The following is a 115,343-nucleotide window of genomic DNA, read 5'->3' as shown; positions in this document are numbered from 1 at the left end:
TTCTAACAATTTGACGAAAATTATCGCTTCAAATCAACTTTTGGAAGGAAAATTGATCTGAAATAGAAGGAATACATGTTCATTTTATCTTTTGATAAAATCAATTGTCAAGCAAAAGCCCATCTTCCTCGTCGTCCGCTTCTGCCTCCGCCTGTTCCATGACCGATTTTACCGCATCCTTAACGATATCTCCGGGAAAACCTCTTCGCAGCAAAAATCCCACCAGCTTGCGCTTTCGGTCTATCGGGTCGCCCTTCAGCGAGCGCCATTTCTTTCCTGCCGCTTTCACTGCCGCTTCCCGTTCCGTTTCCTTGTCAATGGCATCAGCAGCATCGGCTGCCGCCTGCTTCGACACGCCCCGCTGCTGCAGTTCCTGCTTGATCCAGCGGCGGCCTTTGCTGGCATACTTGATACGCTGCGCAGCAAATTGCCGCGCATACTCTTCATCATCCACAATATGCTCGGATTCTAAACGTTCGACAACCGAAGAAATATGCTCAGGCTCGAACTCCTTGCGCTGCAAATATTGTTCGATCTGCTTGCTCGTTCGCGGTTTGGCACCCAAATAAGCAACCGCCGTTATGTAGGCGCTGTATCGGCTGTCTTCATCCCGGATTGCCGCCAGCTCATCTTCTGTGAAGGTATGACCCTTCAGCAACTGATGCCGGATCAGTATATCTTTATGAACGGTTAGAAGGGGCTCCTCGCCCTCCCCATGTATGTGATAGCGGCTGCGATTCTTGCGATCCTGCTTCACCGCTTGAATCTCGATCATCAAATCCCTCGCTTTGTCTCAAAAACAGCATCGCCGTCCCCTGAAGGACGGCGTAGGTTACTGCTATTTCGTATTAATCATCCAGTTCGGATTCATCAAAATCATCATCATCGTCTTGCGATAACGTTTCAACTGGCTGTGCCGTAGCCGATAAATTGCTCGCTTCGCGAATTTGCTTCTCGATAACGGCAGCAATTTCTGTATGATCCTTCAAGAACTGCTTCGCATTCTCCCGGCCTTGGCCGAGACGCTCTCCGTTATAGGAGAACCATGCGCCGCTCTTCTGTACGATATCCATTTCCGTACCGATATCGACAAGGCTGCCTTCTCTGGAAATGCCTTCGCCGTACATAATATCGATCTCTGCTTGCTTAAACGGAGGCGCTACTTTGTTCTTCACGACTTTAATACGGGTGCGGTTGCCGACCATATCATTGCCTTGTTTAATCGTCTCAATCCGGCGTACATCAAGACGTACGCTGGAATAGAACTTCAATGCGCGTCCGCCTGGCGTCGTCTCCGGGTTGCCGAACATAACGCCGACTTTCTCACGCAATTGGTTGATAAAGATCGCAATCGTCTTCGATTTGCTAATTGCACCGGACAGCTTACGCAGCGCTTGCGACATCAGACGCGCTTGCAGACCTACGTGCGAATCGCCCATGTCGCCTTCAATCTCCGCTTTCGGAACAAGTGCCGCAACGGAGTCAATAACGATAATGTCAACCGCACCGCTTCGTACGAGCGCTTCTGCGATTTCAAGCGCCTGCTCGCCCGTATCCGGCTGCGAGAGGAGCAGGTCGTCAATGTTGACGCCCAGCTTGCTCGCATACAAGGGATCAAGCGCGTGCTCAGCATCGATAAAGGCAGCTTGTCCGCCAACGCGTTGCACTTCAGCAATAGCGTGCAGCGCTACCGTCGTCTTACCGGAAGACTCCGGTCCATAAACTTCAATTACACGGCCTCTTGGCAATCCGCCGATGCCAAGAGCGATATCTAAAGCAAGCGAACCGCTAGGCACGATCTCTACTTGCATATGGGTGGATTCCCCTAATTTCATGATGGAGCCTTTACCAAATTGTTTCTCAATTTGACGTAAAGCCATTTCCAAAGCAGCGCGACGATCCGACAAGCTACTCACATCCTTCTTCATTTATAATGTAATGATACCTTGTTTTTTCCTCGTTGCCAAGTCTTTTTTCGAACATACATTCGTCTTTTTTTGTCCGACGCCTCCCTCCCGCTCTATATAAGCAAAAAAAGAACCGCAGCAAAGTAATCTTCGCCACGGTTCTTCCGTCATATTGACAATTATAGACAATATCCGGAATGAAAACAATCCTTTTTTGGATAATGCTAAGATTCATTCTGTGACAAGGCTTGCCACAGACGATAGAGCGCTGCCTTAACCGCCCTTACCCGAATGATCGAACGGCTGCCGCTGAGATGCGTCGTATGGACATCCGTCTGCTTGCCTCGCTCTGCTATGGCGAAATAGACGAGCCCGACGGGCTTTCCTTCCGACTCTGCCGGACCCGCCACTCCGGTAAGTGAAATCCCGAAGTCGCTGTCGGCAATTTCGCGAATACGCTCCGCCATCAGCGCCGCCGTTGATTCGCTAATGGCCCCCGGCGCTCCATCGCCTTCGAGCTGCGTCATCGGTATGCCCAGCAATTGATGCTTCATCACGTTCGTATATGTCACAACCCCGCCGGCAAATTCTCCGCTGCTGCCCGGCACATTTGTCACAAGCTCGGCAAACAAACCTCCGCTGCAGCTCTCTGCGCTCGCCATCGTGCGTTTGGTTGCCCTCAGGAGCCTCACGACAGCCTCCTCCAGCGGAATATCCTCCTGCGCGTACAAATGCTCGCCTACACGATCCTTGACCGCCTGAACGGTTGCGTCGATTTTACGAAGAGCCTCCTGCTCCGTTGCGGCCTTGGTCGACACCCGGATGGCGACCTCTCCTTCTTTCGCATAAGGGGCCAGTGTCGGGTCGCTCTGTCCGTCAATCAGATCCAGAAGCTTCGCCTCCAGATTGGATTCACCAATACCGGCAAATCGGAGCACCCGCGAATAGAGCGGCTGGCTCTCGCCCAGAGCTTGCCGAATCCACTCGCGTCCGGCTCCCTCCATCATCGGTTTCATCTCCCGGGGAGGCCCCGGCAGCAGCAAATAATGGGTGCCGTCGGCACTCAATCCATTGCCGACCGCTAGTCCGGCTTCATTAAATAAAGGGTCGGCTCCGTCAATCGTATGGGCTTGGCGCTTGTTGCTTTCCACCATATGAATGCCGCGCGAGCTGAACAGCTTCTCGATTTGCTCCATCGACGGGGCGTGAATGGACATGCCGCGGTTCAAGTAAGCAGCCAGTACATCCTTGGTGAGATCATCCTGGGTTGGTCCAAGACCGCCTGTAAAGACGAGCAGGTCTGCTCTCGACCTGGCCGTCTCGATAGCCGACCGGATCCGCCCCGGATTATCGCCCACTACTGTCTGATAATAGACGTCGATACCTAGCGCAGCGAGCTCCTGCGATAGAAATTGAGCGTTCGTATTCACAATTTGCCCCAGTAATAGCTCCGTGCCGACTGCGATAATTTCTGCTTTCATGAAAATGCCCCCTGCCCGTTATTTGAATGGAAAAGCACCCTCCCTTCACGGGAAGATGCTTTGTTTGGCGAAATGCGGCGGTATATGTTATTGAACCGGAATCAAGTGCTTGTTCTTGACAAAATAGTCTACTCCGGAGTAGACGGTAATGATAACCGCTGCCCAGCTGGAAATAATGTCAAACGGAAAATCGATGAAATGGAATGGGAAGTTGTTAAGAAGCAAAGAGATGATCATCGTAATTTGAATGGCTGTCTTCCATTTGCCCCATTTGCTTGCCGCCATTACGCTTCCTTCAAGTAAAGCAATTTGGCGCAGGCCGGTAACGGCAAATTCACGGCTAATGATGATGATTGCCATCCATGCAGCGAGCTTATCCATTTGCACGAGCGAGATCAATACAGCTGCAACGAGCAGCTTGTCTGCCAATGGATCAAGCAGCTTGCCTAAATTGGTTACGATTTTGTTCTTCCTTGCAATATAGCCGTCCAGTCCGTCTGTACTTGCCGCCACGATAAAAATAATTGCCGCTATAATCTGATTGTATGTAATTTGATAGTCACTGAATGCGAAATGCGGCAAATTGAAATTAACGAGCAAAAACACCATAATGATCGGTACTAAACAAATTCGAACGATTGTTATCTTATTTGCCAGGTTCATGCGGATACCTCCCGGGCAAAAGCCGCTTGCGAGCTCATACCGCTGTTCATGTTGATTGTGTAACCTAACTGTAACTGTTCTCTCATCTGTGCGTCCCCCAGCTCATATCCGAAAAGCTATAGTCAAGTATAATACACGCTTAATCCGCATGTCAAAAGCGAGAGCATCTGCGCTATAAACGCCGTTGTCTCTCGCTTTTCGCCCGATTAGTGCCCTCTCCCGAAGCGCATTAACGGTAGTTCGTAAACTGAAGCTCCACCTTGAGATCCGCTCCGCGAAGCAGCGCCATTACAGCTTGCAGATCATCCCTGCTTTTGCCGGATACACGAATCTGGTCGCCTTGGATCAGGCTTTTGACTTTCAGCTTGGAGTCCCGGATCAGCGTATTGATTTTTTTGGAATGCTCCTGATCAATGCCTTGGCGCAGCTTAATGCGCTGGCGGACCGTATGTGCCGATGCGGATTCGACTTTACCGTAATCCATATTTTTAATCGGCACGCCCCGTTTAACCATTTTCGATTGCAAAATATCGAGTACACTGTTTAATTTGAACTCATCGTCCGATATAATAACTAGCTCTTCTTTTTCCAGTGCAATGCTGCTTTTGCTTCCTTTGAAATCGAAGCGTGTCTCGATCTCGCGCTCCGCTTGCTGAATCGCATTGTTCAGCTCTTGCATATCTACCTTGGAAATAATGTCAAACGAACTTTCGGAACTCATGTACGCAGCTCTCCTCTATCAACTGATTTAAATAAATATTAAGGCGCCTCCGTGCTCTCTCCATCGGCTGGCGGCGTCGGCGATCCCGATGTTTCGCCCTGCAGCGGGCTGAGCAGCACTTTTTTGGATCTCGCTTGATCGCCATCGTTAACCGTAATGCCATCGACTGTAATAACAGTCAGATCGGCACGGCCGACATTGACATAAAGCGGCTCCGTAATATCAAATGATTTGGTTTCGCCATCCTGCAACGTCACAGCAATCAGCTTCTCGCCGCTGGCGCTGCCTTTGCGCACTTCCGTCCAGCTAGGCCCGCCCGTAATTTTAATCTCCAGCTTATGGACGACATTGGCAGGTCCGACATCGTAATGATCAACCTTGCCTTTTTTCTCCGTAAAGGTCAAGCTGGTTGCCTCCGCTGGCGGAGGTGTTGGCGTTGGCGTCGAAGACGGGCTGCCCGTACCTGCACCTGCCTCGCTTTTATCACTAGGCAATGGTGAAGCCTGATCAGTGACCTTGGTCTGATCGTCGAGTCCTTTGGAATTATCGCCCTTTTGGCTGACGAAATAAACCCAGACGACGACTACAATAAGAATAAGAAACGACCACATCAGCACGTTGAAGCCAAGCTTGCCAATCCGCTCCGACGCTTGGGTTTGCACTCTTCTCGGCGCCCTTGCCGCTACCGGTTCCGATACTTGCTCCGTAACGGTCGCAGCCGGCACTTCATGCTGGTACAAGCGGAGTACTTCATCAGCGTCCAAGCCAACGGCCTCGCAATAATTTTTCACAAACGCCCTTAAATAAAAGGTTCCCGGCAGGATGCTGTGATCGCCGTTCTCTATAGCCTCGAGATAGCGTTTGCGGATTTTGGTCGTCTCTTGAACATCTTCAAGTGATAAGCCGTGTTCTTCTCTTGCTTTCCGAAGCAACGCTCCCAAATCTGACATTTGTTCGTCTCCTCTCTCTAGAATTCGTCCGTGTAGTTAGCCGTGAACGATTCATACGTAATTTCTTCGTCCGGTGTGTTGCGAAGCTCGATAATCATATCAAAATGGCTGTAGTCATAATGGGATTCCTTAATAAAAATATCCGGATGCTCGATAACTTTAGTGGAAGGCATCGCCATAATCTCTTGAAGCAGCGCATAATGCTTCTCATTGGAACGAATCGTGCTTACAATACCGTCAATAATAAAGATATTGTTGTTCGTCATCTCATCCTCTGACAGTTGGCTTCTGACAGTCTGCCGCAGCAATGTCGACGATACGAAGGTCCATCGCTTATTCGAGCAAACGCTGCCGGCGATGATCGATTCTGTCTTCCCGACGCGGGGCATCCCGCGCAAGCCAATCACTTGATTGCCGTCCCGCTTAAATACTTCACCGAGAAAATCGACAAGCAGGCCAAGCTCATCCCGTGTAAAACGGAACGTCTTCCGGTCATCTGAATCTCTCTCGATGTAGCGGCCATGCCGCACTGCCAAAATATCGACAATCGTCGGCGTCCGCAGCTTGTTAACCGTAATGTTGTCTACCTTTTGCAGCATTTTGCCAAGCAGGACGATTTTCTCTTCATCATCCGTCTGCAGCAGCATGCCCCTTGTCCGGTCTTCTACACCGTTGATCGTCATAATGTTTACTTCCAGCATGCCAAGAAGAGATGCTATATCACCTAGCAGCCCGGGCCTGTTTTTATGTATTTTGTACTCCATATAATACTGCTTGCTTTCCATGAATGGTCACCGCCCCAAGCCTGTTGATGTCAGTATTGCGCAACGCTGGAATCATTAATCATTGCTGCGCGAAAAATGCCGCTTACTAAAAGCTTATTCTACAATTTTCGCTACAATCCTGCAACCTTCATCGGAAACATTGCAGAAAAGCCTCCGAATTGGAGGCTTTTCTGCTGGGTATCCTATGCAGCCTTATCGATGATCGACGAGCTTCACCATCAAGTTCGCAATCGTCTTTTTCTCCGACTCGTCGCCTGCATCCCAAAGCTCTTTCAGCACGCGCTGCTGTTCGTTTTTGGGATCGACTTTCTCATCAAGAAAGGAGCCGATCTCATAGGCCAGATTCGTAATCATTTCCTCGGTCATGCCCGAAGCTTTCGCCTGGTCTACACGTTCAGCCAAAAACTGCTTAAAGTTCGCAAAGTTGCTGAGCACTGACATTCGTTTCTTCGCCTCCTGAGTGTAAATGAAGAGAATGAACAACAGTCAATATTGTGCCGCAACATCTGTGCAATTATGCAAATCAGGTATGCCAGCCGCCGTTCGGGCTAATAATTTGCCCTGTTATGTAAGAGGATTCGGGCAGCGCCAGAAAATAGACGAGCGAAGCGATCTCATCAGGCTGTCCAAATCGGCCAAGCGGAATTTCCTGTTCAAGCGCAGCCTTCTCCTCGGCGTCGAACCCGTCCATCATCATGGTATCGACCGCTCCCGGAGCGACGGCGTTGACAGTAATCCCAGTAGGCGCCAGCTCCTTCGCCAACGCTTTCGTGAAGGCGTTCATGCCGCCTTTAGTCGTGGAGTACAGCACCTCACAGGAAGCGCCTGACATCCCCCAGACGGAAGAAACGTTAATAATCCGGCCATAACGATTCGCAATCATGGACGGCATGAAAATTTGACTGCAAAGGAACATGCCCTTCAAATTTACGGTCATGACGTCGTCCCATTCCTGCTCGGTCACGTCCATCAGCATGCCGTAATGGGAAATGCCGCCGTTGTTGACTAGAATGTCAGGCAGCATGCCGTTGGCCTCCAGCTTATCCCGCATTCGGAGCAGCTGTTCTCTCGAACGCAGATCCGCAGTGATCGTCATGACGTTGGCGCCAAGCCGCATGCAGGCCCGCGCTGTCTGGTTCGCCGCTTCATGCGACTCTAAATAATGGATAACAATATTGGCGCCTTCCGCGGCAAAGCGCTGCGCAATCGCAGCGCCAATTCCACGGCTTCCCCCGGTCACCAATACGGTTGATTGACGAATGTTCGTCATTCCCCCGCTTTTTCCACGATCGACACAGCCACTTGGCCGAAATCGAAATGCTCGCGAAGCCGTGCATTAACCTGCTCCAGCGTGCTGTTCTCATACAGCGGAAGCAGATCGAACATATCGCTGTCGCGGAACCGGTAGCGTGTAAATTCGCTGGCGATCGCTTCAGGGGAATTAAGCATTCGCAAATAACTGCCGATTTTTTTCCGTTTCGAACGCTCGAAAGCTTCTTCAGAAATGCCGGTTTTCAGCGCTTCCTCCACTGCGGCGCGAACTTTGCCGAGCAGCGCCTCCGGATCAGGACTGTCGCCACCTATAACCGAGAAAGCGTAGTTGTCGCTGGAATTGAATTCCGAGCCGAATGAATCGGAGATTAAATTTTCCTCATACAGATCCTGATAAAGCGAGGAGCTCGCTCCAAACAAAGCATCCAGCATCAGCTTCGACAATACTTCCTGCTCCAGCAGCTCCGCAGGCGGCAAGCCAGTATGCTTCTCCTTAAAGCCAAACATCACTTTAGGCAGCGATACCGGAAGCTTCGTTACTTTACGCGGAATTTTGACACTGGCCGGCTCATCTTCGAAGTAACGGTGAATTTCGCCTTGCGGCTTGAAGTTTTTATTTGCCTGATTGTTCCTCACAAGCTCAAACACTTCCGCCGCATCGACACCCCCTACAACGAACAGCAGCATGTTGGACGGATGGTAAAAGTTTTCGTAGCAGCGATACAGCGTTTCCTTGTCGATCTGATAGATCGACTCCACCGTACCGGCAATATCGATATGAATCGGATGGTTATGGTACATCGCATCGATAAGCCCGAAATAAACCTGCCAGTCGGGATTATCCTTGTACATATTGATCTCCTGCTCGATAATGCCCTTTTCCTTATTGACGTTCTCGTCCGTAAAATAAGGATTTTGCACAAAATCGATCAGCGTCTCCAGATTAGCTGTGATTTGCTCCGTTGCGGAGAACAAATAGACCGTACGGTCAAAGCTTGTAAACGCGTTGGCAGAAGCGCCTTGGGAAGCGAACGTTGCAAAAATGTCGCCGGTTGGCTCCTCGAACATTTTATGCTCGAGAAAATGGGCGATTCCGTCCGGCATTTTGGACGGCTCTTCCCCTTCAACAGCAAAACGGTTGTCGACAGAGCCGTATTTGGTTGCAAATGTCGCATACGTTTTTTGAAAACCGGGCTTCGGCAGCACGATCACTTCAAGTCCGTTGTCCAGCACTTCGCGGTACAGCGTCTCCTGCACATTTTTATACTCGAGTGTCTCCATGTCTGTTAAGCCTCCTTCCGGTCTCGCAAATAATAGATCGTATCCAGCTCAACGCGGTTGGCTACTCGAACGATATCATCCGGTCCTACCGACTGGATCTGATCGAGCAGCTGCTGCGCGCTGCGGTCTTTGCCCGACAATACGGCATTGAAGTCGTAAGCGATCATTTCATAAGCGCTGTCCTGCAGCTCCCGCAAATGATTGGAGATCATCGCTTTCGTCTGGCTAATTTCAAGCTCCGTCAGTTCTCCGCGCTTCATGCTTTCAAGCTGCTCCTTGATAATGGCGACAGCCCGGTCGTAATTCTGAATTTCAATACCGGATTGGATGGTGCAAATTCCTTTATGTCCATCAAGCCTCGATGATGCGTAATACGCAAGGCTTTCCTTTTCCCTGACGTTCAGGAACAGCTTCGAATGCGGGTAGCCGCCAAGGATGCCGTTGTACATCAGCGATGCTGCATAATCGTCATCCCCATACAAAATGCCTGTGCGCAGACCCAGATTCAGCTTGCCCTGACTGACGTCCATCCGTTCGACGACGGTTTTCACATCGCCTCTTTCATGGCGGGCGTTCGCCACTGTATACACCCCAGGTACGCCCGCTTTAGGACGGAAATACTGCTGGACGAGCGCCGTCACTTCATCCAGTGTCGTATCTCCCACGACATATAAATCAAAGACCGCTTCTTCCAGCCACTGCTCATATCGGCGATAGAGGGATTCCGCTGTAATAGCCGCTATATCCTCCAGCTTGCCAAGGGGATGCAGACGATACGGATCGCCTTCGCACATCTCCTCCAGGCAGCGTTCAGCCGCATAACGGATTTTATCGTTAACAATCGACTCCAGCCGTTTCGTCAGCGTCTGCTTCTCAGCCTCCACATATTTCGCGCGAAAAGCGCCGTTTTCCGTACAAGGATCGGTGACAACCTCCCCTAACAGCTTCAGCGAAGCGTCCAGAAGCGGACTGCTGGAAGAGACGAATTGATCGTTAATGACATCCATTCGAAACTGGACGATCTGCGAATCGCCTCTTTTATATACGTCAAAGCCAAAGCCAGCCCCGTACAAATCATCAAGCCGTTCGCGAAAGGCTTTCGTCTCCGGAGTGGAAGCAGTTCCTCTACGAAGTACGAAGGGAGCGAGCGCCGTCTCGGTCACTGTATCCTCCGATAACGGAACGCCTGCGAATAACGAAATCGCAAAAGTTTTAAATCGTGTAGTCGGCAGCACATGAAGCCGAATCCGGCCCAGCTGCCCTCTCTCAAATAGGGTCACTCCGTTAGCTCCTTCCTTGTGTAAAACTGCAAATTTGGTTCTGCTGGAGTAAATGTATTCCAATTACACCTTGCCTATACCATTCTAACTTAACCGAAATGGAAGAAGCAACCTGGGCCTGCGCAAGGGCAAGGCCGGCTGCTTCTTCGGAACCGCAATTTGCTTTTACATACAGAAAATGTGTTTGCCGATCGTCTTCACTTGCGGTCTGGTCCAAATCCATTTGGAGGTTGCTGTCACCGGATTGAAATAATACAGACAGCCGCCGCTAGGGTCCCAGCCGTTGATCGCATCTTGAACCGCTTGTGCCGCTTTCTCGTTTGGCGTCAAGTAAATCTGGCCGTCGGCAACGGCTGTGAAGGCCCCTGGCTGAAAAATAACGCCCGAGATCGAATTCGGAAAGCTTGGCGATTTCAGACGGTTCAGAATAACCGCTGCAACCGCTACTTGACCTTCATAGGGTTCGCCTCGAGCTTCGCCATAAACAGCGTTGGCCATGATCTGGAGATCACCCTTCGAGAGGCCAAGCTTGTTGGACTTATCCAAGGCGGAACCGCTGCCTGAATTTCCTCCAGTATTTCCAGATCCGCTTCCCGTACCGGTGCCGCCGCTGCCAGCTCCCGCTCCGGCATTGCCGGTCTCCTCAGCAGTTGGCTTCCAGTTCTTTGTGGCCTCCCAAAGCTTCAGCTTCGTTTTGGCGCCTACAACCCCATCCGATTTCATGCCGAATTTCCACTGGAACCAAGTAACGGCGTTTTTCGTGCTTGTGCCGAATTGACCGTCAATCTTACCGTTGTAGTACCCCAAATATTTAAGTCTTCCTTGCAGCTCATAAACATCCTTGCCGGAGGAGCCGACTTTCAACGTTGCGTTACTGAATGTTTCTTCCGCCTTGCCATTCATCAAATGCTGTAACGAGAACGTTCCGAATACGAGCATGACGATTAACGCGGTCATTACAATTAAACGGTTTCTCATCTAGGGATCTGCCTTTCTCATAGCAAGTTAGTTAGCTTCATGCAGCGTTGCCTAGCACTAGTATGAGAAATGAGCTTTCGTTCTATGCATCGAATGGCAACTGTAGCATCCCCATACAAAAAAGGATATCGTCCTAAGACGATATCCTTCCTGCCTGATATTGATCCATCGTAAGCAACACTTCACGCGGCTTGCTGCCCTCGTAAGGGCCAACGATAGAGCGGGCTTCCATCTGGTCAATCAAGCGGGCTGCCCTCGTATACCCGATGCGCATCCGCCTTTGCAATAGCGAGACAGATGCCTGCTTCGCTTCCAGCACGATTTGCACCGCTTGATCGTATAATTCATCTACAATATCATTAGGATCATTGGACTCTTCCTCAACTTCAGGAACAAGATCCTCTTTATATTCCGCTTCGGCTTGTCCCCTCGAGTAATCGACGAGAGCTTCCACCTCTTGATCAGAGAGGAAGGCGCCTTGCACGCGAAGCGGCTTGGACATGCCAACAGGCAGGAACAGCATATCACCGCGGCCTAACAGCTTCTCCGCTCCGACCATGTCGAGAATGGTCCGCGAATCCACTTGCGATGATACGCCAAATGCGATCCGGGAAGGAATGTTGGCTTTGATGACACCGGTAATGACGTCTACAGACGGACGCTGTGTTGCAATTATGAGATGGATGCCTGCCGCGCGGGCCATTTGAGCCAGACGGGCGATAGAATCCTCTACGTCGCCAGCGGCAACCATCATCAAGTCAGCAAGCTCATCGACGATAACAACGATATACGGCAGCACTGCTTTCGGATTATCCGCCATCAAATTGTTGTAGCCTTCAATATTTCTTGTTGCCGATTTAGAGAACAGCTCATAGCGCTTCTCCATCTCGACAACGATCTTCTTCAATGCCAGAGACGCTCTCCGCGGATCTGTGACGACTGGAGCCAGCAAATGCGGGATGCCGTTGTATACGTTCAGCTCGACCATTTTCGGATCGACCATCAGAAATTTCACTTCGTCCGGCTTCGCTTTGTACAAAATGCTCGTAATAATACCGTTGATGCAGACCGATTTGCCCGAGCCGGTTGCCCCTGCTACAAGCAAGTGAGGCATGCGGGCAAGATTGCCGATAATCGGCTGGCCGGAAATATCCCGTCCAAACGCGATAGACAGCTTCGACGGTGCGTTATGGAAGGCCGGAGTCTCCATAACCTCGCGCATCGTAACGACCGATACTTCCATATTCGGCACCTCGATGCCGATAGCCGACTTGCCTGGAATTGGAGCTTCCATCCGGATATCCTTGGCTGCAAGGGCAAGTGCGATATCGTCTGTCAAGCTGACAATTCGGCTTACCTTAACGCCTGTAGCCGGCTGAACTTCATATCGGGTAACGGCTGGCCCGCGGACAACGTCCAGCACTTTAGCTCGAACGCCAAAGCTTTCAAGCGTCGCTTCCAGCTTTCTCTTTGCATCAATAGAGTCGGCTCCATCCCCTCCTCTTGCCAATAAGCTTGGCTTGGAGAGCAAGGAAAACGGCGGTAGCATATAGGGCTTCGGTTGCGGCACAGCGGGAACCGGTGATGCAGAATCAGCTGATTCAGTTGCTTCTTTAACCAAAACGGCAGCGAGTGCTGCTGCTGTATCCGATTGTTCACCTGTAATCGCTGCAGGATCGTCTTCCGGTAAATCGCCGAGAGGTTCTTCCATCCGCTGTTCATCCTCAGCGGATTGCTGCGGCCAAGTCCCTGTCCACTCCTCCTCAACCGGATCTTCTTCTGGATAAGGAGGCGAAGGCGGATAGGTTTGTTCATCTATTGCAGCTTCCGGATGATGCTGTTCGGCATCCGGCTCCGGGATTGTAGGGACAGTCTCCCAAGGCACTTCATCGGGCGGGTTATGTATAGTTTCTTGTAAATGATTCGGATCCCGTTCCTGTATCGGCTGCTGTTCAATCGGGTCATCATTATGATCCCAACCTCCAGCTGTAACTTCACCATTCCCATTCTTAGCCCAATGCGGACTCATTCCGTTCAGATGGTGCTCGTCATCTTCTTCATCATCAAGGGACCAATCATCTTGCTTGCCGGCTTGCCCGCTTTTATCCTGCTGCAGCCATGAGAAGAATAGGGAGCGCTTCTTCTTTCTTGGCGTAAGCGGAAAATCCTCATCCTCATCAATAGCGTCATCATCTTGTGCATAACCTTGTGAATCGGCTGCACGTGGCGCTTTCGCAGCAGCGGCGGCAGTTGCCGCTCTAAGTGCAGCTCTCTGGTTCCATTTTGCCGCAAACAGCTTGAACAGCTTGATCAGCTTGCCCTTAACAAGACGGCCCATTTCAACATATGATTTGCCGGTCATCAGCATTAGCGAGATAGCGAACATGACCCACATAATGAGCTTGGCCCCGAAATAGCCGAACAGCATGAACAGCATGGAGTACTCAATGGCGCCAATGTAGCCGCCGCTAATGTCCTTTTCGTTCATCGGACGGTCATCCGCTCCGTCAAAGGTAAGCAGCTCCAGCCTGATCGAAGAGCTTAACTGCTCGAAGATCAGCCCGCCGGATAGCTCCGAGGATGGTGCCAGCGATTTGTCGATCATCGCGACTGAGCTCCACAGCGCTAACGCCAGTACGAAAATCAATATGCCTGTACGGCGATGCGACCAGCCCTTCGGCCAAGCCCGCTTGACCATGACGGAAAGCCCGACATAAATACCGACCAGTGCCAGCACAAAATAAAATTTGCCCAAAAACAGGCCAAACAGCTTGGACAACGACCGGCCGACCGTCGCCCCTCCTGATAAGGCAATTACAGACACCGTTATAAGTAAAATACCGTAAACTTCATATTTTAAATTGGATGCAATCGATTTCTTTTTTCTTCTCTTTTTAGCCAACTTTTTGTCACCTCTGGTTTAACATTATACCATAGGTGGACAAATGTTCCTATTTTCTCTTTCAGTTTTGTACATCATTTTGTCCGTACATCATAATGGAGCCCGGTGTAAACTGCGGATTCAAATAATCATTCAGCTGGCATTGCAGAAGTCTGACGATCTTTACCATACCCGGCGCAACAGGAACCACTTCCATATGAATGCCGTGAAGCCATATTTGCTGGGACGTAGGCTGATTTGCTTCAGCAGCGCTTGCCATACCATCCAGAACTGTCTCCAAAGGCATAATCGTATAAAGCGTCATTAATTGTACACCCCCGGCCCCGGCTGACCCGCTCCTGCAGGCTTGCGTTCAGCAATCCGGCGGTTAAGCTCCTTCAGCGCTTCTCCAAGTCCGCCAACCGAATCGATCAGGCCGTGCTTGACCGCATCCGATCCGATTACGGTCGTCCCGATATCGCGGGTAAGCTCGCCTGTCTTGAACATAAGATCTTTAAACGTTTCTTCCGTAACGTTGGAGTGCATCGTGACAAACCGGACGACCCGCTCCTGCATTTTGTCCAAATATTCGAAGGTTTGCGGCACTCCGATAACGAGTCCGTTCAGACGAATCGGGTGAATCGTCATCGTCGCTGTAGCAGCAATGAATGACATATCCCCGGCTACAGCGATTGGAACGCCGATAGAATGACCGCCCCCCAGTACGAGCGTCACGGTCGGTTTAGATAATGAAGCGATAATTTCGGCAATCGCAAGACCTGCCTCCACATCGCCGCCAACCGTGTTCAGCACGATCAGAATACCTTCGATTTTGGCATTCTGCTCGGCTGCCACCAACTGCGGTATTAGATGCTCATATTTCGTCGTCTTATTTTGCGGAGGCAATACGATATGGCCCTCGATTTGACCAATGATCGTCATGCAATGAATATTGGATTCGGCAACTGGCGTTGTCGTTTGTCCAAGCTGCTGGATCGTTTCAACGATCGTACTGTTCTTTTTCTTCTCATCGGCAGCCGGGTCAGGCTGCTGCTCATTCGATAATGGCATGGAATGGTGGCTCCACATAGCATTAAGTCCCCCTCATCAACAATGTCGCTGCAATTGCTGCGGCTTGTCATAGTATGAGGTCGACTGCTGAATTTATACAGATAAAAAGAGACCGCTTGGCGGCGGCTTGCCGCTCAGCATCGGTCTCTCAAAGGTTTCTATAGTTACACTTCCATAATAATAGGCAAAATCATCGGTCGGCGCCTCGTCTGTTCGTAGAGATAGCGTCCCAGCGCATCTTTCACGCTTGTTTTGAGAGAAGCCCACTCATTCACCTTATCGTTCATCAATCGATTTAGCGTCGACGTCACGATTTTCCCGGCTTCATCCAGCATTCCTTCCGCTTCTCGGACATATACAAAACCGCGTGAAATAATATCGGGGCCAGACATAATTGTCCCGTCTTGCTTGCTTAGCGTAACGACAACGACAAGAATGCCGTCCTGCGACAAAAGCTTCCGGTCACGAAGCACGATGTTGCCTACATCCCCGACGCCAAGACCGTCGATCAGCACATTTCCGGCCTGTACCTTCGAGCCCCTCCTCGCGTCGCCGTCATGAAACTCGACCGTTTCCCCATTCTCCAAGACAAAAATATGGTCTCGTTCAATGCCTACATCTTCACCCAAGCCGGCATGCAAACGAAGCATACGGTACTCACCGTGAATCGGGATAAAATATTTAGGCTTAATTAAATTCAGCATGAGCTTTAACTCTTCCTGGCTGCCATGCCCTGAGACATGAACGCCTGACACCGAACCCGGACCATACACCACATGTGCGCCGAGCCGGAACAACTCATCAACCGTCCGGCCCACATAACGCTCATTGCCGGGAATTGGCGTTGCCGCAATAATAACCGTATCACCTGGCAAAATATCAACCTTCCGGTGCGTAGCCCGGGCCATCCGGGTTAGAGCGGACATCGGCTCCCCTTGGCTTCCCGTACATAAAATAACGACGCGGTCGGCCGCCAGCTTATTGACTTCCTCCGGTTCAATCAGCATCCCTTCGGGGACATGCAAGTAACCAAGCTCGGAGGCGATGTTGACGACATTAACCATACTGCGGCCGATAACGGCGATCTTGCGATTCGTCGCTTCCGCAGCATGAATAACCTGCTGGACACGATGAACATTGGAGGCAAAGGTTGCGACCACAACCCGCTGAGGCGCTTTGTAGAACAAATCTTCAAGCTCCTCGCCTACATTTTTCTCCGAAGGGGTGTAGCCCGGCCTTTCCGCATTGGTACTGTCCGACAGCAGCACGAGAACACCACGCTGACCAATACCTGCTATTCGCTGCAAATCCGCATATTGTCCGTTCACGGGCGTGTAATCGAATTTAAAATCACCGGTATGAACGACACTGCCCTCTGGTGTATCGAGACAGACGCCTACTGAATCGGGAATGCTGTGATTCGTCTTGAAGAAGGAGACTCGTATTTGACCCAATTCGATCTCCGAGTCGGCATGGATTAATTCCCGCTTTGTTTCGCCCAACAATCCCGCTTCCTTCAGCTTGCCTTCAATTAGTCCTAACGTTAGCTTCGTGCCGTATACAGGCACATTAAGCTCCTTCAGGACGTAAGGCAGACCACCGATATGATCTTCATGACCGTGCGTGATGACGATGCCGCGAACTTTTTCCCGATTTTCTAGCAAATACGAAATATCCGGAATGACGATATCGATGCCGAGCATGTCCTCCTCCGGAAATTTCAGCCCGGCGTCCACCACAACAATATCGTCTGCGTATTGGATGACATACATATTTTTGCCGATCTCACCCACTCCGCCTAGCGCAAAAACGAGCAATTTATCCGTACCGTTCTTCTTTGACAAGCGATTCCCTCCCTTTTATGACCGTGGCCGTCCCTTGCCTGGGGCGAACTCCGGTGAGATGCCGAAATGCCAATCATTGCCGAACCGTTGTTTGAACCCATTATACAGGAAAAAATTGAGAGAACACAAACTATTTCCCTCTTACATGTCTACATTGCCGCCTGCGTAAACGAATGTTCTTCCGATCGCTGTTGCTTCCAGATTCCTTCGACTAACCTAAAGGGTTGGAATCCGGATACAAAGGCGAGCGCTGCCGCTTCTCCAGAATCATTCGCTTACTCCGTCTCTTGTTTTCATGATATGTTTCTTTTTAAAAGAAGAACGGTGGAGCTTGCCTCCCCCTCTTATACAGGCCGTCAAGCAAACACATGTTGAAATATTCGTCTCAGCAGGAACGTTACATGATACGTCAAACACCGGCTTACCAAGCTCACATCAAAAAGGCGAAGCAGTATATCCCTGCCTCGCCATATATAGAGTAACCTATTTCGACCATGTAGCCATGTAGAACGTCTGCCGAATGCGACTCAACTTCCGCCTACTAGCCTTCCTAGCTAAAGCACAAAACAAAATGTAAAAGTGCAGGTAGATAAGCCCCAAAGGTACCAAAACAGCGTTCAAAATGCAAAAGTGCAGTTGAAATCGCTAAATTTCACGATTTAGAGGCTATTCGGGCCAATCAAACTGCACATTTGCATTTTGAAGCGGTAAAACGTCGAAAACTCAGCTGACAACATGTACTATTGCATTTTGATTCGCACCAGGCTATAGAAAACGTAAAAGCAACTAGCATTATAGTGTGTATGATCGCATCAGCAGCACGTATTTAGGCGAGCGGAGCGTTTTGAGTTCAGGATGACTTTTCGCAGATTCTAACCATTTTGACATCGTGTAAGCGATGGCGCAATGGAATCTAGAACGGCAGCATGAACCAAAACGCGCAGCGAGACCCCGTGTCTGCTCGCATCAGTTTGCACGTATAGGGCGAGCGGAGCGTTTTGAGTTCAGGATGACTTTTCGACGATTCGATCCATTTTGACGTCGTGTAAAACGATGAGAAAATTGAATCTAGAATGGCAGCATGAACCAAAACGCGCAGCGAGTCCCCGTGTCTGCTCGCATCAGTTTGCACACATAGGCTGAGCGGAGCGTTTTGAGTTCAGGATGACTTTTCGCAGATTCTAACCATTTTGACATCGTGTAAGCGATCGCACAATGGAATCAAGAACGGCAGCTTGAACCAAAACGCGCAGCGAGACCCGGAACAGCAGCCTCAGCAAACAAAGCAAAGGCGGTGCAGGAATCATCCTGCACCGCCTCTTCTATAAGTCCTATATTAATTTGCTAATAAATTCTTTTTCCGCTTCTGTTGCTGCAACGAGCGGAAGTCTCACGCTGCCGACTGGGATACCTTTCAAGGTAAGAGCGTACTTGACGGCAACCGGATTTGGAACCGGATGCGGACTCTCGAACAGTCCTTTGAACACCGGATGGCATTCCTGATGAAGTACAGCAGCCCGGCGAACGTCGCCGCCCAGATAGGCTTCAATGAGCTGCTTCATTTTTGCCCCGATAACGTGGCTGGCTACACTGATAATGCCATGTCCGCCGACCGCAAGCGTTGTCAACGTAGCACTGTCGTCCCCGCTATAGACGCGGAATGATGATGGAGCGCCAGCTACAATCTGCGTCAACTGATCCGGGCTTGCGCAATCTTTTGTCGCTACGACATTGTCCAGTTGAGCCAGACGGATTGTCGTTTCAGCCGACAGGTTAATTCCAGTACGTCCAGGGACGTTATAGAGAACGACCGGCAAAGTCGTAGATTCTGCAATCGCTTTGAAATGCTGATAGAGTCCTTCTTGGTTCGGCTTGTTATAGTAAGGAGTGACGAGCAGAACGCCGTCTACACCGCAAGCCTCCGCTTCCTTCGTCAGATGGATGGAATGCGCTGTATTGTTGCTGCCCGTTCCTGCAATAATTTTGCAGCGTCCGCCTGCGCGTTCTACTGAAAAGCGGAACAATGCCAATTTCTCCTCGTCCGTCAACGTAGGCGACTCGCCCGTCGTTCCCGATACGACCAGAGTATCGCTGAGCTGTTCTTCAATTAGATAATCGATCAGGCGGCCGGTAACTTCCCAGTCGATCTGACCATTTGTATCAAATGGTGTGACCATTGCCGTAATTAACCTTCCATAATCCATCCAAAAAACCTCCTACAAAACTTTACGAGCAATTATGCACTGTTACTATTATAAATGAAGTCCAAACTTGGCGTGAAGCGCTTGTAGCGCAGGGGCCATATCCGGCTCCTTCACAAGTACCCATATCGTCGTGTTCGAATCCGCCGATTGCATAATTGTAATGCCTTGTTCCGTCAATGCTTCGACGATTCGCGCCATGACGCCGGGCACACCGTTCATGCCCCCGCCGATGACCGACACTTTCGCACAGCCGTTGATTGCAGTCGGTAAATATCCAATATCTTGAAGCAAACGAACCGCACGGTCGGCGTCGTCATCGAATACCGTGTACACCGCGCCGCTTGGCGTTACGTTAATAAAGTCAACGCTAATATGATTGCGGGCCATCGTCTGAAACACTTGCAATTGCACGTCAGAGCGGCCTTCTATCGCTTGCACCGAAATTTGCGTAATACCGGATACATGAGCAATGCCAGTTACGTGACGATCGCTTACATAACCCTTAGCAAGCTCCGGCCTGTCAGTTACAAGCGTTCCTTCATCATCGGAAAAAGTGGAGCGTACCCGAATCGGGATGCGGGCTTGCTGTGCAATTTCTACTGCACGGGGATGAATGACCTTTGCTCCCTGGCGCGCCATATTGCATATTTCAGCATAGCCGACGACCAGCAGCGGCTTCGCGTCTTTAACCAAGCGAGGATCAGCTGTCAATATTCCATTCACATCGGTATATATGTCTACACAATCTGCGCGAAGAGCTGCGCCTATCGCGGTAGCCGAGGTATCGCTTCCTCCCCGGCCTAACGTAGTCATGTCACCGTACTCTGTACTGCCTTGAAAACCGGTTACGATCACAACCTCGCCATCTCTCAAATGGGACAGCATCCGGTCGGGATGGAGCTCTTTAATGCGCGCATGGCCGAATTGCTCATCCGTCCGAATGCCCGCCTGGCCTCCATTAAGCACAACTGCAGCAATGCCCCGCGAGCAGAGCAGGCTGCATAAGGCTGAAGCGGCAATAATCTCTCCGCAGCCTAGCAGCATATCCCGCTCGCGGGGCGGTAAATGGTCGCCGTTATCGCGAATGAGCTGAAGCAGGGTATCCGTAGCGTACGGGTCGCCTTTGCGACCCATCGCCGAAACGACAACGACGATACGGAAACCGTTCTTCAGCTCTCTGGCAATATGTTCTACACAGTGATTTCTAGCATTATCGGACGAAAGTGACGTGCCCCCGAATTTCTGAACCAGGATGCGCATGAATATTTATCCTCCGGTACCGATAGCAAGATGTCAATATTGCCGTCAACCTTTACCTTTAGCCTTTTGCGATATGCTCTGCAATTTGAACGGCGTTCCATGCGGCGCCCTTCATCAGATTATCGGAAACGATCCACAGGTTAAGTCCGCGCTCATGGCCCAGATCCCGTCTCAGGCGGCCGACAAATACGTCTGGTTTGCCTGCAGCGTCTGTTGCCAATGGGTATTGCTGATTCGCCGGATCATCCACCAGCGTTACGCCTGGCGCGTTCTCGAGCAGCTGTTTGACATCTTCCAGGTCATAATTATTTTTCAGTTCAACATATACGGATTCGGAATGGCCGTAAACGACTGGAATACGAACGCAAGTAGCGGTTACTTCGATCGATTCGTCGTTCATAATTTTTTTCGTCTCGCGGACCATCTTCATTTCTTCCAGCGTGTAGCCGTTGTCTTGGAATTTATCAATTTGCGGAACAGCGTTGAAAGCAATTTGATGCTTAACAGGCAAGCTGCCTACTGGCAAAATATCCGGGTTAACCGGTTCGCCGTCCAATGCAGCGCGAGTTTGGCGAAGCATCTCGTCAATTGCGCGTGCGCCAGCGCCCGATACCGCTTGATATGTCGAGACAATAATACGGCTGATGCCGTATTTGTCCTGCAGCGGCTTCAAAGCTGCTACCATTTGAATCGTCGAGCAGTTCGGATTCGCAATAATGCCTTTGTGCTCGCTTACTTTCTCAATGTTCACTTCCGGAACGACAAGCGGCGTATTCGGATCCATACGGTAAGCGTTCGTGTTGTCAATACAGATCGTGCCATGCTCCACCGCATGAGGAGCGAGCGCTTTAGTCACGTCGCCCCCGGCGCTGAACAATGCTATATCAACGCCCTTGAAGCTGTCCGGAGTTGCTTCCTCTACGGTTACTTCTTGGCCTTTGAACTTTAATTTGGTGCCAGCGGAACGAGCCGAGGACAACAGCTTCAATTCGCGGATAGGAAAATTTCTCGTATCGAGCAAGTTCAGTATTTGTTCCCCTACTGCGCCTGTTGCGCCTACTACCGCAACGTTAAACAATTTCTGATTGGACATCTGTCGTAATTCTCCCCTCTATCTTTGAACAACAAATAAAATGGAATAAAAATAAATACTAGTAATTGAACCGTTCAATAAGCAGCGGCTGCAGTTGTTTCCCTTGCAGCGCGGCCTCGCATGTCTCCAGTGCCAAATCCATTCTGGCTACTAGTGAGTTCGGTTTTTGAACGGGGTTATCTTGGCCGAAAGGCACAAAATAAATATGTTTAGCCACTAACAGCTTTGCGATGTTTGCGGCATTCAACCCAAGTCCGTCATTCGTAGAAATTGCAAGCACGACTGGTCTTCCATTTCTCATTTGCGCTTTTGCCGCCATTAATACGGCACTATCCGTGAGCGCATTTGCAAGTCTGCTTGTCGTATTGCCCGTGCATGGCGCAATCAATAGCACGTCGATCTGTTTAGATGGTCCAAGCGGTTCCGCTTGCACAATCGTAGAAATAATCTCATTGCCCGTTATCGCTTTTAACTGCGTTTGCCATTCTTCCGAAGTGCCAAAACGTGTATCCGTCGTCATAATCGTATTAGAGACAATCGGAATGACATTCGCTCCTGCGTCAACAAATCTAGCGATTTGCGGCATAATTTCGGCAAGCGTGCAGTGCGACCCTGATAATGCGTATCCTACCGTTAATCCCGACCAGTTCATTGCCCATTCCCCCGCTTTATCGAATCGTCCATAATCAATTGAGACAAACAATCGGCTATGATTCGTCCAGCTGTTTTGGGTGCAACGATACCGGGCAGGCCGGGCGCGAGCATCGCCTTGATTCCCCGTTTCTCGGCGAAGCGGAAATCGGTTCCGCCAGGCTTGGAAGCGAGGTCAATAATAACGGCCCGCGAAGGTAAATTCGCTATAATTTGCGCTGTGACTATCATAGTCGGAATTGTATTAAAAAGCAAGTCAATATTGCCTGTATACTCCAGCAGTTTACTGGTGTAGAAAGGCTTGAAGCCCATTTCCGCAGCCCTTGCAAAATGCTCTGTTCGCCTAACGCCGATGAGTACATCTGCACCCAATCCCTGGAGGGTGCGGGCCATCGTGAAGCCGGTCCGGCCGAAGCCAAGCACCATTGAAGTTGAGCCGTGAATCGTAATATCGGTATTCTGGATAGCGAGCATAATCGCACCCTCGGCTGTTGGAATGGAGTTGTATATGGCAACGTCATCCCGGTCAAACAATTCGATAAGCTCCAGCCCCTGCTCCCGGCAAATATTCCGGAGGTACGGCTTCGCCATGCCTGTATAGACTTTGCAATGCTTAGGCGCACGGGCGAGGTGCTGATCCAGGAGCCTAATCTCGCGATCGCTGAACACGGTATGAATCAAGCCCTGGTCGTCTGTGCCGACCGCAGGCAGCAGCAGCGCGTCGATGTTATCGAACAGTTGCTCGTCAAACTCGGCATGTACCGCCCCATCTAGCGAAGAATGCAGCCCCTCGAAGCCCGACACAGTCACCGTCGCATCCAATTCAGACAGCTTCCGAATGACCTCGAGCTGCCTTGCATCGCCGCCAAGCAGCAGCACTTGAATGCCTGTTAACATGCAGCTATCACTCCTTTCTGCGCACGAGTTATAAATCATCTTATGCCAGCGCCCAGAATGGGTGAAAAAAAAAGACATCTGCCTTCTTGCTCCTTGCCGTTCCCTTTAGATGGCCGCTTCTCCATGGAGTCACAGACAAAAAAAGAGCCGGTTTCCCCTGCAATAATTGCAGGAAAAACCGACTCTTTCATTCGAAGCTATACGCCTGTATGGCCAAAGCCCCCGGCTCCGCGAACCGTATCCGGCAGCTCATCAGCCAATGCGATTTCAATGGCCGGAATTTGCTGAAACACCATTTGCGCAATTCGTTCGCCGCGTGTAATTGTGAATGGCTCCTGTCCCAAATTGACTAACAGCACCTTCACTTCGCCCCGGTAATCTGCGTCAATTGTTCCCGGCGAATTCAAGCAGGTAATGCCATGCTTGTAGGCCAGGCCGCTTCTTGGACGGATTTGCGCCTCAAGCTGCGCAGGCATCGCCATTGCGAATCCGGTTGGAATAAGCTTGCGCTCTCCCGGTGCAAGCACGACCGGTTCGCCGACAGCGGCTTGCAGGTCAAAGCCTGCCGCCCATTCCGACATTTTATTCGGCAATTGAATATCTTCATTGCCTTCCAGCCTTTTAAACAGTACCTGAAACAAAACGATTCCTCCCCAATTGTGCCGCTGCTTTATCGTTCGAGCCGACCATTGCGACCGCGAACGGCACGGAAAGCATCCGTTTCGTCACTTCGCGCACGTCGTCCATCGTCACATTATCGATTCGTTTCAGCAATTCGTCAAGCGTATAATGACGTCCGAGCATAAGCTCGTTTTTCCCGAGCCGGTTCATCCGGCTGCTCGTGCTCTCCAGACTTAAAATCAAGCTGCCTTTAAGCTGCTCTTTGCCGCGGTTCAATTCATCGTCGCCTAGCCCCTTCACTGCAAGCTCCTCCAGCTGCTCCATCGTCAGATCGAGCACTTCCTTCGTCTGCTTCGGTGCCGTTCCGGCATAGATCGTGAATAAGCCTGTGTCCGCATAGGAGGTATGGTAGGAATAGACGGAATAAGCCAAGCCGCGCTTCTCCCGGATTTCTTGGAACAAGCGGGAGCTCATGCCTCCGCCAAGCGCATTGTTAAGCAGAATCATTGAATACAGCTGCGGATCGCTAATGGAACAACCCGGGAACGATAGGCAAATATGGTTCTGCTCCGTCTTTTTCTTAAAGAAAATATAATCGCCATGAAAGCCCGGCGCTTGTACCGGCGCTGAGCTTCCTCGCGCGCTAAAGCGGCCGAATTGGCTTTCCAGCAGCTCCAGCAGCGCTTTCTCCTCTACGTTGCCTGCAACGCTGATAACGGTATTTTCAATCGTATATGTATCGTTCATATAATCGCGCAGAGAATCGGAATTCATTGCCGTCAGACGCTCTTCCAAGCCTAAAATGGAATAGGCAAGCGGGTGATCGCCGTAAGCGGCGCGGGAAGCCTCGTCATGTACCTTGTCATCCGGCGTATCCTCATACATCGAGATTTCTTCCAAAATCACGTTTTTCTCTTTCGCCAGCTCCCCGGCATCAAGCTTCGATTCGAAAAACATATCGGCCAGTGCATCGACCGCTAACGGCAAATGCTGATCCAGCACTTTAGCGAAATAGCAAGTGTACTCCTTCGATGTAAAAGCGTTGACGTTGCCGCCGATGCCATCGAATAAGTCCGCGATGTCTTTAGCAGACCGTTTATTAGTTCCTTTGAACAGCATATGTTCGACAAAGTGTGAAATTCCGTTGTTGTCCGGCGTTTCATTCCGTGAACCCGTCTTTACCCATATACCGAATGCGACCGACCGAAAAGTAGGAATATATTCCACAACGACTCTAAGTCCGTTGCTGAGTGTATATTTATTCACAAACGTCCTCCTTAGCAAGCTGAATGTAGTTCTGCCATAAGCACGGGCTTTCCGCATTCCGGAAGCTCGTGCTTCCAATCAGTTTATCAAAATTATGACTCCGGCTCAACAACTGAAGGCACTCGGCTCGATGACAGCAGTTCGCTTACCGTACCGATTGCATAGCCCTTCTGCTTCGCATCTCGGATCATGCCGGGCAGTGCATCGCGGGAGGAGGCTGTCGGATGCATGAGAATAAGCGCACCTGGCTCCAGCTTCGCCGAAATGCGGCGCATAATCGTATCGGGAGGAGGCTTTTTCCAATCCACCGTATCGATCGTCCACAGCACCGTCATAAGCCCTTGCTCTGCCGCAACTTGTATCGTCGTCTGGTTGTAGTCGCCCGATGGCGGCGCAAACCATTTGTTGTCAACCGCTAGCGTCGACTTTAACAAATCCTCTGTTTTGGATATTTGCGTATAAGCAGCCTGCCGGCCAAGCTCGCTCATATTCGGATGTGAATAAGCATGGTTGGACATCTCATGTCCCTTCGCCTGTATTTGCTTGGCAACGTCCGGATATTTCTTCAGCCAGGAGCCGTCTAAGAAAAAGGTAGCCTTCACCTGCTCCTTCTCCAGCGTATCGAGAATCGGTTGTATGTATTCATTGCCCCATGCGACATTGATCATAAAAGCAATCATTTTTTTCTCCGGATTGCCTTTGAAAATTGGAAATCTGCCTAGATCCCGGAGCGATACTTCTGGAGCAACTTCCTTATATACGAATTGAATCGGGGTCAGCGCCCCTGTTGCAACTGTTTTTTCAACGCTTTTGTCGATATCGACTTCTACGCCGTTATACCCGGGAATAGCTTTCCATACCCGGTCGATTCGCGCGTCTACAGGAGCAATCCGCTGCTTCTCCGCCTCGCCGGCGATCGTTTGCCGCAACTCGCTCAGCTCCTGCTCGCTGAACAATGGCTTTACGGCAGCCTTAGCTGCACCGTTCGCTTTGACCGATGCCACATAATCGCCAATGCCGCCAAGATTCAAGCTAAAGGCTGCAATAAACGCCGCCATGCACACGCCTATCCAACCGATTTTCGTTCGCAAGTTCATATATTTAGCTCCACCTTCATCATCGGTTAACGTCTTTGCCGGTTATGCAGACAAGACGCTTGCTCAAAATGTATGAAGAAATGGACGAGATTATGCAAGCCGAAGACCAAGTCCGGTAAAAAAAACAAAAAGAGACAGATTCACTCTGACTCTTTGCATTCAAACCATATGGAAAGCGCAGAAGCTAGACTTACTGCGCCGGTACTTGAGGTGCAAGAACAGCTTTACGGGACAGGTTGATCCGGCCCTGCTGGTCGATCTCGGTTACTTTTACCGTAATTTGGTCGCCAATCGCCACAACGTCTTCAACTTTAGCTACACGTTCGTTAGCAAGCTGGGAAATGTGGACAAGACCATCTTTGTTCGGCAAAATTTCAACGAATGCGCCGAATTTTTCAATTCGTTTAACGGTTCCGAGATAAACTTCACCGATAACAACCTCTTTGACGATACCTTCGATGATCGCTTTCGCACGTTGGTTCATCTCTTCGTTAGAAGAAGCGATGTAAACCATGCCGTCTTGCTCGATATCGATTTTCACGCCGGTTTCCTCGATGATTTTGTTGATGATTTTGCCGCCGGAGCCGATAACGTCACGGATTTTGTCCGGATGAATACGGAGCGTCAAAATTTTCGGAGCGTACTGCGACAGGTTTTTACGCGACTCGGACATTACTTCATTCATTTTGCCCAAAATATGCATCCGGCCCTCACGTGCTTGCTCCAGTGCCTGGGACAAAATTGCACGGTCGATACCGTTGATTTTGATATCCATTTGAATGGCCGTTACGCCTTGCGCCGTACCTGCAACTTTAAAGTCCATATCGCCGAGATGATCTTCCATCCCTTGAATGTCGGACAAGATGGAGAAATGGTCGCCGTCCTTGATCAAGCCCATTGCGATACCCGCTACTGGAGCTTTAATCGGAACGCCCGCATCCATCATTGCAAGCGTACTTGCGCAAATGCTTGCTTGGGAAGTCGAACCGTTGGATTCCAAAACCTCGGAAACGAGACGGATCGCATATGGGAATTCAGCTTCAGAAGGAATAACCTTCGACAATGCGCGTTCGCCGAGTGCACCGTGGCCAATCTCGCGGCGGCCTGGAGGACGGAGCGGTCTTGCTTCGCCAACGCTGAATGGCGGGAAGTTGTAATGATGCATGAAGCGTTTCGTTTCTTCAGGGCTGACGCCATCCAAAATTTGAACGTCGCCAAGCGCGCCGAGTGTACAGATGCTAAGTGCTTGGGTTTGTCCACGCGTGAACAGACCAGAGCCGTGTGTACGCGGAAGCAAAGCGACGTCGCATTCGATCGGACGAATTTCGGCAAGGCCGCGTCCATCGGGACGAACTTTATCATGTGTAATCAAACGGCGAACTTCTTCTTTAACGATGTCATACAGCACTTCTTTTACATCGCCGATAAGCTCAGGCGTTTCCGCATACACTTCTTCGAAATGTGCAACCGTTTCGCTGTTGACTGCGTCAATCGCTTCTTGGCGCGCATGCTTCTCTTCGATACGGATGGCTTGTACGAGGCGCTCAGACGCATAAGCGCGAACCGCTTCGTTAACACCAGCGTCAACCGCATGGAGCTTCACTTCCATCTTCGGCTTGCCGGCATCTGCTACGAGCTCTTCAATCGTCGCAACGATTTTTTTAATTTCGTCATGTCCGAACATGATTGCTTCCAGCATCACGTCTTCGCCGACTTCATCGCCTTCCGCTTCCACCATCATGATCGCGTCTTTCGTACCTGCGACAACGACGAAAATATCCGTCTGCTGTCCTTGCTCGACAGTCGGATTAATAACGAATTGGCCATTGACACGGCCAACGCTTACGCCGCCGATTGGACCGTCAAATGGAACGTCAGAGATAGCAAGTGCTGCAGATGTACCAATCATTGCCGCAATTTCAGGCGGGCAATCCTGATCCACGCTCATCACGATGTTCGCGATTTGCACATCGTTGCGGAAGCCTTCAGGGAATAACGGACGAATCGGGCGGTCAGTCAAGCGGCTCGACAGAATCGCTTTCTCGCTTGGACGTCCTTCGCGTTTAATGAAGCCGCCGGGAATTTTACCGACTGCGTACATGCGCTCTTCATAGTTGACTGTCAGCGGGAAGAAATCAAGATCCTTTGGTCCCGTTGAAGCCGTTACCGTACACAAAATAACGGTATCCCCGTAACGTACGGTTACAGCGGCATTTGCTTGCTTGGCGAGACGGCCTGTCTCCAGGACAAGCTTTCTGCCGCCCAACAACATTTCGACTTGTTGCAAATGTAATCCCTCCTAGTTTGTAATGTAACAGTTGGCATTGATACCATTCGCCAACAGCGTTGGCATATCCTGCTGTACCTTTTGATATTACAAAAAGCAACCCGCTAATGCCGGCTCCGGGAAGCCCGGACGGCAAAACAGCCAGGTTGCTTTTCATGAAACAGATTCTAGCGGCGAAGGCCGAGTTTTTCGATCAAAGCGCTATAACGTCTAACATCTTTGTTTTTCAGGTATGCCAACAGCTTACGGCGTTGACCTACCATCTTGAGCAAACCACGACGGGAGTGGTGATCTTTCTTGTGCTCCCGCAAGTGCTGAGTCAAGTTCACGATGTTTTCAGTCAGGATAGCGACTTGAACCTCTGGTGACCCTGTATCGCTCGCATGTGTTTTGTGCGTTTCGATCAGTTCTTGTTTACGCTCTTGTGTAATTGCCATCCTCGTTCACCTCCTTGAAAAATTAAAATAATCGCCGTTAGCCCAGGTACCGCCGGTGAGAGCGGACATCCAAGCTAAGGTTCAGATTGCGTCCTCCATAAATGGGCCGGTCCGCAACGTTACTCAGTATAACACAATGGCATAGGCAAGTAAATGCCGCGGCCTTAACCGAGATTGAATAATTGTTTGACTTTATCCGAATCCAGCCCAATTTGAGCGATCAGCTCTTGTACCGAGCCGAATTTTTGCTCTGGTCGGATGAAATCGTGGAACCGTACTGTTATCGCTTCCCCGTAAATGTCCTGGTTAAAGTCGAAGAGATGCACTTCCATAACCGGCCGGATCTCTTCTTTATTAAACGTAGGCTTCATTCCATGGTTCAGAACACCATAGAACGGCTTGCCTGCTACTTCGCCTGATACGGCAAAGACGCCAAGACGCGGAGCAACGTAGCGGTCGGAAATTTCAAGATTGGCCGTCGGGAAACCAATCGTCCGGCCGCGCCCGTCTCCATGCACGACCACGCCTTTAATCTCGTAAGGACGGCTGAGCAAGTTGGCAGCCAGTTCAATGCCGCCCTGCTCCAGTGCCTCGCGCACATAAGTGCTGCTCACCTTGATGCCGTTCTCGAACAGCGGCTCTATAATTTCGACATCAATGTCCGGCGCACCCAAGCTGCGCATCATTTCGGCATTGCCTTGACCCTTGAAGCCAAACATGAAGTCAAAGCCAACGACAATTTGACGCGCTCTCAGCGGCCGGAGCACCTCATCGACAAATTGCTGCGGCGAAATAGCCGCAAACGTTTTATCGAATTCCATTACGAAGACAAGGTCTACGCCAAGCTCCTCGAACAAGGAAGCTTTGGTCTCAAACGGCGTAAGACTATTGAAATAACGGTCGCCTTGACCCAGCACTTCTTTGGGATGCGGGCTAAACGTCATGACAGCGGACAGCAGCCCTTTGCTTTTGGCCAGCGCTACTGCCTGTTTAATGACGTTCTGATGCCCGCGATGCACACCGTCGAAATGGCCGATCGCGATCGAAAGCGAATGATCCCGGAGCGTCTCCGGAATGTCCGTTAACGGATACTTGAGTGAAATCATTTCCAACTTGGATACACCTGCATTTCTGTTCAGACTTTCGCTTATGCGAGCCGATGTGATGGTGATGCTATGAAAATACTTTGACCGGTTTCAAAATTTCCGCACCGGCGTCGAGTTCAAAAATACCGATAAACTGGTTGTCTTCGCCGTAAAGGCGGATAAGACGATCGCCGCTCGGACGTTCGGCAAGCAGCCGCAGCGGAATTTTTTGTCCTTTAAGCGCCATATCAGCAATTGCTGGCGTCACCTGGACAAGCTCCAAATGCGAGATTGCTGTCTCAGCCGATAACAAACGGGCTTCGAGCTCTCCTGCCTCCTGAAGCTCTTCCACCTGCTCCAGCGTTAAGCATTGCTCCTTCGTAATCCCTCCGGACATCGTACGCGTCAACTGCGCCATTGCCGCAGGAACGCCCAGCTTCCGCCCAATATCGACGCAAAGCGTCCGAATGTACGTGCCTTTCGAACAAACGACTGAAAAGGAAAACGTTGGCTTGTCTAACGACAAATCGAGGCTTTGCAGCTCAATTTGGTGGATCGTCGCTTTTCTTGCTTTCCGTTCTACCGTCTTGCCTTCCCGGGCCAGCTCATAGAGACGCTTGCCGTCGACCTTAACGGCAGAGAACATCGGCGGAATTTGCTCAATCTCGCCGACGAAGCCCCTAAGAACCCGAATAACTTCAGCTTCCGTCACTACGATGCCACTTTTCTCTTCCACAACATTGCCGGTCAAATCTTCCGTATCGGTCGAAATGCCGAGCTGAATGACGGCTTCATAGGCTTTCGGACGTTCCTGCAAATATTCAACCATACGCGTGGACCGGCCCAGGCAGAGGGGCAGTACGCCCGTCACCATGGGATCCAGCGTTCCCGCATGGCCGATCCGCTTCATCTTGGTCAGCCTGCGCACCTTCGCCACCACATCATGCGAAGTCCAGCCCGCAGGCTTCCAGATTGCGATAATACCGTCCATCGTTAATTCAACGCCTTTCTAACCGCTTCGACCAAAGAAGCAATCGCATCCGGGAGCGAGCCGCTGAGCCGGCATCCGGCAGCGCGAACGTGGCCGCCGCCGCCGAAGTTTTGCGCAATAGCAGCAACGTCTGCTTTGCCCGAGGAGCGAAGGCTTGCCTTCACATGGCCGTCTTCCGTTTCCTTGAACAAAATCCCGACTTCAACACCGTCAATATTCAATGCATAATTAACGATGCCCTCGAAATCTTCGGACACCGCGCCGGTTTCCTTCATATCATCCTTGGCGACATAAAGCCAGCCGATCTGCTGATCTTCGCTGAACGTAAGTCTGCTAAGACTCCGCTGCAGCAGCTTCAGCTTCGGCATCGTCATTTTTTCAAGCAAATGATCAGCCAGCTGATGACCGCTGACGCCTTGGTCCAGCATACGCGAAGCGATCCCCATCACTTTGGAGCTCGTATTCGAGTAGCGGAAGCCGCCCGTATCAGTCAATAGACCGGTATAAATAGCGGTAGCGCAGTCTTTGTCAAAGTCAAAGCCGGCTCTTTCAATCAGATCATATAAAACTTCTACAGTAGCTGCTGCGTCAGCCCGAATAATATTGACCGTACCGAAACCGTTATTCGTCGGGTGATGGTCAATATTAAGCAGCCCGGCACCTTCCGCGAACAAGCTGGATACCTCGCCGATTCTTTGATAGTCGGCGCAGTCAACCGTAATAATATGCTTATAAGCCGCAGTTGGCTGCGACTTGCGATAATTGATAATAGCGTCATAATGCACAAGATAGCTTAACCGTGAAGGAGCTTCGCCTTCGTTCATCAATACGAAGGATTTGCCCAGCTTGCCTAGCAGCCAGCCCACTACTGCTGTCGAACTGATAGCATCTCCGTCAGGCTGAACATGGGAGACGACTAAAAAGTCGTCCCCCTCGTTCATAAAAGCAAGTGCAGCATCAAGCTGCCGCATATATTCCGCAGTCATCATCACGATTTATTCCCGCGGTTGATTTCGTCCAGCAGTCCTTCAATCCGGCTGCCGTATTCAATCGAGCTGTCGAACTTGAACAAAATTTCCGGCGTATGGCGCAGACGCATCCGCTTGCCCAGCTCGGTACGGATAAAACCGTTGGCCCGGCCAAGCGCTTTAAGCGTCTCTTCCTTCTGCTCCTCACTGCCAAGCACGCTCAAGTAAACGCGTGCTTGGGACAGATCGCCAGTCGCTTCTACACCTGTTACGGTGATGAAGCCGATTCGCGGATCCTTCAGTTCGGTCTGAATAATTTGGCTCAGTTCTTTTTTAATCTGTTCGCCTACACGGCCGACACGTATTTTAGCCATCGATTAATCACCTCTCTACCGATTCCATCACGAAGGCTTCAATAATGTCCCCTTCTTTGAAGTCGCTAAACCGCTCCAGCGTAATACCGCATTCGTAGCCTTGTGCAACTTCTTTAACGTCATCCTTGAAGCGTTTGAGCGTATCAACCTTGCCTTCGAAAATAACGATGCCTTCGCGTACAACACGCGCTTCAGCCGAACGGGTTACTTTGCCGGATGTAATCATACAGCCTGCAATTGCTCCAACCTTGCTGACTTTAAACACGTTGCGGACTTCCGCTTGACCGATAACAACTTCCTTGAAGATCGGATCCAGCATCCCTTTCATCGCCTGTTCGATTTCCTCGATCACGTTATAGATAACGCGGTGCAAACGAACATCGACTTTCTCTTGCTGCGCAGCCAGATCAGCCTGCGGCTCTGGACGAACGTTGAAGCCGACAACGATAGCATTGGATGCCGATGCCAGGTTGATATCGGATTCGTTGATCGCGCCAACGCCGCTGTGAATGATTTTAACGCGTACGCCTTCAATATCGATTTTGGCGAGGGAGCCTTTGAGCGCTTCCGAAGAGCCTTGAACGTCAGATTTAATAATAACGTTCAGGTCTTTAATTTCGCCTTCTTTGATGTGTTTATACAGATCATCCAGCGTTACGCGAGTATTCGCGCCCAGCTCGGATTGACGCTGCTTAATCGAACGGCGCTCGGAGATTGCTCTCGCTTTGCGCTCATCCTCAAATACCATAAACGGATCGCCGGCTTGCGGCACTTCCGTAAGACCGGTAATTTCCACTGGTGTGGAAGGACCAACTTCCTTCAGTCTGCGGCCTTTGTCATTGACCATTGCACGAACACGGCCGAAGCAATTGCCGGCAACGAATGCATCGCCGATTTTCAGCGTACCGTGCTGAACGAGAATACGAGCTACAGGGCCTTTGCCTTTGTCCAGCTCGGCTTCAAGCACCGTACCGCGTGCGCGTTTGTCCGGGTTTGCTTTGTAGTCGTTCACTTCTGCAACGAGAAGGATCATCTCAAGCAGGTCTTCAAGACCGATGCGCTGTTTCGCAGAAACGTTAACGAAGATTGTATCTCCGCCCCACTCTTCCGGAACGAGCTCATACTCAGTCAAAGCTTGCTTGATTTTGTCCGGATCAGCTTCCGGCTTATCGATTTTGTTGACAGCAACGATGATTGGTACGCCAGCAGCTTTCGCATGGTTGACTGCCTCTACCGTTTGCGGCATAACGCCGTCATCCGCTGCTACGACAATGATCGTAATATCGGTAACTTGAGCACCACGGGCACGCATCAGCGTAAACGCTTCGTGACCAGGTGTATCGAGGAACGTAATTTTCTTATGATTGATTTCGACTTGATAAGCGCCGATATGCTGCGTAATGCCGCCTGCTTCGCCGCCAGTTACATTCGATTGACGAATCGCATCGAGCAGCGTCGTTTTACCATGGTCAACGTGACCCATGATCGTAACAACCGGCGGACGAGCTACCAAATCTTCATCTTCATCGTTTTCTTCCACGGTCTCGAAGGAATCCTCTTCAACCGGAATTTTGACTTCAACCTCTACGCCGTACTCCGAGGAGAGCAGCAAGATCGCGTCCATTTCAAGCTCTTGGTTGATCGTTGCCATTACGCCGAGGAAGATCAGCTTCTTAATAACCTCAGAAGCATCCTTATGAAGCAGCTTTGCCAATTCGCCTACCGTCATCGTACCGCGTACAATGATTTTTTTAGGCGTATTGTCGATTTTTTCACGACGCTCCTGCTGCGGCTGGTTACGCTGATTGCGTCCTTTGCCGCCGCGGTTGTTGCCGCCTCTAAAGCCGCCGCCCGGTTTGCCGTCGTCAAATCGTCTTTGACCGTTGTTGCTGTTCGGACCGCCGGATTTCGACTTATTCAAGCCAGGCTTGCCGTTATTCCGGTTGGCATCGCCTGCACCGGAGCGTGAAGCCGGCTGTGCCGGACGGGAATCGAAGCTGCGGGATGGACCGCCGCCTTGACCGCCGGATGGACGGTTGCCGCCCTGTCCGCCTTGGCCGCCGCCTGCTGGACGATTGCCTTGATAACCGCCAGATGGACGGTTGCCTCCTTGTCCGCCTTGACCGCTGCCTGCCGGGCGATTACCGCCTTGGCCGCCGCCTGCTGGACGGTTGCCGCCCTGTCCGCCTTGGCCGCCGCCTGCCGGACGATTGCCTTGATAGCCGCCGGATGGACGATTGCCTTGACCTTGACCGCTTGGGCGGTTGCCTTGATAGCCGTTCGAGCTGCCTTGACGATTGCCGCCGCCTTGAGCCGGACGGTTATTCGTGCTGCCTTGCTGAGACTGTGCTTGTGCCGGGCGTTGTTCTTGCTGCGCCGAGCTAGGTTGTGATTGACTTGGCTGCGTTGTAGTTGCTTGCGTTTGGTTTGGTTGCGTATTCGTTTTAATAGAATTCATAGGCCCCTGTCTGTCCTGAGATATATTTTTGTTGGCTGGCTGAGACTGCGGTTTGCCCGCTGTCTGCGTAGCAGCCGATACCGTTGCGCCGGAAGATTCCTGCGCGCGTTTTGCTGCGGCGTTGGCTTTAATATCGCGGAAAAAGCCTTCCACCTTCTGCACCATTTCGTTCTCCATAACACTCATATGGTTATTAACGGGCAGATTCAGCCGTTTAAGAATAGTTATAATTTCTTTACTGCTCATGTTTAGCGATTTGGCGTATTCGTATACGCGTGTTTTATCTTTATTGTCCTTGCCGTCCTGTTGTTTGCTCAATATGATCCACCTCCGAATTTTGACTCAGATGACCTGCAATCATTTTTCCGAACTTTGCGTCAGTTACCGCCAGTACGACTCGTTCCGGCTTTCCTATGGCCTTTCCAAGCTGATCGCGGTCAAATGCTTCGGCGAGTTGTATCCCGTAGGTGCTGCATTTGTCGCGAAATTTCTTCTTCGTATTCGGAGATGCGTCTCCCGCAATGATAACGAGATGGGCGTCTCCTTTACGTACCGCCTTGAGCACGATTTCATCGCCTGTAATCAGCTTCCCGGCCCTCATGGCCATGCCCAGTGAAGATAAGCTTTTATTCGTCTTCATCGCTTATCAGCTCCTTATTGGCCAGAAACTGTTCTTCAACCGAGATGAAATCCTGTTCAAGCTGGTCGTAAATTTCATTGCCGACCGTTTGCTTCAAGGCCCGGTCAAGCGCCCTCGACTTTTTCGCCAGCTTAAAGCAGCTGACTTTGCCGCATAAATAGGCGCCGCGACCGGCTTTTTTACCTGTAAGGTCTATCAACACTTGTTCATCTGGTGTTCGAACAACGCGGATTAATTCTTTTTTCGGTTTCATTTCTTGGCAAGCTACGCATTTGCGCAGCGGCACTTTTCTCGCTCTCACCGTACATCCCTCCTCTGCCGATTATGGACGCAGCAGCTGAAGCCGGCTAGGAATCGATCGAGACGGAATCCTGATGCATCGTGCCTGTCAACGTTTTCGGGCGGCCGTATTCCTGCTCCGCTTGCGTTTCACTCTTAATATCGATTTTCCAGCCTGTCAGCTTAGCTGCAAGGCGAGCGTTTTGTCCTTTAATGCCGATAGCGAGCGAAAGCTGGTAATCTGGAACGATGACTCGTGCCAGCTTTTCTTGCTCAAATACGATAACTTCCAGCACTTTGGAAGGGCTCAGCGCATTCGCCACATATTCTTCAACGTTCTCCGACCAGCGGACGATATCGATCTTCTCGCCTGTCAACTCGGTTACAATCGTCTGTACGCGCAATCCTTTAGGACCTACGCATGAACCAACCGGATCAACCTCTTCATTGCGCGAATGAACGGCAATTTTCGAACGGAAGCCCGCTTCACGCGCTACGGAACGAATTTCAACGACGCCATCGTAAATTTCCGGAACCTCCAGCTCGAACAGACGCTTCAGCAAGCCCGGGTGCGTACGCGAAAGAATGATCTGCGGACCCTTCGTCGTGTTCTCGACTTTTGTAATATACGATTTAACACGATCGCCGTGCTTGAATTTATCAGTTGGCATAAGCTCGGTCAGCGGCAGTACCGCTTCAACCTTGCCAAGATCGACAAACAGATTGCGAACGTCCTGGCGTTGTACGATGCCATTGACGATATCTTCCTCTTTATCGATAAAAGCATTGTAGATAAGTCCGCGCTCGGCTTCGCGAATGCGCTGCGTCACGACCTGCTTAGCCGTTTGTGCCGCAATCCGTCCGAAATCACGCGGCGTTACCTCGATGTCGGCAATATCGTCCAGCTGGTAATGCGGGTTGATCTCCCTCGACGCATCTACAGTAATCTCAAGACGCGGGTCGAGCACTTCATCAACGACTGTTTTGCGTGCATATACTTTAATAACGCCAGTGTGGCGGTTAATATCGACACGCACGTTTTGCGCCGTATTGAAATTGCGCTTGTAGCTGGAGATTAAAGCAGCCTCTATCGCTTCAAGCAACACATCTTTCGTAATTCCCTTTTCCCTCTCGATTTCCGATAACGCTTCAATAAAATCCATGCTCATTGGAATGGAGTTCCCCCTTTCAAAAATAAAAACCTCTGTCTGCGTTTTCTAGAATACGATAGCCAGTCTAGCACTAGCTACTTTTGCATACGGAAGCGTATGCTCTTTCTTACCCGCTTTCACTTGAAGCTGTTCGCCGTCAAAAGCGAGAAGCTGACCCTCGAACTCTTTGAAACCGTCAATCGGCTCATATGTCGTTATGTAGACATGCTTGCCGACCGCCTTGCGCACATCTTCCGGTTTTTTGAGCGGCCGTTCGGCCCCCGGTGAGGATACCTCTAGAAAATAGTTGTCGCTAACCGGATCATTCTTGTCTAGCTGCTCGCTGAGATATTCGCTGATCCGTCCGCATTCATCGATATCGATGCCGCCTTCCTTGTCTACGAATACACGTAGAAAGTAGTGGCTGCCCTCTTTCACATACTCAATATCAACAAGCTCAAAGCCATTGCTGTCGAGAAACGGGGCTACCATTTCTTCAACGACGGATTTGATTTTGGATGTGCTCAAATTGCTTTAACCTCCCGTTTGTACGTCCGAAATGGGCTTCATCTATGGAAAAAGCCCAAATACAAAACGTAAAGAGTGGGTTTCCCCACTCTTCTGCTTCAAAGTCTCTATCCACATCATTGCCACAAAAATTATATCATAACCGCATGAAAAGTGACAAGAAATCTTTTCATGCGCTGACAGTTAGAAGAGGGATAGCTGATTCGATTCCGGCAAGCCGCGGAAGCAGCCCATACCGTTCAGAACCTCGACAATCGTCTTGCTGGCCTTCGATTTCTGCTGGAAATCTTCGATGGACAAGAACTCCCCATCCTCACGCGAAGCTGCAATGTTCCGGGCCGCGTTGTCGCCAATGCCGGCGATAGCTGCAAACGGAGGGATAAGAGAGTCGCCGTCTACAAGAAACTTGGTAGCATGGGATCGATAGAGATCGATCGGCTTGAAGGAAAGTCCTCTCGCCGTCATTTCCAGCGCCATTTCCAGCAAGGAGATGCTGTTCTTCTCTTTAGTCGTTGCGCTGAACCCTTTTTCTTCAATCTCTAGCAGCTTCTTCAGAATGGCGTCATAGCCTTGACAGAGTATTTCCAGATCGAAATCCTCAGCCCGTACCGTGAAGTAAGTAGCATAATATTCAATCGGATGATACAGCTTGAAGTAGGCGGTGCGGACGGCGGAAATAACGTAAGCCGCAGCATGCGCCTTCGGAAACATATATTCGATGCGCAGGCAGGAGTCGATGTACCACTGCGGTACTTTGCAGTTTTTCATCTCATCGATCCACTCCGGGGTCAGTCCTCTGCCTTTACGAACGCTCTCCGTAATTTTGAAGGCGAGACCGGCATCCATTCCCGCTTTATAGATCAAGTATAACATAATATCGTCACGACAGCCGATTACCGTCTTGATATTGCAGGTGCCCTTCTTGATCAATTCCTGGGCATTACCGAGCCATACGCCCGTACCGTGCGACAATCCTGAAATTTGCAGCAAGTCGGCAAACGAGGAAGGCTGCGTCTCCTGAAGCATCTGACGAACGAATTTCGTCCCCATCTCCGGTACGCCGAATGTCGCAACCGGGGTACGAATCTGCTCCGGCGATACGCCTAGCGCCTTCGTGGAGTTGAACATGCTCATCACTTTCGGATCATTCATCGGAATCGTCGTCGGATCGACGCCCGTCAAATCCTGCAGCATCCGCATCATCGTCGGATCGTCATGTCCCAGAATATCGAGCTTCAACAAGTTCATCTCGAACGCATGGTAATCGAAATGCGTCGTTTTCCATTCCGCATTGACGTCATCGGCCGGATATTGGACAGGCGTTACATCCTCTACCTCGATATAATCCGGTACAACGACGATACCGCCGGGATGCTGTCCGGTGCTGCGCTTAACTCCGGTTACACCGGCAGCAAGCCTCGACAGCTCAGCCCCGCGCCACTTCTTCCCGTGATCTTCCTCGTATTTTTTGGCAAAACCAAACCCCGTCTTCTCCGCAACGGTACCGATCGTGCCGGCACGAAATACGTTTTTCGGACCGAACATCTCTTTGGTGAAGTTATGAGCCGTCGGCTGGTATTCACCCGAGAAGTTCAAGTCGATATCGGGAACTTTATCGCCCTTAAAGCCAAGGAACGTTTCGAACGGAATATCCTGTCCTTCTCCCTTGGTCACTTGGCCGCATTTCGCACAGCTTTTGACAGGCAAGTCAAATCCGCTCATGATGCTGCCATCGAGGAACCATTCGCTGTGCCTGCAATCAGGATTCAAGCACATATAGTGAGGCGGAAGCGGATTTACCTCGGAAATGCCAAGGAATGTTGCCACCACCGAGGAGCCTACGGAACCCCGGGAACCAACAAGGTAACCGTCCCGGTTGGATTTCTTCACAAGCCGCTCCGATATCAAATAGTTGGCTGAAAAGCCAAATTTAATAATCGGTACAAGCTCCTTCTCCAAACGATCGATTACGACCTGCGGAAGCTCCTCGCCATAAAATGATTTAGCTGTATTGTAGCAGGTTTCCCGAATTTCCTCGTCCGCACCTTCGATAATCGGCGTGAACAGCTGCTCCGGGAACATCTCAAACGGTTCAAACCGTTCCGCAAGCTGAATCGTATTCGTGACGACAACTTCATAGGCACGAGCCTCACCGAGAAAAGCGAACTCAGCAAGCATTTCGTCCGTAGTGCGAAGATGAGCCTCCGGCTTGCGGATATCCTTCAGCGGACTAAAGCCGGTAATGCCATGAATCGCGATGTCCCGGAACAGCTTGTCTCTCGGGTTCAAATAATGCACATTGCCCGTAGCAATGACCGGCTTGCCGAGCTCGTCGCCGATCTGGCAAATATGACGGTGGGCCTGCTCGATTTCTGCGCGGCTGCCTACAAGACCCTTTTCGACCAGATGCATATAGAAATCTACTGGCTGAATTTCCAGCACATCATAGAAACGGGCAACCTCCAGCGCTTCCTCATACGATTTGTTAAGCACCGTCTCGAAAAACTCGCCCTTCTCACAGCCGGATATGACGAGTATGCCTTCGCGGTGCTCGACAAGCTTGCTTTTCGGAATTGTCGCTACCCGTTTGAAATGCTCGGTATGAGAGATGGAAACGAGCTTGAACAAATTCTTTTTGCCAACAGCATTCAACGCGTAAATATTGCAGTGAAAAGGCCGGGAATTGGATAAGTCCAGTCCTACATAATCATTTAATTGATGAAGTCCGGTAATATTGCGTTCCGCCGCGTCGCCGATCAAACCATACAATACGCCGCCAAGCGCCAGGGAGTCATCAACCGCCCGGTGATGGTTCTCCAGACTGACTTTATACTTGGCTGCCAGCGTGTTCAGCCGGTGATTTTTAAGCGAAGGATGAATGAATCGCGCAAGCTCCAGCGTATCGAGCACCGGATTCGTCAGCTCCGGCATGCCGAGCGACTTGCAGTTCGCTTGAATGAAGCCGATATCGAATCTCGCATTATGCGCGACAAGCACGGAATCGCCGATAAACTCAACAAATTCACGCAGCATAGGCTCAAGCTCCGGTGCATCCTTGACCATATCGTCGTTGATGCTAGTCAACTGCTGAATGTGATAAGGAATTTTTTCATGCGGATTAATGAAAGTCGAGAAACGGTTGATTTCTTTGCCATCCCTCATGCGAACGCCGGCAAGCTCAATGATTTTGTTGTTCACGACGGAAAGGCCCGTCGTCTCGATATCAAATACGATATATTCGGTAGTCGCCAGCTGCTCCTCGCGAGAATTCAACACCATCGGCACCGCATCGTTGACGACGTTGGCCTCCAGCCCGAACAGCACTTGAATGCCATTCTTCTTCGCTGCCTTGAAGGCGTCGGGATAGCAGTGAATATTGCTGTGATCCGTCACCGCAATCGCTTTATGTCCCCACTTCGCCGCTGTTTTCACATAGGCATCAATTGGCGTTACCGCATCCATCGCACTCATCGTCGTATGCAGATGGAACTCGACCCGCTTCTCTTCTGCCTTATCCTTGCGATCTGGCGGAGACCCGATTTCGTTCAGATCACTCGGCATCATGACGAGCTCCGGCTCCTGCATGAACCGGTCGTAGTCGACCCGTCCTCTCGCCTTTACCCACTTGCCGTTCGCAATCAGACTGAACATCTTCAAATCTTCCTTCGTCTTCGCGAACATCTTCATCGCCATGGAATCGGAGAAGTCGGTTACGTTAAACGTATACAGCGTCATCCCATTCCGCAGTTCTTTCACATCAAGCCCGAATATGGTGCCCTGTACCGTAATCTTCTTCTCTTCTTCGCGAATGTTCATAATCGGAACCGGCTCGTCCCGAATATCATAGCCTACAGCTAGTTTAGACGGCTGCTCCTCATCTTCATTCGCATCGGAATCGGCGGCGCTTTCCATAATCTGAAGAACGGCTTCCCGTTCCTCCTGTACAATCTTCTGCTGAAACTCTTCGTATACCTCTTGTCTGGACGCCCCGCCCGTACCGACCTCCAGCTTTACTCTGTAATTGCGGGCAAAACAGCGGCTGTAGAAGCGCACGATTTCCTCGTCGATCCGTTTCTTGCGGGCAAGCTCAAGGCCCATCCCGTCCAGCAGCGAGATTGTAATGAGATCACCTTCGGCATCCATGCCGGCTTTCGCCAGCCAGCCGTTAACCGATGCGATTTCCTGCTGCGCCCATTCAATGAACAAGCCCCAATATTCACGGGCGATGTCCGCGGAAGCGACATTGTCTTCATACTGGAACTGAAAATCGGTCTCCGCAATATGGGCGAATTTCAGATGAACCGCCTGCAAAAGCCCGCTATAGGCCCTAGAAGGCACTAAGGACGCTTTGCGAATGCAAAACGTCCATTTGCGGTTGCTTTTGCGGACGATTACCTGATCAATGTACCCGTCTTTATAATAAGAATGGATAAGTTCCTGAGGCAGCTCCGATTGCTGAAGCAGCAATTCGAAGCGTTGCCTCTTATCTCCGGTTTGACTCATGGTTAATCATCACTCCCAACAAACTCCTATCGATTCAATCCGAGCCAGAATTAGTAGGCGCGTGCAAAAACGACTGTATGCTCGGCATGCTCACCGCATACGAGACAATTGGTTTTCTTCTTCTCAGGCTCGAACGGAATGTTCCGGCTCGTTGCGCCTGTCTCTTCCTTCACTTGCTTCTCGCATGCCGCCGAACCGCACCAGCCTGCGAGCACGAAGCCGCGCTTCTCTTCCATCGACGCTTTCATCTCATCCAGCGTCTCGACATCATAGAAGTTGTCCGCACGGAATTGCTTCGCTTTCTCAAACATTGCCGTTTGGATTTCTTCCAACATCGTCTGAACTTCCTCTACCAGATTGTCCTGACGAACCATCTTTTTCTCGCCGGTTACGCGGGAGACAAGCACCACTTGTCCATTCTCCATGTCACGTGGTCCAAGCTCAAGACGAAGCGGCACGCCGCGCATTTCGTACTCGTTGAACTTCCAGCCCGGGCTCACATCAGAGCGGTCGTCAACGCGAACGCGGACGCCTGCCTGCTTCAGTTCAGCAAACAGCTCGTCAACACGGCCTACAACTTGCTCGCGAGTTTTCGCCGGACCGATTGGAATCATGATGACTTGCGTTGGCGCTACCTTAGGAGGCAATGCCAAGCCGCGGTCGTCGCCATGAACCATAATTAAAGCACCAATCAGTCTTGTACTTACCCCCCATGAGGTCGTATGTGCAAACTGCAGCGTGTTTTCACGATCCAAATATTTAATGTCGAAGGCAACGGCAAATTTCGTGCCGAGATAATGAGAGGTGCCTGCTTGAACGGCACGGCCGTCCTTCATCATCGCTTCGATCGAATAAGTATTGATTGCGCCAGCAAAACGCTCCGAAGGCGTCTTCTCGCCCACGATAACCGGAATCGCAAGAAACTCTTCAACGAACTGGCGGTAAACGTCCAGCATCTTCATCGTTTCTTCGCGTGCTTCCTCCTCGTTCTCGTGAGCCGTATGGCCTTCCTGCCACAGGAACTCGCTAGTCCGAAGGAAAGGCAGCGTCCGTTTCTCCCAGCGAACTACGTTAGCCCACTGGTTAATGAGCACCGGCAAGTCACGGTACGATTGAATCCACTTCGAGTACATATGCCCAATCATCGTCTCCGATGTCGGACGGATCGCAAGACGCTCTTCCAGCTGTTCGCCTGCTGCTTCCGTCACCCATGGCAGCTCGGGATTAAATCCTTCGACATGATCCTTTTCCTTCTGGAAAAAGCTCTCCGGAATGAAAAGCGGGAAGTAGGCGTTGCGGTGCCCGGTTTCCTTGAAGCGGCGGTCCAGATCACGCTGAATATTCTCCCAAAGCTCATAGCCTTCGGGACGGAACACGATGCAGCCGCGAACCGGCGAATAGTCCATGAGCTCCGCTTTTTTAATAACATCGATATACCATCTTGAGAAATCCTCGCCCTGCGGCGTAATTTCGGTTACAAACTGTTTATCCTTCGACATAACCGGTTTACTGCTCCCCTCGTACCAATCGCAAAATATCGTTATAGGTTACTACTACCATCAGCAGCATTATCATCGCGAACCCGATAAAATGAACCATGCTCTCCCGGTTCGGATCAATAGGACGCCCGCGCAAAGCTTCCAGGCCTAGGAAGATTAGCCGGCTTCCGTCCAATGCCGGTATCGGCAGCAGGTTGAAAATGCCTAAATAGAGACTGAGCAGCGCTGTCCATGAAGTCAGCTGCGTAATGCCCTGCTGCGCAATTTGACTCGTATATTCAGCTGTTCTTACCGGTCCGCCGAGATCATCAAGCTTGAATTCGCCCATAATGAGCTTCTTGAAGCCTTCAAATATGCTGATAGTCATCACTTTCATCAGCTTGCCTGCGCCTGTAATCGTCTCTGTGAACGTCGCCGATCGCGTAGGAAGCGATGCGGAAATGCCCACCTTGCCGACTCCTTCGGGGTTAGGCTTAGGCGTAATTTCAATCGTATGCTTCACGCCCGCGCGAACGATGTCAAACTTCACAGGCACGTTAGCCGATTTGCCGATAATATCGATCATCAGATCGAAATCTCCGCCAATCTTCGTTCCGTTAACCGCATCGATCGTATCGCCTTTGCGAAGATCGGAGTTAGCTGCCGGAGAGTTGTCCTGAATCGTTCCGACAAACAACCTGTCCGGATTCTCTTGCGGAATGCCCGCCATTTGAATATACGCGGCAAACAAAACAAATGCCAGTACAAAATTCATCATGGGACCGGCAAAAATCGACAACGCCCGCGCGCCAACCGACTTGCTGCCGAATTGGCGGTCAATTGGAGCGATCTGCGTTTCTTTGCCTTTGGCGATCATTAATGCTTGCGGATGTACCGAAAAACGCTCGGTCTCGCCATCAATGTCAAGTGAAACGAACAATGCCCGCTCCAAATCAATAGCGGTAACTTCACCGCGAATGACGCCGCTCCGCTCATCGAGGCGATCCAAATACAGCCTTGTCACTTTCCCGTCCTTCACACGGACGGCGATGGTCTGCCCTTCGCCAACATCGACGATTTCCGGGTCTTCGCCCGCCATCCGGACAAAGCCTCCAGCCGGTACGAGACGCAACGTGAAGCGGGTTTCCCCGCGTTTGATCGAGAATAACTTCGGCCCAAAGCCGATCGCAAACTCCCTAACCAAAATGCCGGCTCGCTTGGCAAAGTAATAGTGGCCCCATTCATGAATAGTCACAATCACAAAAAATACGAGCACGGTCAAAAAAACGACCTGAATCATCTCCATAACGAGCCTCCTGTTCGTAACGGCCTGTACATAGATTATCATTATTCTCCCGTTCGATACAAGAGAACCACAGGTTGCCGCAGAAGCTAGATTGCGGCTGCAGCTTGGCGCGCCCAGGCGTCGATCGCCGCGATCGTTTCGACATCATTGACATCGGTTACCGTATGCTTCTCCAGCACTTGCTCCAGCACGCTTTCGATAGCCAGGAAGTCGATTTCGCCATTTAGAAATCTTGCAACCGCCACTTCGTTGGCGGCATTGAATACGGTAGGCGCCGATTGCCCTGCTCTGCCGCATTCAAAAGCCATCCGCAAGCAAGGGTAGCGTTCGAAATCCATTTCGCGAAAATGAAGTTTTCCGATCGCAGCCAGATCCAGTCTTCCGCATAGGGAAGGCTGACGCTCCGGATAGGTGAGCGCATATTGAATCGGTACGCGCATATCCGGCAATCCCATCTGTGCAATAACGCTATTATCGGCAAACTCGACGTAGGAGTGGATAATGCTCTCCGGATGGATGAGCACATCAATCTGATCGTAGTTAATACCGAACAGCCATTTGGCTTCAATCACTTCAAGCCCTTTATTTACCATTGTTGCCGAATCAATCGTAATTTTTGCACCCATCGACCAATTTGGATGATTTAGCGCCTCTTGTACGGTTACACCTGCAAGCTGCTCTCGTGTCCGGTCACGGAATGATCCGCCGGAAGCGGTAATTGTAATGCGGCTTAGCGACTTGCGGTCCTCGCCATTCAAGCACTGGAAGATAGCCGAATGCTCGCTGTCTACGGGAATGATCGAAACCCCTTTGGCCTTAGCCCTTGCCATGACAATATGTCCGGCCGTTACAAGTGTTTCCTTGTTGGCTAGCCCGATGTTTTTGCCTGCATCAATTGCAGCCAATGTCGCAGGCAGCCCGCGGCTGCCCACGATGGCAGTAACGACGAAATCAGCATCGTTGTCTGCAGCGGTTTCAATGAGCCCCTCTTCGCCATAAACGACCCGGATCGCCGCAGGAAGCAATGCCTTTGCTTCGTCAGCCAATTCCTTGGTTGCCAGGCAGACGATTGCTGGCCGGAAGCGCAATGCTTGTTCAACCAGCAGCGAAACGTTGCTGCCGGCCGATAAGCCAATGATCTCATAGCGATCGGGATCGCTTGCGACTACATCGAGCGTTTGCGTGCCGATTGAGCCGGTCGAGCCAAGAATCGTTAATTTCATCGTTAACCCTCTCTCGCCATACAGCAATTAATTTACTAAACGTAAAAAAGCGGGCGCTGCGCCTTCACGACGCTCCGCCCGCTCCCTCTATGGAACCGTTTATGTAGGCAGCAAGCCGGAAAGAAGCACGAGCGGGAATACGATAATCCAGCTGTCGCAGCGGTCCAGTATGCCGCCATGCCCCGGAAGGATCGCACCGGTATCCTTAATGTCGCGAACGCGCTTATAAGCGGATTGAATCAAATCCCCCAGCTGTCCCGCAACCGCAGCAATTAAGCCAATGCCAAGCGCTCTCGGCAAGCTGACGACGTCAGGCATAGCCAGTGCAAAAGCAACAGCGGTAATGAGCGACAAAAGAACGCCGCCTGCTGCTCCTTCAATCGTCTTGTTCGGACTGATCATCGGCCACAGCTTATGTCTTCCTATAGCTCGTCCTGCAAAATAAGCGCCGACATCCGACGCAATGATGCAACCGAGAACAAGGAAGGTCCAGAACAAGCCATGCTCTTCCATCTGTCTTACCGTATCCAACGCGCCAAACCCGTAGCCTACGTATAAAGCGCCAAGCAGCATAAGCGCGGCGCCGTCAATCGTTGTTTTGTTTTTGCTGATAACCGTTACAGCCAGCAAAAGAAATGCTGCAATCCACATCACCATTAATGCGGAAGGAGCCTCCATATCCATTAAGGACCAAGGCAGCACGAACGTAAGCATGCCCGCGAAACCGATAAGAGAAGCAGGATGATGCCAAGCAAAACCGTTCATACGAACATATTCGGAGAAGCCGATTATAGCCATGAGCACGAGCAAGCCGGCAAAAAACCAGCCTCCGGCCAGCGCAAAAGCAATGAAACCCGCGGCCGCGAGAACGCCTGTCACGATTCTTTGTTTCAAAATTCCAGTCACTCTCCGTTATGGAAGCTTACAAGCCGCCGAATCGCCGCTTGCGGCTCTGATACTGCAGCACCGCTTCTTGAAAATGAGCCTCGTTGAACTCCGGCCAATATACATCGGTAAACCACAGCTCACTGTAAGCAAGCTGCCAAAGCATGAAATTGCTGAGCCGCAATTCGCCGCTCGTTCGAATCAGCAGGTCCGGATCGGGGATGTCGCGGCTCAACAAACGCTCGGACATCAATTGCTCATCAATTTGATCCGGCGTCAAACGACCATCAGCCACATCTGCGGCTATCGCCTGGATCGCATCGATCATTTCCTTGCGACTGCCGTAGTTAAGCGCAAAATTAAGGACGAGGCCGGTATTGTGCGCCGTCCGTTCCATCGCTTCCTCCAGCGCGTCAATCGTATAGGAAGGCAAATCAGATTTGATCCCCATCATTCGGACCTGAACGTTGTTCTCGATAAGCTCCTCCAGCTCAATCTCCAAAAACTGCTGAGGCAGCCGCATCAGAAAATCAACCTCGTCCTTCGGACGCTTCCAGTTTTCCGTCGAAAAAGCATACAGCGTCAAATATTTGACGCCGAGCCGATCGGCTTCCCTGACGACGCGTTTGACCGCCTTCATACCGGTATGATGACCCGCAATACGCGGCAATCCGCGATCTTTGGCCCAGCGCCCGTTGCCGTCCATGATGATGGCAACATGATCAGGCACTTTATCTAGCTGAGGCATCTCAGCCTTTGGGGACGATTTGCCTAGTTTGGCCCAAAGTCGACTGATCATCTACGTTCCTCCCACCCGGAATTGCAAACCCCTTCTTGAAGAAGGGGCTCGAAGCGCAATTAAACTTCCATGATTTCCTTCTCTTTTACAACCAGCACTTTATCTACTTCAGCGATGAAACGGTCAGTCGCTTTTTGGATATCCTCTTGATGGCGACGGGATTCATCTTCAGAGATGTCCGTTTTCTCCATCTTTTTAATATCATCATTCGCATCGCGGCGAATGTTGCGGATGGCTACCTTAGCTTCCTCGCCGAATCTCTTCGTCATTTTCACCAGATCCGCGCGGCGCTCTTCTGTAAGCGGCGGAATTGTAATCCGGATAGCAGCGCCGTCATTCGAAGGCGTCAAGCCAAGATCGGATTTCATAATCGCTTTCTCAATCGCGCTGATCGACGTTTTATCCCAAGGCTGAATGAACAGCGTGCGGGAATCCGGCGTATTTACGTTAGCCAATTGGGATACAGGCGTCATTGCGCCATAGTATTCAACTTGAACGCGATCGAGTAAAGCAGGCGTTGCACGGCCTGCACGCAAAGTAGCCAAGTCGCGCTTCAAAGCGCCGATCGCTTTTTCCATCCGCTCTTCAGCGTTTTTCTTTACAGCTTGAGGCATTATTTTGCACTCCCTCTCACAATGGTTCCGATTTTCTCGCCGAGGACAACTTTCTTAATATTCCCTTTTTCGGTAATCGCGAACACGACCAGCGGAATATTGTTGTCCATGCAAAGCGAGGATGCGGTTGAATCCATAACACCCAGGTTTTTGCTTATCACGTCCATGTACGTAAGCTCATCATATTTCTCTGCAGACGAATCTTTGAACGGATCGGCAGAATATACGCCATCCACTTTGTTTTTCGCCATCAGAATAACTTCAGCTTCGATCTCCGCTGCACGAAGCGCTGCGGTTGTATCTGTGGAGAAGAACGGATTGCCTGTGCCTGCAGCGAAAATAACGACGCGGCCTTTCTCCAAGTGGCGGATCGCCCGGCGGCGGATGTACGGTTCAGCAATTTGCTGCATCGCAATCGAAGTTTGTACGCGAGTCGGCACTTCGATTTGCTCCAAAGCGTCTTGCAGAGCCAGAGAGTTCATCACCGTTGCCAGCATGCCCATATAATCGGCAGTCGCACGATCGATCCCTTTTTCCGTTCCCGCAATTCCGCGCCAGATGTTGCCGCCGCCTACGACGATTGCAACTTCTACGCCAAGCGCAATAACTTCTTTCACTTGTTCGGCAATTTCTGATATTACAGAGGCTTCGATGCCGTAGCCATGATTCCCGGACAGCGATTCTCCGCTGACCTTCAATACGATTCTTTTAAACACTGGCTGTCCCAACGTCACTACCTCCATCATTGTACTGCTATTTTGTTGCACCTTTGGCTGATTGACTATGCTGCTGTAAAAAGGCTTCCATATAAAAAGCAGGCGGGGCGGACGCCCCGCCCCGCCTGTGCGTTCGGATTACAGTTTTGCTTGAGCCATAACTTCTTCAACGAAGTTATCTACTTTTTTCTCCAAACCTTCGCCCAGTTCATAACGAACGAAACGACGGATCGAAATGTTTTCGCCGATTGCGCTTACTTTCTCGTTCAGCAATGCGGAGATTGTTTTGTCTGGATCTTTAACGAAGGATTGCTCAAGCAAGCAATACTCTTCATAGTATTTCGAAATGCGGCCTTCAACCATTTTGTCAACGATTTTCTCAGGCTTGCCTTCGTTCAAAGCTTGTGCGCGAAGAATTTCGCGTTCTTTCTCGAGCTCATCGGAAGGAACTTCTTCACGGCGAACAAATTTAGGGTTGGAAGCTGCAATGTGCATTGCGATATCTTTAGCAAACGAACGGAATTGTTCAGTTTTTGCTACGAAGTCAGTTTCGCAGTTGATCTCAACCAGAACGCCGATACGGCCGCCTGCATGGATGTAAGATTCAACTACGCCTTCCGTCGCGATACGGCCAGCTTTGTTAGCTGCTGCGGAAAGGCCTTTCTCACGGAGCAATTCAATAGCTTTTGTAACGTCGCCATTTGTTTCGTCCAGAGCTTTTTTGCAATCGAGCATCCCTGCTCCCGTTCTTTCACGAAGTTCTTTTACTGCGCTAGCACTAACTGCCATTTTTAGCCCTCCTGATATTGTAAAAGGTTATTTAAGTATCATCCGGTCAAGCAGAAACGGCTCCGCCGTTCTTAATGGCGAAGCCAAAGTTTCGCGGTGAAATAGAAGCCAATTTATATGAATCATATAAACCCTTATATTTCAAAAAAAGGGCGGTGAGAGGCTTTCACCATCTGACCACCCTTTGTTGAATAGCAAGCGTAATGAAGATTAAGCCGTTGTTTGCTCGCCTTGGTTAGCTTCAACAATTGCGTCAGCCATTTTGGACGTAAGCAATTTCACAGCGCGAATCGCGTCGTCATTGCCTGGAATGACATAATCGATTTCGTCTGGATCGCAGTTTGTATCAACGATACCTACGATTGGGATACCAAGCTTGCGAGCTTCAGCAACAGCGATGCGCTCTTTGCGCGGATCGATGATGAACAAAGCGCTTGGCAGGCGTTTCATGCCTTTGATGCCGCCGAGGAATTTTTCCAGACGGTCTTTTTCTTTGTTAAGGATGATAACTTCTTTCTTTGGAAGAACTTCGAAAGTTCCGTCCTCGGACCATTTCTCCAGCGTGCGAAGACGATCGATACGCTTTTGAATTGTTTGGAAGTTAGTCAGCGTTCCACCCAACCAGCGTTGGTTGATGTAGAAGTTGCCGCAACGCTCAGCTTCTTCTTTAACAGAATCTTGAGCTTGTTTTTTCGTGCCGACGAACAGCATAGTGCCGCCTTCAGCTGCGATCGAGCGAACAAAGTTGTAAGCTTCCTCAACTTTTTTCACTGTTTTTTGCAAGTCGATAATGTAAATTCCGTTTCTTTCGGTGAAGATATAACGATCCATCTTAGGGTTCCAGCGACGAGTTTGGTGACCGAAGTGTACCCCAGCTTCGAGAAGCTGCTTCATGGAAATAACCGCCATTTCTTCAACACCTCCTATAGTGGTTTTGTTGTGTAGTGCTCCGCCGCCAATATCATCTTTCGCTAAAACTTCCGGCAGCCGGAAGCACCGTTAGCGAAATTAATCGGCGTGTGTTTTTAACACCGTCCATTAATATACCATATTCGTATGCACGGTGCAACAAACTTTGTGATTCAAGTATCAAATTCGCTATTTTCAACGATTATTCGATGCCTCTTGCTTTCAATGCGGCCCGTTCTTCTTTCGTTAAAGGTTCGCTCTTAATGATCGAAATAACCTCTTTCAGCTGAGGCTTGCCTTTAAACAAAAAATAACCGGCGCGAAACTTCGATCGTTTCATAGCGGAGATAAACGCCGCTTTATCCTCGATCAGACCGTTCTCGGCCAGCAGCTTGGCTGTCTCTGTTAAATTCGTGCCGCCTTTAATCTGAAGCACAAGCTCTTGAACCGGAGCTTCAGGCTCCTCTGTCTGCTGAGGCTTCTCCGTGCTCTCCGGCTTCTTCTCCGGCTCTGTTGACGCCACAGGCGTTGCAGAGGGAGAAGGAGCTGTTGTCGCCTCAGTGCCAGCCGGGATGCTGGAAGGCTTATCCGCCGCCTTTTCCTCCCGGGCAGCAGCAACAGCAGTGTCCAGCTCTTGCTGGGTATACTGCTTCTCCTCCCCTGCAAACAGGCTTTCTCCCAGCTTCGCCTGGCTTTGCTCCCCGATTTGCAGCAGCTGTAGCAGCAGCGCTCCAACGATGATGCCGATGCCAAGCCCTGTCAAAAACATGCGGTTTCTAAGCACGAGCAACCTCCTCCTGCTTTGCCAGCTGCAGAATAAGCTGCACTTCCCCTTTATTCATCCCGAGCTTTTTCGCGATCAGCTCAATTGATTTGCCCTGGCTGTACAGCTCTAGCAGCTCGGCATAACGCGCCTGAATCGTATTGGGTGCTGATACTGCTGACGAAACCGGATCTGGCTCCTGCACTTGCAGCACGGGCTCGGCTGCGGGCTGAGCAGCAGGAGCAACCGCTTGCACAACGCTCGCTTCAGCTGCTTGTCGCGCAACTTCCTGCGGCATTGCATTCAATCTGGCAGCTGCTTCATTCGCTTGCGTCTCCAGCTGAGCCAGCCTTCGCTCCAATTCTGTAATACGCTGTTCCTTTGCTTCAGCCTGCGCATGGCTTTGCTCACGGAATTTCGTAACGAGCTGTACAAGCTCCTTGTGATCCAGCTCCGTATTCTCCATAAACTGCTCCAGCGCAATTTCCATATTGCTTGTTGTACCCGCGTTCGCCTGCTCTTGCTTCGCTTTAGGAATCAATAAAGCGAGCACAAGCACAACGGCCCCCACTAGTACGACATATGTCCATGTATCCATCTGCTGCACCTGCCTAAACTAACGAGTTGATAACTTTAAAGCTTCATATCGAAGCGATGGCCTTTATACGGATGAATCGGCTGCTTCTCTTCCTCGGCTTCCTCAGCATTAGGGTTGCGCTGCTTGTCCCGTTTGCCGCCTTTGGAGCTCTCCTGGTCTTTCCTGATGTTAAGGCCAGCCGTATGTTCAAGGCCTTCATTTCGAGTGCGGGCAAGCTCATCTTGCCGTGTTTGCTGCTCCGCAAGCTTGGTTTGCTCAATGGCAGGGCGTTGATTAATCGCTCCTTGCATACCGCCAACCTCTGGCGTTCTAGGAATAGAATGCTGCAAATCAATCGGTCTGAACGTCATTTCCCGTCCTCCTTATTGGTGAGGTATTGTTACGGAAAAAACGGTACGTGCACGATATCGCCTTCCATGTAGCGGAACGACACATGCTGGATAGGATCTTTGAGATAACGCGTGTATCTGCCAATTACAATTTTGATGCCGCCGTATATCGTATGGCTGACATCAACCTTTGCCCGGTCTGTGTCCTCCAGCGTCTTCTCGATTTCAAGAATGCGGTCCCGCATATCCTCAATCTCGCTCATGGACACCCGTTTGGTCGCCCCGAGCTTAATCCGCAATGCCATTTTGTCCTCTGTCAATTGACCCGATGCAGCCAGCTGATCGAGAATCGTCAGCGCTTTCTCCGATTTATCCAGGCTGTCCTGGACTTGCCGAAGCTTTTGGCGCAATTCAGTCAACTCCGCGCGCTGCTCCGGCCGGACGCCGACCTCTACAGCGGTGGCAGTCGACATCGTATTGCCGATTACCCGGGCCGAGACAAGATCAGCAGCCTGAATTGTACCGCCGACAATCAGCCCTTTGGAGCCTGAGCATATGACGCTGCGGCCCGCACGTACGACGGAATGCATAATGCTTTGCGAGACGAGAACATCCTCCCCCGCACTTACATTGCCGTCTTGAATAAAGGAGCTTTTAATCGTCTTATTCGCTCTCACATGGCCCTTATTGCCGGCCAAGATGCCGCCGATAATCTCGATAGAGCCTTCCGATTCCAGCTCCGCGCCTTCTACGCCCCCGATAATCCGGATATCACCGGCTGCTTTGATCTTGAAGCCGCTCAGCACATTGCCGCGGATGACGACCGTACCGATGAAATCGATATTGCCTGTCTTGTAATCGACGTCCCCATTAACCTCGTAAACCGGAAAGACGTTGATCTTCTCTTTGTCCGTTAACGTAATAAGACCGTCGATTGTGGCATACATCGCGGTCTGCTCGCCGCTAACGACGACATTCTTCCCTACTTTAAACCTTGCTTGCTTCCCAAGCTTGGCAGCAATCGTCTCTCCGGTAACTGTTTTCCCCGGCATTCCATACTGCGCTTCAACCCGCTCGGCGATAAGCTGACCGCGCTGGACATTCTTCAGCTGCTTGACCTCTTTGAAGTCAACCGTACCGTCTTCAAGCTCTGTCGGCCGCTGATCGCGCTCCTTCATGTCGTAGATAAACCGGATATAGCCGTCTTTGCCGGTCGTTGCCTGCTGCCCTACAGCGACGAGCGTCTGCTCCTTGCAATAGGCCAGCACATTATTGCATATCTCGGTCAGCAGTTCCGTTCGAATTCCGCTCGTTATGCCTTTGCTAATTAAGAATCGTTCCAGCTGATTAGGCGTGCAATCAAACTCATCCGTAATCCGATTAAATATTAAAAAGGCAGACAGCTTATCGGCAGATGTTTGAATGCGCAGGAACGAATCTAGTAGTTGATCGTCCACCTTTATACCCCCTTTCTAGTGCTGTGTTAATTGATCTTTATGCTTAGCCAACGCTCCACGAAGCCGCAGTATCGCTTTAGAGTGGAGCTGGGAAATTCGCGATGGTGATAGCGACATCACTTCAGCAATCTCGCTTAATGAAAGCTCATCGTAATAAAACAGCGACACGACGGTGCGCTCTTTCTCCGTCAGCTTCTCGATCCCGCTTACGAGGGATTCCTTCAAGAAAAACTCATGAACCTTATGGTCGGGATTTTTCACCCTTTCGTCAACGAGCAGGCTCATCCTCGTCTCCGTTTCTTCCTCCCGAATCGGGTCCTCCAGCGAGCATACAGTCGTGATTGCAATTTCGTGGAGCATCGTCGTAAACTCTTTTTCACTAATTTCCAAGTAATTGCTTATCTCGGCATCTGTTACGGAGCGCAAATATTGCTGCTCCAGCTTTTGATAAGCCTCTTCCACTCTCTTTGCTTTCTCGCGAATGGAACGAGGCACCCAGTCTCCTTGGCGGAGACCGTCAATAATTGCGCCTCGTATGCGCCACGAGGCATACGTTTCAAACTGCAGGCCGCGGCTGTAATCGAATTTTTCAATCGCATCTATAAGGCCCATTACACCATTGCTGGCAAGATCGTCGCGGGAAACGTTTTTCGGCAATCCTATCGCCATGCGGTTCGTGACGTAGTCGACGAGCGGCAAATATTGCTCAATCAAACGTTTCTTCGCCTCAAGATCGCCTTCGTCCTTCCATGCTTGCCACATCTCGATGTTCACTGACGCAATCATCGCCTCAACCTCCCGTCAGGTGACGTATTGCTTTTACTAATTGTTCGGGATCCTTGTTCTCCGTCGATACCAGCTGCGGAGGATTCAGCGGACGGAATTGCTCCGCTGCCTGCTGTTGTTCCAGGTCAACTTTCTCCGTTCTCTCCGCTGCCGGCCGGCTCCCCTCTTCTAGTTGAGCCTTCAACAGCTGATTGATGTCATCGCCCTCATCCGGTGTATACAAATCGAGCGCCGTTCCTTTGCCCTCTTCGCTTGCAGCCTGAGCGAGCTCAGATCCGGCATTCATCGCCGGCGGCTGCAGGATGATTGAAATAGCCGCCCTTAGAATAAACGCGAGAACGACAAAGGCGATGAAAGCGTATAAGCTGCGCAGAAGCATGACATCCAGCGGGTTTTTGCCAATCGAGAAAAGCATCGTCAGCGCCGCTCCGACAAGTCCCATCACTAAATTCCATCGCCAGGTTCCGATCATTCGTACTCAAATCTCCTTTGTACCAAGCTGTACGCTTTTTATCAGTAAAATGCCAGTGCTGCTGTCAATTTCAATCGTGCGTCCATAGTTGCCGCCGACATCCTGAGCGATGACCGCAATCATGTTCTTCGCTAGCATATCTAGACAGGACTCCACATTGCGCGGGCCGATTCTCATCGAATCGGACTGTCCGCTGAATGCGAACATTTGCGCTCCTCCCGCCATCTTGGCAATGGCGCGCCGCATATTCGCACCGGCGTCTTTCATCCGGGCGATTAGCTCTGGAATGGCAGTATCGGCATATTTGGCAACGTTAATGGCAGATTCGCGTGCGATTTCCGAGGAAGGAAGCATCACATGTGCCATTCCGGCAACCTTCGATACAGGATCATATAGCGTTAACCCGACACAGGAGCCTAGACCCGTCGTTCGAAGAATTGCCCCGTCCGTGGCGATATTCAAATCCGCCATGCCGACCTTGACCAAGTTTTGCTCTATCATTCGGCAGTTACTCCCAAAGCTTTAAATATTTTATTGAAAGATTCCGGGTCGGGTATAAGAAAGAAGTGGCCTTCGAGTTCTTGCCGGTCTTCCAAAAACGTCGTTTCAATTAACAAAGCGGAATCGCCCATCTCTCCGTATTGGACCAAGCCATAGCTTAATATAGCACCGGCCATATCGAGAGCGACGGACGGCACCGATGGCGCCATCGTCAAACGGGTAAAGTCGGCAAGCGAAGAAAGATAGGAGCCGGCAAGTATGTTGCCGATTTCGCAAAGCGCGGACATCTCCATTTCCGAATAGCCTTCTTCTACTTCTTCAGGCCTCAAGGAAAGCAGCTGGCTGAGCAGCGACTTGGCCGATTGCTCCTGAATAATGAAGAACATATTGCCGGGAGCTTCCCCCTCAACGCGAAGGAAGACCGCTATGACGACCTGCTCGGAACCGCCCACGCGATCCGCAACTTCCTCGAAGGGAAGCAGGCTGACTTTGGGAACCGCCATATCAACCGGCTTGTCCAGCAGTGTTGACAGAGCAGTTGCGGCATTGCCGGCTCCAATATTGCCAACTTCCTTCAGTACATCTAATTCAAAAGCTTCAAAACGGCTGAATAAACTCACTTTACACCTCTAGCTGTTCGAGTTGAATAATTTCATTTTTATTCAGCACCTCGGACAGGTTGAGCATAATAAGCAGTCTGCTGTCGCCAAGTCTGGCAATTCCCCGCAAATATTTCGCTTTAATGCCGCCAACGATTTCCGGCGGAGAATCAATCGTATCCGTGTCGATGTCGATAACGTCATTCGCTGCGTCAACGATAAAGCCTACTTCGAGTTCACCTGCCGCAACGACGATGATCCGGGAATTTTCCGTCGGCTCCGTCTCGCCAAGTCCGAACCTGCCGCGAAGATCAATAACCGGAACGACGATGCCGCGCAAATTGATTACACCTTTAATGAAGCTTGGCGTTTTCGGAACACGGGTAATTGGAGACAACCGCTCAATAGTCCGTACCTTGTCAACCTCGATGCCATATTCCTCGTGTGCCAGACCAAATACTATGACTTTCAATTCTTCTCCCATCGTGAAACCTCCTTATTTAATGAGTGCATTAGGATCAATAATGAGCGCGACTTGACCATCGCCAAGAATGGTAGCGCCTGAAACGGCTTCGATATTGGTCAAATATTTGCCAAGCGATTTCAATACGATCTCGCTTTGGCCAATAAATTCATCGACGGTAATTGCCGCCCACTTGTCGCCTTTGCGGATAACGACGATTTCCGTCTCTGCTTCGTCCCGTTCGTCGTAGTCTGGAGACTCCAGCACCCGGCTGAGAGAAATCAATGGAATAACCGAATTGCGGAACTCGATCATCTTATTGCCATGAACCTCTAGCACTTGCTCCCGCTTAATGATGGCTGTCTCAACAATTGACGATAGCGGAATCGCATATTTCTCCGAGCCCAGCTTGATCAGCATAGCTGAAATAATTGACAGCGTAAGCGGCAGCTGAACAGAGAATTTCGTTCCTTTGCCAAGCGCGGACTCTACGGTAACATTGCCGCCTAGAGACGTAATTTTGGAGCGTACAACGTCCAATCCGACACCGCGTCCAGAAATATCCGAAATTTTATCCGCCGTACTAAAGCCGGCAGCGAAGATGAGCATGTGAATCTCGTCATGAGTCAAGCTTTTCGCTTGCGCTTCAGTGACAACTCCGTTTTTAATGGCAATTTGCAGCACCCGGTCGCGGTTAATGCCATTGCCGTCTTCCTCTACCTCGATGAAGACGTTGTTGCCGCTGTGGAATGCCCGCAAGTGAATCGTTCCCGTCTCCGGCTTGCCCGCCGCAATCCTTTTATCGATCGTCTCGATGCCATGGTCCACGGAATTGCGAAGCAAATGGACGAGCGGATCGCCGATTTCGTCAATAACCGTCCGGTCAAGCTCTGTGTCGGCTCCGGTAATGACCAAATCGATTTTTTTATCGAGCGATTTAGCCAAATCGCGAATCATACGCGGGAAACGGTTGAATACGGTATCGACAGGCACCATCCGCAGCTTCAGGACGATATTTTGCAAATCGGAGCTGACACGCGCCATATGCTCTACCGTTTCCGTCAGGTCGCTGCGTTTAATTTCGCTGGCCAGCTGCTCCAGCCTAACGCGGTCGATCAGCATTTCACTAAACAAGTTCATCAGCGTATCCAGACGGTCGATATCGACGCGGATCGTTCTCGACACTGCAGCAGGAGCACTTGCGGCAGCTGTCTGGCTGCGAGCGCTGCTTACTTGGCTGGAAGCCTCTTTCTGGGCGGAATCTGCAGACGGTTCTGCTTTTGCTTCTGCAGGAGCAGCTTCCTGTACGGGCGCAGCTTCAGCAACATGAAGCAATTGAAGTGATTCCGCATCAAGCAGCGTTACGGTAGCTGTCTCAATTTCGGAAATCGAAGTAATTTGCTGTTGAAGCTCCTCTTGAGCAAGCTTGGAAATCGTAAAGACGACAAAGGAACGGTCGAACTTTTCTTGTTCCAAATCTTGTACAGACGGCTCGGATTTGACGATTTCTCCTGTCCGCTCAAGCAGATCAAATACCATATAAGCGCGGGCTGCCTTGAGTACGCAATCCTCATTGATGCTGACTGTAATGTGGTAGGCCAAGTGGCCGCTTTCGATCGATTGCTGCAAAATCGAGGTTTGGAATTCATCCAGCAATCCTTTTGCAGCCGGTTTGTTTGCTGCAGGCGCAGCTGATGCAGCTGGTGCCGCAGCGGCATTCGATTTATAATCACCTTTGAAAATAGATTGCAGCACTGCAACGATAGCCGTTACATCTGCTTTACCTGTTCCGCCGCCGACGATATCCTGTACCATCGCTTCAAGCGCATCAAGACCTTTAAAAAGCGTATCAAATATAAAGCTGTCCATTTTAAGCTTGCTGTTGCGAACCAAATCCAGTACGTTTTCCATCTCATGCGTCAACGATGCAAGATCCTCATAGCCCATCGTTGCCGACATGCCCTTTAATGTATGGGCCGAGCGGAAAATCGATTGGACTATCGTAAGATCCTCCGGCGCTCCTTCGAGCTGCAGCAGATTTTCATTCAAGGCTTGCAGGTGATCGTTGGACTCGTCGATAAACATCGACAGATAAGCGTTCATATCCATAGTGGTGCACCTCCTGTTAGGACTCTAGCTCTTTAGATCGATTTCAAAACGGCTTGCGCGATAGCTGGTGATATGCGTTGAAGCGGCAGCACCGTCTTCACCGCCCCGGTCTCCACTGCACTTCTTGGCATGCCATAGACGATGCAGGTTTCCTCTGCTTCTGCTATAGCGGTTGAAGCTCCGCTTTCTACCAGCGCCTTCATTCCTTTCGCGCCATCGCTGCCCATCCCGGTCATAATAACCGCATGTCTCTTTAATGAAGCAAACGGGATTAGCGATTCGAAAAGCACGTCGACTGAAGGGCGGTGCCCGTTGCGCGGAGCTTGCTGCGTCAGCTTGATATGGTAGCCCGATGGATCATGAGCCATCTCCATATGGTAGCCGCCAGGAGCGATGTAGACGACTCCTGCTTGCAGCCTCTCGCCTTGAGAGGCTTCAACAACTTGAAGCTCGCTGAAGCTGTCGAGCCGCTGGGCAAGCGATTTCGTAAATTTCGGCGGCATATGCTGTACAACGAGTACAGGAGCCGGGAGATGAGCGGGCAATGAGCAAATCACTTCATGCAGCGCTCTCGGTCCGCCGGTTGATGTTCCAATTGCCACGACATGGCGGAACGGATCGGATTTCACAGCCGAATGTTCCGGCAGAACTGGCTTGACGATATCGGGCTGCGCCTGTGCAGCTGCCCGATCTTTATGTAATGGGGCTGGTGCCGGACGATTTGGCAATCGTTCTTGAACCGTCTTGCGTAAGGGCTCCGTTTTTCGTTCCGGTGTCCCTGATTTACGCTCATTCGGCACCGATTCCCCTAATTTTTGAACTTTATCGTCAGTTGGAGCTTTGATTGGTTTCTTAGCAGGCTGCGCCTGTCCCTCCGGCTCCCTCAGCTCGATTTCCGGCAGCCTTCGTTTCATCAGGACGGCGATTCTCAGCTTTTCCAGCAGAAGCTCGCCTACTTGGATGATGTCATTCGAAAAGGCTCCGGAAGGCTTCCGGATAAAGTCAAATGCGCCGTATTGCAGCGCCTTGATCGTCTCTCTTGTGTTCTCCTCGCTTATGCCGGAAAGCATAATGACAGGAGTCGGATGCTTCTTCATAATGGATTGAAGCGCATCGATTCCGTTCATTTCCGGCATTTCCAAATCCAGCGTCACCGCATCCGGCTTTAAGCGTTCTACCGCTTCAATCGCCTCTCTGCCATTAGCAGCTGTGCCGGCGATCGTAAATTGCGGATCTTTCACGATAAGATCGCTGAAAATTTTGCGCATAAACGGAGAATCATCTACAATGAGCACGCGATAAGGAGCCATCTTCTTCCTCCTCATTTCAAAGGACTATCGTGATAGCCTGAACATTTTATGTAAAAATCCCTTGACCCCATCCTGCGAAGTTCCAGTTATCGCTTGCTTTGACTCTGTAAACCGCTTGGCAATCTCCTCTACGCCTCTAGAAGCGTCTGTACCAGGAAAAGCAATTGTAAATGGAACCTGACGCTTCACCGCCTTCGAGACGTTTGGGTCGTCCGCAATGATACCAAGCGACTGCAAATCCACTTGCAGGAAGCGTTCTGCCGCCATCGTGATCTTCTCGGCAGTTTGTCTGCCTTCCTTCTTGTCTCCTGCACGGTTTACAATCAGTTTAAAGCTTGCGTCTATCCCCTTCGCTTTGACCATTTTGATCAACGCGTACGCATCCGTAATGGACGTTGGTTCGGGGGTCGTCACGACGATTGTCTCCTGGGCTGCTTCGATAAACGTTACCGTTTCCTTGGAAAGGCCGGCTCCCGTATCGAAGAGTATGACATCATACATACCGTGGAGCTTCTCAATTTGCCCGCCAAACCATTTCATCTCTTGCTCGGACAGCTCCAGCAAATCTTTGAAGCCGGAGCCGCCTGCGATGAAATGAAGACCGGCTGGCCCTTCTTGCACAATATCCCATATCGTCTTATCTTGCTTGAACAGATGATAGAGATGACTGGTAGAGCTGACACCCATCAGGACGTCGATGTTGGCCATCCCGATATCCGCATCGAACACGAGAACTTTTTTCCCCATACGCTGCAAAGCGATGGCAAAATTCAAACTGAAGTTGGATTTGCCGACACCGCCCTTACCGCTTGTTACGGTAATAATTCGCGTTCCCCGGCTGGCTTCCAGCCCATTCTTCTGCTTCACCAGGTTCCGAAGCGCTTCCGCTTGGTCATTCATTGGCTGGCTCCCCCAGCAGTTCGTTCACATAGGCTTCGATACTGAAGGGTGCTATGTCATCCGGCACCGTCTGGCCTTTGGCAACGTAAGTTGGAGTCAGCTCATAATTCATCGCCAGATTAAAGATAGCTCCGTATACGGATGTCTCGTCCAGCTTAGTGAATAGCGCCTTGCGGACACCGTATTTGGAGAAGTTCTCCGCGACAGTCAGCATATCACGCGTCTTGCCAGTCAGACTAAGCACAAGTATCGTTTCACTGATTTCATTCGTTTGAAGCAGGCTGTTTACTTCAGATACATGCAGTTCATTGCGGAAGTTGCGTCCGGCAGTATCCATATAGATTAATTCCTGATTCTCAAGCGCCTTGAAAGCTTTAGGCAAATCCATTGGTGAAAATACGACTTCGATCGGCACATTCAAAATGTTAGCGTACGTTCGCAGCTGATCGACTGCCGCTATCCGGTACGTATCGGAAGTAATGAAACCGACCTGCCGCCCCCGCTTAATCGTCTGTTCTGCCGCCAGCTTGGCAATAGTCGTTGTTTTCCCTACACCTGTCGGACCGACAAAATGGATGATCCTGGCCTCTTCACTGATCTGGCCGCCAGACAATGGTGCCATCCAATCGGTAATGATTAGTCCGGCAGCCGCCCAAACGCTTTGCGCTGCCAGCGGAGTCTGCTGCTCGTACAGCTTTTTCTCCACTTCATCCAATAAACGTCTAATAAGTTCGGGCTCTACTTCTTGATCAACCAGCCGTTCATAGAGGGCTTCAAGCGGTGCCGGCATGTCCTGGCCCGGTTTACGGACCGACAGCTGCAGTAGTGATTGCTTGATGACACGAATTTCATCCAGCAGCTCGTCATTGATCCGGCTTAAAGCCTGTGACGGAGGCTGCTGCGGCTCTAATACTGCGGTTGCCGCTGCGGCAGCCTGACTTTCGCTAGATGCAGGCCTCGCTGCTGCGGCGGCAATCGCCGAACGCTGCTGCACCGTTTCATTAATGGCTGTCATAACAGCCTCGAAATCGGCTGCTTGCTTGCCTGTCGATTGAGGTTTTGGAGGCGGCGCATTGCTCTCAATCGCCGCGATAACCTCCATCCGCTTTTTGCGGAACATCCCCATAAATCCGCCAATGCGAACTTCCTTCGTATTCAGAATGACGGCGTCTTTGCCAAGCTCGCTCCGAATCATGGGCAGCGCTTCAGGCAAATCATTGACGACATACCGTTTCACTCTCATAAGTTCACCACCCCTACGCTTTGAACTTCAATATTGGGTTCAAGCTCGCTGTAGGAAAGAACCGGCACATCCTGCATCGTGCGTTCCACAATTTGACGCAAATACATGCGAATTGTCGGAGAGGTCAGCACAACCGGCTGTTGTCCGGACTGAATTTGTCTCGTAACCTGTTCATTAAGTTTGCTGTAGATTTGCTGTGTAGCAATTGGATCTAATGCAATATAGCTGCCTTGATCGGATTGTTGGACCGATTCGGCAATTTTCTTCTCAAGCGCCGGCCCGACAGTAATGACTTTCAGCGTATCGCCAGTGGAAGAAAACTGCTGCGTAATTTGACGAGATAACGCTTGTCTCACATACTCGGTCAGAATATCGGGATCCTTCGTATAATTGCCCTGATCGGCCAATGATTCGAAGATTGTAACAAGATCGCGGATGGAAACCTTCTCGCGGAGCAGCTTCGCCAGCACTTTTTGCAGTTCGCCGATCGATAGAATGGAAGGAATCAATTCGTCGATCAGTGCCGGATAAGTCTCTCTCACGTTATCCACAAGCGCTTTCGTCTCCTGACGTCCAATCAGCTCATGAGCATGGCGCTTAATAATTTCGGTCAAATGCGTTGCAACGACCGAAGGCGGATCTACAACCGTGTAGCCGGACAGCTCTGCCCGCTCTTTCATCGGTTCGTCGATCCAGATAGCCGGCAAACCAAATGCCGGTTCTGTCGTTTCGATGCCGATTACAGAGTCGTCCTCGAAGCCCGGGCTCATTGCCAGATAATGATTGAGCAGCAATTCACCGCGAGCGACCGTGTTGCCTTTGATTTTAATGATATATTCATTTGGCTTAAGCTGAATATTGTCCCTGATCCGAATGACCGGTACGACAAGCCCAAGCTCCAACGCGCATTGTCTTCTGATCATAATAATTCGGTCCAGCAAATCGCCGCCTTGCTGGGTATCTGCCAGCGGAATCAGCCCGTAGCCAAATTCGAATTCGATCGGATCCACTTGCAGCAGGCTGATGACGCTCTCCGGACTGCGGACTTCCTCGATCTGCTGTTCCTCGACGAGTATTTCCTCTTGTTCCTGTTTTCTCGAAATCGACTTCTGCATTCTCCACCCGCCATAAGCCAGCAGCAGTGAAAACGGCAGTGTACGAATGAGACCGATTGGCGTAAACAAACCGAGCAGCGCAATCGTACCTGCGACGACATACAGCAGCTTTGGATATTTGAACAGCTGGGAAGTAACATCATCTGCCAGGTTGCCGTCTGAAGCCGCTCTCGTCACGATCAGGCCGGCTGCTGTTGAAATAAGCAACGCCGGTATTTGGCTGACGAGACCGTCACCGATAGTCAGAATCGAATATGTAGATAGAGATTCCATGAAATCATATTTATGTACGACCATACCGATCACAAAACCGCCGATCAAATTGATCAAGAGGATAATGATCGAAGCGATTGCATCGCCTTTAACAAATTTGCTGGCACCGTCCATTGAGCCGTAGAAGTCTGCTTCGCGCTCAATTTTGGAACGGCGCTCACGCGCTTGCTGTTCATTAATTAGTCCCGCATTCAAATCTGCGTCGATACTCATCTGTTTACCAGGCATCGCATCGAGCGTGAATCGGGCTGCAACCTCCGCTACCCGCTCCGAGCCTTTTGTAATGACGATAAACTGAACGACGACGAGAATAAGAAATACGATAAATCCGATGGCGACTTGCCCGCCTCCAACCCAGCTGCCGAAAGTCTCTACGACTTTACCTGCATGGGCATGCGCCAAAATGTTCCGGGTCGTCGACACGTTCAGGGCTAGCCTGAATAACGTCGTTACGAGCAGGATGGCTGGAAATATGGAAAAGTCCAGCGCTTCCTTCGTATTCATGGCGATGAGCAGAATCATGAGCGCGATGGATATATTCAGAATGAGCAGTATATCCAGCAAGGGAGTAGGGATTGGGATTACCATCATGAGTACGATGCCGATGATCCCGACCAGAATAACAAGATCTTTTAGTTTCATGATGCTGCCTCATCCCTTTCGATTATGATGATTTACTCGGCCTTTCAATTTATATACGTGCGCAAGCACTTCCGCCACAGCCTGGAACAGGTCCGCAGGTATGGAATCTCCGATGTCTGCCCGTTCGTACAGCGCTCTGGCCAGCGGCTTATTTTCCATCATTATGACGCCATGCTCCTTCGCAACCTCTCGGATTTTAAGCGCGATATGGTCCATCCCTTTGGCGATAATGAGCGGCGCTTCCATCTTCGCAGCGTCGTACTGCAGGGCAATGGCAAAGTGCGTCGGGTTCGTAATGACGACATCCGCCTTCGGAACCTCCTGCATCATCCGCTGCATCGCCATCCGGCGCTGCCTTTCGCGAATTTTGCCTTTGATTAAGGGATCGCCCTCTACTTTTTTGTGTTCGTCTTTAATGTCTTGCTTGGACATCCGCAAGTTTTTGGCATGCTCGTATCGCTGATACATATAATCGAGCAAGGCCACTACAACTAATACAGCACCAATTTTAATACCTAGATTCACCGTCAATCCGGCTGCAAAATTAAAAATTTGTTCAATCGACAAATGCGGAAGTAATAGAATACGATTCCATTGCCCCGCAATCGTCTGATAGACGAGAAGGCCGATAATGAGCAATTTCGTAATGCTCTTCGCAAACTCGACCAAGGATCTTGCAGAAAAAATTTGTTTAAAGCCGTTATACGGATTCAGCTTGCTGAACTTTGGCTTGAGCGGGTCACCCGTCAACAGAAAGCCAAACTGCAATACATTTCCGACTATTGCGACGATAACAGCAATCGCAAAAATTGGAGCCAGAATCCAAATCAAGTCGACCGTCAGTTCTTTGAACAAAATTCGAACATTTCCTTCTGACAACTCCATCGTCAGCTGGTCATTGAACAAATGCTCGAACATAACCATGATACGCTCTTTGAAATAACCGCCAATCATGGCGAACCCCGCAAACACGAACAACAGAATGAAAGAGCTGGGCAGCTCAGCCGATTTGGATACCTGCCCCTTCTTTCTTGCGTCCTGCGTCTTTTTCGGTGTCGCCTTTTCCGTCTTTTCTTGGCTGAATAGCTGCAAGTCGAGCTTCAAGCGGTACGTTCGCACGGCTGCAGCCTCCTTATTGGCCTTCGGCTTGCTGTACGATGCCAAACAACTGCTCCAGGTTGTCGAATAAAATTGCGAACAGCTTGTCGAATAAAACCGCCATCCCAGGCATGAGCAGGATCAGAACAAACAAACCGATAATAATTTTGAGCGGTATGCCGATTACAAATACGTTATACTGCGGTGCTGTCTTCGCCAGAAAGCCAAGACCGGCATCCGTCAAGAACATGGATACGGTAAGCGGTGCAGCAATTTGAAGCGCAAGCATGAATGTATGCCCTACCGCCTTAGTCAGAAATTCCGTAATGCTTCCTTCATAAAGCCTGCCAAACAGCTCGTTGTCCAGCGGTATCCATTGATAGCTGTCCATCAGTGCGGTCAGCAGGTAATGATGGCCGTTCATTATTAGAAAGATCATGATAAGGAGCATATACTTGAAGTTGCCGAGCAGCGGCGCGGATGTTCCTGTCATCGGATCGACGACGTTTGCCATCGCAAAGCCAATCTGAAGATCCATGAGAGCTCCTGCCGTCTGCACAACAGTAAAGAACAGATAAACTATGTAACCTATTAGAAGTCCTACCAATACTTCTCTGAAGATAAATAATATATATTGCGCATCAGGAACGACGGTCTGCTTCATCCCATAGGTCATAAAGACGATAAAAGAAATAAAGAAGCCTAGACCAATCTTAAATGCGTTTGGCACACCCCTCATGGAAAACAGCGGTGCGACGACGAAAAAAGCCGTAATTCGACAAAAGATTAACAAAAAAATAGGAAAGCTTTGCACGAACAGATCCATCTCTTCGATTCACAGCCTATCCGATGTATTTATATAAATTATTCAGCAGATTGTAAGTGAAATCGACGATCGTATTTAAGATCCAAGGACCAAATACAATAATGGATAAAAAAACCGCTACGATTTTGGGCACAAATGCTAACGTCTGCTCCTGAATTTGCGTAGTCGCTTGAAAGACACTGACGATTAATCCGACGACTAGTGCAATCACAAGCATTGGTGCGCTGGCTTTCAAAATCGTATAAAGGGCTTGTCCCGCCAAACCGATAATGAAATCAGCACTCATGGCACGTTCCTCCCGTCTTCGTCATGGATTGAAGCTGAGCAGCAGCGATTTGACGATTAAGTACCACCCATCCACAAGCACGAATAAGAGCAGCTTGAACGGAAGTGAAATCATGACGGGCGGCAGCATCATCATCCCCATCGCCATTAATGTGCTGGCAACGATCATGTCGATGACAAGGAATGGAATAAAGATCATAAACCCCATTTGAAAAGCTGTTTTCAGCTCGCTGATCGCATACGCGGGAACGAGTACCGTTATCGGAATATCCTCGAATGATGCCGGCTTCTCCGTCTTGGTGTAATTCATGAATAGCAGCAGATCTTTCTCTCGCGTATGGGAGAACATAAACTTCTTCATCGGAACTGCGGCTGCCTCCAGCGCTTGTGTCTGCGATACTTCACCCTTGAGATAGGGCTGCAGGGCTACCTCATTCACTTGCGATAGCGTAGGCGCCATGATAAAGAAGGTAAGAAACATCGCCAGGCCAATCAGCACTTGGTTCGGCGGCATTTGCTGCGTGCCGAGCGAAGTCCGGACAAAGCCGAGGACGACTACGATTCTCGTAAAGCTGGTCATCAGAACGAGAATAGCCGGGGCTACACTCAATACTGTTATTAGAAGCAATATCGATAATGCGCTCGTTCCCGGTTGTTCTCCTCCGTTGCCAAAATTGATCTCGACATTGGGCAGCGGCTCCGCGAATGCATGCGGTTGAAGCAGCATCGCGGCAAGCTGTACGGCGACGATCGATATCCACCATTTATTTTTCATTGTCATCCATCAACCGTTCATTAGGTTTATCGTCTTTAAGCAACGACTCCAACTGCTGTTTACGGTCCGCTTGACGATTCAGTTTGTCGTTCAGCATCGCCTGGAAAGACGCAGAGTCGGTATTCCATTGTCCTTCCGGGGATTCAGCTTCTGTGCCGCGCTTGCGGAATCTGCCGAGAAGCTCCGACACCGAACCGCCGGACCAACTGCCGGAAGATTGTCGCTCAAGCGCGGCGATAATTTGCTGCGCCTGTTCACCAGACTCTACCTTGTCTAGCAGCGTAACGTTCTCGCCAACTCCGACGATGTAAAGCCGGCCTGCAAGCTCAACGACCTGAAGGGAGTTGTTTTGTCCCAGTGCAACGCCTCCGAGCGAACGAAGCGAGCGATTTGTGCCCCACACCCGGCTCTTCTGGGACAAAAACTTCATAACAACGACTATTAAGCCGATAACTAGAAATAAAGATATAACGACCCAAATCATGCTGCCGGTCAAATTGCCTGAATCGGAGAATGCCGGTTTCCCGCTATCCCCGTTCAATTCACTTGCTGCTGCGTATGCAGGCCAAACCGCGATGCCTGCTGCCGAAAGCATGGATAGTTTTGCGCTTATTCCCCTGATTAGCATACCGGGGAACCGTTAGCCGAGCGTTTTCTTAATTGCTTCGATAACGCGGTCGGCTTGGAACGGCTTCACGATGAAGTCTTTCGCGCCCGCTTGAATCGCATCGATAACCATCGCCTGCTGCCCCATTGCGGAACACATAATAACCTTCGCATTGCCGTCCAGCTTTTTAATTTCCTTCAATGCAGAGATACCGTCCATTTCCGGCATCGTAATGTCCATCGTAATCAAATCTGGTTTCAATTCCTTAAATTTCTCCACCGCCTGCGCGCCATCCTGCGCTTCTCCGACGACTTCGTAGCCGTTCTTGGATAAAATGTCTCGGATCATCATGCGCATAAAAGCTGCGTCGTCTACGATTAGAATGCGGTTTGCCATCTTTTTTTTCCTCCTAGGGTGTTATTGTAATTTTTGAATTCGGTCCCATTGGCTTACAATATCGGTTACGCGTACGCCAAAGTTTTCATCGATAACGACAACCTCGCCTTTAGCAATCAGCTTATTGTTCACGAGAATGTCGACAGGTTCACCGGCCAGCTTGTCCAGCTCGATAATCGATCCTTGGGACAATTCCAATATATCCTTAATTTGCTTCTGGGTCCTTCCTAATTCTACGGTAACCTTAAGCGGTATGTCGAGCAATAAATTAAGGTTTGTTTCATCGGTATTCACATACGGCGCTTGGTTGAAATTAGCGAATTGTACAGGCTGTACATTTACGCCCCGGTTCATCGGATCTCCGTACGTTTGCGGGCCTTGCGGCTGAACTGGCGGCATTTCGTAATAGGATGGCGGCTGTTGCATCTGAGAAGCTGCTGCCGCTTGCATGTGGCCTTGATTATGAGCCGCTGGGGCCGGCTGCTGCGCAACTGGCTGTTGCGGCTGCGGCGGCGCTGCAGCCGGCGCTGGTGCGCTTGCTGGCTCCTCCGCTCCTCCGCCCATTAGCGTTGACACCATTTGCTTCGCGAACGATACAGGGAGCAACTGCATAATCGTCGAATCGATGAGATCACCGATCGTCAGCCGGAACGAAATTTTGATGAAAACATCGACCGGCGGCAGCTGGCCCATGCCATCACCGCTGTCTACATCGAGAATGTCAATGCCAGGGGGCGAAATGTTGACGAACCGGTTGAAAATGGTCGACATCGACGTTGCCGACGAGCCCATCATTTGATTCATCGCTTCCTGCACTGCGCTAATATGTATTTCATTCAGCTCCTGAGCCGTAACTTCGCCTTCTCCGCCCAGCATCAGGTCTGCAATGACTTGAGCATCCTTCGTCTTAATAACGAGCGAATTGATGCCTTCAAATCCGTCTACGTATTGCACGCTAACCGCAACATGCGGCTTCGGAAATTCGTCAGACAGCTGATCTCTCCGGATAAAAGTAACTTCCGGCGTCGTAATGTCGACTTTTTTGCCAAGCAGCGTGGAGAGAGCCGTTGCTGCGCTTCCGAATGTAATGTTGCCAATCTCGCCAAGCGCGTCCTGCTCAATCGAAGTCAGAAAGTCAGACAGCACCGCATTTTCTGCGGCAGGCTGCTCCGTCTCCGTCTCACCGGATGACTGCTTCAACAACGCATCTATTTCTTCCTGAGACAAATAATCTTTACTCGTCATATTCTTCTTCCGCTCCTTCGTTGACAACTTGATCCACTTGAACGGCTAACCGATCTTTGACCGAGCCGGGACTGCCGATAAATTTCAACTTGTCGCCTACCTTGATTTGCAAGCCTTTGTTGATCGGCTTATGAAGCGAAATAACGTCGCCGACGGACAAACTGAGAAACTCTTGAATCGTAATCGATGATTCTCCCAGCTCTGCGACGATCGGCAGCTTGGCCTTGCTGACACGATGCTCCAGCATTTCTACTTCTTCCGGTATGCGCTCCTTTTTCTGCGACACGAACCAGTGGTGGGCCGAGAGGCGAGGCATAATCGGCTCAATAACGACATGCGGGATACAAAGGTTGATCATACCGGTTGTATCGCCAATTTTTGTACTAAGCGATATAAGCGCGATCGTCTCATTCGGCGATACAATCTGCATGAACTGCGGGTTCGTCTCCAGCGCCTCCAGACGAGGCGAAATGTCGATGACCGTCTTCCATGCTTCCTGCAGGCTTTCGAACGTCCGGCTGAATATCCGTTCCATGACGATCGTCTCGATCTCCGTCAAATTGTTAATCTTCGACGGGGCGGTGCCTTGACCGCCAAGCAAGCGGTCCAGCATCGCATAAGCGACGTTAGGGTGAACCTCAAGCACCATTCTGCCTTCGAGCGGCTCCGCCTCAAAAATATTGAGAATGGTCATTTTCGGAATCGAGCGAATAAATTCGTCATAAGGAAGCTGCTCGACCTGAACTACACTAATTTGCACAAATGTGCGAAGCTGCGCTGAGAAATAGGTAGTTAAATATCGCGCGAAGTTTTCGTGGATGCGGGTCAAGCTGCGAATATGATCCTTCGAGAAACGAACAGCGCGCTTGAAATCGTATACCCGTACCTTCTTCGTCACTTCTTCTTTCTTCAGCTCATCTGCATCCATCTCACCGGATGACAATGCGGCAAGCAGCGCGTCTATTTCATTTTGCGATAAAACATCAACCAAATCTCTCACCCCCTTCAAGGAATGTCGGCATCAAGTTCTAAATCTGCGAAATAATAAAGTCAGTAATTTCAACCTTAATCAGCTTTTTCCCTTCCGGCAAAATCGGATTGATCAGGTTTAGAAGCTTCGATTCCAGCATGTCCTCGCCCTTGGAGCCTTTCAGTTCTTCTGCCGTCATATCCGCTAGAGTACGGTTGATAATCGGCTTTATTTCAATCTCCATCAGCTTGTCGAAATCCTCTTTCGTTTTTTTGCTGTCCAGCTGGAAAGCAAAGCTGATTTTCACAATATAGTCTGAATCCAGCAGATTACGCGTGAAGCCCTTCAGCTCGGAAGTCACTTCCACCCGCTTGTCTGCACTTAATTGCTTGACGACAACCGGTTTCTCTGCATTCGCATCCGGGCCGTTGTCATTTAAGAATGATTTGAACAAGATAATACATACAATTGCGATAAGTGTAATGGCCAGCAATGTAGTAACTAACCATGGCAACATTTTTTTCATGTCTATGGACCCTCCGTTTGTTCGCTCTTCTGGGTCGCCGCGTATACGCCGATCGTTCGAAGATAACTCTGTACGAGCAGCAGAAGATCGGACGCGCTTTCCGCCACTATGATTTTTTTGCCTGTCGTCAGTGTAATGATCGTATCAGGCGTCTCTTCTACCAATTCGATAAGAAGAGCATTAATCATGACTTTCGTGCCATTCAAACGAGTTACGGTAATCATAAGCTGCCCCCTTCACATACCGGGGAGGCTCTCGCCTCCCGCTGGTTATGGTCTAGCTAAGTGCGATTAGCGTTTCAGGTTTACAACTTCCTGCAAAATTTCATCCGATGTTGTAATGATACGGGAATTCGCTTGGAAACCCCGCTGCGCTACGATCATCTCGGTAAATTCAGCAGTTAAATCGACGTTGGACATTTCCAGTTGACCCGCAATAATGGCCCCTGTACCAAGCTCCGGATCGTTTGCGGTCATAAATTCAAATTCTCCGTCCGGATTCGCGTTAGCCGTAACCTGATACAAGTTGCCGCCCATTTTGAGCAAGCCGCTTGGATTGGTCACTTTAACGACGCCCAGCTGTGCGACGACTTCCGTACCATCTGCAGTCACACCTAAGATCGAGCCGTCTTGTCCGATCGAGAACGAGGTGTATTCTGGAGGTATCGTAATTGGCGCGCCGCCGCTGTCAAGAACAAACAAACCTTCTGCCGTAACCAGCTGTCTGTTCGCATCCGGCGTAAAGTTGCCGGCACGGGTCAGATAGACCGGTTGTCCGTCTGGACTTGGGGATACCGCGAAAAATCCGTCGCCGTCGATCCGCAGATCCGTTGGCTGATTCGTTGTCATCGCACTTCCCGGCGTATGCACGGTATCGATCGAAGCGATCGAAACGCCAAGGCCGATTTGACGGGCGTTAACACCTGCTTGCTCACCTTCAGTGGAAGCTGTAACACCAGCCGTCGTCTGGCTCATAATATCGCTGAACATGACCCGGCTGCCTTTAAAGCCAACCGTATTGACGTTTGCAATGTTATTGCCGATTACGTCAAGCTTCGTTTGAAAGCCGCGCATACCGGATACACCGGAGTACATCGATCTAAGCATTTTTTTGTATTCCTCCTAATTAAATAGTAGATACATTATTCATAGGACTGCTTCAATCGGTCGGCAGCCGTCAGGCCCCCTTATCGGTCCAGCCTGTTTCTTGCTTAGTTAAGAATAACTGCGCTGTCTATTTGCGTGAATACATTGCTGTGAAGCTGCTTGCCGTCCATGGCCGTTACAACCGTTCGGCTTGGCACATTCACAATCATCGCAATGTCTTTCATCACGATGAGAGAATCGACTGCGCCTTTCGATTCCGCCTCTTCCACCGCATTCAATATTTTCGTCAATGATTCCGGCTGCAGCTGGATGCCGCGCTGCTTCATGCGTACCTCCGCATGATGGCTGAAATTAAGCACCTTGGCATTCAGCATATCGCGGAATTCCGAAGACGGATTCGGCTTTGCTGCTGCCTTGGACTGCTGCATTAATTTCACAGGCATGATATGCCCAATTTTTACGCTGTCGCTCACGGTGTATCAGCCCCTTCCGAGGATGACTCCGAATCCTTGCCGTTCTCTGAACCGCCTTGATCTTCGCCCGTCTCCGAAATGGAAACCAGATGATCGAGAAGCACCATTGAATCGTCGCTGAATTTCGCATATTGCTTGCCGTCCGAGAGAACAACGGCACTCACGGTACCTTTTGCCAGCACGGACTGACCCTGGTCATTCATTTCATACCATTCCACCGTTTTGCCGATCAGATTGGATGCTGTTCCAAGGTTCTGACGCAGCAGCCCGAGCTGTGTCGACATATTCGTCAGCTGCTCTACCGAGGTAAATTGGGCCATTTGCGCAATAAACTCTTTATCCTGCATCGGCTGCATCGGATCCTGATTCGCCAGCTGCGTTACCAAGATTTTCAGAAAATCATCCTTGCCCAGCGTTTGGTTCGGCTCCCGCTTGGCTGCGTTCTGCACATTCTTCGCGCTATAGTTCGGCCACACGGCAGTTGGACCAATGTTGTTATTCGCCACATCGCTCACCTCCATCCTACTTGCGCATCGATTGATGTTCTTATGCCGTCGCGTTCACTGCCCGGCCAAAGCCAAGCTCCTGAATGGCAATCTGTTCAACCACTTCATTCTCAAATCCGGCATCGTCAGCTACCCGGTCGCCTTTGGATTTGTTTTGTCCTGCGAAGTTTTGCTGCGCTGTCCCCTGGCCATGCTGGCCGCCGGCGAGTTGAGCTGCGTTATGTCCCTGCGTAACCTCCAGCTTGTCAACTGATAAGCCTTGTGCCTGCAGCGCTGCACGCAATTGCGCCATTTGATTGTCCAGCACGTCTTTCGCCGAAACGGTGTCGGTATGGAAAACGGCGGTCAATTGACCGTTTTGCATCGTAATCCTTACATCTACTTGACCAAGCTGCTCCGGGAACAGTTGGATTTTCGCTTCCGTCTTGCCTCCGTTCAAGATGCTGATGTCCAGCTTTTGAACGAATTGTGCCATCGTGTCTGCGAATTGATCTGCTGCAACGTAAGGCTGAAGCAGCGCTCTCGCTGCCGGATGCTGGGCTGCTGTTCGGAGAACATCTCCAAATACCGCTCCGCCTGGCAATACGGCTCCTTGCTCTTCTGTTCCGGCCGGCAAACTATCGTCCGAGCTGCCAGCTGCAGCTTCTTCAACTGCTGCAAGCATTACTGATGGATGAACCGATTGCTGAGTCAAACGCTGCAGCAAGGCAGCCGATGTCGCTGCAGACTGCGTAACAGTTGGAGCCGTATGCTGCGCTTCATCCGCGTTATCTGCTGTTTGAGGCGTTGCGGCAATATTGCTCTTCTGCTTCTGAAGCAGCTCCTGCAGTGCTTGAAGCTGTTGACCGATCAATTGCGTCGGCTCCTGCTGCTTAATCGGCTTCAATGAGCCTTCCTGTACAGCTGCTTGAAGCTGGAGCAGCGAGTCTTGAAGTTGAAGCTTCACAGCTGACGCCGAATTTGACTCCGTGTCTGAATCAGACTGGCCGCCCTCTTGCACTTCAGCAAGCGTTAATACCGGAATGCCCAGCAAAGCCAGCAGTGCATTAAACTGATCCAGTACCGATCCCAGTTCACCTGCGGCTTTATCTTCGCTTTCGGTATCCTGTGACTGATCTTCGCTTACATCAAGCTCATTGATTAGCGCATCCAGCATACCGAGCAAATCTCTCGTTTCTTCAGCACTAATCGTGACTATGCCGCCTCCCAGACTTGCTGCAAGGGAAGCTGCTGCAGAATCTGCAGATACCGATCCGCCAGCGGATTTTGCTGTGCTGCCGTTCATTTGATAAACGAGCGCTTGCTGAAAGCCTGCGCCGCCCGCTTTCGTTTGTCCTGCTCCGCTTGTTGACGCTGCTGCGCCTCCATTAGCGGGTATTGAAGCCATGATCATATCCATTTTTTCACCTCCTCTCGAATTGAGAAGCTGTTATTTGCCTGTCATTAGCTTCGATACGAGCTGAGCTGTCAATTTCTCGTTAATGCCTGACATCCCGGCTACAATAGCCGATCGGGTATTATCGTCGACCCCGTTCAAAATCCGCAGCACTTTGCTTGGGCTTACATCTGCCATTGCAATAAGCAATTGCGCCGCGCTTTTTGGATCCATTGCCGAGAACGTTGCGTTTAACTGCGCCGTGTCAAGCGTTGAAGAAGGCTGTTTCGTCGCATTGGCTGCCGCTTGGGCTTTCTTCAGCTCCGCTTGCAGGGCGGCGATTTGCCGGTCTTTTGCAGGGACGGTATCCTTTAGCATTACTGTCGCGTCGGCCGCCGTTTTCGGGTTCATTTTTTCCATGACCCGTACCCGGTCATCCGGACGCATCGCCTCCAGAACGAGTACCATATCCTCCAGCGTCATCGCTTGCAAAATCGGCGCCGCTTTACTTGGCGTGATTTTGCCATACATGCCGGCAAGCTCCTGAATTTTGGCTTGATACTGTTCGTCCTCAAGCCCTTTCTTCTCCGAAGACTTCGTTAATTGATCCAGCTCGGTCTGCAGATTTTTCAATTCCTGCTCTTGGGCTGTTTTCTGCTGTGCGGTTTGAGCCAGCTCGTTCTCCTTCTCCGTCAACTGGGCTTGAAGATCTTCGATTTTACGGCCCATATTGTCCGATTTGATCTGTTCATCATTTGCCCCACCGGTCGATTGCTTCGCTTCAGGAAGCACATTCCGAAGGACCGGAATGGAATTGCCCAGTTTCAGCATCGAGTTGCGCATGTCGGCATTGTACAAAATGTACACGACGCCGATGAGCACAACAACAAACAGAATCGGAGTTACGAAAAACATCATTCGCTCAAAACCGTTATAGCTCTCTTTCTCCATATCCGCATTCGCCATTCCAATCACTCCCTCTAGCCTTGCGCAGCAGCTTAAGTTTACGTCGCCGATGCGATGTAGCGGACGGTCGCCATCTCATCCAGCTCATTCTGTTCCTTCAGCTGCGTCGCGTACCGGAACCGTTCATGCTCATGCTCTTTCGCTTTCATCCATACCTTCTCATCCTTCATTCGGTCAGCAAGCAGCGAGCGATTGCTGTCCACACGCATTTGCGCGCGTCTTATATCTTTGAGCTTGCTTTCGATGCAGCTGTCCAGATACTCCAGATAATGCTGCAGCATTTGCAGCTCCGATAAAGATACGGCCGTCTGCGACGTCTCCAGCAGGCTTGCCTCCCACTCCGCACGTTTCGCTCGCAGCTCGGAGAGCGACAGCTCCTCGATTTGCAGTTCGCCGATTGCAGAGGAAAGCAGCCATTCCGCTTGCGTCTTCTCGCTCGTCTTTAAGTCGACGATTTTTTGATAGGAATAACGAAAGGATGCCATTTACGGTTCAACTCCTGTAAAATTCGGTCATTAATCGGTTCTGCGTTTCTTCAAGACTAACTTTTTCATTCGTTTTTTGCCTTGTGAATCCGTTGATCGCCTCGATATTATCAATGGCCAGATCAATTTCTTGATTGGAACCGCGCTGGTACGCCCCAATATTAATGAGGTCTTCCGAACCTTTATAAATAGAAAGAAGCCGTTTTAATTGATTGGCTGCATCCTGCTGCTCTTCCGTTACGATTTCCTTCATGACACGGCTGATCGAAGCCAGAACATCGATTGCCGGAAAATGTCCCTTATTGGCCAACTGGCGGCTAAGTACGATATGTCCGTCAAGAATGCCTCGAACGGCATCCGCAATCGGTTCATTCATATCGTCGCCGTCAACCAGCACGGTGTAGAACGCGGTAATCGATCCTGTCGGACCGGTTCCCGCCCGCTCCAGCAGCTTAGGCAAGGTCGCAAAGACGGAAGGCGTATAGCCCCGGGTTGCAGGAGGCTCGCCAATAGCTAGTCCAACCTCACGCTGCGCCATGGCAAACCGGGTAACCGAATCCATCATCAGCATGACGTTCAACCCGCGGTCACGGAAATATTCAGCGATTGAAGTGGCAAGCAATGCACCTTTGATCCGGATCAGCGCCGGCTGGTCCGATGTCGCGACAACGACAACGGAACGGGCCAGACCTTCCGGTCCAAGGTCTTTCTCGATAAACTCAAGCACCTCACGGCCCCGTTCGCCGATTAACGCAATGACGTTGACGTCTGCTGAAGTATTGCGGGCAATCATGCCAAGCAGCGTACTTTTACCAACGCCTGAGCCTGCGAAAATACCGACCCGTTGGCCTTGTCCGACAGTCAGCAGGCCGTCAATTGCTCTTACGCCGATTCCGAGCGGCTCCACAACGCGAGGGCGCATCAACGGATTGCTCGGCTCGTTATGCGTGGAGTAATGCTGCATCCGGCTTGGAAGGAATGAACCGTCCAGCGGTTGCCCAAGTCCATCCAGCACTTTGCCTAACAGCTCCGAACCGACTTGTACGGTAAGCGGCTTGCCTGTGCCTACCACATCGCAGCCCGGGCTAATCGCATGCAGATCGCCAAGCGGCATTAGAATTACTTTATTGTCGCGGAATCCGACAACTTCGGCCTTGATCGGCTTTGTTGCCTTCGATGGATATATGTAGCAAACATCGCCGATGCTTGCGTCCGGTCCTTCAGACTCGACGGTCAGCCCGATAACTTGAGTTACCTTGCCGTTGACGCGGACAGGATCGATTGGAGCCAAATGCTCGACATATTTGGAAGCGTCCAGCTTACTCGCGCTCATCCTGCAATCCACGCTCCTCGCTGCTTTGATGAGCCAGTTGAATGAGCTCGCGCTTAATTTCAGACAGCTGCGTATCGATTCTCGCATCGATGCTGCCAAATGCGGAACGGATTACACATCCGGCATCTTTAACCGTTGAATCCGGCAAAATTTGAAGCTCCGCCTGCGAGTCGATTGCGAGATTCAGCTCTTCTCTTGCGGCTTGTACGAATGCCAATTGTTCCGGCGATACACAAAGCGTAATGACGCCCTGCTCCCGCCGTCTGGACAGTGACTTTCGGATAAGATCCATTGCCAGATCCGGAGCATCAGCCAATTTCTGGCCAATAATCTTCTCAGCAATCGCACAGCTGAGCTCTACTAGAAACGGTTCCGCCTCTTGAATGATTTGCTCACGCATATCGTACGAGGTTTTGAGAATCGAAGCCGCTTCCGACAGCCGCTGCTCCCATTGCTGCTTGACATCGGCTTCTGCTTGGCTGCTGCCTTCCGAATAGCCATGCTGATAACCGGATTCCTTAGACGCTTGTGCAGCTTCCTCATCAGCGAGCCGTTTCTCAAGCCACCAGGCATCGATCTGAGTCTCTGCTTCCGCCAGCAGCTGTTCACTTTGCTTTGCCGCTTCACGGATCCTTTCCTCTGCGAATGTCTGCGCATCTGTAAGAATCTGATCACGAAGTGAAATGGTCTCTTCGTCTGGACCGGCCGGTTCTTCGTCGACTATGTCCTCTTGGGCTGGTGCGGCATATTGATTATGCCAGAGCAGCTCTTTGAATTGATCGACCGAAACGACGCTGTTCGATTTAATAAGATTAGACAATGATATCGTCTCCTCCGCCGCGAGCTATAATAATCTCGCCGGATTCTTCCAGTCTGCGAATAGTAGCGACGATACGGGTCTGTGCCTCTTCGACATCACGCAGCCGGACAGGACCCATGAACTCCATTTCTTCCTTGAACGATTCCGCCATCCGTTTGGACATGTTGCGGAAAATCGCTTCGCGCACTTCCTCGCTCGCCACTTTGAGCGCGAGCTGGAGATCGGCATTTTCGATATCGCGGATAATCCGTTGAATCGAACGGTTGTCGATATTGACGATGTCCTCGAAGACGAACATCCGTTTCTTGATTTCTTCTGCAAGTTCGGGATCTTGAATCTCCAGCGCGTCGAGAATGGTACGTTCCGTACCGCGGTCAACGCCGTTCAAAATTTGAACGATGGAGTCAATGCCGCCTGCATTCGTGTAATCCTGGGTAACGGTTGCTGAAAGCTTCTGTTCCAGCACCCGCTCGACCTGTCCGATAACTTCCGGCGAGGTGCTGTCCATCAAAGCAATTCTGCGCGCAACATCCGCCTGCTTGTCTTGCGGAAGCGAGGACAAAATATGCGAGGATTGCTCGGATTGCAAATACGAGAGCACGAGTGCGATCGTCTGAGAATTTTCGTTTTGGATAAAGTTCAAAATTTGAGTCGGCTCCGCCTTACGGGCAAAGTCGAACGGCCGAACCTGCAGCGTAGCAGTCAGACGGTTGATAACCTCCACTGCTTTTTGCTCGCCCAGCGCTTTCTCCAAAATATCTTTGGCGTACGAAATGCCGCCTTGCGTAATGTATTCCTGAGCCAAGCAAATTTGGTGGAATTCGCTAATAATCGATTCCCGTTCACTGCTGTCGATTTTGCGTACATTGGCGATCTCAAGCGTAAGCTGCTCGATTTCCTCTTCCCGCAAATGCTTGAAGATTTGTGCCGAAACTTCCGGCCCCAACGTAATTAACAGAATCGCCGCCTTTTGCCTGCCGGATAATCCGTTTGCTGCTTTCGCCATTTATGCCACCTCTATTCTTCCACAAGCCAGGAGCGAAGAAGATTAACGAATTCTTCCGGTTTGCGTTTGGCCAGTGTTTCAAGATTTTTACGAGCTTGGCTCTCTTGGCTTGCATCCATATCCAGCGATGGATATTCGACTTTGATCGGTTCATCGGCAACAAGTTCCTCTTCAGCCGCATTTTTTCTGCGTCTGCGAACGAGCATAACTGCAAGTGCGCCGATAATTGCCAGCGCCGCGGCGCCGATTCCGATTGCCCATCCTGTGGACAAGCCGCTTGCAGAGTTGCTTCCGCCATTTACAGCAAAATTTTGTGAAATGACTGCAACCTTTTTGCCAATTAACAAGTCATCATTAACATCCTGTCCCGAATTGGCCAGTTGTGCACGGACAACCGAAGTCAGATAGGAAGTTACGCTCGCGAGCGATTGTTCGTTCAGCTTGCCTTCCTCAACTCCGATGCTGATGGACAAATCCTTAATCTGATAAGGAGCGGATTCGATAAGATTGTTAATGCGGTTCACATCGTAATTTGTAATACGCGAGCTTTGTTCGGATTCGGAATTGCCATTGCCTTGTCCGGCATTGTAACCAGGCACATCCGTTTCACCTGTGCCAGCAACACCGCCAGCTTGCGCATTTCCGTTCGTCGAGCTGCTCGTATTGGTTTCTTCGCTGATGATGATGCCGTTATTGTTGTTGTTGTCAAGCGGCTTAACAAGCTGCTCTTCGGATTTCTTCTTGTCAAAGTTAAAGCTGCTCGCCACGCTGATTACGAGGTTGTCGCCTAACAGCGGACCAAGAAACTGCTGAATGTTTTTCTTCAATTCCGATTCGTATTTGCGTTGAATTTGGAATTGCGTTTCAGCTGCATCTGTTGCGCCGGCGGCAAGACCGTTCGCTGCCGAGGACAACAATTCGCCTTGCGGACTCGAAATCGTAATGTTCTCAATAGCGAGCTTCGGAATCGCCGTCTTCACCAGATTGTAATAGCCGTCGATTTCCTTCTGGCTAGGACGGTATCCTGCCGTAAAGTTCATCATGATGGAAGCGGATGCCTGATCCTTGTCTTCCGGAGTCAGAAACACCGTTTCCTCCGGCAAATTGACCAGCACCTTGGAGCTTTCCACACCCTGCATGCCGTTCAGCAGCTGCTGAACCTCACCGTTCAATGCATTCAAATATTTAACATTGAATTCATTGTCAGTCGTGCCGAATGTCGATGAACCCTCCGAAAAGGCCCCAAAACCCATGGAGCCGTTTTTAACCAGCCCCTGCGAGCCCACTTCCACTTTGACCCGCGAAGCGACTGCGCTTGGAACTGAGATGCTTTTACCGTTAGGGCTCAACTGATACGAAATGCCGCCGCTGTCCAAGTAATTCATAACGGCAGCCGAATCCGTTGTATCCAAATTTGTAAATGCAACCTCGTAATCTGTTCTTGTGAATATGTAAGTCAGCAAGATGATGGACAATACTAGTACACCAATCGATGCCCCCAGCCAAATTTTTTGTTTTTTACCCATCTGACCCCAAAACTGTGTTAGCCTTTGGCGTGCTTGGGCGAATCTTTCGTTCACATCGTCACCTCACCCGAATGGTATACATCTAGTTCAACAGCTACACTTGCATCCGCATTATCTCTTGATAAGCTTCGATCATTTTGTTGCGAATTTGCGAGGTAAGCTGCAGGCTGAGCTGCGCTTGTTCAGATGCGACGAGCACTTGAGATACATCGACTTCACCGATTAGAAATTTGTCATTCATGTTATGTACGTTCTTGATCTGCGAGTCTACGCCATTAATGGCTTGCTGCAGATATTGACCAAAGGACTGCGTTAATTCCGCTGGCGTGGCCTGTTTGGGCTGGGCTGCTTCAAGCAGCCTCGATGCGGATGCGGGTTGAACTTGATTGAGTTGAAGAGGTTGGATCATGTTAAGACCTCCGCGATTCTAGTTAGATTATTTGCCGATTTCAAGCGCTTTGACGAACATCGCCTTCGACGCGTTTAGTGCAGTTACGTTTGCTTCGTACATGCGGGTTGCGGAGATCATATCGACCATCTCTTTGGCCACATCAACATTCGGCATGCTTACGTAGCCGTTCGCATCTGCATCGGGATGCGTAGGATTGTAGACGAGCTTGCTCGGTGTCTGATCCTCGATAATCCGGGTTGCTCTTACGCCTTGCGAACTATTGGATCCTTTTAACTGGCCGTTTAGCAGCTCTGCGAAATTTTGCTGCGCCGGCTCCAGAACCACCATTTTGCGCTTGTATGGGACAAATTGCCCATTCACATAGGATGCGCGAGTCGTTTCTGAATTGGCGATATTGGAGGAAATGACGTCCATCCGAAGTCTCTGCGCAGTCAAAGCGGAGGCGCTGGCATCAAAACTATTAGAAATTCTCATTTTTTAAAGCCTCCCTTCAATGCCGATACGCATCATTTTCACATCATGACTAATTTGCTGAATATAAAAGTTGTAACTTAGTTGGTTTTTGGCAAGCAACGACATTTCTCTGTCAATATCGACATTATTTTCGTTATTGTTCATTTTCGTCAGTTGGTCTGTCGACAATTGTGCGGTTGGCATCGATGTGCCTACCCCGATCGGGATATGTCTAGCGTTGGTGCGCTTTCCGGCAAGCTTGCCGGGTGACTGTTGACCCATCTGCTCCTTCAGCAACTGCTCGAACAAAACCTCGGACCGCTTGTAGCCTGGCGTTTCTGCGTTGGCAATGTTATTTGCCACAACTGTTTGACGCATTTCCGCTGCGTTAACCGCTCCCTCCAACCGTTGAAATGATGCTCCGTTCAACAAATTCACGCTGTATTCACCACTTTCGATTTGAAGATGTCACTTAGACGTATTCAACAGAATGTCTACCATTCCTTCTTTCTTCGACACATAATTATGAAAAAAATGAGACGAAGCTGTCGAGATTTGCCGACAAGATAATATTCACCAATTACCTAAATTATTACAATAAGAAAAAAGCCCTATCTTTGATAAAAGATAGGGCTTTAGTGGTGGGATATTGCGAAATTACTTATTAAGATTTTATTTTTTCCAGTTCCTGCAACAGCTGGTGATTTAAAATTTTGATGTAAGTGCCTTTCATGCCAAGCGATCTCGTCTCAATGACGCCTGCACTTTCCAGCTTGCGAAGCGCATTTACGATGACAGAACGTGTAATTCCGACACGATCGGCAATTTTAGAGGCGACCAAAAGCCCCTCTTTTCCTTCCAATTCCTCGAAAATATGTTCGACAGCTTCCAATTCACTGAAAGAAAGAGATCCGATCGCTACCGATACGACAGCCCGGCTCCGAACCTCCTGCTCGACCTCATCCGCACGTTCCCGCAATATTTCCATTCCGACAATCGTAGAACCATACTCCGCAAGCACTAGATCATCATCGTCGAAAGGTCCGTTTTGCCGGGTTAATACGAGCGTACCGAGCCTGTCTCCCCCGCCTGTAATCGGGACTACCGTCATAATTTCTTGCTGTCCCAGCGTTGGAAACGCTTCGTATACGCCGTTATCGGGCTGAACATTGGTTACCGATTCCTGCATGTCCAAAAAAAGGACATTGCTAGGCTGAGGGAAACGAAGCTCATCTGCCGACATCGAACGCAAAGAATCGTGGTCATAGGCATTTACGGCCGCACAGCCCAGCACCTTGCCTCTGCGGCTTACGACGAAAACATTCGTCTGAATTGTGCTGCTAAGCACCTCCGCCATCTCCCGGAAATTAACCGCCTTGCCGGCTGCTCGCTGGAGCAACCGGTTCAGCGTTCTTGTTTTTGTAAGTAAAGTCATTTCACTACTGCCTCCCAAAGCTCATACCAACTACAATATATATTGACTTAAATCGCGGTTTTGCGCAATGCCTCCGACTTTTTCCCGTACATATTCAGGCGTGATCGTCATCCGATCCAGCGTAATGTCCGGCGCTTCGAACGATAAATCCTCCAGAAGCTTCTCAAGAATCGTGTGAAGTCTGCGCGCACCGATATTTTCCGTGTTGCGATTCACATCCGCTGCAATGGATGCCAGCTCCTTAATCGCGTCATCGGAGAACTCGATCGTAATGCCTTCCGTATGCAGCAGTGCTGCATATTGCTTCGTTAACGCGTTTTTCGGCTCTTTCAAAATGCTGACGAAATCATCAAGACTGAGCGAAGTCAGCTCAACGCGAATCGGAAAACGTCCCTGAAGCTCCGGAATAAGATCCGAAGGCTTGGAAACGTGAAAAGCGCCTGCCGCAATGAACAAAATATAGTCCGTTTTTACTGGACCGTACTTCGTCATGACAGTAGAACCCTCTACAATCGGCAAAATATCACGCTGCACGCCCTCTCTGGAAACGTCGGGACCAGAGCCTCTTGACGGGCTGGCAATTTTGTCGATCTCATCTATGAAAATGATGCCGGATTGCTCTGCGCGCGTTACCGATTCCGCAATCACTTCATCCATATTGATTAATTTATTCGCTTCTTCCTGAATGAGCAATTTGCGGGCTTCCTTGACGGGCAGCTTCCGCTTCTTCGTCTTCTTCGGAAGCAGCTGGCCAAACAGCTCCTGCATGTTCATGCCCATGCCCTCCGGCCCTTGACCGCCCAGCATATCCAGCATATTCGGCGCAGCATCCTCAACCTCGACCTCGACAACCTCGTTTTCAAGCTTGCCAGCAGCCAGATCTTCTTTAATCTGCGAGCGTTTTGCAACAATCGCCTGATCCTGTTCCGGCTCCTCAACAGGCTCTTTCTCCTGGTTCTGATTGCCGAACAGCATTTCAAACGGATTTTTTCCGCTTTTTTCTTTTACCTTCGATGGAACAAGCAGATGTACCAGACGTTCATTGGCCTGCTTTTCCGCTTTGTCCTTCACTTGCTCTGTACGTTCAGCCTTGACCATTCGAATGGCGGTTTCAATCAGGTCACGCACCATGGACTCCACATCGCGGCCGACATAGCCGACTTCCGTGAACTTCGTCGCTTCAAGCTTCACGAATGGCGCTTTGACCAGCTTGGCAAGACGGCGGGCAATTTCGGTCTTTCCGACGCCGGTAGGCCCGATCATAAGAATGTTCTTCGGCACGATTTCATCCCGGATGTTTTCTTCCAGCATGCTTCTCCGGTACCGGTTCCGCAGCGCAATCGCTACCGAACGCTTTGCTTGCTTTTGGCCGACAATATATTTATCCAGCTCCGCAACGATTTGCCGCGGTGTCAACGCATCATTCGCCATCTCTGATCTCCTCCGCTCTTATGAACCGATTTCTTCGACAATGATATTATGATTCGTATATACGCAAATATCGGCAGCCACTTCAAGCGATGCTTTGGCAATATCCCTCGCACTCATTTGCGGAGCGTGCTTCTGAAGCGCTCTAGCTGCAGACAGGGCGTAATTGCCGCCGGAACCGATAGCAAGAATACCATCATCCGGCTCAATAATTTCGCCGTTGCCGGAAATGAGCAGCAAACCCGTTGTATCCATTACGAGCATCAATGCTTCCAGCTTGCGAAGGATGCGATCCGAACGCCAGTCTTTTGCAAGCTCCACGGCTGCGCGCTGCAGGTTGCCATGATGCTCCTCGAGCTTCGCTTCGAATTTCTCGAACAGCGTAATTGCGTCGGCGACGGAGCCTGCGAAGCCGGCGATAACTTGACCGCGGTACAAACGGCGTACCTTCTTCGCTTTATTCTTCATCACGACGCTGTTGCCGAAGGTCACCTGACCGTCACCTGCTATAGCGCCTTTCCCTTCATGCCGCACGGCGCATATCGTCGTTGCGTGAAATTCCATCTCCATCTTCCGCACCTCCATGATTTTGGCTTGCTTTCATTAGGCTAGAGACTAAAGCTAACGCCTTACTTTACGGCTAAATGATCAAAATGTTCCTCTTTAAACTTTGAAATTCCTTCCAGTGCCCGATTTGCGATCGCTTCGTTTTTATCCTTCTTGTTGCGGATACGCGTCTCAAGCGGCGGGAAGAGGCCAAAATTGGCGTTCATCGGCTGGAAGTGCTTGAAGTCTGCCGTCGTAATATAGTTCGCCATACTGCCCAGCGTTGTGTCCACAGGCAGCACAAGCGGCTCCAGGCCGCGAGCCAGACGCGCCGCGTTAAAGCCGGCTATCAGGCCAGAGGCAGCCGATTCGACGTAACCCTCTACGCCGGTCATTTGCCCGGCAAAGAACAGGTTCTCACGGTCCTTCAATTGATAGGTTGGACGCATCACTCGCGGCGAATTGATGAATGTATTGCGGTGCATGACGCCGAAGCGGACAAACTCTGCATTTTCCAGACCCGGAATGAGGGAAAATACCCGTTTTTGCTCGCCCCATTTGAGATGGGTCTGGAAACCGACCATATTGTACAGCGTACCCGCAGCATTATCCTGCCGCAGCTGGATAACGGCATGAGGCAGCTTGCCGGTATGCGGATTAACCAAGCCAACGGGTTTCATCGGCCCGAACAGTACCGTCTGTTTGCCGCGGCTTGCCATAACCTCGATCGGCATGCAGCCTTCGAAATAAACTTCCTTCTCGAAATCCTTCAGCTCAGCCTTCTCAGCAGTTGTGAGCGCCTCGTGGAAAATATTGAACTCTTCTTCCGTCATCGGGCAGTTCAAGTAAGCAGCTTCCCCTTTGTCATAGCGGGATGCCAAATAGACCTTGCTCATATCGATTGAATCCTTGTCGATAATGGGAGCTGCAGCATCATAGAAATAGAAATACTCTTCTCCGAGCAAATCTCTTACTTGCGCTGACAGCGAAGGAGCTGTCAACGGGCCAGTCGCGATAACGACGATGCCGTCTGTCGGAATTTCCTTCACTTCTTCGTTGCGTACCTCAACGAGCGGATGCTCGTGCAGCAGACGTGTTACTTCCCCAGAGAAGCCGTCACGGTCAACTGCAAGTGCGCCGCCTGCCGGAACTGCATTGCGGTCGGCACAGCCCAGAATTAGCGAATCCAGTTGCCGCATTTCCTCTTTCAATACGCCAACTGCATTTGACAGGCCGTTCGCACGAAGGCTGTTGCTGCAGACGAGCTCTGCGAATTGATTCGTATGATGCGCAGGCGTCTTCGTCTCCGGGCGCATTTCGTACAAGACGACCGGAACGCCCTGGGATGCGATTTGCCAAGCAGCTTCACTTCCGGCTAATCCGGCTCCGATTACAGTAACTTTTTGAGTGTGAGACAATTTCAGTACCTCCAATAGAAGTTCAGTTATAAAATGCAAGGATGATCTATCAGCAGAAATGTCCTCCCCTGTTAGGGGAGGACTCAGGTGGCAAACAGGCTGCGGCCTGCTATGCCTGTTCTTGATCCTCGTCCGGCAATTCCTCGGAGTAGTCACAAGATGGGCATTGCAGTCTTCCGCCGTTGCGGCTCTTTTTCTCCACCAGCATCGCCTCGCATTTCGGGCAAGGCTTGCCGGACGGTTTATCCCAGGACACATAATCACAGGTCGGATAGGTATCGCAACCGTAGAAAATGCGTCCTTTTTTACTGCGGCGTTCAATAATTTTGCCTTCATGGCATTTCGGGCAAGTGACGCCGATGTCTTTCACGATCGGCTTCGTATTGCGGCAGTCCGGAAATCCGGAGCAAGCCAGAAATTTGCCGAAGCGGCCCATTTTGTATACCATATGGCGCCCGCACTTCTCGCATACCTCATCGGACACTTCATCTTGAATTTCAATTTCCTTCATTTCCTCTTCGGCGACTTCCAGCCGCTTCTCGAAGGATTCATAGAAGGAAGCAAGCACTTTCACCCAATCCTGGCTGCCTTCCTCCACATGGTCAAGATCATCTTCCATATGGGCGGTAAACTCTGCATCGAGAATTTCCGGGAAAAACTCCTCCATCAGCTGGATAACAAGTTCTCCGAGCTCTGTCGGCATGAACTTTTTCTCCTCGATGGCCACATATCCGCGCTTCTGGATCGTCTCCAGCGTTGGCGCATATGTACTCGGACGCCCTATGCCGAGCTCCTCCAGCGTTCTCACGAGCCTTGCTTCGGAATAACGCGGAGGCGGCTGCGTGAAATGCTGCTTCGGATCAATCGACTCAGAGGTTACTACGTCGCCAATTGCGAACGGAGGCAGAAACTTATGCTCTTCTTCTGTACCGTCGTCATTGCCCTCGACATACACCTTCATAAACCCTGCGAACTTTACTTTCGAGCCATTCGCGCGGAAGACAACGTCGCCGGAAGACAGATCAACCGTCATCGTATCCAGTACGGCGGAAGACATCTGACTCGATACAAACCGCTCCCATACCAGTTTGTACAACCGGAGCTGATCGCGGCTCAGGAAAGGCTTCATCGTTTCCGGGTCGCGCAGCACGGAGGTTGGTCGGATCGCTTCGTGGGCGTCTTGAGCGTTGCTGTTTTTCTTTGTGTATACGCGAGGCTGTTCCGGCCAGAATGATGCGCCGTATTTCTCGGTAATATATTCTTTCGCTTCTTCTTGGGCAATCGGAGAAATACGCGTGGAGTCGGTTCTCATATACGTAATCAAACCTACTGTGCCCTCTTTGCCCAGTTCAACCCCTTCATAGAGCTGCTGAGCGACGGACATTGTCTTCGAAGCGCGGAAGCCCAGCTTGCGCGCAGCTTCCTGCTGCAAGGAGCTTGTAATGAACGGAGGTGCCGGATTGCGGAGCCGTTCTTTCTCTTTCACTTCTGCAACCGTAAACTGATTGCCTGCGAGGGCATCCAATACCGTTTGCATTTCCTGTTCGTTGCCAAGGTCGCGTTTCTGGCCGCCGATCGAAATGTATTTCGCCTCGAACGGAACGCCTTTTTGCGTCATTTTGGCCGTAATCGACCAATATTCTTCCGGAATGAACGCGTCGATTTCATTTTCCCGGTCGATGACGAGCTTTACGCATACCGATTGAACACGTCCTGCGGACAAGCCCTTTTTAACTTTTTTCCACAAAAGCGGGCTGATTTTATAACCGACAAGCCGGTCAAGGATCCGTCTGGCTTGCTGCGCATTGACGAGATCCATGTTGATTTTGCGCGGCGATTTGAACGCATCTTTGACCGCCTGCTTCGTTATTTCATTAAATACGACGCGGCATGTATCTGTCTCATCGAGCTCCAGATAATGGGCCAGATGCCAAGCAATCGCTTCTCCTTCGCGATCCGGATCGGCCGCCAGAAAGACATGCTTTACTTTTTTGCTGGCATCCTTCAATTCTTTCAATACGGAGCCTTTGCCGCGAATCGTAATATATTTCGGATTAAAATCATTGTCCACTTCGACGCCAATCTGACTTTTTGGCAAATCGCGAATATGGCCCATAGAGGCTTTTACGATATATTTACTGCCCAAATATTTGCCTATGGTTTTGGCTTTGGCCGGTGATTCTACGATTACGAGTGAATCTGCCATTCAGGCGCCCCCTCTCTCCACTGCTAGTTACAATACTATATAAAGTGATCCTGGCTGCTGTTCGATTTTCCGTTTTATACATAAATTTATCAGAAGTGCGCTCAAATGTCCAAACGGGATTGCCGTTATCTGGTGCAAGTCGTTCATGGAGAGCGGCTGATCACGTAAAATCTCGATCACTTTGCGTTCATCCGCTGACAAGACGGACTGCTCAGCTTCTGCGTTTCCCAACTGATTCGTACCGGCAATTTGCTTCAATTGCTCCGTCAGCCAAGGAAACTCTTCTATTATATGTTCAACACGGCTTACGAGCTTTGCTCCCTTCCCGATCAGCTCATTGGCCCCTTCGCTCTTCGGGGATGATATGGGCCCCGGCACAGCAAAAACGTCACGGGACATTTCCACCGCTTGATCCGCCGTAATAAGTGAACCGCTTCCCTTCGCCGCTTCGACAACCAGCGTTCCAAGCGACAGTCCGGCAATAATGCGATTGCGGAGCGGGAACATGCCCGGGTGCAGCTTTGCGCCGATCGGCGTTTCGGACAGCAGCAGACCCTGTTCGGAGATCTGCCGATACAGTTCCCTATTCTCAGAAGGATAGCAACTATTTACAGCGCTTGCAAGCACCGCTATCGTACTTCCGGCTTTTCGCAAGGCGGCTTGATGGGCCGCAGCGTCGATTCCGCGTGCCAATCCGCTGACTACAGTCAGTCCGTTCGCCGATAACTGTTCAGCTAATTGCGCTGCTGTATGACGTCCATAAGCGGTTGGATTTCGAGTGCCGACAACAGCAATGGATGGCCGGTCCAATAACTCCATCCGTCCCCATGCATATAGAACCCATGGCGGCTGCGGCATTTGCCGCATGACTGCAGGATACTGCTCATCGTAAGGCGTAATAACGGACGCTCCCAGCCTTTCAGCGCGTTCGGCCGGCGAACCCTCCCGGAGCATCGGCTCGCGCATCCGAACGGCAGCAGACAGCGCCTGAGCCCGCTGAAAGCCCGCTTCAAGCCAATCCGCCTCCGTCATGTTCTCGGCTTTTGCCCAAAGGCCTTGTACGACCGCCTTCTGTATAGCATGCCAGCCTACTCCCGGCAGCTCGTGAAGACGAACGACCATTTCTTTCACTTTAACATGATCAATTGTCATAGGACCAACCCTCTCTTCTAGGGAGGTTCGGCCTGCATTCTTACCTATTGTGCGTTACAGCGCCTCAGAATGCAAGTCGACCTGTCATAATGGGAAGCATCATCCTTACATGCCGCAAGCCGATCAACGTCCATTAGCGGCGAAAAAAGCAGTCGTATACTGCCGGAAATTTAGTCCGCTTGAATACAAAAAAAGCAACCTATCTATCCCCTATAGGGGCATTGATAGGTTGCTTACCTTATCGGTCTTGCTTATGACAGCCAAGCTCCATTATTTCGCTACGTTTGTGCATTTTTCAAGCAGGCCTTGCTCTTCCAGTACAGCAACGAGCGTGGAGCCCATTTCGGAAGGCGTTGGCGCTACGCGGATGCCGCAAGCTTCAAGCGTTTCGATTTTCTCTGCAGCAGTACCTTTACCGCCGGAGATAATCGCGCCTGCATGGCCCATACGTTTGCCTGGAGGCGCTGTTGCGCCGCCGATGAAGCCGACAACCGGTTTTTTCATGTTCGCTTTAACCCACTTCGCAGCTTCTTCCTCTGCTGTTCCGCCGATTTCGCCGATCATAATAACCGCGTAAGTGTCAGGATCATCATTGAATTTGCTCAAGATGTCGATGAACTCGGAGCCTTTAACCGGGTCGCCGCCGATGCCTACTGCGGACGATTGGCCGATGCCGCGAGTTGTCAACTGGTGAACCGCTTCATAAGTAAGCGTTCCGGAGCGGGAAACGACGCCTACGTGGCCTTTTGCATGAATGTAACCCGGCATAATGCCGATTTTGCATTCGTCCGGCGTAATAACGCCAGGGCAGTTAGGTCCGATCAGCGTAGTTTTGCTGCCTTCCATGTAACGTTTTACTTTGACCATGTCCAGAACCGGAATGCCTTCTGTAATACAGATAACAAGGTCAAGACCTGCATCTACCGCTTCCATGATGGAATCGGCTGCAAAAGCAGGAGGGACGTAGATAACGGATGCAGTAGCGCCAGTAGCAGCAACCGCTTGTCCTACTGTGTTAAATACTGGAAGCGATACGACGGAGCCGTTGTCAAGCGTGATGTCGACGTTCGTGCCGCCTTTGCCTGGAGTTACGCCGCCAACCATCTGCGTGCCGTATTCCAATGCGCCTTTTGTATGGAACAGACCTGTTGCGCCTGTGATCCCTTGCGTGATGACTTTTGTATCTTTATTGACCAAAATGCTCATCGAATTTCACATCCCCGTTAATGAATTCTCGTACGCGTAATTTATTTCACGAGAGCGACAATTTTTTGTGCGCCGTCTGCCATTGAGTCGGCCGCTACAATGTTCAGTCCCGATTCGTTCAACATTTTTTTGCCCAGTTCTACGTTCGTGCCTTCAAGTCTTACGACAAGCGGACGGTCCAGACCAAGCTCTTTCGCAGCGGCAATTACGCCTTCCGCGATGACGTCGCAACGCATGATGCCGCCGAAAATGTTAACGAAAATACCTTTTACGTTCTCATCGGACAGGATGATTTTGAAAGCTTCCGTTACTTTCTCTTTCGTCGCACCGCCCCCAACGTCGAGGAAGTTGGCAGGGTCGCCGCCATAGTATTTGATGATATCCATCGTAGCCATAGCAAGACCTGCGCCGTTAACCATACAGCCGATGTTGCCGTCAAGCGCGATGTAGCTCAGATCATATTTGGAAGCTTCGATTTCTTTCGCATCTTCTTCTTCCAGGTCGCGAAGCGCCACGATATCTTTGCGGCGGTACAGCGCGTTGGAATCAAAGTTCAATTTGGCGTCAAGCGCCATAACGTTGCCGTCGCCAGTTACGACGAGCGGATTGATCTCCGCAATCGAGCAATCCTTCTCAACGAATGCTGTATAGAGAGCAATCATGAATTTAACCGCTTTATTAACCAGCTCGCCAGGAATGTTGATCGCATAAGCCAGCTTGCGAGCTTGGAATACTTGCAGGCCAATCGCTGGATCGATTACTTCTTTGAAAATTTTCTCCGGAGAATGTGCAGCTACTTCTTCGATTTCCGTGCCGCCTTCTTCCGAACCCATCATGACGACGCGTCCCGTCTCGCGGTCCACGACTACGCCGATGTAATATTCTTTCTTGATGTCGCAGCCTTGCTCGATAAGCAAGCGCTTAACTTCTTTGCCTTCTGGACCTGTCTGGTGAGTCACAAGCACTTTGCCAAGAATTTCACTGGCATATGTACGGACTTCGTCCAAGCTTTTCGCTACTTTAACGCCGCCGGCTTTGCCGCGTCCGCCCGCATGAATTTGCGCTTTCACGACAACGACTGGCGTGCCCAGCGCTTTTGCCGCTTCTACCGCTTCGTCAACGGAGAATGCTACTTTACCTTCCGGAACAGCTACACCATACTGTTTCAGGACCTCTTTGCCTTGATACTCATGGATATTCATTGTTTGAAATCCTCCATTTCACCGACTGAATTCAGTCATAGGTACACAATCCTTGACTATTGTAGCATCTTTCCTGTTAGATTTCGAGCCTTCCGGTTTTGGTTTTTTGATATGGATTTCATCTCGGAATGAGATTAAACGACACCGATTCGACAGTGCTATGGGTATTATTATGCACGAACCAGGCTTCATCAATGCTTTTATATTGAAAAATATCCATAATATTGACAGTTATTTCTGTCATCCATTATGATGGAAACAACAGCTGTACCACCTGATTTTTTATACTGTATTAGTCGAATTGGACGTGAGGAAGCACCTTCATCCATCTATTTGGAGGTGCTTTTTTGTCATGTTCAGTGTAATGCGAAGCAGCAGCGTGCTCGGTGTAGAGGGTAAAAGCATACTGGTGGAAGTGGATATTGCGAGCGGTCTGCCTCAGGTCAACGTGGTCGGGCTGCCCGACCCTGCCGTGAGAGAGTCCGTGGAGCGGGTACGGGCCGCAATCAAGAACAGCGGATTTACTTTCCCGATGGACCGGATTACGGTCAATCTTGCCCCGGCAGACATGCGAAAGGAAGGAACTGCCTTCGATCTTGCCATCGCGGCAGGCATCTTGACTGCAAGCGAGCAAATTAGCAGTAAACCATTTGAGGACGCGATATTAATCGGCGAGCTGTCGCTGAACGGCCTGCTGCGCCCTGTACCAGGTGTTCTGTCTATGATTGAGCAAGCCAAGCGCAGCGGCATTCGCAAGGTGCTGCTGCCTCATGGCAATGCCCAGGAAGCCGCGTGGATCGGCGGCATGGAGCTTTATGCCTTGAACTCGCTAGGCGAGCTGCGCGGCGGCGGTGACAGAGAAGGCTGGGATGCCCTGCGCTATATCCCGCAGACGGATTCTCGAAATACAGTATCCGTAAGCAACCAGCCTGAATGTTTCGGGGACTACAGCGATGTCATCGGCCAGCAGCATGCGAAGCGGGCACTCGTTATCGCGGCGGCGGGCAAGCATAACCTATTGTTCGCTGGCCCGCCGGGAACCGGCAAGACGATGATGATCCGGCGTCTTCCCGGTATTTTGCCCCCGTTGACCGAAGCTGAGGCGCTGGAGGTTACGAAAATTTACAGCGCGGCGGGCAAGCTGTCGACCGATGCTCATGGTCTTATTGAGACGGTGCCCTTCCGTTCACCGCATCATACGATTTCTGCCGGCGGACTCATTGGCGGCGGCTCCGTACCGAAGCCCGGTGAAGTAACACTCGCTCATCGGGGCGTGCTATACCTAGACGAGCTGCCTGAATTTTCGCGGCAGGTGCTGGAAGTGCTGCGGCAGCCGCTGGAGGACGGAATCGTGACGATCGCGAGGTCGAAAGCGGTATTCCATTTTCCCGCACGGCTCATGCTCGCCGTTTCCTACAACCCTTGCCCCTGCGGCTATTCCGGGCATGAAACGGCGGAGAAACGCTGCATCTGCAGCGACGCCGTCATCTCCCGCTACCGGGCCAAGCTGTCCGGGCCGCTGCTCGACCGGATCGATCTCCAGCTTGAAATCCCGAGGCCAGCTGAACAACCGGGAAACGCTAATTCTACAAGCGTTAGTACCAGAATGGACTCTGCACATATGCGGCAGCTGGTATTGTCTGCAAGGGAGCGGCAAGCCCATCGCATGGCTTCACAGGGTCTGCGTCCCGATACACGCCTATCTGGCGCTTCACTCCGCCGTTCGATCAAGCTGCGTCCAGAAGCTCACGACATGCTTGAAAATGCGTTAGAGGCGCTTGGCATTAGCATGCGCGCCTATGATCGCATCCTGCGTTTGTCGCGCACGATCGCCGACGTTGAAGGAAGCGATGCCATAGAGGCGGAGCATGTCGCCGAAGCGATCCAATACCGGCGGCTGAACGGCTGATTGGCTGTTTAGCTGTTTAGCTGACCACTTGCTTGAGTAATGCCAATAGCCGGGCGCATGGGATATGCGACCGGCTTAATATATGAGTCCATACATTTCATTGAGATAAGACCCTCTAGGAACCTTAACTTGCTTCCAACGCTTCCTTGTTCACACCATAAGACCTTCTGAGGGTCTTAACTCTTTAAATTCACCTGCATTTTGCAGCGTTTTCGCACATTCGGTCAAGCATAAGAGCCTCTTGGGGTCTTAGCCGGCTCCTGACGCTTCCTTTTTCACTTGTTAAGACCCTCTTAGTGTCTTAACTATGCATTTCCACCTGCATTTTGCAGCGGTTTCACGCGTTCGGTTAAGGCTAAGACCCTCTCGGGGTCTTAGCCCGCCTCAACAGTCCATTTTCCGCATAGTAAGACCCTGACAGGGCCTTAACGCTACAAAATACCAAGCTTCCTTCCAAGGACGTTCCCGCCGGCATTATTATTTTTTCGTTAAGGAAATAACGAAGAGAGTTGCGTCTTCCGCCGACTCAATCAGAGCCAGAGAGCCGCCCATTTTCTCAGCCAGCTTCTTAGCGATGGAAAGCCCAAGGCCTAGACCGCCTTCGCCTTCCCTGCTGCGGGATTCATCCCCTCTTACGAAGGGATCGAACAGCTTTGACTTTAATTGCTCTGGAATGCCGGTACCCGAATCGCCGATTTCTATCCGGACAACAGCCTCCTCTTCCTTAAGCGCAACCCGCAGTCTCGTGCCCGGAGAGTTATATTTCAACGCATTAGCCAGAAGATTTGCGATAATCCGGCTCAAAGCCTCAGCATCAAATACGGCGGTCATACTCCGATCAGGAATATCCATCCACAGCTCAAACCCTTTTCTTTCAATGTCGCCGTACATTGCCGCAACGGACTCCCGCAAAAAGTCACCTACATCGCTTTTCTCCAGTCTCAAGGGATGATCCGGCGAATCAAGCTTCAGCAGCTCCAGCATGCTTTCTATTAAAGCGGTCACTTGATTTGATTTATTGTAAATATAGTTCAAATAGCGGTTTTGCCTGTCGCTATCCACTACTTTCCCTTCCATTAAAGCTTGGGAAAATCCTTGGATACTCGTTATCGGTGTCTTAAGATCATGCGATAAATCGATGATGAGCCGTTCTTTGCTTTCTTCCAGCAGCCGTTTCTCTTCGGCAGAGCTCTCGATGACGCTTGCCATATAATTGAAAGTGTCGCTAATTTGCTTAAATTCCTTCTCCGCATGGATATCGATCCGGGTGCTGTAATCGCCATGCGTCATGCGCTTCAATCCGGCGGCAACCGTATCCAGCGGCTTTTTGATACGTCTGGCTACCCAGTAGCTGTAAAGAAAAATAAAAAACAAAATGGCGGCAATTGAGCCATAGAAAAATATTTTCACCCGGTATAGGGGAAACGTTTGATCCTCCTCATCCAATAAAGGCTGGGATGCCATATTTTTTTGAATGGAAACCTGCTCCCGGGGCAGTTTCATCAGCAAATAATGCGGAGGACTATAGCTCTCCATTGCCGCAATGGAATAATAATAAGATTGTTTCTCCCCGTTCTCAAGCAATTCGAATAACTCATTTTGCGCGTAAAAGGCTTTGTCATCGCCCTTTTTCCCCTTCGAGCCGATAACGCGAAACTCGCCATCTAGCTCCTCCAGCCAGCCTCCGTGCTTCTCCAGCCACCCGATGCCATATCCGCTTCGTTTCTCAGACTCCAAAAAAGAGGCAGCACTTGCATTCATCGTCTCCGAGGCCTGTGCGTTCTGAAAAATATAAATGATACCCGCAATAAAGCAAACCAACACAACAAGCATCAGAAATAGATTAAAAAAGAAAAAATCGAATATGAGCGACGTATGCAGCCGCCATCTTTTTCTAATGCTGAACAGGCGCTTCAAATTTATATCCCAGCCCTCTGATTGTTTTAATATAGGAAGGGTTTTTCGGGTGAGGCTCGATTTTTTCCCTCAGATTGCTCAAATGAACCATTATCGTATTATCGTCATAGGCAAAAGCATCATCCCATACCGCCTCATAAATCTTTTTCCGAGTGAGGACGCGGCCGGAATTGCCCATCAGCAGCGCTAAAATTTTATATTCCGTAGACGTTAGAGGAACAGGCTGTCCGGACAGGTACAAAGTGCAGCTTTTCGTATCCAGTACAAGCTCTCCCGCTTCCAGCCGCTCTTCCTCTGCCTCTGTTTTGTCTACTGCAACTGTATCGAATTGATGCACCCTCCGGAGCAGTGCCTGTACTCTCGCAACGACTTCGAGCGGGTTGAACGGCTTCGTCATATAATCGTCCGCTCCCACACTAAGTCCCAAAATTTTATCGCTTTCCTGGCTCCGTGCTGACAGAAACAAGACGGGAAAATAATGCGAATGGCGAATCGTCTTGACCCATTGAAAGCCGTCAATGCCCGGCAGCATCACATCCACGATGGACAGATCATAGCTGTAAGCTTTAATTTTATCTAGTGCAATCTGCGCATTTGCAGCTTCATGTACGTTATATTCCGGTTCCAAATACAATTTTAAAAGCTCGATAATTTCATGATCATCTTCTATTAGCAGTATCGAATAGGTCATATCCCCGCTCCTCTCCGCCTTATTTTACCTCTTTCCGGTAAAAAACATAACAGGCGAGACCAAGAAACGCCGCTAGATAGACAGCGTTAATCAACAATGAGCCGTATAAATTAATGTCCGGATAAGGAGCAGCTCCGGTGCCGCCGATGTGCGGATCTGAATCAAAATGCCTTAAATTCAAATGATTGAGCACCACAAATTTGGACCATCCGTATTTTGCAATCACTGCGCGTATCCCGCCGCCGGTTAAATGGAGAATAATAGACAGCGATAATGCAAGCGGGACGCTCGTTACAGCCGTGCCTATCAATAGGGCTAGTGTAAAATAAAACAAGTCGCCCGGTATCGCATACAAATACGCTTTGATGACAGTCAGCAGCGTATAATCGCCGCCATTTTCAAATAATAAAAGGCCCGTAATGACGGCTGCTAAGCAGGAAAACAGCAAAATTCCGATCAAAACCGTAACTCCTGTTGCATATTTGGACAATAAAATGACGGAACGGCTTGGCGGACGTATAAGCAATTGCTTGATCGTTCCTTCTTTGAACTCTTCCGCAATTGTCTGCGCGCCATAAATAATCATAAACAATAGAATCGGATAATTCAGAACCGGCTGCAGCTTGGCAGCAAAGTCAAACCCGGTTAAGCCATGCATCGTTTGCCTCATAATGAGGCCTGCACCTATAGTAAGCGCGAGTAAAAAACCGGCAAACAGATAGTTTTTCCGCCTGACATGCAGCTTCAACAGCTCGTTAGAAATCAGCCGCATAAATCTCATGATCTCGCCCCCTGCGTCAATTCGAGGAATAGATCCTCCAGCTTTGCGGTTCTTATAGTCACCTGTACAATTCCGATGCCATGCTGAACCAAATCCGATACAAGACCCGGAATTTCTTCTTTCATCACTCTTACGGACATGATGTTACTGCCGCTGTTAGAATCAGCAACGCTTGGTTTAAGCAGCATTGACGCCCTTTCAGGATCAGTAACTTCAAGATCCACCGTCACCTTCCCGTCCCCGTCTACTTCCTTCAAAGATCGTTCGGCGACCAGCTTGCCCTTCTGAATAATGATGACCCGGTCGCATAAAAGCTCGATCTCGGCAAGCAAATGGCTGGAGACGATGACTGCCATCCCTTCTGTTTTCGCTAACTGCTGCAAATATTGCCGGAGCTCGCGAATGCCTGCCGGGTCTAATCCGTTTGTCGGCTCATCAAGAATAAGAATTGATGGGCGATGAAGAATCGCCTGAGCAATTCCGAGACGCTGGCGCATGCCCAGTGAGTAGGTTTTGACTTTCCGGTCGATCGCTTCATCCAGTTGTACGAGACGGACAACCTCCTCTATTCTCTTATTTGAGACAGGCTTGCTGCTCATGTTCGCATAATGCTTCAAGTTTTGCCTGCCGCTCATCTCCTTGTACAGCTCGGGATTTTCGACGATGGCTCCAATCTGCTCCAGCGCTTTGCCTCTTGCTGTTCGAATGCTGCTCCCTCCGATTCGTATATCTCCCTTGCCAATAGATATAAGCCCGACCATCATGCGGATCGTTGTCGTTTTGCCTGCTCCATTGGGTCCGAGGAAGCCATAGATTTCGCCCGCTTGCACGGTGAATGACAAATCTTCTACAATTGTTTTTCCTGCAATGGATTTCGTAACATTCCGCAATTCAACTGCTGCTGTCTGTGACATCACTTCTTCCTCCTCATCTGTTTCTAACGGCATAGGTTTGAGCGATATGGTCATGTAAAGCCCGTTTACGCCCGTCAAATCCGGCTAAAATAAATCCAATAAATAAAAGAACAGCTGACAGCCATCTGCCGACTGTTTCCCGCAAAAGCACGTTCCAGAGCGACAGCTTGCCTCCATCCTGCCGGATCACTTTAACTCCCGTCATCCACTTGCCTATCGTTCTGCCTGACAGCAGCGTCGTTACAAACATATAAGCCGTCATGAGCCATGGGATCGTTTGTCCACTCCAATTCCCCAGTGATATTAAAAGCTGTGATACACCGTAAATGATGACGGAATCGATTACGAGTGCCATACCCCGAATCCAAAATCCGGCATATTGAATAGGCTCATTCTCCTGCTCCATTATGATTCATCCTCTCTCGATTTCTGCGCGGTTCCAGCTGCCCCCGCCGCTTCTGTTAACGAGTATAGCAACCGCCGTCTAAAGTCCCCCTTAATGAAATCTGAAGATTGTCTAAAGAATGCCGGGAACGGCAAAAAAGGCTCCGCGCTGCCGCGAAGCCTTTAACAAAATTCACTTATTTAACTTATCGCATTAAAACGCCGCTTCGATCTGCTTGAGCTCCAATACTGCATTATCGCGGTCAAGCGTTACTGTGATCACATCAAACCGAATGGACTGATCGGTTACAGCATGCTGACGCATGTAAAATTGCGCCAGCAAAGCCAGCTTCTGCTGCTTCCTCCGGTCTACCGATTCCGCAGCGGTACCGAAACGGCCTCCAGCCCGGCGTGTGCGCACCTCTATAAAGATGAGCAAGCCGTCCCGGCTAGCGATGAGATCAAGCTCCCCCATCCGGCAGCGCCAATTGCGCTCTATGACGGCATAACCGGTTTCCGATAAATACCGGAAAGCTGCCGCCTCTCCTATTTCACCTGTCAGCTTCCGGCCGTCAGGCTTCAGCTTTTGACCCGCCATGTCCTTACTTGTACCATTGCTCATCGTTTTCTCCTGCCTTAGCCTCCCGGTCTGCCCGGTAGACAAAACTGAGTATTTCGGCTACAAGCGTGTATAGCTCCGGCGGAATCGACTGATCGATATCCAGCTTGGATAACACTTCGACAAGTGAAGCATCCTCCTGCACAGGGACGCCATTCTCCTGCGCGGCATCGAGAATTTGATCGGCCACATGACCTCTGCCTTTGGCAATAACGACAGGTGCGGCATTGTCACCTGGTTCGTATTTGAGCGCAACCGCTTTGCGAAGCGGCATTTGTTCATGGTTCGATTGGCGATTGGCGCTCATATGCGAAAGTCGACTCCTTTATAAGCCGAAGCGGAGATTGGAGCCGGCTCCGTATTTTTCGGCTTGTCCGAGCCGGTCTCTGCTGTCGGATCTCCTTTATAGGTAGGTGTCGTCCGCAAAGACGACAGCTGATAGCCGGCTTTGCTCAAACTTTCAGAAACTTCAGTTCTTGCAGACTCCACCAGCCCAGATATCGCAGGATGATCATTCCATAGATTCAAGCTGACGATTTTGTCCACCACATTAACGTCAACGATCGTATCACCCAGCGTCTTCATGGACAGATGGAACAGGAGACGGCAATTGTTTGCATCAAGCTCGCCTTTTCGGCCGCGTCGCGTCTGAATTTGTACTGAAGCCGTCTGGTCGCCTTCAGGTCCGTGCAGCGGAATAAACATCGTCAGATGGCTGAACATCGAGCCGTTCCGCTCCGGTGTGAGCAGCAGCTGCTGTCCCGTTACCTGCTGAACCAGCTGCTGGGCTGTTTCTTTCAAAGCTGCTGGAGCATCATCGGATGCGGCGATAGCCATTAGTACGCTTTTGAGCGATTCATGGGCGAGAGCCTTCGGCGCAGCTGCAGCATCCTGCACGGCTGGCTGGGGGGCCAGGGAAGCAGCGGTTAATGAACCTCTCTCTCCCGTCAAACGAGGCTCCTGTGCCAGAGCTGCGCTTGGCTGCTGCAGCTTGTCATTTCCTTCTGTTCCAGCTTGAACCGCTGCCCTGGCTGAGGCTGCATCTGCTTGCGCTTGCGAACCCGGACGCTCCGCCGTTTTCTGGGCTGCACCATGGCCGCCCCCGTCAGAATTTACTGGCGGCTGAGCTGCCGGACTGCTTCCTGCTGGCGGGAACTGCTTCAGCAGCTGATTCTCATGATCTACGCCCATCCATTTCATCATTTGGCCTAGCCAATTGCCAGAAGAGCTGCTCGCGGCTGTGGCTGGGAAACCCGCTTGGGTGCCCGCCGCTCCTGTTCCTGCTTCAGCAGCCTGCTGCTGAGCGGCAGCTGCAATCACCGTCGCCGCTGAATTGCCAGACGCCGGAGAAGAAAGGGTGCCATTACTAGACGCTGCAGCACCTCCGCCTCCGTTATTGTGAACTGCTGCGGCATTCCCGTGCCCTGCCGCTGGCGCACTAGCAGTACTTGCAGCATTCGCTGGATTTGCGCCATTTGCTGCATTGGCGGTGTTCGCAGCATTCGCAGCGCCACTCCCCGGGTTTGCTCCGCCCGCAGCGTTTGTTGCGGCAGCCGCACCTGCAGCTGTGCCCCCTGCAGCATTTACTCCGGACCCTGCATTCCCCCCGCCTGGGGCTGGCGCGTTTGCAGAACCGCCTGCATGGGCCTGAGCGCCGCCCTCGGCAAACGCGCGCATAAGCGCCCCGCCCTCGCCAAGCAATGCTTGCAGCCTGGTGCCGAGCTGCTGCAGCTGCGATTTGCTTCCCGCTCCGCCTTCGCCCAAGGCGCTGGCTAGCTGCTGCTGCAGCGCGTTCAGCAAATCATGAGCCGAGCGCCCGAACATGACCTGCTGCATCGCGCTTATTGTCCCGGCCGTTGGCGGCAGTCCTCGCTTAATAGCGGTAGCGGCTGCCTGCATCCATTGCTCCGCATTCACACCCTTCGGCATTGCTGATAATGCCTGCTGAAACAGCTGCGCAGTCTCCCGGTTCATCGGGAAGCCGTCGCGCCTCAATTCTTTGACAAGCTCCGTCGCCCACTTTTGATCCGGCAATCCAAGCAGCTTCACCAAATCCTTAACCATATTGTCAGGCAGAGCTGCCGTTCCAGGTTCGACCTGCTTCAGCACAATCATGCTGCTTCCGCCGTCTGTCAGCGATTGCGGCTGTACTTGAAGCATAGCCGTTTGTCCTTGCTGCAGCGGCAATTCCAGCTTCGCACGCACTTGAACTCCGTTTATTTGTACAATCGCTTCATTGTTATCCATCACTTGCATAACTTGGCCGCGAACGACTTGTCCTGCCTTCAGCTCCATCGTGCGCGCCTCGCCTGCGGAAGCGTCGCCAAGAAAGCTTTTCATAATTTGATTAATATTCATCTATAGGTAGCACCCGCTTCCAATCCGCTTCTTGATTCTATTATAAACCTATATTGTACATATCGGTATAATTCGGACGGCATTGAAGGAGCGTATTAACAAAAAAAGAGCATCGAAACGCCATTGGCGGTTCGATGCCCGAATTATGCCTTTAGGGTGTGTCTGAAAACTCGTTCAGTGGCACCTTTCACCGCCTTTCCGCCCCCTGCTTCGTTGCGTTTACTTGACGTACCCCCGGGTACGCCTTCACAAACACGCCTTGCATGGAACGAAAATTCGGCAAAATTTGCTGCCCTCAGAGTTCTCAGACACCCCCTAGAACAGCTCCTGCTGTTCTACAAATATTTTCCCCAGAAAAGAACGGCGGTGCAGCGGGCTTGGCCCGAACTCCAGCAGTCTTTCCCGGTGCAGCTTTGTCGCGTAGCCTTTATGTATAGCGATACCGTAAGCCGGATAAAGCTGCTCCCATTCATTCGTGCACAGTCTATCCCGCGTCACCTTCGCAATGATCGATGCAGCGGCAATCGATTGACTCGTCGCATCGCCTTTAATAATGGCAAGCTGCGGCTGCGGCATATCTACCTTCTCCGCATCGACCAGCAAATAATCGGCTGCGACCGCTAGCGATTGGACGGACAGCTTCATAGCAAGCCTGGAAGCCTGCTTAATATTAATCCGGTCAATCGTCTCCGAATCGACTCTCGCAGCCGACCAAGCGACAGCATTCTGTATAATGACTTCATAAAGCTCTTCGCGTCTCTTCTCGGACAGCTTCTTCGAGTCATTGACACCTTCCAGCTCCAGATGCGGAGGCAAAATGACGGCTGCCGCTACAACATCGCCAAACAAGCAGCCGCGGCCTACCTCATCAACGCCGGCGATAGCGGAATAACCTTCCGCCCAAAGCGGTTGTTCATACTCCAGCATTGTCAGATTTCCCCCGGTTTCCCTATTGCCCATGATGCAGCTTGCTTATTCCCCTCTTGATTCCAACGCGGAACCCGCAGCAGCCGGGAAAGGAGCCTCATACGAAATCCGGCCCAGCTTCCCTGCTCTCATCTCGCGCAAAATAATGCCGGATGTTTTCTCCAGATCCACTCTGCCGCCTCCAACGAGACAGCCTCTGCGACGGCCGATATCTTCCATGACCCGAACAATTTCGTCAGAGTCCTCCGGATCCTTAGGCGGTGCATCCAGCTCGAATCGTTCTTTCAATGCCGGCCAATAACGTTCTACCAGATCCTTGACGGCAAAAAAAGCGATATCCTCAACGTTAAGCACCTGCTCCTTGATCGCGCCTGTCATTGCAAGACGGTAGCCGACAAGCATATCCTCGAACTTCGGCCACAGGATGCCTGGTGTATCGAGCAATTCCATCTCGGTCCCAACTTTGATCCATTGCTGGCCCTTCGTTACCCCGGGACGATCGCCTGTAATGGCGATATTCCGGCCGGCCAGACGATTAATCAGCGTCGATTTGCCGACGTTCGGAATGCCGACGATAAGACCGCGAACGGCACGCGGATTAATCCCTTTGGACAGCTGACGCTCGATTTTCTCATGCAAAATCTGTCTGGCCATCAGCGGAACTTCCGACACTCTTGTGCCGGTTGAAGAATCGAGGGCCAACACTTCATGGCCTTCATATTTGAAATACGTGATCCATTGCTCCGTAACTTTTGGATCGGCAAGATCGGACTTGTTGAGCACGATCAGTCTCGGCTTCCCGCCCAAAATTTCATCCACCATAGGGTTGCGGCTCGATAACGGCACGCGCGCATCCAACAGCTCAATGGCAATATCGATGAGTTTCAGCTTGTCCTGTATTTGCCTTTTTGCCCGGGTCATATGACCGGGGAACCATTGAATGGTCATGTCCTCACCTCACTGCAATTCTGCTTCTCTATTGTTAATGCTTAATAAAGCTTACTTTACTCATTGGCCAGAAAATAAAATCAGCGCGGCCGATCAGCTCTTTCTCAGATACGAAGCCGATATCACGGCTGTCCTGGCTATTGTCGCGATGGTCGCCCATGGCGAAAATATAACCTTCCGGCACCGTAATCTCACTGTTTTTATCGTTCGGATAATTCGACGTAGGCGATTTATTCTCGTTGTACAGACGTCCTTCGGCATGAGCCTTTTCAATCGCTTCCTTAATATATGGCTCATCGATCTTTGTATCGTTAACGAATACATCGTCCCCGTCTACCCGGATGGTTTCGCCAGGAAGTGCGATAACACGCTTAATGAAATCTCTGCCTTGATCCGGCACATGGAAGACAACAACCTCGCCATGCTTCGGCTCGCGGATATTGTACAATATTTTATTGACGATCAAGCGCTCGCCCGTCTCGAAGTTAGGCTGCATGGAAGGCCCTTCGACTATGAACGGAGAGAACAGAAACTGCCGAATAATGAAGACGAGAATGATGGCGATCGCTAACGCCTTAATCCACTCAACGATTTCCTTAGAGGCTCGTCCGCCCTTCTCCGGCGCTTTGCCGTTTGCTCCGGCCAGCTGTTCTGCCCGGGACTCAATTTGATCTTCATTTCGGTTTTGTGATTCCATTCCTACGCCTTCCTTCTATCTGTAGTCCGTTCATGGCTGATAACTCTGTTCATGAATAACGAAAAGGAGCTTGTTTTCGCAAGCCCCTCTTGTCGTTTGATCTTAACGAATTTCTTTAATTCTTGCTGCTTTACCACGAAGGCTGCGCAGGTAGTACAGTTTAGCGCGACGTACTTTACCACGGCGTGCCACTTCGATTTTGTCGAGTTTAGGCGAGTGCAGCGGGAAAGTTCTTTCCACACCAACACCGTAGGAAATTTTACGTACTGTAAACGTTTCACTGATACCGCCGCCGCGACGTTTAATAACAACGCCTTCGAAAAGCTGGATCCGCTCGCGGGATCCCTCGATAACTTTAACGTATACTTTCAACGTGTCACCGGGACGAAAGTTAGGAAGGTCTTTGCGAAGCTGCTCTTGCGTAATCGCTTGTACGAGATTCATCTTGGATTCACTCCTTCCACCATAGACGTTCTTAATAACTCGCCATGTTCCCAATTGAACAGATTCATCATTATTAGCGGACCGCCCGAATATTACAAACAACATTTGAAATTTTATCACATTGGGCTGCAAAATTCAACATGTTTTTGCTGGGCATCATTAGGTATACTGAAACAAACAACTTTGAGTAGAGAGGATACCCTTTATGCCCCGACTATCAAGAGCACAAACTGCAATTTTTTTCTTATCAATCGTTCTAGGTCTGACAGCACTATTCCCATCACAGCCTTCTATGGCGGAAGCGGCTCCTTCAACGGGCGGGAGCGCAATTACAGCTAATACTGAAAGATTCCCGGATACCAAGAACCATTGGGCAAGCTCGTACATTGACTGGGCCGTTCAACAAAATCTAGCATCGGGTTATGAGGACGGAAATTTCCGCCCTGACCGCAATATTAATGAAGCTGAATTTTTGGCTCTGCTCCTTCGCGCTTATGGCAGCAAAGAGACAGCAGCAGCCGGCTCCCCTTGGTACGAGCCTTACTACAAATATGCCAAACAGCAGGGCTGGCCGCTCATCTACGACGTTGCAGACAACAGCTCCTTCCGGCGCGGACAAGCTGCATTACTGATGGTAAGCGCAGTAACAGGCAAACGCCTGACAGAGAAAGAAGCGATTCAATGGCTGCTTGATGAGAAGCTTACAACAGGCCGTACAGCTGCGACTGTATCCGGCTACTATCCGCAAGGCACGTTAACCCGTGCAGAAGCCTTGACGTTCCTGTACAGGCTGTCACAGCATTCTGAGCGGCTGTCGTCAAGCAAGATTCCTCCTGAAGCTGCAAATCCGGCTTCCTTGCGGGGAGTTGCTATTGGCGACACACTCGCTAAAACCAAGCTGATTCTTGGAGAGCCGCAGCGCAGCGATGAAACCCAAGAAGGCTTTACTTGGCAAGTCTACAACGATGACTACAGCAGTTTCGCTATGATCGGCACTCGCGGCAGCAAAGTCGTTGCATTATTCAGCAATACGGCTAACAGTTGGGAAGTGAAGCCTAAATTAAAGCTTGGGACAACCCTTTCGGAGGCAATCGCGATTATTGGCAGCAAAAACGGCCAAGAAAATGAGTTCCAATATAGCTACGTCTCCGGCAGCATCACGACGACCTTGTTTATTGACCGTCTCGACGGAAACCGTATTATCGGCATTCTGCAAACTGATTCCAGCGCATACGGCAAGCCTGGAACCGCCAGCGCTTCCGTGCTCCAAGAGAGCTATGAGCAGCAAAGCTTTGATCTCGCGAATGCAGAGCGGTCCCGGCGCGGCATCTCCTTATTCACCCAGGACGACAAAGCATCCAAATCGGCTAGAGGCCACAGCAAGGATATGGCCGCACGGAAGTTTTTCAATCATGAAAATCCTGACGGGCAAACGCCGTTTGACCGAATGAAGGCTCAAGGCATTACCTATCGGAGCGCAGCGGAAAATATCGCTGCCGGCCAATCCGACAGTATATACGCCCACTTCGGCTGGATCAACTCGCCCGGCCACCGCAGCAACCTGCTTAGCAAAACGCTAACGAAGCTTGGCACAGGGGTCGCATTTGGCGGACATTATGGTGTCTATTATACCCAAAATTTCTACACTCCATAACTAGAAGAGGGACCGAACGCCGCGAAACTCAAACCTTCGCGATAATCGGTCCCTTTTCTATGAGTGAGAAATGCCTGTACTTGCAGGGCACAACCCAGCCTGCCGGAGTTGTTTCTTCCTTACCATGTACGGCATTTCATATCTATTGCTTCTCTTCCTTGCTAAGCGAGGCCAGCCATTGCCGTTCTTTCGGTGTCAGCTCCGCCTTCTCCAACAAGTCCGGACGCCTGTTCAGCGTACGCAGCAGCGACTGCTCGCGTCTCCAGGCATCGATCCGGCTATGATGGCCGGATATGAGCACCTCCGGCACCTCCCAGTCACGGAACACTGCAGGACGCGTATAATGCGGATACTCCAGCAGTCCGGTACTGTAGGAATCGGTAACTGCAGAGCTTTCATTGCCGAGTACGCCTGGCAGCAAACGGACAACACTGTCGATGACCGTCATCGCCGGAATCTCGCCTCCGGTCAGCACGTAATCGCCAATCGACAGCTCATCGGTCACAAGATGCTCGCGAATCCGTTCATCATAGCCCTCATAGTGTCCGCAAATCAATACGATATGCTCCTCTTGAGAGAGCTCCTCGGCCTTCCGCTGCGTGAACGTCTCGCCTTGCGGGCACATCAGAATGATGCGCGGCGGCTTGCTTTGCGGTACAGCAGCCATTAATTCTTCGACAGCCGTAAATACCGGCTCCGCCTTCAGCACCATGCCGCCCCCGCCGCCGTACGGATAATCGTCCACTGTATTATGCTTATTGTTCGCATAGTCACGGAAATTGATCGCCTGCAGATCGACGATTCCCTTTTCCTTCGCTTTGCCCAAAATGCTCGCGTTAAACACACCGTCGAACATTTCCGGAAACAATGTCAGTACATCTACTCGCATCGCGCTACATCAATCCTTCCAGCAGATGAACCTTCACCAGCTTGTTTGCTACGTCAACATCCAGAATAACCTCGTCAATAACCGGCAGCAGCAATTGCTTGCCCTTTGGCTTATTCAAGTCCACGACCCAGACATGATTAGCTCCCGGACTTAAAATCTCTGAGATCGCGCCGAGCTCTTCTCCGTCTTCTGTAACGGCCTTGCAGCCAATGATCTGATGATAGTAGTATTCGCCTTCATCCAGCTCACCTTGCTCGGCTTCGGAAATTTTCAGCAGCCAGCCTTTATATTTCTCTACCTCATTAATATCGTTGAAGCCCTTCAGCTTCAAGACGAACATTCCCTTTTGCTCGCGGACCGACGCAATTTCAACCTCAACCTGACGGCCGGACTGTTCATCCTGCAGGGACAGCTTGTTGCCAACCGCAAACCGCTCTTCTGGAAAATCAGTGCTTGGGAGCACTTTAACTTCTCCGCGCAGACCATGCGTATTGGCAAGCTTGCCTACGGTGTACCATTTGTTACTCATATGTATCAACCCTTTTCGTTCAATACTTCTCTATTTTGAAAAAGGGTTAGGATAAAATATCCTAACCCTTATCGATATGCAATTACGATATGATGTCAACGATGACGCGTTTCTGAGATTTGACGGCGGCGGACGTCACGACGGTTCGCATCGCTTTCGCGATGCGGCCCTGCTTGCCGATAATTTTTCCGACATCATCGGAATGTACCGACAGCTCGTAGACGGTGCCTCGCTCATCATCCTTCTCATGGACGCGCACGTCCTCTGGATGGTCCACCAACGCCTTTGCTATGACAAGAATCAATTCTTTCATCTCAAGGCCCTCCGCTGTTCAACAGTTATTTCTGTTGCTTAAGCTCATGGAACTTTTTCAGGACACCTGCTTTGGAAAGCAAGTCGCGAACCGTATCAGATGCTTGCGCACCTGTTTGCAGCCATTTCAACGCTTTCTCTTCGTCGATCGTTACTTGAGCCGGTTGTGCAACCGGGTTGTAAGTACCGATTTCCTCGATGAAGCGACCGTCACGCGGGGAACGGGAGTTGGAAACGACAACGCGGTAGAATGGAGCTTTGTGAGCACCAATGCGTTTCAAACGAATACGTACTGCCATGTAAATTCACCTCCTTCGAAATAATGAACGCTGCTAGAGCAACTGCTATGAATTAGAACGGAAATTTCTTGCCTTTACCCATCAAGCCCTTCAGGCCTTTCATGCCCTTGGAGCCTTTGCCCATCATCGACGAGAATTGCTTCATCATCTTGCGCATATCGTCGAACTGCTTGATGAGACGGTTAACTTCGGCAACCGATGTTCCGCTGCCTGCAGCAACCCGCCGGCGGCGGCTATGATTCAAAATTTCCGGTTTTTGCTTTTCTTCCTTGGTCATGGAGCGAACGATAGCCTCGACGCGGTCGATTTGCTTCTCGTCCACCTTCATGTCTTTCATGCCCTTCATCTTGTTCATGCCCGGCAGCATGTCCATCAGCTGGTCAATCGGGCCAAGATTACGGACTTGAGCCATCTGCTCGAGGAAGTCATCGAACGTGAACTCGGCATTGCGCATTTTGCGTTCCATCTCTGCCGCTTTATCGGCATCAATATTCGCCTGCGCCTTCTCGATCAGGCTGAGCATGTCGCCCATGCCGAGAATCCGGGAAGCCATCCGGTCCGGATGGAAAGGCTCCAGGGCATCGATCTTCTCGCCCATCGCTGCGAACTTGATCGGCTTGCCCGTTACGGCTTTAACCGACAATGCGGCACCGCCTCGGGTATCGCCGTCCAGCTTCGTCAGCACAACACCGGTAAGCTCCAATTGCTCGTGGAAGCTTTGCGCAACGTTGACTGCGTCTTGACCGGTCATCGCATCGACGACGAGAAGCACTTCATCCGGCTTCGTCACCTGATGAATTTGCTTCAATTCCTCCATCAATGCTTCATCGATATGCAGTCGTCCGGCGGTATCGATAATGACATAATCGTTGCCGTTGTCCTTCGCATGCTGCAAACCTGCGCGGGCAATCTCAACCGGCGAAGTCTGATCACCAAGCGTAAACACTGGTGCATTGATCTGTTCGCCAAGCACTTGAAGCTGCTTGATCGCCGCTGGACGATAAATATCACCCGCGATCAGAAGCGGCTTATGATTGCCCTTTTGCAGCAGACGAGCCAGCTTGCCTGTCGTCGTCGTTTTACCCGCACCTTGCAGACCAACCATCATAAGCACTGTAGGCGGTTTGTTCGCTTTCGCCAGCTTGCTCTGCGTCCCGCCCATCAGCTCGGTCATCTCTTTGTTGACGATATCGATAATGACCATGCCAGGCGTAAAGCTTTTGGACACTTCTAGACCAAGCGCTTTCTCTTTCACTTTGGCGATAAAATCTTTGACGACTTTAAAGTTAACGTCGGCTTCAAGCAGCGCCAGTCGAACTTCGCGCATCGCTTCGTTGATATCATCCTCTGTTACTTTGCCTTTGCCTCTCAGCTTGCCGAACACACTTTGCAATCGGTTCGTTAAGCTCTCAAATGCCGCCATGATCCATCACCTCCGTTTTTCATTCTGTCGTTGTTAATCGTTCAATCGCTGCAAGCAGCCGTTTCTTCTCGGCTTCGCCAACTGCAAGCTCCGCTATGCTCCGCTCCAGCTCCATTACATGCCGCTGGCGGGATTCATGCTTCGCTAGCAGTTGAAGCTTGCCTTCGTAGCTTTCCAGCACTTGCTCTGCACGCTTGACATGCTCGTACACCGCTTGTCTGCTAATGCCGGATTCCGCGGCAATCTCGCCTAGCGAATAATCATCGTGAAAATAATATTTGAGAAAGGTTCGCTGTTTTTCAGTGAGCAGTGGCTCGTAGAAATCAAACAGCAGGTTGATTCGATTTGTTTTTGCAAGGGCATCCGGCTCTTCAATAAGCATCCTTGATCCCTCCGCCGCGTCTCATCCTCCGGCTGGGCTTGAACTGCCGCCGGTCTTTGACGTTTAGTGTGCTGCGAGTCCGTCAAGGAAATATCCTTTACACCTGCGCAACGTCTTTTATCTTACACGATGGCATATATCACTGTCAAGCTTTTCGCCTTGTCACCTTTAATCCTCTTGCGGAGCCTGCTCCGTCTCACGCTGAATGAGTCCTGCGAACAGCGCATGCACGAACTGCTCGGAGTCGAATTCCTGCAAATCGGTCATCTTCTCCCCGAGTCCAACGAGCTTCACCGGCAGATTCAGCTCATTGCGGATTGCAATGACGATACCGCCCTTCGCCGTGCCGTCCAGCTTCGTCAGCACGAGGCCGCTTACGCCGCTTTTTTCGCCGAACAGCTTCGCCTGGCTAAGCGCGTTTTGACCTGTCGTTGCATCCAGGACTAGTAGAACCTCATGAGGCGCTTCTGGAAGCTCGCGTTGAATGACGCGGAAAATCTTGTTGAGCTCCTCCATCAAGTTCGACTTGTTCTGCAGACGTCCCGCTGTATCGCATAGCAGGACGTCCACCCCGCGCTGCTTGGCAGCTTGCACAGCATCGAACATAACCGCAGCCGGATCAGAACCGGAAGACTGCTTGATTACATCGACGCCAACCCGTTGTCCCCAGACTTCAAGCTGCTCGATTGCGCCTGCACGGAACGTGTCTCCTGCTGCCATCAAAACACTTTTGCCTTCGCTTTTGAACTTATGGGCGAGCTTGCCGATCGTGGTCGTCTTGCCGACGCCGTTGACGCCTACGAACAAAATGACCGTAATCTCTCCGTCCTTCGCCATTTGCAGCCCTGGATTGGATTCGCCCTTGAGCAGGCCGATCAGCTTCTCAGAGAGAACTGGCTGCAAATCGGAAGCGTCCTCGATTTTCCGTTTCTTCACTTCGACGCGAAGCTCTTCAATCAGCTGCATTACCGTATTGACGCCAACGTCAGCGCCAATTAGAATTTCCTCCAGCTCCTCGTAAAACTCCTCGTCGATTTTTTTTCTTCTCGTAATCAGCTCTTCCACCTTTTCCACAATTGCAGTCCGGGTTTTGGTCAAGCCTTCTTTGAAAATATTCGTTACCGCCTCTGTCTTGGAAGCGATGCTTTCCTTCAGTCTCTTAAAAAAGCTCACGTATGTTTCCTCCCTACAGGTACAGGTTGCTCCTGAACGTCTTCTCTCTTGCTCTGTTGCTGTCTTCCATCTTTATCTGTCTGTTAATAGTTGAAGCTGCACGTTCAGCTTGACCCTGATCCGCTAGGCGGTTGCAGGCTCTTCTTCATCCACCTGCTCCTCCAGCCGGACGGATACGAGCTTGGATACGCCGCCCTCTTCCATCGTTACGCCGTACAGCACGTCGGCTTCCTCCATCGTTCCTTTACGGTGGGTAACGACGATAAACTGCGTAAGTCCGGAAAATTCGCGTAAATATTGAGCAAAACGAGCTACGTTCGCTTCATCAAGCGCCGCCTCGACCTCATCGAGAACGCAGAATGGAACGGGCTTCACCTGCAAAATTGCAAACAGCAGCGCAATCGCTGTGAGCGCCCGTTCTCCTCCTGACAACAGCTGCAGATTTTGCAGCTTCTTGCCTGGCGGCTGCGCTACGATATCAATGCCCGTATCGAGTACACGATCCGGCTCCACAAGAACGAGATCCGCGCGTCCGCCGCCGAACAGCTTCGAGAATACAACGACGAAATGGCCGCGTATCGCTTCAAAGGTCGCTCTAAACCGCTTGGACATTTCATCGTCCATCTCGCGGATGACCTGATACAGCGTCGTCTTGGCTTCCACCAGATCATCCTTCTGCTCGGTAAGAAATTCAAACCGTTCCTTCACCCGTTCGTATTCGTCAATTGCACCCAGGTTCACATCGCCAAGCGCTGTAATTTGTCGTTTCAATTCACGAACGGCATTTTGCGTGCCTGCGACGTCCTCCGGCACCGGATAACGCTCCTTCGCCAGCTCGAAGCTCAGCTCATACTCCTCGCTCAGCTTGCGCAGCAAGTTATCGAGCTCGACATCGAGCCGGTTGGCTGCGATTTCCGTCTGGCGAAGCTGCTCCTCCACGTTGCGAAGCTGTGCCCGCTGCTCCTTCGTCTCGCTCTCGCCCTGCTCCAGCTCACGTGTACGCTCGGCGCGGGCGGAACGCTTGAGATCCGTCTGCTCCGCACATTCCTGCTTCTTCAGACGCAGTTGATTCAACTGCTCGATCTGATCGACCGTCTCCTGTCCGTGTCGAGCGAGCTCCTCTTCCTGCTGGGACAGCAGTGAACGGTAACCGCTCAGCTCCTGCTTAGCCCGCTGAATATCGCTGCGGACCCGGGTCGCCTGATCTTCGAAGCTGAGCTTCTCCGAATCCGTCTTGGCAACGGCGATTTTCAAATCGGTCAGCTGCCCTTGAAGCGCTTCTTTGGCGGTCTCGCTCGCTTTACGGCGGTCTTCCGCCAAGCGGATGGCTTCCTGCAGCCTGACCTCATCTGCCTGCAGCTGCTCCAGCCGGGTTTCTGCCTCGGCAGCCGCTTGCTCCATCGACTTCCGCTCTGCCAGATGGCTGTTGCGGTCGGATGAGAACAACTGCTCCTGCTCGCCAAGGTGCTTCGCTTCGTTGTTCAGCTGCTGCAGTTCAGCTCTTACTTGCTGCTCATCAATCCGGCTCTGTTCAGACCCTGCACGCAGCTCCTCCATTTTGTGGTTCAAAATGGATTGCTCCTTGCGCAAGTCGCTCAGCTTGTCCCGCAGCTGTGTAATGGTCGTTTGCGCTTCCTTGATTTCCTTATCGAGCGCTTCGATCTGACGGCCGCGGCCAAGCAGGCTCGCTCCTTTTTTCTGCAAGCTGCCGCCGGTCATCGAACCGCCTGCATTGACGACATCGCCTTCCAGCGTCACAACGCGATAGCGGTATTGGCATTTCGAGGCGATCCGGTTGGCCTGCTCCAGCGTTTCGGCGAGCAATATGTTGCCCAGCAAGCTTTTGACAATAGCCTCGTACTTCGTATCGCTGCCCACCAAATCAGCGGCTACGCCAACGAAGCCTTCAACATCTTCAGCCAGCCGCTTGTCATGCTCTGAAATATGTCTTCCGCGGATGACATCAAGCGGCAGGAACGTAGCTCGTCCCAGTTGGCGCTGCTTCAAGAAGCTGATCGCAAAACGTGCCGACTTCTCGTCTTCCATTACGATATGCTGCATCGCTCCGCCGAGCGCAGTCTCAACTGCCGTCTCCAAACGCTCCGGCACCCGAATAAGCTCAGCTACCGCGCCATGCACGCCGGCAATACCGCCAGATGAACGGCGTGAAGCTTTCAGAATTTCCCGGACCCCTTGCATAAAACCGTCGAGCGCGTCCTGCATTTCCTTCATCGTATCACGGCGGGAAATTTGCGATTCCAGCTTTTGCTCCCACTTGCGGATGGCAGCCGTCGCATCCTCGACATATTGTCCGATTTCTTTGGCCTTTTCCGCTTCGTCGATATATTTGTTCCGGTTCGTATTAATGGCTTTCAGCGTAGCTTCGAGCTGCTTTTCCAGCTCTATCCGTCTAGCTGTCAGCTTCTGATGCTGCTCGTTCCATTTCGCTTCGTCGTCCGACAGTCTCTCCATCCGGCGTTGTACAGCTTCCTGCTGCTGCGCCGAATAGCGGATCTCGTTGCGCAATTGGGCCATCGTGCTCAGCACATCGAGCAGTTCGCCCTTTAATATCTCCTCGGCATCCGCCACTGCACTGCCGGCTACGCCGATCAAATGAACTTCTTCCTCCGCCAGCTTCGTCCGCAGCTCTGCTAATTGAAGCTCCAATACGGCGGCTTTGCTCCGGAACTCCGCTTCCTCTTTCGTTAAGCTGGCGATACGCTCGTCCTGCGCGGCAATTGTTTCTTCCAGCTGGCGTTTATTTTGCTCCAGATTGCGTTTGCGTTCCTTGAGCACCTCGCCGTAGCCTTCGCATTTCTCATACTCCTCGCTGTACTGGAGCATCGATTCATGCAAAGCGTCCAGCGCCTCCTCCAGCTCGCGCAAAGCGTGACGGTCCTTTTCCAGATGGGCATCATGCTTGCTTACGACGGTAGACAGCTCTAACTGCTCCCGCTTCAGCCGATCAAGCTTTTCGTTGGCTTCTGCCCAGGAGCTGTGCACAGTCTCGATATTATGTACGTACATCGATATCTCTTGCGTCTTCAGCTGTTCCTTGAGCTGCTTGTAGTGGATCGCCTTCTCCGACTGCTCGCGCAGCGGCAGAACCTGATCCTCCAGCTCCGTTACCAGATCGTGAATACGAAGCAGATTGCCTTCCGTTTCCTCCAGCTTTTTCTGCGCCTCGCGCTTACGCGACTTATATTTCACGATTCCGGAGGCCTCTTCAAAAATGCCGCGGCGATCCTCGGAACGCGTACTTAAAATTTCCTCAATCCGGCCTTGGCCGATGATCGAATACGCTTCCTTGCCGATGCCCGTATCCATGAAAAGCTCCGTAATATCCTTCAGCCTGCAAGGCTGCTTGTTGATCATATACTCGCTGTCGCCGCTCCGGTGAACCCGGCGCGTAACCGTCACCTCGTTGTACTCCAGCGGCAGTGCGCCGTCACCGTTGTCGAGCGTCAATGACACCTCGCCGTAATTGACAGCTTTGCGTGCATCGCTGCCGGCAAAAATAATGTCTTCCATCTTGCCGCCGCGCAAGCTCTTTGCACTCTGCTCGCCGAGCACCCAGCGGATGCCGTCCGAAATATTGCTTTTGCCGCTGCCGTTAGGCCCGACAACCGCGGTAATGCCGGTAACGAACTCCATCTCCGTTTTGTCGGCAAATGATTTAAATCCCGCTAATTCGATCCGTTTCAGGAACATAACTTGGCTTTCACCTCAACGTATATTGTAACACAACTTAGCAGGCACCCGTTAACCAATTTACCTTGCCACACTCGGCTCATCGCGCTTTCATGCGGATAGCCCGAGTTTGCCGCCTGCCATTGTCACATGAACATAAAACCGATTACACTTTTAAAAAATAGTTAGCAAATGTGCCTGCAAACACTATATTCTCATGAACCTGCTTCGCAAGCCGGCAGCTGTAAATGTGAAACTTGATGATTGAATTTTTGATTTCAATTCTTAATTCAGTTCCCAATTGTATTCTTGTTCTTGAAGCTGTGTTCTTTGCTGTGCTCTTGCTGTGCTCTTGCTGTGCTCTTGCTGTGCTCTTGCTGTGCTCTTGCTGTGCTCTTGCTGTGCTCTTGCTGTGCTCTTGCTGTGCTCTTGCTGTGC

General features: G+C 50.8%; 113 protein-coding genes. 2 read left to right on the top strand and 111 right to left on the bottom strand.

Annotated features, from left to right (window positions below; all coding sequences use genetic code 11):
- Positions 1-100 precede the first annotated feature (100 nt).
- The 90 genes from ACFVVF_RS01070 to sucC all read right to left on the bottom strand — a co-directional run bounded on the left by ACFVVF_RS01070 (position 101) and on the right by sucC (position 91,965).
- Positions 101-775, bottom strand: a complete 675-nt coding sequence (locus ACFVVF_RS01070; protein ID WP_387804600.1) for a regulatory protein RecX — start codon at positions 773-775, stop codon at positions 101-103.
- 73 nt (positions 776-848) lie between these two features.
- Entirely contained in the window at positions 849-1,907 is a 1,059-nt protein-coding gene (recA, locus tag ACFVVF_RS01065; RefSeq protein WP_387804598.1) for a recombinase RecA, read from the bottom strand.
- A gap of 224 nt (positions 1,908-2,131) precedes the next feature.
- A complete protein-coding gene (locus ACFVVF_RS01060; protein WP_387804596.1) occupies positions 2,132-3,388 on the bottom strand; it encodes a competence/damage-inducible protein A in 1,257 nt (418 codons plus the stop codon).
- Between the two features lie 87 nt (positions 3,389-3,475).
- Positions 3,476-4,051 (bottom strand): CDP-diacylglycerol--glycerol-3-phosphate 3-phosphatidyltransferase, encoded by a 576-nt coding sequence (gene pgsA, locus ACFVVF_RS01055; protein ID WP_387804595.1) that lies wholly within the window; start codon positions 4,049-4,051, stop codon positions 3,476-3,478.
- Between the two features lie 229 nt (positions 4,052-4,280).
- A complete protein-coding gene (locus tag ACFVVF_RS01050; protein ID WP_387804593.1) occupies positions 4,281-4,772 on the bottom strand; it encodes a YajQ family cyclic di-GMP-binding protein in 492 nt (163 codons plus the stop codon).
- Between the two features lie 38 nt (positions 4,773-4,810).
- A complete protein-coding gene (locus ACFVVF_RS01045) occupies positions 4,811-5,722 on the bottom strand; it encodes a helix-turn-helix domain-containing protein (protein ID WP_387804591.1) in 912 nt (303 codons plus the stop codon).
- A gap of 17 nt (positions 5,723-5,739) precedes the next feature.
- On the bottom strand, positions 5,740-6,507 hold the full coding sequence (locus tag ACFVVF_RS01040; RefSeq protein WP_042160605.1) for a DUF3388 domain-containing protein: 768 nt from the start codon (positions 6,505-6,507) through the stop codon (positions 5,740-5,742).
- A gap of 192 nt (positions 6,508-6,699) precedes the next feature.
- Positions 6,700-6,948 carry a DUF3243 domain-containing protein gene (locus ACFVVF_RS01035; protein ID WP_387804589.1) on the bottom strand — a complete coding sequence of 83 codons (249 nt, stop codon included), beginning with the start codon at positions 6,946-6,948 and terminating at the stop codon, positions 6,700-6,702.
- A gap of 82 nt (positions 6,949-7,030) precedes the next feature.
- A complete protein-coding gene (gene ymfI / locus ACFVVF_RS01030; protein WP_387804587.1) occupies positions 7,031-7,777 on the bottom strand; it encodes an elongation factor P 5-aminopentanone reductase in 747 nt (248 codons plus the stop codon).
- Positions 7,774-9,060, bottom strand: coding sequence for an EF-P 5-aminopentanol modification-associated protein YfmH (gene yfmH, locus ACFVVF_RS01025; protein ID WP_387804585.1), 1,287 nt, complete (start codon positions 9,058-9,060; stop codon positions 7,774-7,776). The genes ymfI and yfmH overlap by 4 nt, the downstream gene beginning before the upstream one ends.
- 5 nt (positions 9,061-9,065) lie before the next feature.
- Complete coding sequence (gene yfmF, locus ACFVVF_RS01020; protein ID WP_387804583.1) at positions 9,066-10,340, bottom strand: EF-P 5-aminopentanol modification-associated protein YfmF; 1,275 nt, start codon at positions 10,338-10,340, stop codon at positions 9,066-9,068.
- A gap of 165 nt (positions 10,341-10,505) precedes the next feature.
- Positions 10,506-11,318 carry a spore cortex-lytic enzyme gene (gene sleB / locus ACFVVF_RS01015; protein WP_387804581.1) on the bottom strand — a complete coding sequence of 271 codons (813 nt, stop codon included), beginning with the start codon at positions 11,316-11,318 and terminating at the stop codon, positions 10,506-10,508.
- 133 nt (positions 11,319-11,451) lie between these two features.
- Positions 11,452-14,220, bottom strand: coding sequence for an FtsK/SpoIIIE family DNA translocase (locus ACFVVF_RS01010; RefSeq protein WP_387804579.1), 2,769 nt, complete (start codon positions 14,218-14,220; stop codon positions 11,452-11,454).
- A gap of 61 nt (positions 14,221-14,281) precedes the next feature.
- Positions 14,282-14,524 (bottom strand): YlzJ-like family protein, encoded by a 243-nt coding sequence (locus ACFVVF_RS01005; RefSeq protein ID WP_387804577.1) that lies wholly within the window; start codon positions 14,522-14,524, stop codon positions 14,282-14,284.
- Positions 14,524-15,270 (bottom strand): ClpP family protease, encoded by a 747-nt coding sequence (locus ACFVVF_RS01000; RefSeq protein WP_387804575.1) that lies wholly within the window; start codon positions 15,268-15,270, stop codon positions 14,524-14,526. The genes ACFVVF_RS01005 and ACFVVF_RS01000 overlap by 1 nt, the downstream gene beginning before the upstream one ends.
- Before the next feature lie 164 nt (positions 15,271-15,434).
- A complete protein-coding gene (locus ACFVVF_RS00995) occupies positions 15,435-17,114 on the bottom strand; it encodes a ribonuclease J (RefSeq protein ID WP_387804573.1) in 1,680 nt (559 codons plus the stop codon).
- A gap of 1,331 nt (positions 17,115-18,445) precedes the next feature.
- Positions 18,446-19,318, bottom strand: coding sequence for a 4-hydroxy-tetrahydrodipicolinate synthase (gene dapA, locus ACFVVF_RS00990; protein WP_387804571.1), 873 nt, complete (start codon positions 19,316-19,318; stop codon positions 18,446-18,448).
- Between the two features lie 48 nt (positions 19,319-19,366).
- Complete coding sequence (gene dapG, locus ACFVVF_RS00985) at positions 19,367-20,578, bottom strand: aspartate kinase (protein ID WP_387804569.1); 1,212 nt, start codon at positions 20,576-20,578, stop codon at positions 19,367-19,369.
- A gap of 58 nt (positions 20,579-20,636) precedes the next feature.
- Positions 20,637-21,671, bottom strand: a complete 1,035-nt coding sequence (locus ACFVVF_RS00980; RefSeq protein ID WP_387804567.1) for an aspartate-semialdehyde dehydrogenase — start codon at positions 21,669-21,671, stop codon at positions 20,637-20,639.
- 58 nt (positions 21,672-21,729) lie between these two features.
- The gene (locus tag ACFVVF_RS00975; RefSeq protein ID WP_042160583.1) at positions 21,730-22,323 is read right to left on the bottom strand and encodes a dipicolinate synthase subunit B; all 594 of its coding nucleotides are present in this window, start codon (positions 22,321-22,323) and stop codon (positions 21,730-21,732) included.
- Entirely contained in the window at positions 22,320-23,219 is a 900-nt protein-coding gene (gene dpsA, locus ACFVVF_RS00970) for a dipicolinate synthase subunit DpsA (protein ID WP_387804564.1), read from the bottom strand. Before dpsA ends, ACFVVF_RS00975 begins: the two co-directional genes overlap by 4 nt.
- A 197-nt stretch (positions 23,220-23,416) precedes the next feature.
- Positions 23,417-23,860 carry a dUTP diphosphatase gene (gene dut / locus ACFVVF_RS00965; protein ID WP_387804562.1) on the bottom strand — a complete coding sequence of 148 codons (444 nt, stop codon included), beginning with the start codon at positions 23,858-23,860 and terminating at the stop codon, positions 23,417-23,419.
- A complete protein-coding gene (locus tag ACFVVF_RS00960) occupies positions 23,841-25,106 on the bottom strand; it encodes a M16 family metallopeptidase (RefSeq protein WP_387804561.1) in 1,266 nt (421 codons plus the stop codon). Before ACFVVF_RS00960 ends, dut begins: the two co-directional genes overlap by 20 nt.
- 92 nt (positions 25,107-25,198) lie before the next feature.
- Positions 25,199-26,203: a polysaccharide deacetylase family protein gene (locus tag ACFVVF_RS00955; RefSeq protein WP_387804559.1), complete on the bottom strand. Its 1,005-nt coding sequence runs from the start codon at positions 26,201-26,203 to the stop codon at positions 25,199-25,201.
- Positions 26,204-26,393: 190 nt separating this feature from the next.
- Positions 26,394-28,475 carry a polyribonucleotide nucleotidyltransferase gene (gene pnp, locus ACFVVF_RS00950; protein WP_387808714.1) on the bottom strand — a complete coding sequence of 694 codons (2,082 nt, stop codon included), beginning with the start codon at positions 28,473-28,475 and terminating at the stop codon, positions 26,394-26,396.
- A 182-nt stretch (positions 28,476-28,657) separates the two neighbouring features.
- A complete protein-coding gene (gene rpsO, locus ACFVVF_RS00945; RefSeq protein ID WP_042160574.1) occupies positions 28,658-28,927 on the bottom strand; it encodes a 30S ribosomal protein S15 in 270 nt (89 codons plus the stop codon).
- A gap of 164 nt (positions 28,928-29,091) precedes the next feature.
- Positions 29,092-30,033 carry a bifunctional riboflavin kinase/FAD synthetase gene (locus ACFVVF_RS00940; RefSeq protein WP_387808711.1) on the bottom strand — a complete coding sequence of 314 codons (942 nt, stop codon included), beginning with the start codon at positions 30,031-30,033 and terminating at the stop codon, positions 29,092-29,094.
- Positions 30,034-30,100: 67 nt separating this feature from the next.
- The gene (truB, locus tag ACFVVF_RS00935) at positions 30,101-31,003 is read right to left on the bottom strand and encodes a tRNA pseudouridine(55) synthase TruB (protein ID WP_387804558.1); all 903 of its coding nucleotides are present in this window, start codon (positions 31,001-31,003) and stop codon (positions 30,101-30,103) included.
- 2 nt (positions 31,004-31,005) lie between these two features.
- A complete protein-coding gene (locus ACFVVF_RS00930) occupies positions 31,006-31,992 on the bottom strand; it encodes a DHH family phosphoesterase (RefSeq protein ID WP_387808708.1) in 987 nt (328 codons plus the stop codon).
- On the bottom strand, positions 31,992-32,345 hold the full coding sequence (rbfA, locus tag ACFVVF_RS00925; RefSeq protein ID WP_387804556.1) for a 30S ribosome-binding factor RbfA: 354 nt from the start codon (positions 32,343-32,345) through the stop codon (positions 31,992-31,994). The genes ACFVVF_RS00930 and rbfA overlap by 1 nt, the downstream gene beginning before the upstream one ends.
- 7 nt (positions 32,346-32,352) lie before the next feature.
- The gene (gene infB, locus ACFVVF_RS00920) at positions 32,353-35,121 is read right to left on the bottom strand and encodes a translation initiation factor IF-2 (protein ID WP_387804554.1); all 2,769 of its coding nucleotides are present in this window, start codon (positions 35,119-35,121) and stop codon (positions 32,353-32,355) included.
- Positions 35,090-35,443 (bottom strand): L7Ae/L30e/S12e/Gadd45 family ribosomal protein, encoded by a 354-nt coding sequence (locus tag ACFVVF_RS00915; protein ID WP_387804552.1) that lies wholly within the window; start codon positions 35,441-35,443, stop codon positions 35,090-35,092. The genes infB and ACFVVF_RS00915 overlap by 32 nt, the downstream gene beginning before the upstream one ends.
- The gene (rnpM, locus tag ACFVVF_RS00910) at positions 35,430-35,744 is read right to left on the bottom strand and encodes an RNase P modulator RnpM (protein ID WP_387804550.1); all 315 of its coding nucleotides are present in this window, start codon (positions 35,742-35,744) and stop codon (positions 35,430-35,432) included. The genes ACFVVF_RS00915 and rnpM overlap by 14 nt, the downstream gene beginning before the upstream one ends.
- A 46-nt stretch (positions 35,745-35,790) precedes the next feature.
- On the bottom strand, positions 35,791-36,891 hold the full coding sequence (nusA, locus tag ACFVVF_RS00905) for a transcription termination factor NusA (protein WP_387804548.1): 1,101 nt from the start codon (positions 36,889-36,891) through the stop codon (positions 35,791-35,793).
- Positions 36,892-36,939: 48 nt separating this feature from the next.
- A complete protein-coding gene (gene rimP, locus ACFVVF_RS00900) occupies positions 36,940-37,401 on the bottom strand; it encodes a ribosome maturation factor RimP (protein ID WP_387804546.1) in 462 nt (153 codons plus the stop codon).
- Positions 37,402-37,584: 183 nt separating this feature from the next.
- Positions 37,585-41,904 (bottom strand): PolC-type DNA polymerase III, encoded by a 4,320-nt coding sequence (locus tag ACFVVF_RS00895; protein ID WP_387804544.1) that lies wholly within the window; start codon positions 41,902-41,904, stop codon positions 37,585-37,587.
- 50 nt (positions 41,905-41,954) lie between these two features.
- Complete coding sequence (gene proS, locus ACFVVF_RS00890) at positions 41,955-43,403, bottom strand: proline--tRNA ligase (RefSeq protein WP_387804542.1); 1,449 nt, start codon at positions 43,401-43,403, stop codon at positions 41,955-41,957.
- 7 nt (positions 43,404-43,410) lie between these two features.
- Entirely contained in the window at positions 43,411-44,688 is a 1,278-nt protein-coding gene (gene rseP, locus ACFVVF_RS00885; protein ID WP_387804540.1) for an RIP metalloprotease RseP, read from the bottom strand.
- Positions 44,689-44,774: 86 nt separating this feature from the next.
- A complete protein-coding gene (locus ACFVVF_RS00880) occupies positions 44,775-45,911 on the bottom strand; it encodes a 1-deoxy-D-xylulose-5-phosphate reductoisomerase (RefSeq protein WP_387804538.1) in 1,137 nt (378 codons plus the stop codon).
- A 99-nt stretch (positions 45,912-46,010) separates the two neighbouring features.
- Complete coding sequence (locus ACFVVF_RS00875; protein WP_387804536.1) at positions 46,011-46,805, bottom strand: phosphatidate cytidylyltransferase; 795 nt, start codon at positions 46,803-46,805, stop codon at positions 46,011-46,013.
- 28 nt (positions 46,806-46,833) lie between these two features.
- Positions 46,834-47,595, bottom strand: coding sequence for an undecaprenyl pyrophosphate synthase (locus ACFVVF_RS00870; protein WP_387804534.1), 762 nt, complete (start codon positions 47,593-47,595; stop codon positions 46,834-46,836).
- 59 nt (positions 47,596-47,654) lie between these two features.
- Positions 47,655-48,209, bottom strand: a complete 555-nt coding sequence (gene frr, locus ACFVVF_RS00865; RefSeq protein ID WP_387804532.1) for a ribosome recycling factor — start codon at positions 48,207-48,209, stop codon at positions 47,655-47,657.
- Positions 48,209-48,937 (bottom strand): UMP kinase, encoded by a 729-nt coding sequence (gene pyrH, locus ACFVVF_RS00860; RefSeq protein ID WP_042160523.1) that lies wholly within the window; start codon positions 48,935-48,937, stop codon positions 48,209-48,211. Before pyrH ends, frr begins: the two co-directional genes overlap by 1 nt.
- Before the next feature lie 126 nt (positions 48,938-49,063).
- Positions 49,064-49,714: a translation elongation factor Ts gene (tsf, locus tag ACFVVF_RS00855; protein WP_042160520.1), complete on the bottom strand. Its 651-nt coding sequence runs from the start codon at positions 49,712-49,714 to the stop codon at positions 49,064-49,066.
- 210 nt (positions 49,715-49,924) lie between these two features.
- Positions 49,925-50,623: a 30S ribosomal protein S2 gene (rpsB, locus tag ACFVVF_RS00850; RefSeq protein ID WP_042160518.1), complete on the bottom strand. Its 699-nt coding sequence runs from the start codon at positions 50,621-50,623 to the stop codon at positions 49,925-49,927.
- 202 nt (positions 50,624-50,825) lie between these two features.
- Entirely contained in the window at positions 50,826-51,407 is a 582-nt protein-coding gene (locus tag ACFVVF_RS00845) for a hypothetical protein (RefSeq protein WP_387804529.1), read from the bottom strand.
- The gene (locus tag ACFVVF_RS00840; RefSeq protein WP_387804527.1) at positions 51,400-51,984 is read right to left on the bottom strand and encodes a DUF6115 domain-containing protein; all 585 of its coding nucleotides are present in this window, start codon (positions 51,982-51,984) and stop codon (positions 51,400-51,402) included. Before ACFVVF_RS00840 ends, ACFVVF_RS00845 begins: the two co-directional genes overlap by 8 nt.
- Before the next feature lie 35 nt (positions 51,985-52,019).
- Positions 52,020-52,334, bottom strand: coding sequence for a hypothetical protein (locus ACFVVF_RS00835; protein WP_387804525.1), 315 nt, complete (start codon positions 52,332-52,334; stop codon positions 52,020-52,022).
- A gap of 29 nt (positions 52,335-52,363) precedes the next feature.
- Positions 52,364-53,770 (bottom strand): flagellar assembly protein A, encoded by a 1,407-nt coding sequence (locus tag ACFVVF_RS00830; RefSeq protein WP_387804523.1) that lies wholly within the window; start codon positions 53,768-53,770, stop codon positions 52,364-52,366.
- A 15-nt stretch (positions 53,771-53,785) separates the two neighbouring features.
- Positions 53,786-54,556, bottom strand: a complete 771-nt coding sequence (locus tag ACFVVF_RS00825; protein WP_387804521.1) for a FliA/WhiG family RNA polymerase sigma factor — start codon at positions 54,554-54,556, stop codon at positions 53,786-53,788.
- 4 nt (positions 54,557-54,560) lie between these two features.
- A complete protein-coding gene (locus tag ACFVVF_RS00820; protein ID WP_387804519.1) occupies positions 54,561-55,028 on the bottom strand; it encodes a hypothetical protein in 468 nt (155 codons plus the stop codon).
- A gap of 6 nt (positions 55,029-55,034) precedes the next feature.
- Positions 55,035-55,529, bottom strand: a complete 495-nt coding sequence (locus ACFVVF_RS00815) for a chemotaxis protein CheD (protein ID WP_387804517.1) — start codon at positions 55,527-55,529, stop codon at positions 55,035-55,037.
- Positions 55,526-56,149, bottom strand: a complete 624-nt coding sequence (locus ACFVVF_RS00810) for a chemotaxis protein CheC (protein WP_387804515.1) — start codon at positions 56,147-56,149, stop codon at positions 55,526-55,528. The genes ACFVVF_RS00815 and ACFVVF_RS00810 overlap by 4 nt, the downstream gene beginning before the upstream one ends.
- Before the next feature lies 1 nt (position 56,150).
- Positions 56,151-56,612, bottom strand: a complete 462-nt coding sequence (locus tag ACFVVF_RS00805; protein WP_188891184.1) for a chemotaxis protein CheW — start codon at positions 56,610-56,612, stop codon at positions 56,151-56,153.
- A 12-nt stretch (positions 56,613-56,624) separates the two neighbouring features.
- On the bottom strand, positions 56,625-58,700 hold the full coding sequence (locus ACFVVF_RS00800; protein WP_387804513.1) for a chemotaxis protein CheW: 2,076 nt from the start codon (positions 58,698-58,700) through the stop codon (positions 56,625-56,627).
- A 32-nt stretch (positions 58,701-58,732) separates the two neighbouring features.
- Positions 58,733-60,010 carry a protein-glutamate methylesterase/protein-glutamine glutaminase gene (locus ACFVVF_RS00795; RefSeq protein WP_387804511.1) on the bottom strand — a complete coding sequence of 426 codons (1,278 nt, stop codon included), beginning with the start codon at positions 60,008-60,010 and terminating at the stop codon, positions 58,733-58,735.
- A 24-nt stretch (positions 60,011-60,034) separates the two neighbouring features.
- On the bottom strand, positions 60,035-60,910 hold the full coding sequence (locus ACFVVF_RS00790) for a MinD/ParA family protein (protein WP_387804510.1): 876 nt from the start codon (positions 60,908-60,910) through the stop codon (positions 60,035-60,037).
- Entirely contained in the window at positions 60,903-62,153 is a 1,251-nt protein-coding gene (flhF, locus tag ACFVVF_RS00785; protein ID WP_387804508.1) for a flagellar biosynthesis GTPase FlhF, read from the bottom strand. The genes ACFVVF_RS00790 and flhF overlap by 8 nt, the downstream gene beginning before the upstream one ends.
- On the bottom strand, positions 62,150-64,183 hold the full coding sequence (flhA, locus tag ACFVVF_RS00780; RefSeq protein ID WP_387804506.1) for a flagellar biosynthesis protein FlhA: 2,034 nt from the start codon (positions 64,181-64,183) through the stop codon (positions 62,150-62,152). Before flhA ends, flhF begins: the two co-directional genes overlap by 4 nt.
- 9 nt (positions 64,184-64,192) lie before the next feature.
- Complete coding sequence (gene flhB / locus ACFVVF_RS00775; RefSeq protein ID WP_387804504.1) at positions 64,193-65,302, bottom strand: flagellar biosynthesis protein FlhB; 1,110 nt, start codon at positions 65,300-65,302, stop codon at positions 64,193-64,195.
- Positions 65,303-65,315: 13 nt separating this feature from the next.
- The gene (gene fliR / locus ACFVVF_RS00770) at positions 65,316-66,107 is read right to left on the bottom strand and encodes a flagellar biosynthetic protein FliR (protein ID WP_387804502.1); all 792 of its coding nucleotides are present in this window, start codon (positions 66,105-66,107) and stop codon (positions 65,316-65,318) included.
- 16 nt (positions 66,108-66,123) lie between these two features.
- Positions 66,124-66,393, bottom strand: coding sequence for a flagellar biosynthesis protein FliQ (fliQ, locus tag ACFVVF_RS00765; protein WP_188891192.1), 270 nt, complete (start codon positions 66,391-66,393; stop codon positions 66,124-66,126).
- Positions 66,394-66,414: 21 nt separating this feature from the next.
- Positions 66,415-67,119 (bottom strand): flagellar type III secretion system pore protein FliP, encoded by a 705-nt coding sequence (gene fliP / locus ACFVVF_RS00760; RefSeq protein ID WP_387808705.1) that lies wholly within the window; start codon positions 67,117-67,119, stop codon positions 66,415-66,417.
- A 37-nt stretch (positions 67,120-67,156) separates the two neighbouring features.
- The gene (locus ACFVVF_RS00755) at positions 67,157-67,762 is read right to left on the bottom strand and encodes a FliO/MopB family protein (RefSeq protein WP_387804500.1); all 606 of its coding nucleotides are present in this window, start codon (positions 67,760-67,762) and stop codon (positions 67,157-67,159) included.
- Positions 67,763-67,807: 45 nt separating this feature from the next.
- Complete coding sequence (locus ACFVVF_RS00750; protein WP_387804498.1) at positions 67,808-68,170, bottom strand: response regulator; 363 nt, start codon at positions 68,168-68,170, stop codon at positions 67,808-67,810.
- 21 nt (positions 68,171-68,191) lie between these two features.
- Entirely contained in the window at positions 68,192-69,415 is a 1,224-nt protein-coding gene (gene fliY / locus ACFVVF_RS00745) for a flagellar motor switch phosphatase FliY (RefSeq protein ID WP_387804496.1), read from the bottom strand.
- A complete protein-coding gene (fliM, locus tag ACFVVF_RS00740; protein ID WP_387804494.1) occupies positions 69,405-70,406 on the bottom strand; it encodes a flagellar motor switch protein FliM in 1,002 nt (333 codons plus the stop codon). The genes fliY and fliM overlap by 11 nt, the downstream gene beginning before the upstream one ends.
- A gap of 37 nt (positions 70,407-70,443) precedes the next feature.
- Entirely contained in the window at positions 70,444-70,911 is a 468-nt protein-coding gene (locus tag ACFVVF_RS00735; RefSeq protein ID WP_387804492.1) for a flagellar basal body-associated FliL family protein, read from the bottom strand.
- Between the two features lie 2 nt (positions 70,912-70,913).
- Positions 70,914-71,135 (bottom strand): flagellar FlbD family protein, encoded by a 222-nt coding sequence (locus tag ACFVVF_RS00730; protein ID WP_387804490.1) that lies wholly within the window; start codon positions 71,133-71,135, stop codon positions 70,914-70,916.
- Between the two features lie 66 nt (positions 71,136-71,201).
- Positions 71,202-72,017, bottom strand: a complete 816-nt coding sequence (flgG, locus tag ACFVVF_RS00725) for a flagellar basal body rod protein FlgG (protein WP_387804488.1) — start codon at positions 72,015-72,017, stop codon at positions 71,202-71,204.
- Between the two features lie 104 nt (positions 72,018-72,121).
- Entirely contained in the window at positions 72,122-72,490 is a 369-nt protein-coding gene (locus ACFVVF_RS00720; protein WP_387804486.1) for a TIGR02530 family flagellar biosynthesis protein, read from the bottom strand.
- Positions 72,487-72,996 (bottom strand): flagellar hook assembly protein FlgD, encoded by a 510-nt coding sequence (gene flgD, locus ACFVVF_RS00715; RefSeq protein WP_387804484.1) that lies wholly within the window; start codon positions 72,994-72,996, stop codon positions 72,487-72,489. The genes ACFVVF_RS00720 and flgD overlap by 4 nt, the downstream gene beginning before the upstream one ends.
- Before the next feature lie 40 nt (positions 72,997-73,036).
- Positions 73,037-74,395 carry a flagellar hook-length control protein FliK gene (locus tag ACFVVF_RS00710; protein ID WP_387804482.1) on the bottom strand — a complete coding sequence of 453 codons (1,359 nt, stop codon included), beginning with the start codon at positions 74,393-74,395 and terminating at the stop codon, positions 73,037-73,039.
- A gap of 30 nt (positions 74,396-74,425) precedes the next feature.
- Positions 74,426-75,337 carry a MotE family protein gene (locus ACFVVF_RS00705; RefSeq protein ID WP_387804480.1) on the bottom strand — a complete coding sequence of 304 codons (912 nt, stop codon included), beginning with the start codon at positions 75,335-75,337 and terminating at the stop codon, positions 74,426-74,428.
- Between the two features lie 38 nt (positions 75,338-75,375).
- Positions 75,376-75,822, bottom strand: a complete 447-nt coding sequence (gene fliJ / locus ACFVVF_RS00700) for a flagellar export protein FliJ (protein WP_387804478.1) — start codon at positions 75,820-75,822, stop codon at positions 75,376-75,378.
- Between the two features lie 7 nt (positions 75,823-75,829).
- Positions 75,830-77,155 carry a flagellar protein export ATPase FliI gene (fliI, locus tag ACFVVF_RS00695; RefSeq protein WP_387804476.1) on the bottom strand — a complete coding sequence of 442 codons (1,326 nt, stop codon included), beginning with the start codon at positions 77,153-77,155 and terminating at the stop codon, positions 75,830-75,832.
- Positions 77,142-77,975: a FliH/SctL family protein gene (locus tag ACFVVF_RS00690; RefSeq protein ID WP_387804474.1), complete on the bottom strand. Its 834-nt coding sequence runs from the start codon at positions 77,973-77,975 to the stop codon at positions 77,142-77,144. Before ACFVVF_RS00690 ends, fliI begins: the two co-directional genes overlap by 14 nt.
- The gene (gene fliG / locus ACFVVF_RS00685; protein WP_387804472.1) at positions 77,968-78,981 is read right to left on the bottom strand and encodes a flagellar motor switch protein FliG; all 1,014 of its coding nucleotides are present in this window, start codon (positions 78,979-78,981) and stop codon (positions 77,968-77,970) included. The genes ACFVVF_RS00690 and fliG overlap by 8 nt, the downstream gene beginning before the upstream one ends.
- Before the next feature lie 11 nt (positions 78,982-78,992).
- Positions 78,993-80,561 carry a flagellar basal-body MS-ring/collar protein FliF gene (gene fliF / locus ACFVVF_RS00680; protein ID WP_387804470.1) on the bottom strand — a complete coding sequence of 523 codons (1,569 nt, stop codon included), beginning with the start codon at positions 80,559-80,561 and terminating at the stop codon, positions 78,993-78,995.
- 40 nt (positions 80,562-80,601) lie between these two features.
- The gene (gene fliE / locus ACFVVF_RS00675; protein WP_387804468.1) at positions 80,602-80,916 is read right to left on the bottom strand and encodes a flagellar hook-basal body complex protein FliE; all 315 of its coding nucleotides are present in this window, start codon (positions 80,914-80,916) and stop codon (positions 80,602-80,604) included.
- 27 nt (positions 80,917-80,943) lie between these two features.
- The gene (gene flgC, locus ACFVVF_RS00670; RefSeq protein WP_387804466.1) at positions 80,944-81,393 is read right to left on the bottom strand and encodes a flagellar basal body rod protein FlgC; all 450 of its coding nucleotides are present in this window, start codon (positions 81,391-81,393) and stop codon (positions 80,944-80,946) included.
- A gap of 3 nt (positions 81,394-81,396) precedes the next feature.
- Positions 81,397-81,810, bottom strand: coding sequence for a flagellar basal body rod protein FlgB (gene flgB, locus ACFVVF_RS00665; RefSeq protein WP_387804464.1), 414 nt, complete (start codon positions 81,808-81,810; stop codon positions 81,397-81,399).
- A gap of 226 nt (positions 81,811-82,036) precedes the next feature.
- Positions 82,037-82,807: a GTP-sensing pleiotropic transcriptional regulator CodY gene (gene codY, locus ACFVVF_RS00660; protein ID WP_387804462.1), complete on the bottom strand. Its 771-nt coding sequence runs from the start codon at positions 82,805-82,807 to the stop codon at positions 82,037-82,039.
- 30 nt (positions 82,808-82,837) lie between these two features.
- Positions 82,838-84,238 carry an ATP-dependent protease ATPase subunit HslU gene (gene hslU / locus ACFVVF_RS00655; RefSeq protein WP_387804460.1) on the bottom strand — a complete coding sequence of 467 codons (1,401 nt, stop codon included), beginning with the start codon at positions 84,236-84,238 and terminating at the stop codon, positions 82,838-82,840.
- Positions 84,239-84,256: 18 nt separating this feature from the next.
- Positions 84,257-84,805, bottom strand: a complete 549-nt coding sequence (gene hslV, locus ACFVVF_RS00650; protein WP_387804458.1) for an ATP-dependent protease subunit HslV — start codon at positions 84,803-84,805, stop codon at positions 84,257-84,259.
- A 59-nt stretch (positions 84,806-84,864) separates the two neighbouring features.
- On the bottom strand, positions 84,865-86,199 hold the full coding sequence (gene trmFO / locus ACFVVF_RS00645; RefSeq protein WP_387804456.1) for an FADH(2)-oxidizing methylenetetrahydrofolate--tRNA-(uracil(54)-C(5))-methyltransferase TrmFO: 1,335 nt from the start codon (positions 86,197-86,199) through the stop codon (positions 84,865-84,867).
- Between the two features lie 109 nt (positions 86,200-86,308).
- Positions 86,309-88,405, bottom strand: a complete 2,097-nt coding sequence (topA, locus tag ACFVVF_RS00640; RefSeq protein WP_387804454.1) for a type I DNA topoisomerase — start codon at positions 88,403-88,405, stop codon at positions 86,309-86,311.
- A 27-nt stretch (positions 88,406-88,432) separates the two neighbouring features.
- Complete coding sequence (dprA, locus tag ACFVVF_RS00635; RefSeq protein ID WP_387804452.1) at positions 88,433-89,557, bottom strand: DNA-processing protein DprA; 1,125 nt, start codon at positions 89,555-89,557, stop codon at positions 88,433-88,435.
- A 270-nt stretch (positions 89,558-89,827) separates the two neighbouring features.
- Complete coding sequence (gene sucD / locus ACFVVF_RS00630; protein WP_387804450.1) at positions 89,828-90,763, bottom strand: succinate--CoA ligase subunit alpha; 936 nt, start codon at positions 90,761-90,763, stop codon at positions 89,828-89,830.
- 41 nt (positions 90,764-90,804) lie between these two features.
- A complete protein-coding gene (gene sucC / locus ACFVVF_RS00625) occupies positions 90,805-91,965 on the bottom strand; it encodes an ADP-forming succinate--CoA ligase subunit beta (protein WP_387804449.1) in 1,161 nt (386 codons plus the stop codon).
- A 352-nt stretch (positions 91,966-92,317) separates the two neighbouring features.
- Between sucC and ACFVVF_RS00620 the strand changes: the two genes are divergently transcribed.
- A complete protein-coding gene (locus tag ACFVVF_RS00620; protein ID WP_387804447.1) occupies positions 92,318-93,874 on the top strand; it encodes a YifB family Mg chelatase-like AAA ATPase in 1,557 nt (518 codons plus the stop codon).
- A 477-nt stretch (positions 93,875-94,351) separates the two neighbouring features.
- Here ACFVVF_RS00620 and ACFVVF_RS00615 read toward each other — a convergent pair whose 3' ends face one another.
- From ACFVVF_RS00615 to rplS, 12 genes are all read right to left on the bottom strand, one after another.
- Positions 94,352-95,635 (bottom strand): HAMP domain-containing sensor histidine kinase, encoded by a 1,284-nt coding sequence (locus ACFVVF_RS00615; RefSeq protein WP_387804445.1) that lies wholly within the window; start codon positions 95,633-95,635, stop codon positions 94,352-94,354.
- Between the two features lie 133 nt (positions 95,636-95,768).
- Entirely contained in the window at positions 95,769-96,482 is a 714-nt protein-coding gene (locus ACFVVF_RS00610; RefSeq protein ID WP_387804443.1) for a response regulator transcription factor, read from the bottom strand.
- Positions 96,483-96,501: 19 nt separating this feature from the next.
- Positions 96,502-97,263, bottom strand: a complete 762-nt coding sequence (locus tag ACFVVF_RS00605; RefSeq protein WP_387804441.1) for an ABC transporter permease — start codon at positions 97,261-97,263, stop codon at positions 96,502-96,504.
- Positions 97,260-98,177, bottom strand: coding sequence for an ABC transporter ATP-binding protein (locus ACFVVF_RS00600; RefSeq protein ID WP_387804440.1), 918 nt, complete (start codon positions 98,175-98,177; stop codon positions 97,260-97,262). The genes ACFVVF_RS00605 and ACFVVF_RS00600 overlap by 4 nt, the downstream gene beginning before the upstream one ends.
- A gap of 13 nt (positions 98,178-98,190) precedes the next feature.
- On the bottom strand, positions 98,191-98,583 hold the full coding sequence (locus ACFVVF_RS00595) for an RDD family protein (protein WP_387804438.1): 393 nt from the start codon (positions 98,581-98,583) through the stop codon (positions 98,191-98,193).
- A 192-nt stretch (positions 98,584-98,775) separates the two neighbouring features.
- Positions 98,776-99,183: a YraN family protein gene (locus tag ACFVVF_RS00590; protein WP_387804436.1), complete on the bottom strand. Its 408-nt coding sequence runs from the start codon at positions 99,181-99,183 to the stop codon at positions 98,776-98,778.
- On the bottom strand, positions 99,164-99,487 hold the full coding sequence (locus ACFVVF_RS00585) for an EscU/YscU/HrcU family type III secretion system export apparatus switch protein (protein ID WP_387804434.1): 324 nt from the start codon (positions 99,485-99,487) through the stop codon (positions 99,164-99,166). The genes ACFVVF_RS00590 and ACFVVF_RS00585 overlap by 20 nt, the downstream gene beginning before the upstream one ends.
- Positions 99,484-101,538 (bottom strand): hypothetical protein, encoded by a 2,055-nt coding sequence (locus ACFVVF_RS00580; RefSeq protein WP_387804433.1) that lies wholly within the window; start codon positions 101,536-101,538, stop codon positions 99,484-99,486. The genes ACFVVF_RS00585 and ACFVVF_RS00580 overlap by 4 nt, the downstream gene beginning before the upstream one ends.
- A 315-nt stretch (positions 101,539-101,853) precedes the next feature.
- Complete coding sequence (locus tag ACFVVF_RS00575) at positions 101,854-102,465, bottom strand: ribonuclease HII (RefSeq protein WP_387808702.1); 612 nt, start codon at positions 102,463-102,465, stop codon at positions 101,854-101,856.
- Positions 102,466-102,510: 45 nt separating this feature from the next.
- Positions 102,511-103,413 (bottom strand): ribosome biogenesis GTPase YlqF, encoded by a 903-nt coding sequence (gene ylqF, locus ACFVVF_RS00570; RefSeq protein WP_387804431.1) that lies wholly within the window; start codon positions 103,411-103,413, stop codon positions 102,511-102,513.
- Positions 103,414-103,447: 34 nt separating this feature from the next.
- Positions 103,448-104,110 carry a signal peptidase I gene (gene lepB / locus ACFVVF_RS00565; protein WP_387804429.1) on the bottom strand — a complete coding sequence of 221 codons (663 nt, stop codon included), beginning with the start codon at positions 104,108-104,110 and terminating at the stop codon, positions 103,448-103,450.
- A gap of 102 nt (positions 104,111-104,212) precedes the next feature.
- Positions 104,213-104,554 (bottom strand): 50S ribosomal protein L19, encoded by a 342-nt coding sequence (gene rplS / locus ACFVVF_RS00560; protein WP_387804427.1) that lies wholly within the window; start codon positions 104,552-104,554, stop codon positions 104,213-104,215.
- Between the two features lie 292 nt (positions 104,555-104,846).
- On the opposite strand from rplS, the gene ACFVVF_RS00555 reads away from it, so the two are divergent.
- Positions 104,847-106,208, top strand: a complete 1,362-nt coding sequence (locus ACFVVF_RS00555) for a CAP domain-containing protein (RefSeq protein ID WP_387804425.1) — start codon at positions 104,847-104,849, stop codon at positions 106,206-106,208.
- A 142-nt stretch (positions 106,209-106,350) separates the two neighbouring features.
- Here ACFVVF_RS00555 and trmD read toward each other — a convergent pair whose 3' ends face one another.
- The 9 genes from trmD to ACFVVF_RS00510 all read right to left on the bottom strand — a co-directional run.
- Positions 106,351-107,097, bottom strand: coding sequence for a tRNA (guanosine(37)-N1)-methyltransferase TrmD (gene trmD, locus ACFVVF_RS00550; RefSeq protein ID WP_387804423.1), 747 nt, complete (start codon positions 107,095-107,097; stop codon positions 106,351-106,353).
- Positions 107,098-107,101: 4 nt separating this feature from the next.
- A complete protein-coding gene (gene rimM, locus ACFVVF_RS00545) occupies positions 107,102-107,626 on the bottom strand; it encodes a ribosome maturation factor RimM (protein ID WP_387804421.1) in 525 nt (174 codons plus the stop codon).
- A gap of 82 nt (positions 107,627-107,708) precedes the next feature.
- The gene (locus ACFVVF_RS00540) at positions 107,709-107,939 is read right to left on the bottom strand and encodes a KH domain-containing protein (RefSeq protein ID WP_387804419.1); all 231 of its coding nucleotides are present in this window, start codon (positions 107,937-107,939) and stop codon (positions 107,709-107,711) included.
- Between the two features lie 25 nt (positions 107,940-107,964).
- Entirely contained in the window at positions 107,965-108,237 is a 273-nt protein-coding gene (gene rpsP / locus ACFVVF_RS00535) for a 30S ribosomal protein S16 (protein WP_042160406.1), read from the bottom strand.
- A gap of 52 nt (positions 108,238-108,289) precedes the next feature.
- Complete coding sequence (gene ffh, locus ACFVVF_RS00530; protein ID WP_387804417.1) at positions 108,290-109,660, bottom strand: signal recognition particle protein; 1,371 nt, start codon at positions 109,658-109,660, stop codon at positions 108,290-108,292.
- 19 nt (positions 109,661-109,679) lie between these two features.
- A complete protein-coding gene (locus ACFVVF_RS00525; protein ID WP_387804415.1) occupies positions 109,680-110,042 on the bottom strand; it encodes a putative DNA-binding protein in 363 nt (120 codons plus the stop codon).
- Between the two features lie 168 nt (positions 110,043-110,210).
- Positions 110,211-111,215 (bottom strand): signal recognition particle-docking protein FtsY, encoded by a 1,005-nt coding sequence (gene ftsY / locus ACFVVF_RS00520; RefSeq protein ID WP_387804413.1) that lies wholly within the window; start codon positions 111,213-111,215, stop codon positions 110,211-110,213.
- A gap of 123 nt (positions 111,216-111,338) precedes the next feature.
- Complete coding sequence (smc, locus tag ACFVVF_RS00515) at positions 111,339-114,926, bottom strand: chromosome segregation protein SMC (protein WP_387804412.1); 3,588 nt, start codon at positions 114,924-114,926, stop codon at positions 111,339-111,341.
- Positions 114,927-115,071: 145 nt separating this feature from the next.
- Positions 115,072-115,343: hypothetical protein (locus ACFVVF_RS00510; RefSeq protein WP_387804410.1), on the bottom strand; the 272-nt coding region annotated here is incomplete at its 5' end.

The sequence above is a fragment of the Paenibacillus sp. NPDC058174 genome (genome assembly GCF_042883865.1).
Taxonomy (GTDB): domain Bacteria; phylum Bacillota; class Bacilli; order Paenibacillales; family Paenibacillaceae; genus Pristimantibacillus.
The sequence above is the reverse complement of the archived record's forward strand: the minus strand, read 5'-3'. Positions and strand labels throughout refer to the sequence as shown.

Excerpts from the sequence above, each read along its gene's own strand:
- hslV (WP_387804458.1), bottom strand. The coding sequence starts at position 84,805 with ATGGAGATGGAATTTCACGCAACGACGATATGCGCCGTGCGGCATGAA.
- ACFVVF_RS00705 (WP_387804480.1), bottom strand. The coding sequence starts at position 75,337 with ATGGCGAATGCGGATATGGAGAAAGAGAGCTATAACGGTTTTGAGCGA.
- fliJ (WP_387804478.1), bottom strand. The coding sequence starts at position 75,822 with ATGGCATCCTTTCGTTATTCCTATCAAAAAATCGTCGACTTAAAGACG.
- fliE (WP_387804468.1), bottom strand. The coding sequence starts at position 80,916 with ATGATCCAACCTCTTCAACTCAATCAAGTTCAACCCGCATCCGCATCG.
- rimM (WP_387804421.1), bottom strand. The coding sequence starts at position 107,626 with ATGAGTAACAAATGGTACACCGTAGGCAAGCTTGCCAATACGCATGGT.
- lepB (WP_387804429.1), bottom strand. The coding sequence starts at position 104,110 with ATGGAATCACAAAACCGAAATGAAGATCAAATTGAGTCCCGGGCAGAA.
- ACFVVF_RS00840 (WP_387804527.1), bottom strand. The coding sequence starts at position 51,984 with ATGGATACATGGACATATGTCGTACTAGTGGGGGCCGTTGTGCTTGTG.
- ACFVVF_RS00735 (WP_387804492.1), bottom strand. The coding sequence starts at position 70,911 with ATGAAAAAAATGTTGCCATGGTTAGTTACTACATTGCTGGCCATTACA.
- ACFVVF_RS00895 (WP_387804544.1), bottom strand. The coding sequence starts at position 41,904 with ATGAGTCAAACCGGAGATAAGAGGCAACGCTTCGAATTGCTGCTTCAG.
- rpsP (WP_042160406.1), bottom strand. The coding sequence starts at position 108,237 with ATGGCAGTACGTATTCGTTTGAAACGCATTGGTGCTCACAAAGCTCCA.
- ACFVVF_RS00710 (WP_387804482.1), bottom strand. The coding sequence starts at position 74,395 with ATGGATATGATCATGGCTTCAATACCCGCTAATGGAGGCGCAGCAGCG.
- fliP (WP_387808705.1), bottom strand. The coding sequence starts at position 67,119 with ATGCTGCTTCAACCGCATGCATTCGCGGAGCCGCTGCCCAATGTCGAG.
- dapA (WP_387804571.1), bottom strand. The coding sequence starts at position 19,318 with ATGGATTATGGAAGGTTAATTACGGCAATGGTCACACCATTTGATACA.
- fliI (WP_387804476.1), bottom strand. The coding sequence starts at position 77,155 with ATGAGCGCGAGTAAGCTGGACGCTTCCAAATATGTCGAGCATTTGGCT.
- ACFVVF_RS01035 (WP_387804589.1), bottom strand. The coding sequence starts at position 6,948 with ATGTCAGTGCTCAGCAACTTTGCGAACTTTAAGCAGTTTTTGGCTGAA.
- ACFVVF_RS00585 (WP_387804434.1), bottom strand. The coding sequence starts at position 99,487 with ATGAGCGCCAATCGCCAATCGAACCATGAACAAATGCCGCTTCGCAAA.
- truB (WP_387804558.1), bottom strand. The coding sequence starts at position 31,003 with ATGGACGGTATTATCGCAATCTGGAAGCCTGCGGGCTGGACTTCGCAT.
- ACFVVF_RS00555 (WP_387804425.1), top strand. The coding sequence starts at position 104,847 with ATGGCGGAAGCGGCTCCTTCAACGGGCGGGAGCGCAATTACAGCTAAT.
- ACFVVF_RS00755 (WP_387804500.1), bottom strand. The coding sequence starts at position 67,762 with ATGCTTTCGGCAGCAGGCATCGCGGTTTGGCCTGCATACGCAGCAGCA.
- ACFVVF_RS00975 (WP_042160583.1), bottom strand. The coding sequence starts at position 22,323 with ATGAACTGGTCGGGATTAACGGTAGGATACGCATTATCAGGGTCGCAC.
- hslU (WP_387804460.1), bottom strand. The coding sequence starts at position 84,238 with ATGGCGAATGATGCGTTGACACCGCGGCAAATCGTTGCGGAGCTGGAT.
- ACFVVF_RS00930 (WP_387808708.1), bottom strand. The coding sequence starts at position 31,992 with ATGATGACTGCGGAATATATGCGGCAGCTTGATGCTGCACTTGCTTTT.
- ACFVVF_RS00575 (WP_387808702.1), bottom strand. The coding sequence starts at position 102,465 with ATGCTGGAGTATGAACAACCGCTTTGGGCGGAAGGTTATTCCGCTATC.
- ACFVVF_RS00825 (WP_387804521.1), bottom strand. The coding sequence starts at position 54,556 with ATGATTGCGTCAGTGAACATCGAGATGTGGCAAGCATGGAAGGACGAA.
- flgC (WP_387804466.1), bottom strand. The coding sequence starts at position 81,393 with ATGAGAATTTCTAATAGTTTTGATGCCAGCGCCTCCGCTTTGACTGCG.
- ACFVVF_RS00915 (WP_387804552.1), bottom strand. The coding sequence starts at position 35,443 with ATGAAGACGAATAAAAGCTTATCTTCACTGGGCATGGCCATGAGGGCC.
- ACFVVF_RS00955 (WP_387804559.1), bottom strand. The coding sequence starts at position 26,203 with ATGAACTTGCGAACGAAAATCGGTTGGATAGGCGTGTGCATGGCGGCG.
- ACFVVF_RS00540 (WP_387804419.1), bottom strand. The coding sequence starts at position 107,939 with ATGAAAGAATTGATTCTTGTCATAGCAAAGGCGTTGGTGGACCATCCA.
- fliG (WP_387804472.1), bottom strand. The coding sequence starts at position 78,981 with ATGGCGAAAGCAGCAAACGGATTATCCGGCAGGCAAAAGGCGGCGATT.
- ACFVVF_RS00595 (WP_387804438.1), bottom strand. The coding sequence starts at position 98,583 with ATGGAGCAGGAGAATGAGCCTATTCAATATGCCGGATTTTGGATTCGG.
- ACFVVF_RS01070 (WP_387804600.1), bottom strand. The coding sequence starts at position 775 with ATGATCGAGATTCAAGCGGTGAAGCAGGATCGCAAGAATCGCAGCCGC.
- ffh (WP_387804417.1), bottom strand. The coding sequence starts at position 109,660 with ATGGCGGCATTTGAGAGCTTAACGAACCGATTGCAAAGTGTGTTCGGC.
- flhA (WP_387804506.1), bottom strand. The coding sequence starts at position 64,183 with ATGAAACTAAAAGATCTTGTTATTCTGGTCGGGATCATCGGCATCGTA.
- ACFVVF_RS00805 (WP_188891184.1), bottom strand. The coding sequence starts at position 56,612 with ATGGGAGAAGAATTGAAAGTCATAGTATTTGGTCTGGCACACGAGGAA.
- rplS (WP_387804427.1), bottom strand. The coding sequence starts at position 104,554 with ATGAATCTCGTACAAGCGATTACGCAAGAGCAGCTTCGCAAAGACCTT.
- nusA (WP_387804548.1), bottom strand. The coding sequence starts at position 36,891 with ATGAGCATGGATTTTATTGAAGCGTTATCGGAAATCGAGAGGGAAAAG.
- rpsB (WP_042160518.1), bottom strand. The coding sequence starts at position 50,623 with ATGGCGGTTATTTCCATGAAGCAGCTTCTCGAAGCTGGGGTACACTTC.
- flgG (WP_387804488.1), bottom strand. The coding sequence starts at position 72,017 with ATGCTTAGATCGATGTACTCCGGTGTATCCGGTATGCGCGGCTTTCAA.
- sleB (WP_387804581.1), bottom strand. The coding sequence starts at position 11,318 with ATGAGAAACCGTTTAATTGTAATGACCGCGTTAATCGTCATGCTCGTA.
- ACFVVF_RS01060 (WP_387804596.1), bottom strand. The coding sequence starts at position 3,388 with ATGAAAGCAGAAATTATCGCAGTCGGCACGGAGCTATTACTGGGGCAA.
- pgsA (WP_387804595.1), bottom strand. The coding sequence starts at position 4,051 with ATGAACCTGGCAAATAAGATAACAATCGTTCGAATTTGTTTAGTACCG.
- flhF (WP_387804508.1), bottom strand. The coding sequence starts at position 62,153 with ATGAGAGTGAAACGGTATGTCGTCAATGATTTGCCTGAAGCGCTGCCC.
- sucD (WP_387804450.1), bottom strand. The coding sequence starts at position 90,763 with ATGAGCATTTTGGTCAATAAAGATACAAAAGTCATCACGCAAGGGATC.
- ACFVVF_RS01005 (WP_387804577.1), bottom strand. The coding sequence starts at position 14,524 with ATGACGCTTTATACGATTATGCCTTTGGAGACAGTTCTGGATGGTATG.
- fliQ (WP_188891192.1), bottom strand. The coding sequence starts at position 66,393 with ATGAGTGCTGATTTCATTATCGGTTTGGCGGGACAAGCCCTTTATACG.
- trmD (WP_387804423.1), bottom strand. The coding sequence starts at position 107,097 with ATGCGAGTAGATGTACTGACATTGTTTCCGGAAATGTTCGACGGTGTG.
- fliR (WP_387804502.1), bottom strand. The coding sequence starts at position 66,107 with ATGGATCTGTTCGTGCAAAGCTTTCCTATTTTTTTGTTAATCTTTTGT.
- ACFVVF_RS00600 (WP_387804440.1), bottom strand. The coding sequence starts at position 98,177 with ATGTCACAGACAGCAGCAGTTGAATTGCGGAATGTTACGAAATCCATT.
- ACFVVF_RS01050 (WP_387804593.1), bottom strand. The coding sequence starts at position 4,772 with ATGAGTTCCGAAAGTTCGTTTGACATTATTTCCAAGGTAGATATGCAA.
- dprA (WP_387804452.1), bottom strand. The coding sequence starts at position 89,557 with ATGACAATTGATCATGTTAAAGTGAAAGAAATGGTCGTTCGTCTTCAC.
- proS (WP_387804542.1), bottom strand. The coding sequence starts at position 43,403 with ATGTCGAAGGATAAACAGTTTGTAACCGAAATTACGCCGCAGGGCGAG.
- sucC (WP_387804449.1), bottom strand. The coding sequence starts at position 91,965 with ATGAATATCCATGAGTATCAAGGCAAAGAGGTCCTGAAACAGTATGGT.
- ACFVVF_RS00620 (WP_387804447.1), top strand. The coding sequence starts at position 92,318 with ATGTTCAGTGTAATGCGAAGCAGCAGCGTGCTCGGTGTAGAGGGTAAA.
- ACFVVF_RS00820 (WP_387804519.1), bottom strand. The coding sequence starts at position 55,028 with ATGATCGGAACCTGGCGATGGAATTTAGTGATGGGACTTGTCGGAGCG.
- ACFVVF_RS00835 (WP_387804525.1), bottom strand. The coding sequence starts at position 52,334 with ATGACGTTCAGACCGATTGATTTGCAGCATTCTATTCCTAGAACGCCA.
- rbfA (WP_387804556.1), bottom strand. The coding sequence starts at position 32,345 with ATGGCTAAAATACGTGTCGGCCGTGTAGGCGAACAGATTAAAAAAGAA.
- rseP (WP_387804540.1), bottom strand. The coding sequence starts at position 44,688 with ATGGAGATGATTCAGGTCGTTTTTTTGACCGTGCTCGTATTTTTTGTG.
- yfmH (WP_387804585.1), bottom strand. The coding sequence starts at position 9,060 with ATGGAGACACTCGAGTATAAAAATGTGCAGGAGACGCTGTACCGCGAA.
- tsf (WP_042160520.1), bottom strand. The coding sequence starts at position 49,714 with ATGGCAGTTAGTGCTAGCGCAGTAAAAGAACTTCGTGAAAGAACGGGA.
- dapG (WP_387804569.1), bottom strand. The coding sequence starts at position 20,578 with ATGCGCATCCTGGTTCAGAAATTCGGGGGCACGTCACTTTCGTCCGAT.
- dpsA (WP_387804564.1), bottom strand. The coding sequence starts at position 23,219 with ATGTTAACAGGCATTCAAGTGCTGCTGCTTGGCGGCGATGCAAGGCAG.
- ACFVVF_RS00980 (WP_387804567.1), bottom strand. The coding sequence starts at position 21,671 with ATGTCCAATCAGAAATTGTTTAACGTTGCGGTAGTAGGCGCAACAGGC.
- ACFVVF_RS00615 (WP_387804445.1), bottom strand. The coding sequence starts at position 95,635 with ATGAATGCAAGTGCTGCCTCTTTTTTGGAGTCTGAGAAACGAAGCGGA.
- ACFVVF_RS01045 (WP_387804591.1), bottom strand. The coding sequence starts at position 5,722 with ATGTCAGATTTGGGAGCGTTGCTTCGGAAAGCAAGAGAAGAACACGGC.
- ACFVVF_RS00815 (WP_387804517.1), bottom strand. The coding sequence starts at position 55,529 with ATGATAGAGCAAAACTTGGTCAAGGTCGGCATGGCGGATTTGAATATC.
- ACFVVF_RS00795 (WP_387804511.1), bottom strand. The coding sequence starts at position 60,010 with ATGGCTCCTTATCGCGTGCTCATTGTAGATGATTCTCCGTTTATGCGC.
- ACFVVF_RS00605 (WP_387804441.1), bottom strand. The coding sequence starts at position 97,263 with ATGAGATTTATGCGGCTGATTTCTAACGAGCTGTTGAAGCTGCATGTC.
- ACFVVF_RS01000 (WP_387804575.1), bottom strand. The coding sequence starts at position 15,270 with ATGCCATTATCGAATGAGCAGCAGCCTGACCCGGCTGCCGATGAGAAG.
- ACFVVF_RS00590 (WP_387804436.1), bottom strand. The coding sequence starts at position 99,183 with ATGAGCAATGGTACAAGTAAGGACATGGCGGGTCAAAAGCTGAAGCCT.
- pnp (WP_387808714.1), bottom strand. The coding sequence starts at position 28,475 with ATGTTGTTGGGCGGCAGAAAGCTTGTCCTGGAGACAGGCCGTCTCGCC.
- ACFVVF_RS00750 (WP_387804498.1), bottom strand. The coding sequence starts at position 68,170 with ATGGCAAACCGCATTCTAATCGTAGACGACGCAGCTTTTATGCGCATG.
- codY (WP_387804462.1), bottom strand. The coding sequence starts at position 82,807 with ATGACTTTACTTACAAAAACAAGAACGCTGAACCGGTTGCTCCAGCGA.
- ACFVVF_RS00790 (WP_387804510.1), bottom strand. The coding sequence starts at position 60,910 with ATGAATGACCAAGCGGAAGCGCTTCGGAACCTGGTGAAGCAGAAGAAT.
- ACFVVF_RS00525 (WP_387804415.1), bottom strand. The coding sequence starts at position 110,042 with ATGCTTATTGAAGAGCCGGATGCCCTTGCAAAAACAAATCGAATCAAC.
- ACFVVF_RS00940 (WP_387808711.1), bottom strand. The coding sequence starts at position 30,033 with ATGATTTCACTCAAGTATCCGTTAACGGACATTCCGGAGACGCTCCGG.
- topA (WP_387804454.1), bottom strand. The coding sequence starts at position 88,405 with ATGGCAGATTCACTCGTAATCGTAGAATCACCGGCCAAAGCCAAAACC.
- fliY (WP_387804496.1), bottom strand. The coding sequence starts at position 69,415 with ATGACGAGTAAAGATTATTTGTCTCAGGAAGAAATAGATGCGTTGTTG.
- frr (WP_387804532.1), bottom strand. The coding sequence starts at position 48,209 with ATGCCTCAAGCTGTAAAGAAAAACGCTGAAGAGCGGATGGAAAAAGCG.
- ACFVVF_RS00870 (WP_387804534.1), bottom strand. The coding sequence starts at position 47,595 with ATGATCAGTCGACTTTGGGCCAAACTAGGCAAATCGTCCCCAAAGGCT.
- ACFVVF_RS01040 (WP_042160605.1), bottom strand. The coding sequence starts at position 6,507 with ATGGAAAGCAAGCAGTATTATATGGAGTACAAAATACATAAAAACAGG.
- ACFVVF_RS00880 (WP_387804538.1), bottom strand. The coding sequence starts at position 45,911 with ATGAAATTAACGATTCTTGGCTCGACCGGCTCAATCGGCACGCAAACG.
- ACFVVF_RS00800 (WP_387804513.1), bottom strand. The coding sequence starts at position 58,700 with ATGGATATGAACGCTTATCTGTCGATGTTTATCGACGAGTCCAACGAT.
- ACFVVF_RS00610 (WP_387804443.1), bottom strand. The coding sequence starts at position 96,482 with ATGACCTATTCGATACTGCTAATAGAAGATGATCATGAAATTATCGAG.
- ymfI (WP_387804587.1), bottom strand. The coding sequence starts at position 7,777 with ATGACGAACATTCGTCAATCAACCGTATTGGTGACCGGGGGAAGCCGT.
- ylqF (WP_387804431.1), bottom strand. The coding sequence starts at position 103,413 with ATGACCATTCAATGGTTCCCCGGTCATATGACCCGGGCAAAAAGGCAA.
- rpsO (WP_042160574.1), bottom strand. The coding sequence starts at position 28,927 with ATGGCAATTACACAAGAGCGTAAACAAGAACTGATCGAAACGCACAAA.
- ACFVVF_RS00580 (WP_387804433.1), bottom strand. The coding sequence starts at position 101,538 with ATGAATATTAATCAAATTATGAAAAGCTTTCTTGGCGACGCTTCCGCA.
- smc (WP_387804412.1), bottom strand. The coding sequence starts at position 114,926 with ATGTTCCTGAAACGGATCGAATTAGCGGGATTTAAATCATTTGCCGAC.
- ACFVVF_RS00730 (WP_387804490.1), bottom strand. The coding sequence starts at position 71,135 with ATGATTACCGTAACTCGTTTGAATGGCACGAAAGTCATGATTAATGCT.